Here is a 115,048-nt window from a genome sequence, read left to right as displayed (position 1 = left end):
TCGAAGTACGGCGTGCGATCTTCGATGTGGTGATAGGTGTCGACGACCAGCACGACGTCCACGCCGGCGGGTAGCTTGGGATCGTTCGGTGTGGCGACGATGCCCGCGACGTTGGTCAAGCTCTCGTGGCGCGCGCGTTCCTCCACATGGGCCACCATCTTGGGCTCGATGTCCACGGCGAAGACCTTGCCCTCCGGGACCTTGCGGGCGATGCGAATGGAAAAATAGCCGGTTCCAGCGCCCAAGTCCGCCACCACGCTGGCGGGGTTCAAGCTCAGTGCAGCCACCACGGCGTCGGGCTTCTGCCACGCGTCGCGTTCGGGATCGTCGAACACCTTGGACCAACGATCGGGATCCTGGAAGCGGTGGTTCGCCGTCGGTGAAGAGTGGCCGTGATGACCGTGGTGACCCTGCGGCTGCTCCGCCGTCGCCGCACGCGCGGGAGCCGGCGTGGCCGGTGGTGCCTGGGTGGCGGGGGGCGAAGCGCAGGCGACCGCGAGCACCGTGGTCCAAAGGGCGGTCGTCTTCATCACAGGCCTCGCATCCATTCCGGCTTGAGCAAGCCTTCGTCCTGCTTGGTGAGCACGGTATCGAGCACGCGGAGCAGCTCTTGCTTGTGCTCGGGGAGATCTGCCCGGATGGGGAGATAGTTCGACGCGTGGTTGGCCGAGAAGCGGCAGCGCGTGAAATCACTCTTGGCGACGATGGTACGGAGCTCCGTGAGCAGCGAGAACTTGTCCGGCAACGAAAACTCCCCACTCTCTTCCAATGCGGAGAGCGGCGTCCCCGGCACCACCGTGGTGGTGAGGGCGCCCACGTAGGGCGGATCCATGCGCGTGAGCAGGCTGGCGGTGTTCTCGGCGTGCTGCGCGCTCAGACGCTGTCCGCCGACGCCGAGCAGCACCATCACAGAGTGCACGAGACCGGCCGCCCTGAGCTTGTCCGCCGTCTCCACACACTCGGCGCGAGTGCCGCCCTTGTCGATGAGCGCCAGCACCTCGTCGTCCCCGGATTCCACGCCGTGATACACGATGCCCAGACCGGCTTGTCGGAGGGCCGAGAGCTCTTCCACGCTCTTCTTCCCCACGCTGCGGGTGTCGCCATACACGCCCACGCGCTTCACCCAGGGAAGCTCGCGCCGAATGCCTTCGAGCACGTCGAGCAACCGCTGCGTGCTCAGGATCAACGCGTCGCCGTCGCACAGGAACACGCGCTCGAAGCGTGGGCCGAGGGCCGCGGCCTCCCGTAGGTCTTGCTCTATCAGCTCCTTGGGCTTGGCGCGGAACTGCTTGTCCCGATACATGTCGCAGTAGCTGCAGCGGTTGTGGCTGCAGCCCACGGTCACTTGCAAGAGCAGGCTGTGTGCCTCGCTCGGGGGACGATAGATGCGGCCGACGTAGTCCATGAGCGGCGGGAGTATAGTCCCGAGGGCCGGAGCGTCGACGTCCGGGGCGCGACGGGGCTCGCGCCGGACCAACAGCTTTGGGACCGGGTCTCGGACGAGGCGCCCGGCGCTTCGGCTACGGGCACTCGGGTTGAAGCGTCTGTCCCGCCAGTGCCGGCGTTGGCCCCCGTAAGATAGCAGGCCGATCGAATGAAAAGGCGATCTGATTCTCGCGACGCAGGGACGGCGCGGCTGAAGTCCGGGTTCCGCGTTGGACCGACATCCTGTTGAGAAAGCTTCGTTCGTGTCGAGTTCAGGAGGTGAGCTCCCGCTCAGGACACTCGTCCGGACGAGTGTCCGCCTGGCGGACAGTCGCGCGCCGCGCGCCCAGATTTTTCGCGTGTGTGCGCTGGCACGCAGCTTGAAAGAGCCGCCATCGAAAGGTGGGCAAGGTGAAAGATCGAGATTCAGTCACTGGGAGCTGGCGAGCCAAGATTGGGCTGGTCCTTGCGCTCGCGACGCTGTCGGCGACGGCCGGCTGCTACAAGGCCACGTTCGTCGAAGACCCGTCCGCCGCGAAGCGCGAGCCGACGCACGAAGAGTGGTCGAACCATTACGTCTTCGGCCTGGTCGGCGACAAGGAATACGACACGCGCGATTGGTGTCCGAACGGCATCGCGATGGCCCGCACCGGGGGCAACGTCGGAACCAGCTCGCTCACAATCGTCACCCTCGGCATCTACGCGCCGCGCAAGGTCTACGTGACGTGCGCCGACGGCCAGGTAGCCGCCGCGGAGACCTCCAACCAAAAGGGGAGCACGCAATGAAACGCACGGCCCTTCTGTTGCTTGCAGTCATCGCGCTCGGCGCCAGCGGCTGCTACTCCACGACGCTCAAGAACGGCAAGCCCATCGGTGATGCTCCGCTCGAAGGCGACCAGCGATGGCACCATGGCTTCGTCGGTGGCACCTCCGAAGCCAGCGGGCCGTACCAGCTGTCGCGGATCTGCCCCGAAGGCTGGGCGGAGATCCAGACCGAGACCTCCTTCTCCAATGGGTTGCTCGACGTCGTCACCCTCGGTCTCTACAACCCGCAGACCGTCGAAGTGAAGTGCGTGGCCGGGCCCGCTCCGCGAGAGACCGCCAGCTCCGCGCTGGACCCCTCACAGGAGCTCAGCGCTCCGCTTCGAGGGGCGCTGCGCCAAAGGCGACCCGAACCGCCGGCACCAGACCAATCTGATCACGCCGTCTCGGTGCCGGCGGTTAGACCATGAACGGCGCTGGGGTCGCGCCGAATCGCCGCTATCGCAGTCCGATGGATCGCTTCGTTCCGCTCTGCGATCGGGTCGGCCATTCCCGCGATGATGGCGCGGCGCCCTGCGCCACCTGCGCGCGCAACGAGCGGGCGTACGGGCTCGGAGCGGGACTTGACGCTCAGGCTCCGGGTGCTTCACGACCAAGCCGAGGTCGCGGAGCTGGTCCCACCGTTTCATCGCGCGTCGGTTGGTGATCGATCACACGGGCGTGCCGCATGACATGGGAACCTGACGCGCCGTGCGCACACCCTGCAAGGTGAAGTGCATGGCGGCAACACGGAGTCAGGGCCCAGCAAAGGCTGGGAAGCCAGCTCCGTACGTGAGCATCGAGCGCGGTCACTTCAGCGTCGAGATCCAGGTTTCGCCCCCCCGGCGGGCGCTGGCGGATGGACCCGCACAACGGTGAGGTGGTGACCCTGCTTCCACAGAAGCGCGACGGCCTGTCGGAGGGCACCCTGTGGCAGTCGCCGTGCATGGCGGCGAACTCGCCTCGACTCGCCAGGTGCCGGAGCGTCGACGTCCGGGGCGCGACGGGGCTCGCGCCGGACCAACATCCAGAGGCCCCGAGGCTCGGCTTGGGCTATGACAGCGGCGGTGCGAACGCTGGCTGTCGTGGTGTTGCTCGCGGGGGCGCTCTCGGTGGCCTGTGAGGCGCCGAGCAAGGATCCCCTCGGGCGTGGGCTTGGTGCGGTGCGCTCGGCCGCCGCGGTGGGGAGCGCGCCGCTGCGCTGCCCTGCGGATCCCTGGCCGGTGCTGAGCCACGACAGCGCACGCACGGGTACTTCGCGGGGTTGTTGTAGCGGACCGCTGTCGGTCGCTTGGCGCTTCGTGCCACCGGACGCGGTGCAGCGACCGGCGCGCGCGCAGCACGTGATCGCGGGACCCAAGGCTCTGTACGTGAGCGGTATCATCGGGCAATCCCCCGCGGTGTTTCGCGTGAGCCCCACGGGGGAGCTCGCGTGGACCTTCGACAGTCACGTGGACATCACGCGCTTTCACTGGCCCGCGCTGGTGCTCGATCGCGTGGTGTTGAACGATGACGGCCTGTACATCTTGGAATCCCGCACCGGTGAGCGCGAGGTGAACCGCGGGCTCGACTCTTGGGGCGAGGTGCTCACGGACGGCGAGAACCTGTTCGCCAACAACACCTGGTACGTGGCGGGGCCCAAGCTGTACGCGGGGGCGCTGGAGAGCGGCGGCGCGCCGCTGTGGGTCAAGAACGAGTACGGGCAAAAGGCGGAGGACGTGATGGATCGCGTGGGGGGACTTTCGCTGTCGGACGGCGTGCTGGTGCAGAGCGCGGACTATCGGCCGTCGCCGGGCAGCGGCCTGTTCGCCTTCGCCACGGCGGACGGCAGCGAGCGCTGGCGTGCGGAAATCATTCCGCGGAGCCACGCCAGCATCGGCGGCGGCAGCGTGTTCGTGCTCGAACGGCGCGAAGGGAGCGGCGAGCCCTCGGCCCTCACCGCGCGGCGGCTTTCGGACGGCGAGCTCCTGTGGGAGGTGCCCATCGCCAGCACCCAGAGCATCGCCCCCGCCTTGGTTCGAGATCTCTTGTTGGTGCGGCGCGACGACGGCGCGCTGGTGGCGCTTTCCGCAAAGGATGGGAAACGGCGCTGGGCGACGCCGCTCGAGCCGCCGCGGGACAGCGGCATGCTGTGGGCCACCAGCTTCGCGGTGGCGCGGGGCTCGAGCACGGTGGTGGCGGTGCAGGGCGACGGCTTCGCGGTGCTGTCGCTTTCGGACGGCAAGTTGCTCTGGCGCGGCACGCCGCGGGGCGTGGAGAAGGCGGTGCACAGCCCGGTGCTGTTCGGAGGGCGCTTGTACGCGGTGGATCGCAAGGGCGTGGTGGCGCTGGAGTGCGGCGCAGAAGGAGACTAGCACTACTTGATCAGCCCAGTTCGCCCGAATGTGTTGAAGGGGCGTATACGGCTGCAGACTCGGCAGGCCATAGGCAGAAATCGTGCTCCTGCTCGTGATCGTCGTCGTGAATCGTGCGCGTGCGCGTGACACGTGCGCGATCGTCCGGGCTCATTGCACACCGGAGGCGGAACGCGCACGAGCAGGAGCAGGAGCACGAGCACGACGACGACCACGACGGACGATCACGAGGACGATGGCCTCGCCGGGGTATCCGATTATCGCTGCGCGAACGCGGGCTACCGGACCCGCTTTGCGGAGGGAAATCTGTCGAAGGGGCGCGCGCAGGCTGGGCAGTGGCCGACCCAGCGAAGGAGGACCTGGGCGACGGCCCTGCGGAAGTCATTCCATGTCCAAGGGCTCGTCGTATCCGTAGGGGGAAAAAACCTCCAGGCGGAGGGCGATGAAGGCGTGCATCAGGGCGACCATCGCGAGATGTCTATGCAGACCACCCCACGATCGGCCTTCGTACCGGTCGAAGCCAAGCTGCTGCTTCATGTCCTGGTAATCGCGCTCGATGTGCCATCGCATCTTGGCGAGCCGAACGATGGTCTTGAGCGAGGCTCGAGCCGACATCGACGACAAGTAGTACTTGAAGTCCCCGTTGCTCTCGCGCTCGATGAGCAGCCACTCCTCTTCGCCCGGAGGCTTCTTCTTCGTCCGCTTTTCGGCGCTGCGAATACGCACGGCGGCGAAGTGGGCTTCCAGCGGTCCCTTGGAACCCATTCTCCAGCAGACGCGCTTGAAACTTCCTGCGGCCGCCAGCTCCTTGGCCAGCACCTCGACGAGCACCGGCGAGCTCCCATCGACCGCTTTGGCGCGCTTGAAAGGTGGCCCACCACGCCCCGTGCGAGGTGGCACCGCGACCTGCGTGCCGGGCCTCCATACGGAAGTCTGCGAAGAGATGCCCACCGCGTACTTCAACCCGCGCTCTCGCAGCCCGTCGCGAAACTCCCGCGAGTCGCCGTAGCCCGCATCGGCAAGCACCGGGAGCGTCGAGCCGCCCCTCTCCCGCGCCGAATCGAGCAGTTGCAGCGCAATCTCCCACTTCTTCTTGAACTCGACATCAGCGGGAACATCGGCCTCCGCGCGACGCTCGGCGTCGGTGCTCCAGTCCTCGGGCAGATAGAGCTGCAGCCCCAGACACGCTCCGAACGAGTCGGAAACGCCGTGCAGTGACACGATCACCTGGCAGTTACCGATCTTGCCGAGTGTGCCCGAGTACTGGCGCTGCACGCCCACCGAGCGCGACCCCTTCTTCGCGATGCCCGTGTCGTCGATGCAATAGGCATGCACCTTCCCCGACTCGAAGACCGTCTCCTGCAAGCGCTCGAAGACTTCTTCGTGACCGAAGCGTCCCCGCTGAAGCGCGCGCTGCATTCGCTGCCGCTTGGCTTGGACCGCGTTCGGAGCCATGGCCGTCGCCAACCCCAGCGCCGTCTTGGCCTCCACTTCGAAGCCTAGGCCCTGGCAATACCAGCCCAACGCTTCGACACGCTGCTCATTTTCCAATCCCTCGAGATGTCCGCTCAGGAACTCGTCGAGGCTGTTCCGTAGCGCTGCGAAGGTCTTCATTCAGACCGTAGATCACAACCCGATCCCCTAATCAAGTAGTGCTAGAGCGCATCTCGCAACCTCGAGGGTTGTGATTTCGAGGCGTGCGGCACCAGCTGCGAGGCGGCGCGAGGACGGAATACTCGGAGTATTTCAACGAGCGGCAACGCTGCAGATGGTGCCGCACGCCCGAAAGCGCTCGTGAGCAGGTTGTGAGATGCGCTCTAGCTCCGCTGCATCGCTGCTGCCGGAGAGACGCAGTAGTGGTAGGGGGAGGCGATGTTGCGTTTGAAGAGCAGCACGGCTCCGGCTTGGCTCGATGCGGTGATGAGCGACTTCGACGCGTTCCTCGTGGATCACGCGGCCTGTGAGCGGAAGGCGAGCGCCACGGCCATGAGCTTCGTCGTGAAGTACAGCGACAAGCCCCTGATCATCGAGCCCATGATCGAGCTGGCGCGGGAAGAGCTCGAGCATTTTCACATCGTGTACAAGCTGCTCGAAGCGCGCGGCGTGGAGCTCGGCGCCGACTACCGGGATGACTACGTGCGCGGCCTCCGGGCGCGGGTGCGCACGGCGGGCGATGAGGTGCTGCTCGATCGCTTGCTGGTCGCAGGTATCGTGGAGGCGCGCGGTTGCGAACGCTTCGGGCTGGTGGCCGAGGCGCTCACGGACGCTTCTCTGCAAGCGACGTATCGCGATCTCACGCGCTCGGAGTCGCGCCATCATGGATTGTTCTTCCGCCTGGCGCGCCAGCACTTCGACGAGGAGCGCGTCACGGCGCGGGCGGAAGAGCTCTTGACCTTCGAGGCCGAGCTCGTGGCGGGCCTGCCGCTGCGCGCCGCGGTGCATTGAAGGTCGTCGACAAGTACCTCGCCCGCTACGCGGAGCCGGAGCACGCTCGCGCAGCGGAGGTGCGGCAGCGTTTCGAGCGGGTCATCGTGGTGCCGGCCCGCGCGGAAAGCGTCTGCCTGCTCGACGGCTATCGCGCGGCGGCGCGGGCTGGTGCGGGGCGCACGCTGGTCGTCGTCGTGGTGAACGGCGCAGAAGAGTGCGCGACGGAGGTCCACGCGCAGAACGCGCGGCTCCTCGCGGAGCTGCCGGCGGAGGACGACGCTTTCTCCGTCGTCGCCATCGACCGCGCGAGCCCCGGGGTACGGCTGCCCGCCCGCGGCGGCGTGGGTCTCGCGCGGCGCATCGGTACGGACTTCGCCCTCGCTCTGTATCGCCGGGGCGGCCTGCGCTCGCCCTTCATCGTCTGCACCGATGCCGACGCGACCCTGCCCCCGGACGCGTTCGCGTCACAGGAACCCCCCGACGCGAGCGCCGTCGTTTCGCGTTTTCGTCACGTGCCATGTGGAAACGCCCTCGTCGATCTCGCGCACGTGCACTACGAGCTCTCGCTCCGGCACTACGTCCTGGGACTCGCGCGCGCCGGTTCGCCCTGGGCCTTCCACACCGTGGGCAGTACGCTGCGCGTGCACGCCGAGCACTACGCGGCGGTGCGAGGCTTTCCGGCGCGGAGCGGCGGCGAGGACTTCCACTTGCTCGCCAAGCTCGCGAAAGTCGCCCCCGTGCGCGCCGCCCCCGGCGGCGTCGTCGAGCTTCGCGCCCGCACTTCGTCGCGGGTCCCCTTCGGCACGGGCCCGGCGGTGGCACGGCTCTCCGCCCTGCTCGTCGAGGGGCGCGAGCCCACGCTGTTCGACCCGCGCGTGTTCACGCGGCTCGCCGGCGTGCTTTCGGAGCTCGAGCACTTCGTCGCGGCGCGCGGCGAGGTCCGGCTCGATCCCGTGAGCGGCGCGTTCCTGGCGGAGCGCGGCCTCGATGCCGTCCTTGTCCGCGCGCGTCGCGAACGTCCCGCGGCGGACGTCCTTCGCCGTCGCCTGCACGAGTGGCTCGACGCCCTGACGACGCTGCGACTCGTGCATCGGCTGCGCGACGCGGAGCTGCCCGCCGTGCCATGGCGGCAAGCCCTGGGCGTCACGGGCAGCCCCGAAGACGCGCTGACGTCACTGCGTCACGCCGACAAAATGTAGAGCGGAGCGATCCCAGTGGGACCGCCCCGCGGGGCACGCATCGAAGGTCGTTCAGTGGGCGTCGTCACACATCCCCAAGTCGCAGAAACCCGTCTCGCACTGCAGGTCTTCGGAGCAGCGGCCGCCAATGCCGAGCTTGGGAATCATGGGAATGCTGTCCCAGTGCGTGTCTTGGGCGGTGTCCGCGGACGCCGGTTGCTGCTGCTGGGAGCCGGTCCACACCTGGTCGCTGTTCTCCAGCGCCTGAACGGTGTTGCCGGGAGCGGCAAGCATGGGCTCGACGGCCCGCGCGCTCGCGCCCTGCGCGGCGATGGCGCCTTGTTCCAGAGCCCGGACCGTATTGGGCGCGGGGGGCAGCACGGCGGCACCATCGTCGACGACGCGCGCGTCATTGCCGTTGTCGGCGAGCATCGGTTCGTCGACGGGCTGCAGATAGTCGCCGCCCAAAGCGACGGCCGGGGGCTCGGCCGAGGCCGGCATGGGCTGGGCGCCGTTTTCGCCGGGGCCGGGAAGCGAGGGAGTGAGAGAATCTTCCTGCGTCGCCGTGCCGTCCGTGTCCGCGGCGTCCAGGGCGCAGCCGGTGGTGAGGCTGAGGAACAGAGCGGCGAACAGGGCAAACGACGAATGACGGGTGGACATGGTGAGACTCCTTGAAAAGTGCGCCCATGTCGGAGGCGGTCCGCCGCGCGTTGCTAGAAAAGTGAACGGCTCCGGGGTGTGCCCGGGACGCCACACTCCGGCGGTTCACGCCGGCACCGCGGGATCCCGACAAAAGCCCGAATATTTCCCAGGCACGGCCGTTGCACTGCCTGGCGCCGACATGTCTCGGAGGATGGTCTCGCGGCTCGTGTCGATGGCTTTGACCTCGACCCTCTGCCTCGCTTTCACGGGCCCGGCACGAGCTGCGGGACGACTCCTCGACGCCCCGGGGGACAGCCTGCGGGTGGAGCGCTGGGACGTAGCGCTGGCGGAAGCCCCCCAGCACACCACCGTGTGGCTTCGGGCCAACGTGAAGGGGACCGGGAAGCACTTCGTGCTGGTGGTGCCCGCACCTCCGGGCTCGGTTGCGGATCCGGCCCTCGATGCTTGGCTCGATGCGCTGGACTCGGCGACGGCGCCGCGCATCCAGCCGCCCAAGGGCACCCTCGAATGCGGCGAGACCGTGGCGTCCAGCGTCGAGTCCCTGGTGGAGTCGGACGCGGCGGCCACCGCGCACCCGACCAAGGTCGCGGTGGCGAAGGATCTCGCGGAGCTCCTCGCCTTCGCCCAAAACGAGGGCGTCGAGCTGACGGCGGCGGATGACGCGGCGATTTCCGGCGTCGATCCCAGCGCACGCTTCATCGCGCTGGCCTACGACAAGAGCGGCGACCGCGCGCGCACGGAGACGTTGCGCCTCACCGTGCCGCTGGCGACGCCGAAGATCCCGTTTGGCGTGGCGCGGAGCAGCGATCCAGTGAGCGTGCTGCTCTACGCCGTGGCTCCGGGCCGCGCGCAGGTGCAAGGCGCCGAGGTGCTCGAGCCGGATCAGGTCGGCACCACCTGGAACGTGCTCTCTGCCACCAGCGACTACGCGAGCGCGCGGGACGCGCTCCTCGTGCAAAAGCAGGGCGCCGCGTGGATGGTCGAAGCCGCGGGCAGCGCGCCGCTGTACCAATGGCTGCTCTTGCCGGGGCAGTCGGGCAGTATCTCGCCGGCGGTTCACGCCTACTTCACCGAGGCCAAGGCCGCGGGGGCCACGAGCTCCGCGGTGGCCGAGTGCCTCTCGCCGCTGTGGGACGCGAAGGACTCCGGCGCGCTGGGCGCGACGCTCTTGCCGTACTGCGCGCCGGGGCTCTTGGCCTCGGTGCCCTCGTCGTCTCCTCCGGCGTCCTGCGTCACCCAGCCGGGGCCGGGCGAGATCGCCGTGCAGCCGCTGGTGTGTGGCAGCGCGGATGACGTCGCCGCCGCTCTCGGCGGTCTGAATGCGTCGGAAGTCGAGCTCACGCGTCAGGTCGGGGTGATTGCCGCCCAGACGCCCGACGCCGCGAGCGTGACGTTTACCAACGGCCTGTCCGTTTCGCCGCTTCAGATGGCCGGCGAAGCGGACACCACGGGCTGCGTCACCGGCAGCGGTGGCAGCAGCGGAGGTCCTGGCACCGGTGGCAGCAGCGGCAGCGGCGGCAATGGCGGAGGCATCGGCGGGCCCGGCGAGCTGCCTCCGCCGGGCGGCCCGGACTACGGCGAGCAGCCCGCCGACAGCAACGTGGACGTGGGCGTGTCGTGCACCGGATCGTCGGAGGGCAGCGGCTGCAGCGGGGATTCGTCCGACAGCAGCAGCAGCGACGGCTGTAGCGGTGACTCGTCCAACAGCAACGGGAGCAGCGACGGCTGCAGCGGGGATTCGTCCGACAGCAGCGACTCGTGCAGCGGCGACAGCTCGTCGTCGAGCAGCGGCGACGGCTGCAGCGGTGACAGCTCGTCGAGCGGTGACGGCTGCAGCGGTGACTCCAGCGGTTCCAGCGGTTGCAGCAGCTCGAGCGGGGGCGACGGCTGCACCGTCTCCATCCACGGCCGCCGCCGACCCCACGTCAGCGCTCTCGCCTTCGGGTTGATCGCGCTCTTGTTGCCGCTCCGACGCTTCGGTGCCCGACGCAAGAAGAAGTGACCGCACTTCGGGCCATGGGCCGAATGGATGCTGGTCCGCCGCGGAACCACGCGTTCGCTCCAAGCCCGCCACAAAAATCCGTCACCGTCCGTCTGCCCCCTCGAAAACACGCCGCCGCGTTCTTGACGACCCGGCTTGACCACGGTCAAGCTCCACGCGCTCTCGGCTGAGGGGAATCGACATGAAGCTCGTTCGAACCATGATGGGCGCCGGCGCGGCGTTGTTGCTGGCAGGCTGTGGCGGCGCGGACAAACCCGCACCAAAGGTGGCTCGCGTGCAGGACGAAACGCCCGCGCCGGAGCACGTGGATCGGGGGCCGGCCAGCTACGAAGCGGAGATCGGCGGCCTCAGCCACGACGACGTGAAGAAGAAGTTCGACCGGCTGCGGCCGGAGCTCCTGCGCTGCGTGGAAGAGGCGTCTACCCGCTTGAGCGTGGTGGGCGGCAGCGTGAGCCTGCGCATGCGCGTGGCCCGGGACGGCAGCTTGCGTTGGGCCTACCTGAGCGACTCCACCTTGGGCGATCGCGACGCGGAGCGCTGCGTGCTCGACACCGTGAAGAGCAAGACCTGGCCGAAGCCTCTCAGCGGTGACGGCCTGGCGGAGGTGGGCTTCGAGGTGGAGCCGGCGGACTCGCCCATGGCGCTTCCGTCCACCGCGCGCACGCTGCTCGAGAAGCGCGCGGAGTCATTGACCAAGCAGTGCCGCGAGGGCATCCGGGGCGAGTTCCGGGCCACGGTGTACGTCGGCCGCAGTGGAAAGCTGCTGAGCGTCGGCGTGACGCCGCCGGACCAGCAGGGCGAGTCGGCTTCGGACTGCATCGCCGACGCTCTGCGCGGTCTGCGTTTGGGTCGCGTTGCGGTGAACACCGCGCCGTCCAAGGCCAGCTTCGAAATCCGCTGAAGGGAATGGGGCTCTCTCGCAGCGCTAGCCCCCGCCTCGGAGTGCACGCGGTGGCGCTCGCCTGCGCCGCCCTCTCGCTCCAGTGCGGGACCCGCAGCTCCGCGCCGGCGAAAGCGTCGCCCTCCGCCCCCGGTGGGCTCGACGAACAGTGCTCCGCGGGCAACGCACGGGCGTGCTCGGAGCTCGGCAAGCAGTTGCGCGCCGACGCGCCGGAAAGGGCCGAAGCGCTGTTCCAGCGCGCCTGCGACAGCGGGGATGCCCCGGGTTGCGGCGCTCTCGGAGAGCTGCGGATAGCGCAGGAGGACTACGCCGCCGCGCGCGCGTTGTACGACAGGGCTTGCAAGGGAAAGCACGCCGACGCGTGCAACGATCTGGGCGTGTTGTATGCGAAGGGCGTGGGCGGGCCGCAAGATTTCGAGCGGGCTCGCAGCTACTATCGACGCGCTTGCGACGCCGGACAATTCCTCGGTTGCGCCAATCTCGGCGCGCTCGTCGCCAAGGGCATTGGAGGAGCGGCGGATCTTTCCCAGGCGCACGCGCTGTTCGAGAAGGCCTGCCGCGGCGGTAGCGGTCTCGGCTGCTACAACCTGGCACATCAGTTGGCGAACGGCATCGGCGTGGACAAGAACGTCGAGCAGGCCGTACGGCTGTACGCCAAGGCGTGCGATGCCAAGACTGCGGAAGCGTGCGGCGCCTTGGGCTGGATGTTCGAGGAGGGCGAAGCGGTGCCGCGCGATCCGTCGCGCGCGCGCAAACTGTTCGAACGCGGGTGCGATGGGCGGCACGGCGACAGCTGTGCCGAGCTGGGGCAGATGCTTCGGGAAGGGCGCGGTGGCGACGCGAACGAGGGACGCGCGCGGGAGCTGTACGCGCGGGCGTGCGAGCTCGCGAGCGGTGCCGGGTGCACCAACTTGGGGACGGCGCTGGCGTCGGGGATGGGCGGCGCGGCGGACTTCGCGGCCGCCCGCGGTGCGTTCCAGCGCGCGTGCGACGCGGGCGACGCGACGGGCTGCTACGACCTCGCGCAGTTGCTCGAGACGGACCGCGGCGGCGCGCCGGACGTGGACGCGGCGCGGCGCCTGTACCAGCGCGCCTGCGCCCAGGGGGAAGCCGACGCCTGCGCCAAGGCGCAGGGGGGCGCGCCGTCGAAGTGACGAAATAGCGACGGAAGGACGCCCCCCGGGTCCGCGGAGCGCGGTTTCCGCGGCGGACCAGAAAACCCTGGCCGGCCCAAAGGACGCCTGTCACGCCCAAGATTCGGCTGAGGTTCCCAATGCTTGCGCTTGGGGGAAAGCCCCCTAGGATCGGGGGATCCCATCCATGGCTCAGGAGCAGGCGGCACACGACGACACGGCCGACGCGAAACGGCGGGTGGGCTCGACCGTCGGCCACTGGCATCTCGAGCGGCTGTTGGGGCTCGGCGGCATGGCGGCGGTGTACGCCAGCAAGGACTCCGCCGGCACGCCCGTGGCGGTGAAGGTCCTGCACAGCGAGTTCTCCAGCAACGAAGGCGTCCGCGGTCGCTTCATCCGGGAAGCGCGGCTGACGCAGGCGGTGGACCACGCCGGGCGCGTGGAGGTGTTCGAGGAGGGCCTCAGCGAGCAGGGCGATCCGTTCTTCGTGATGGAGCTGCTCGAGGGCGTCACCCTCGACAAGCTGTGGAAGAAGAACGGACGCAAGCTGCCGGTGGAGTACGCCCTCGAGATCACCGATCGAGTGCTGGACTTCCTGTCCGCGTGCCACGCGCAAGCGATCGTGCATCGTGACCTGAAGCCATCGAACATCTTCATCACGGACGAAGGCTACGTGAAGGTGATCGACTTCGGCGTGGCTCGCAAACGCGAAGCCGGCGTGGACCCCACGTTGGCGGGCACGGCGCTCGGCACTCCGGCGTACATGGCGCCGGAGCAGGCGCTGGGCTCGGCGGATCGCATCGACGCCCGCACGGACATCTTTTCCATGGGCGCCGTGCTGCACGCCATGGTGAGCGGCAAGCGGCTCCACGAAGGGCGTTCGCACCAGGAGGCGTTCGTGCTCGCGGCGACGCGGCCGGCGCCGTCGGTATCGCGAGTGGCGCCGGATCTCCCCGCCGAAGTGGTGGCGCTGGTGGATCGTGCGCTGTCCTGGGATCCGCGCAATCGCTTCCAGAGCGCAGACGAGATGCGCGACGGAATCGCCGAGGTGCTTGCTGCGCTGCGCGGTGGAACCGCGGTGGCTGCCGAGCCGGAGAAGAAGCGCGGCAAGGCGGCGCTGTTGGCCGCCATCGCGGAAGCGGGCGCCGAGCAGCTGGCGGCGACGACGGAAGAAGACGAGGCTCTCGTCCAGCAGCTGTCGGAGATCTTCTCGCGCATCGAGAAGGCGCTGATGGCGGTGCGCCAGTACGGTTGGGAGCATCCCGTCACCGGTGGCCACATGCAGGCGGTGACGGATGTCATCGCTGCCGCGTTGGAGAAGGATCCGGACAGCGTGCACTGGGACGTGCGCCCGCACTCGTTCTCGCTCAAGGGCAACGTGGTGTGGGAGCCCCTGCATCCCTTCGACGACATTCCCTACAACCTGTTCGCCAGCGGCTTTCGCTCCTTCGACTTGGCGGAGGGCATCAGCGTGGAGGAGATCCGCTCGCTGCTCGATTTGCTGCGGCGCGATCCGCTGCGGGACTTCGCTCCGGAGGACGACCTGGCCACGGCCTTCTGGGAGAAGCAGCTCGAGCACGTGAGCTACAACGTGGTCAGCTCCTTCTTGACCGTCACCGGCTCGGACGACTCGAGCTCCCGCAAGGAATACGCCGAGCTGATGGAAGCGGCGCAGGAGGTGATGGAACAGGGCACCCGGAAGAAGCGCGGCACGGGGGCGCTGCAGAGCGAGCCGCTCAGCCTGGAAGAGCGGGCGGCGGCGATCGCCGCGCGGCAGGTGGCGCTGCGCGCGGTGCGCTCCAGCGGCGCGCTGGCCCTGGACGAAGCCAAGCGCACGGCCATCGCGCGGGCCCTGGACATGCCAGAAGAGGAGTGGGAAGCGCGCTTCGTCACGGCCTACGCGGACGCGGCCTCGGATGCGCTGAGCCACGACGAGCTGCCGCTGGCGGCCATGCCGCTGCGGGCCGCGATACACGAGCACGCCGCCACCGACACGCTGGACACGGGGCTGCGCGTGGTGTCTGCCGCATTGGAGGGCGTGGCGCTGCACGCCGGACAGGACGGCAAGCGGGCGCTGTGCGCCGCCGTGATGGACGAGGCCACGCTCGCCGCGCTGCTGAAACCGCTCGCGCGAACGGTGCCTGATCGAGATCGTCCGCGCATCGTGGCGACGGCGCCCCACCTGGCAGCGCTGCTCCGGGAGCTGCCGCGCGATCACTTCACGCACGTGCTCGAGGCCCTGGGGCGCGCGGACGTGGACGAGGTGCGCGACGCACTGGTGAGCTACCTGGAGCGTCACGTGCTGGGCAACGAGATGGAGCTCGGAGAGCTGCTCCGGGACGCGGATCTGTCCCGCGGCAGGTCGGTGCTCAGCATCTTGGCCCGGCTGGACAGCGACGCCGCGCGCGCGGCGCTCTCCTTCGTGGAGCAGAATCCGAACGCGGAGCTGCGGGTGGAAGCGGTGGCCGTTCGCGCGGCCGCCAACGTGGAGGGCCTGAGGGACGAGCTGGCGGAGCTGACCAAGGATTCGGATCCGGCGATTCGCGTGGCGTCGCTCAAGACCATGGCGCGCTACAAGGTGAAGGAAGCCGGGCCGCCGTTGGTGCAGCACATCACCAGCGGCTCCTTCAACAAGCTGCCCCTCGACGAACGGCGGCTGGCCCTGGCCACCCTGTGGGAGCTGTCGCCGGCTCGCGCGGAGCAGGTGGCCCTGGATCTGTGCAAGAAGGGGGCGATGATCACCCGGGAGTCGGTGGACGACACCCGCATCTTGGCCATCGAGCTGCTCGAGCAACACGGAGCCACGAGCGAGGTCCTGGAAGCGTTGGACAAGGCCAGCGGCAAGTGGAGCAACACTCAGCCGGTGCGCTCTGCCGCCGCGCGCGCCGCCGCCACCTTGCGCGCCCGCTTTGGAATGCCACCGGTGGGCTGACCCATGACCCAGATCGGACACGAAAGCGTCGAAGCCCCGGCGGACCCATCCGCCGCGGACGTCGTGCTCCGGAACGTGGCGGAGCTGCAGCAGCGGCAGCGCGCCCGCGAGCTCGGCACCACGCTGGCGCTGTCCATCTTCCGACTGCTGCGCATCGCCCAGTTCCACGCCCTCGACAACATGGCCGTGATCCAGCAGTTGGATCAGACCGTCGAGGCCATTCAGGCGTTCGCGGCGCAGACGAACGACCCGCTGTCTTTGCTGTTCGCTCGGGGGACGGTGTTCGTGGCAGGGCAGCTCTTGAAGGCGTCGCGCACGGAGTACGAGGCGGCTCTGGAGCTGGGCGCCATGGTGGAGAAGCTCGGCCTTTCCGAGATCGTGATCCAACCGGACGTGGATCGCAGCGATCTCACGGAGCTCGCGCGGCTGTTTCAGCCCGGCGCCGAGGTGGACGTGGAAGGCGGCATGCTGGAGCCCACGCCGCGCATCCGACTGCGTCGGGTGAGCTCCGCGCTGTTCGACGAAGAGGAAGAAGAGCTCACGCCCGAAGAGCAAGTGCTCCGGACCTACGCCTCCGCCGTGGTGGTGATGCGTCGCGTGTACGACAACCTCAAGGAGGGCCGCTATCAGCTGCCGCACCAGGCCAAGCGTCTGGCCCAGAAGCTGGTGATGCTCTCGGAGGGGGACACGCCGGCGTTCTTGGGCGTGACGGCGATGCGCAATCTGAACCACGACGAAGCCGGGCGCGCGGTGAATCGCGCGATCTTGGCGGTGTCCGTGGGGCGCCAGCTCACGGAAGATCTTTCCACCTTGGCGCGCATCGCCATGTCGGGACTGTTCTTGGACGTGGCCGATCCGCTGCTGGCGGGCATCGTGGGCCTTCCCAGCGACGGACCGGTAGTCATCCCGCGACTCACGGAAGAAGAGGAACGTCGCAAGCCCGGCGCCACGGCGCTGGTGCTGACGGCGCTGGGGCAGCTCCGCTCTGCATCCATGGTGCGCACCGTGGTCGCCTACGAGAGCCACTGGATGGATCAGGGGCGTGCGCTCGGTCCGCTCTACGGTGGCGCCCGCCGAGCGACCGTTGCGGCGCGCATCGTGCGTGTGGCGCATCGATTCAACGAGCTGTTGTCGCCGGATCTCGCGGCGTCGCGCTCCATGTCGCCGGACGAGGTCATTTCCGTGATGAAGGCGGAAGCTCCGGACGCCACGGAGCGCGCGATGATCTCGCTGCTCGTCGGCGCGCTCGGCATCTTTCCCTCGGGCACCGCGGTTCAGCTCAACACCGGCGAGAAGGGCGTGGTCATCCGCACTCCCGACGATCCGAGCGCGTATGCCCGCCCCGCGGTGCGCTTGGTCCTCGACGCCCACGGGCGGCCCCTGGACCACCCGGAGCTGGTGGACCTGGCGCTGGATCCGAACCGCGAAGTGCTGGCGGTCGTCCCCGAGGGGGATCCGCGCCTCGCCGCAGCATCCCAGGGTCTCGGCGAGCCGCCGAGCACACAGCGGCCAGGGCAATCGAACACGGATCGACCCACGGCTCCGCCGCCGAATCGCCAGCGGAGCGAGGCCCGGCCCACCAGTCGCCCACCGGGAAAGAAGGGGCCGCCGGGGCCTCCGCCCAGTCGCCGTAGCGCTCCGCCGAGCGGACCTCCGAGCAGCGCTTCGCGGCGGGGCTCGCCGTCGTCCCGTCGCCCGATGCCGTCCTCCGCGCCGCGCGCGCCGCTGCGTTCGCCGACCGACGACGCGCCCACCGTGGCCGTCACCTCGCCCATTCACGCCCTGGTGATGGGCACCGCGCCGAGCGTGGATCCCGACGCCATCCCCGACAGCGTGGAGATCTCGGAGGTCGAGCCGTCGGCTCCCTCGGCGCCTTCGAGCCATTGGCGCAATCGCCCCGCCGCGCGGCCGGGGCTCTCGAGCTCGGTGCCTGGCGGCTTCACCCCGCCGAACTTGAGCCCGAGCGCCAAGGGCTCCCTCGCGCGCACGCCCTTCTCCCACCTGATCCTGTACCTGCTCGACAAGGGGCTCAGCGGCACCATGGTGTTCCGCGAGGCCGCGCAGGGGAGCGACATTCCGATGGAGCACGCGGTGTACGCGGAGAGCGGTTCGCCCTGCAAGGTGGTGCTGGGGCGGCGGGTGGCGTCGCTCGCAAGCCTGTTGGTCGCGGATGGCGTGGTGGAGCAGAACCAGCTGCAGAGCGAGCCCCTGAGCCAACCGCCGGATCACGACGGCATCTTGGAGAACGAGGTGCTCGAGTTCGGCCTGGCTCGACCCGACGACATTTCCCGAGCGCGGGACATGCAGTTGCTCGAGCGACTGTCGGCGCTGTTCAGCCTGCCTTCGACCACGGAGTACGCGTTCTACGCAGGACTGGACTTGCTCGAAGACCGCTGGGGAAAGATCCCCGGCATGGTTCAGCCGTTGGCGCTGCTCACCGCCGGCCTGCGGGAGCACCCGGAGACGGCCGCCATGCAGCGCATGCTGGGGCGGGTGGGGCTCACGCCGTTGCGGCTACACCCGAGCGCGGATCTCGACTTGTTCGAGATGAACCCGGACGAGCGCGCCGTGGCGGAAGCCATCGGCCAGCGCGAGCCGTCCCTGGCCGAGCTCGAGACGGCCTTCCCTGATGCCGCGCTGGTGCATCGCGTCGTGTATCAGCTGCTCTTGGCGCGCAGCGTGCTGCTCGTCAAAGACGGTTGAGCTCGGCAGGGTGTTTCCGCGCTGCAGCGACAAAAATGAAAGACGCTCTGGGCGTCTGGTAGAGTGAGGCGCGATGTCGGACAGCACCTGGAAGATCTGCAGCACGTGCAAGACGCCGATCGAGTTCGGCGCGGACCACTACTTGTGCAGCGTGTCCACCTGCAATCGCGCGCGGATGGGGCTCTACTTCTGCTCCGTCCCCTGTTGGGACGCGCACGTGCCCATGATGCGGCATCGCGATGCCTGGGCGGAGCCGGCGCGCGCTCCGAGTCGGGCGGAGTGGGAAGCAGAAGAAGCGAAGCGTGAGGCCGCCGAGAGCGAGGAAAGGCGCGAAGAAGCCGCGCCGAAGCGGCGAATCGTCGGCGCCGAGAGCGACGACGTGCCCAAGGAGGTCTTGGTGGTGGTCTCCAAGCTCAAGGCCTACGTGCGGGCGCGCTCGGGGATGAACACCTCCGATGGCGTCACTGGGCCGCTGTCGGACCACCTGCGGCGGATCTGCGATCGGGCGATTCAGAACGCCGCCCGAGACGGGCGGAAGACGATCCTGGATCGCGACATCCCCAAGCCCGAGTAGCTGCAGTTTTCAGGGATTTGGCTGCTGCGCGCGCCCAAATCCGAGTTTCTGTATAGTAGCGGGGCATGACGAACCCGAGCAACTCCGGCCACAGCTTTCGCCGGCAATGGCTCGTGCCCGTGGTGCTGCTCACCTCCGTCGCCTTCGCGATCTTCTGGGCGTTCTACGCGCTCGACGTGTTCTCCGCGAGCCACCCGCACCCGAGCTCCGGCAAGGGACCCCTCGCGCACTACCTGCACTTCGACCCGTCCAGCATCACCGACGCCGTGAGCTCGCTGGCCGGAATGATCGCCGCCGTGTTCGGTATCGTGATCACGGTCGTCAGCATCATCGTGCAGCTGTCCGCCGAGCGCTACACCGGCGTGGCGCGCATGTTCTTGCGCGACCGGGTGAACCTGGGGGTGATGGCCTTCTACCTGGTGGCCTGCGTCTGCGGCGTGTGGCTCAGCGTTTCTTTGCATCAGGACTTCGTGCCGCGGAACACGCTGGTGGCCATGATGGTCGCCACCACCGGCGGCTTGGTGTTGATGGCGCCGTACTTCGGCTACGTGTTCTGGTTTCTCGAGCCGAACAACATCATCTCGCGCATCCGTCAGGACGCGGTGCGCGTCGCCGGCGTCGGCGCCCGGGTCCGGGACCGCGTGCAGTGCGCTGCGGCCCAGGCGCAGACCCTGAGCGCCATGGAGGAGCTCACGGACATCACCAGTAACTCCATCTCCGGCAAGGACAAGATCATCGCCAGCGGGGCGGTGGACGCGCTGAAGGACTTTGCCATCGAGTACGTGCGCGTGAAGCCCGAAGCCACGGAAGTGTGGTTCAACATCGGCAGCGACATCCGGCAAAACCCGGACTTCGTCGCGATGGACCCGGAGAGCCTCCACGACCTCGAGCAGCGCCGCACCTGGGTGGAGTGGAAGGTGATGCGGCAGTACCTCGGCATCTACAACGAGGCGCTGAGCACCATGCGGGACATCTGCTACCTGGTGGCGATCGACACCCGCTACGTGGGGGAGGCCGCCGGGGAGGCCAAGGACGAAGAGCTCATGCGGCTCGTGCTGCGCTTCATGAACTCCTACATGCGTGCCACGCTCAACGCGCGGGACGTGCGCACCGCCTACAACGTGTTGAACCAGTACCGGCTGCTGGTGGAGGCCTACCTGCGGCAGGGCAACGGCGCCATGGCGGTGGAGGCCGTGGAGCACATGCTCTACTACGGTCACGTGAGCTTCGACATGAAGCTCACCTTCGTGACCGAAACGGTGGCGTACGACGTTTCCAGTCTGTGCCAGTACGCGCACGAGCTCGAGAGCGAAGAAGAGCAGCAGATGCTCGCGGAGTTCTTGGAGCTGGACCAGCCGCTGAGCGTGCGCAGCCAAGAGAAGGCGCTGCTCGGCGTCCGCAAGGCCCAGGTGAAGTTGGCGGCGTACTACTTGACCCAGAAGCAGCCGGATCGCGCCCAGCTCATTTCCAACGACATGAAGGACGAGCCGAAAGAGCGGCTGATCGCGATTCGAGATCAGCTCGCGCGGGTGACCAGCAAGGACTTCTGGGAGATCATCGACCGCGGACGCAATTTCGAATACATGCCGCCGCGGCAGCGCTCAGCGATGAAGACGTTCTTCGAGTGGCTCGACATTCACGACGAGCCGTCGGAAGCCGAAGCGAGCTGAGGCCCGTGGAGCGGCGCTTCGAGTCCGTGGTGAGCGCCACGCCGGAGCGGGTGTGGCAGTGGGTCACCAGCATGAAGTGCATCAACCGGGAGCTGTCGCCGTTGATGCGCATGACCCATCCGGCGGATCGCGAGAGCCTGGGCGATGTGGAGCTCGAGATGCCGGCGCATCTGTTCGACAGCCTGTTGCTGCTATTCGGCTGGCTGCCAATCGACCGCAGCCGGTTGACGTTGCTGGAGCTCGAACCGGGGCGTCGCTTCCTGGAGCGCTCGCCGATGTTGGCCATGAAGCTGTGGCAGCACGAACGAACCGTGGAGGCCTCAGGGGGCGGTACCCGCGTCGTGGATCGCCTGAGCTTCGAGCCGCGGCTTGCGTCGTTCTTGGTGGTGCGCTTCGTGGAGGTCCTGTTTCGTCATCGTCATGCAGTAATCCGGCGTGAGCTCGGCGCCGGGCCCACGTAGCGCGACGAAGGCCGGATCAAGCGGCCGCGCTGGCGTTGCTCCGCCACGTGGGCGCACCAGCCGGCGACGCGGCCGCAGGCGAAGATGGCCGTGAAGAGCTGGCGCGGGATGCCCAGGGCTTCGAGCAGCACCGCGGTGTAGAACTCGACGTTGGCCTCTAGACGCCGTTCGGGATGCCGTGCACGGAGCTCCGCTTCGGCGGCGCGCTCCACGCTGCGGGCGAGCGCCAGGCGCTCGGCAACGCTGCCGACGGCTTCGCGCTCCAGCGTCTCGACGGCGCGTTCCAACACCCGCGCGCGAGGATCACGCACGCGATACACGCGGTGCCCCATGCCCATGATGCGACGACCCGCATCGAGCTCGCGGCCGAGCCAGCCGGACGCGGCGTCCGGCGTGGCGATGGCGTCGAGCATGTCGAGCACCGGCCCCGGGGCGCCGCCGTGCAGCGGGCCTTCGAGAGCACCGAGGGCGGCGGTGATCGCGCTCACCCGGCGAGCCCCAGTGGACGCCACCACACGAGCGGCGAAGGTGGACGCGTTCATGCCGTGGTCCGCCACCGTGACCCAGTAGCGGTGCAGCGCAGCGGCGAGCGCGGGATCGGGCACCGCGCCGGAGAGCATCCTGAGCGTGTCCTCGGCGTGATCCCGCTCCGGCGCGGGGGCGATGGGCGCGAGGCCCCGCGCGTGGCGGGCCCAGGCCGCGGCGGTCGCCGCCATGCGTCCCGAGAGCTCCGCGGCGGCGTTCCGTGCTCCGTCACCCAGTGCTTCCTCCGGCACGGCGGCCACCGCGGCACGCAGGGCGCTCATGGCGTCGGGTTGCGCGAGCAGCGCCGGACCGAGGGCGGCATGGCCACGAAGCCGACCGGCGCCGAGCTTTTCGCGCAGGTCGCCGGCGTCGAGATTGCCGTCCGCGAGCAGCGCGATCGCTTCCGATAGCGTCGCGCGCTCGGCGAGGTCTTCCACCTCGAAGCCGCGGATCACGAGCTGCCCGCGCTGGCCGTCGACCTCGGACAGCTCCGTGTCCGCCACCATCACACCTTCGAGTCCGGACATCCGTTCCACGCCTTTCTGCCGGACCGTGCCGGCTTCCCCAGCGTGGGGCCGACTGCTATGTTGATCAACGTTGAAAGGTGAATCAACGAAAGACTTCGTGTCGGCCGCCGAGGCAGCTCGCATCTTGGGTGTGAACGTGCGCTCGCTGTACGCCTACGCCAGCCGCGGAAAGCTCACGAGCATTCCCTCCGGCAGCGGGCGCAGGCGGCTCTACGCCCGCGGAGATCTGGAACGACTGAAGGCGAACAGCGACGCCCGCTCGGGCCACGCCGCCGTGGCGGCCGGCGCCCTGAGCTTCGGAGAGCCGGTGCTGTCGAGCGCCATCATCAGCATTTCCTCCAGGGGGCCGCTGTACCGCGGTCACGCCGCGGTCGCCCTGGCCGACGCAGAAGCGGGTTTCGAGCGCGTCGCGGAGCTTTTGTGGACCGGCGCGCTGCCCACGGAGCGTCCGCACTTCGGCGCGCCGAGCCTCGGGGGGCGGCCTTGCGCGGGAGCGCCGCTGGACGTCTTCGCGCGCTTGCTCCCCGAGCTCGCCGCGGCCGACATGGCCCGCTTCGACGCGCCGGACGCGAAAGAGCACGCTCGCGCGCGGCGCATCGTGCGTCGCTTCGCCGCCGCCCTGGGGCATGCTCGCGCCGCGCTCGCCGCCGACACCATCGCCGAGGCGGTGCTCGTCGCCCTCGGTGTGCGGGTCACCCGAGCGCGCGGCGCCCTCGTCGATCGCACCTTGGTCGTGTGCGCGGATCACGAGCTGAACGCCTCGACCTTTGCCGCCCGCGTGGCCGCGTCCGCCGGGGCCGATCTGTACGCCTGCGTCACCGCCGCCCTCGCCACTCTCAGCGGCCCGCGCCACGGCGGCGCCAGTGCGCGGCTGGAAGCACTGCTCGACGAAGTCGGCACCCCCGCGCGGGTCGCCGCGGTGCTCAGCGCGCGGCTGCGTCGTGGCGAAGAGATCCCCGGCTTCGGCCACCCGCTGTATCGCTCCGGCGATCCCCGCGGTCGCGCGCTCTTGGACGCTGCGCGGCGCCTCTCGCGCCCGCATCGCCGCTTGGCGACGGTGCTCGCGCTGGTGAAGGAGCTCGAGCGCCGCGAGTATCCGCCGCCGAATCTCGACGCGGGCCTGTGCGCCGTCGCGGCGGCCCTGGGTCTCGCTCCGGGCACGCCGTCCGCCCTGTTCGCCATCGGTCGCACGGCAGGTTGGGTCGCTCACGCCCTCGAGCAACGCAGCACGGGTCGTCTGCTTCGGCCCCGCGCCCGCTACGTGGGCGTGCCTCCAGTGTAGGACAGGGTAAGGGAAGGTCCCCCCCGGCGCTGGCGTAGGACCCTCAAGGAGCTCGGGGGCCGTGGAAGTCACGATGAGAGGGTTGGTCTACTCGTTTCGGCCGGAAAACGGCTTTGGTTACGCGGAGCTGGAAGACGGCCGCGAGGTGCTCTTCGACGTCACCGCGTGCTTGGCAGAGCCCGCCGAGGGCCAGGCCGTGCGCGTGGTGTTGGGCCCGCGGGCGGCCGGCAAGCCCAAGGTGCTGCGGGTGGAGCCGGAAGATCAGCCCGACTCAACGCGCCCCGTGACCACCCTCGAAGACGCCATCAAACGCCTGCAATCCGAAGGGATCGCCCTCGAGCTGGGCCCCAGCGCTCTGGGCGTGATCGTGGGTGACCACTCGCTGCCGTCGCTGCCGTCGAGCGTGCCGCAGGTGCTCGCGGCGTACTACGCCCACCCGGAGCTCGGGCCCAATCGCGCGCTCTCGGATCGCTTCTTGTTCGTCGATCGCCTCGAGGATCCCGACGCCGCGCTCCGGGATCTGCTCGAAGCCGAGCCCGAGGGCAACGTCAGCTCGGAGCATCCCGCGCCGCGTGAGCGAGTGGAATCCGCCGTCGACGCCGTCAATCAGCGCTTGTACCTCGACGGTGATGCGCGTCGTTTCTTGCTCCTGCACGGAGCTCCCGGTGCCCTGTGCATGGCCCTTGGCCGCGCGCGCCGTTTGGCGGACGTGTGGGCACTTCCCATCGACTGGGATCGCCCCCACCTGCAAGCCTTGCGCGCTCGCGCCTGACTCGCTTTTCATTTTGATGTTGGTGCGGCGCGAGCCCCGTCGCGTACATGCACCGACAAACACGTCCATAGCGAGCCACTTTCCCTGCTGGCATAGTTCGTACGTTCCAGGAGGTGTGCGATGCGCGGGCGGATCCTTTGCGGCTGGCTTTTCGTTGGGCTTTTGGCGACCACTCAGCTGGGCTGCGGCTCGGACGACGGCGGTGGGAACGCGAACACGGGGGGCGGCGCCGGTAGCGGCAGTGGCGGTGGCTCGAACACGGGGGGCGGCTCCAATACCGGCGGCTCCGGCGCGGGCACCAATCCCGGCAACATCAACAACCCCCTGGCGCACCCCGAGTCCGGACCTCCAGCGGGCTGGGCGGACGGCAACTGCAGCCTGAACATCCCGAACGAAGCCTTGCCTGAAGACGTGTCCAACCCCGACAACGTGATCGGCGACGGAACGCCCGCGTCCTGTACTTCCAAGGCGGTGGTGGACGCCGTGGCCAAGGGCGGCATCATCACTTTCGACTGTGGTCCCGATCCCGTCGTCATCAAGATGACCGAGACGGCCAAGATCGTGAACGACACCGGACCCAAGATCGTGATCGACGGCGGCGGCAAGGTGGTGCTCAGCGGCGACGGCAAGAACCGCATCCTGTACATGAACACCTGTGACGAAGCGCAGAAGTGGACCACGTCGCACTGTCAGAACCAGGACCATCCGCAGCTCAGCATCCAGAACCTGACGTTCTCCGACGGCAACGCGCGGAACGTGGAAGAAGGCGGTGGCGCCATCTTCTCCCGCGGCGGTCGCATCAAGATCATCAACAGCCGCTTCTTCAACAACGTGTGCGACGACGTCGGCCCGGACGTGGGCGGCGCCGCCGTGCGCGTGCTGAGTCAGTTCGACGACAAGCCGGTGTACGTGGTGAACAGCACCTTCGGCGGGGACGCGAGCGGCTACGGCAATGCCTGCTCCAACGGCGGTGGCATCAGCAGCATCGGCGTCTCGTGGACGGTGGTCAACAGCCTGTTCAGCTACAACAAGGCCGTGGGCAACGGCGCCAATCCGGCCCAGGCGGGCACGCCAGGGGGCGGCAGCGGTGGCGCCATCTACAACGACGGCAACACCATGACGCTGTCCGTGTGCGGCACGCTCATCGAGCACAACGAAGTGAACGCCCACGGTAGCGCCATCTTCTTCGTCACCAACGACCACTCCGGCAACATCGTGATCAACGACTCCACCATCCGGCAGAACACCGGCGGCTCGTGGTACGCCCAGCCTGGCATCTCGATGCACGACGACACCAAGATCGAGATCAACAACTCCACGCTGGAGAACTGAAACCGTCGCGACGGGATTCGCGCCGCACCGACAATCTTCAGAGGCCCAGATCGGCGAGGCTGACGTCGCCGAGGCGTTCGATCACCCAGTGGGCCTCGGTGTAACGAGAGGCGTCCATCTCCGGATCGGGCATCGCGATCACCTGCATGCCGGCAGCGCGGGCGGCGGCCACGCCGGCGAGGGAGTCCTCGAACACCAGGCAGCTCTCCGGGGCGACGGACAGCTCCCGTGCGGTGACGAGAAAGATGTCCGGCGCGGGCTTGAGGGCCTTCACCCGCGGGTCGTCGCCACACACGATGGTGTCGAAGTCCGAGAACCAGTCGTGGTGGCCGGTCTTGAGCTCGAACTGCTCTCGCGTGCTGCTGGTGGCCAGCGCCACGGGCACGCGTTCCTGGAGCATCTCCACCAGCGACCGAGCACCCGCCATTTCTCGAGCGGTGGTGAACAGCGCGTCCAGGATCGGCTTCCTGCGGCGTAGATACTCTTCCGGTGAGATGGGCAGCGCGAGCTTCTCCGCTAGATAGCGGGCGCCATCCAGGGCACTGCGACCGATCATGTCGCCCTTCACGGACCAGTCGAAGGTCTTGCCGAGCTCCCCCACGATGGCCTGCGTGGCTTCGGTGTACAGCGGCTCGGTGTCGAGCAGCACGCCGTCGAGATCGAAGATGACGTGAGTGAAAGGGCGGGGAATGCGCATGGTCAGAAGAAGTCGGGCATTTCGGGAGGGGGACCCGACAGCAGCGCCCGGGCGAGGGCCACGGAGGCGTCGTCGGCCGTGAGACTCCCCGAGCGAGCCAGGGCTTCGGGCGACTGGAAACCGGTGTAGAGGGCGGCGAGGCTCTCGACGCTCAGCCGGAGCTTGCCGCTGCCGCCGCGGCTGACATGGCCGCGACCGTTCTCCACCGTCAGCACGATGCGGCCGGAATTCTCGGGAATGTGCGGGTCGTGCACGTCGAGCTCGAGAGATGCGGTCAGCCCTGCGGGGTAGCCGCGGGCCTCGAGGGCGCCCTGCACGTGACAGATGCGGGTCATCCAGTGCTCCCGCAGTCGTACCTCGTACACCCGCTCGGGGATCGCGAGCAGCAGGGGATCCGCGCTCGACCCGCGCCAGGACACGTGATCGACCACGGAGCGGTGGCCGTACAGGAAGGCGAGCACTTTCTTGGCGGCCCACGCGCTGCTCGCCGTCACGTCGGCGAGAGCGAGGTCGAAGTTCTCTCCCGGCGCCTTTCGTTTCTGGCTGAGGTAGACGTAGCCTTCCAGCTTGCCGTCGCGCTCCACCACGAAAGGCTGCGCCGAGGTGCTGCGGGGCGCTTGGACGCGCTGCCAAATGTACGGGCCGCGGGCGAGATAGCCGTCGCGGGTGCGGGCAACTCGCGCGTACAGCGCTTGCATCTCCGCCACGTCCGAGTCATGAGCGGGGCGCACGTCGCCGTTCGGCTCGCTGATGCCGATGCGCGCGGCGGGCATGCGCACGTCGAACAAGCTGCCGGCGAGAGCGTAGCCGGCCTTGCGGTAGAGCGTGAGCGTGGCGGGGTACAAGGTGCTCAGCGCGACGCCCTTGTCGTGGAGCTCGCGCACGGTGGCGTGCATGAGCTCGAGGGCCAGGCCTTTGCCGCGTGCCTCCGGCGCGGCGGCCACGCCCGCGATGCCCACCATGGGCACGGCCTTGCCGCCGAAGTACTGACCCATGGGGATCGTGAGCAAGCCGCCTCGCACGGCGCCATCGCTCGAGTACAGGCGCAGGTTGTCCGTGCCGGAATGCTCGAGCCACTCCGACGCTTCCTTCTCTGGAAAGCCGAAGGCCCAGCCCACGATGCGTCCGAAGGCCGAGAGGTCCTCGGGGCTGCGCAGGCCGTGATGGATCGAGGCGGGCATGACGAGCGACAAGGCGTACTCGGAGGAGCGGGGTCGGGCAAGCTCGGAGATTCGCCGAAGGCGAATCTCCTCAGGGTTTTGTTTGCACCGCTCCGACCGGACGCGTCTCGCGACTCTTCCATCCGATAGACAAGCATGCGCTCGGCCTCGCCGGGTTCTCGCGTGCGACTCAATTCCTCGTGGAGCTTGCTCTGCGCCGCGCGCCGGGGATCGCGCCGGACCAAAATCCAAGCTCAAGGCTGCTTGGCGAAGAAGTAGAGCGGCTGGTGCTTGCCTTCGCTGGCGGTGAAGTAGCCGCTGCCGTCCGCCGCGAAGCCGACGGCCTCGCCCTGCTCTTCCTTGGCCACGGCGCCGGGGCACGGCTCGGTAGACAGCGCCTGCTCGACGGTCACGCCCTTGGTGCGCGGCCAGAGGTACACCCTGGTGTAGGTCTTCACCACGACCAAGCCCCCGTCGGAAGAGATGTCTCCCCCGGTGGCCCGCTCGCTGCCGCGCTCGCCGTTGCTGGGCGTGTCGATGTCGCCCACGAGCTGGGCGATGTTGTCGTGGGCGGTGGAGAGGGGCAGCGCCAGGCGATACACGCCGCTCTTGCCGGTGGTGGTCTTGGTGACGATGTACAGCGAACGCGAGACGGGATCGAACATCAGCGTCTCGGCGTCGTGCACGGCGTCGTCGGAGTAGCGCAGGCCGAATGCGGTGGCGCCCGCGAGGGTGGTTTCCTTGGGCGACTCCTTGCCCGTGAGCCGCGGCTCCTCCACGCGGTAGATGACGGTGCGCTTGCGCGGCCAGGTATTGGTGCCCGTGTCCGCCACGTACAGGTACCAAGGGCCGCCGGCCGTCTCTTGTCCGATGGCGAGATCTTCCCAGTCGGCACAGCTGGCGCCGGAAAGTCGAAACGCTGCCAGTGGCTCGCCGCTCTCGCGAAGGGCGAACAACACTGCGGGGTTGCCGGAGTCGTTGTGGAGCCACAACACGCCGACGTTCTGGCGACTCTGCACGATGCCGGAGGCTTCGACCAGTGCGCTCACGCCCACGCGGCCGGTCACCTTGCCCGGCGCGAAGTGTGGGCACGCCGTCAGCGGCGGCGGTCGCGTGGGGACGGAGGCCGGCGGTTCGGTGTCGCGCTTGCAGCCCACGAAGACGAGGGCGATACAGCCGAGAAGCAGGGCGCGCACGACAGAAACATGCGCGGGAGCGTGCGGCGCCGCAAGCCCGTCAGTTGGAGGCAGTGCGCTCGGGAGCGGAGGGAGCAATCTCCAAGAAACCGCGACCGAGCTCACGGCCGCGGGGCCCGCGCACTTCGACCCGCACTACCCACGGACCGCCGCTGCTCTCCGGCGGAACCACCGCGGAGAGCGAGCTGCCGCTGCGGCTCCAGCTCACCTTCGTCGGAGCGCCGTTGATGGTGACGCTGGGGGTGACCTTGGGTACGTCCGTGCCCTTGGCGGTGACGTGGACGCTGACGCGCACCTCGTCTCGAGGCCAGCGCGCGAGCTTGGGAGACAGCTCTACCTTGGCGGCGAGCTCGATGGGATTGAGGTGGACGCGGGCTTCTTCCTTTGTTGGTGCGACGCGAAGCCGGAGCAGGGTGGCGCGTCCGCGGCTCAGCCCCACGCTGCGCGCCGCGGGAACGAAGAAGCTCGACTTTCCGTAGGTCATCTCCAGCCCCTCGGCGCCGACCAACGCTGCCCGCTGGCTCGGCCCGAGCCAGATGTGGTCGCCCTCGGCGCGTGCGCCTTCCGGCAGCCCGAGACCGACGACCTGGATGCGGGCGTCCGCGGAGCTCGCGCCCGCGAGCCCGAAGGCATCGACCGCCGAAACGCGCACGGCGTAGCGCCCGGGGGTCAAGTCCGGGAGCACCGCGCGGGCGTCCTTGGTCTCGCGGGATCGGATGCGCTCGCCATCGCGCTCCACCTCCACGAAGTACTTCGCTGCGCCGGAAAGCTTCTGCCAGCGCACGGCGCCGTTGGCGGTGCCATCGGCCGCTATGATGAGCGCGCTCTCCGCGCGCGCGTTGGGGGCCGCGAGGATCGCCCGCGGCGTGCCGGCGCTGGCGGGGCTCACGCTGCGGGCCCAGCCGGCGTGCAGCGGTTTCCAGTCGTTGCCCACGGCGGCGAGGGTGTCCTTGTCCAGGGCAGCGACGCTGGCGCTCCCGGGCACGGCGAGCATGCGGTAGTGACCGTCCTTCGCGACCGCGGTGACCCGGCGGGGCGCGCGAATCATGACCGCGGTATTGGATTTGCCGGCGAAGCGCACGTCCACCTGACCCTTGACCAAGCGATACACGTCCACCAACACGGTGGAGCCGTTGCCGTCGAGATCGAGACGCAGCCCGCGCTCGCGCACGAGCTCGGCGTCCGGCGAAAGATCCAGACTCCGCTCGGCGTCGAGCTGTACGTGCTTTCCGTTGCTCCCACCTTGGAGTTGCCGTGCGTTGGCCTTTTCCCCCGCGGCACCCGCCGGCGCCAAGGTCGCCAGCGCGGCAGCGAGAAACACCATGCATCCGTACCGTGCCATCAGCCTCGAAGAACGGCTCGGGTGCTGAACCCTTGAGCAATCATTCGCCGGGCGGCGTGGGGCTCACTTCCGGCGCTGCTTCGCCGCGCTGGCAGGGCCCGTGCTTCTGGTACGGCTTGCCCGTGAGGCGCTGCAAAGCGGTGGAAGACCGCCACATCAGGTAGTTCTTGGTGAACTGCCAGGCGTTGTCCTTACTCACGTAGGGGTTCTTCAGGCCACCCAAGTGCACCAGGAACAGAACCTGCTCCGCGACGGACACGGGACAGCCTTCGAAGCGCACGTACTGCTCGTCCGCGCTCTCCTTCAGCTTCTTCATGACCTTCGCCATCTTCACGTAGATGTCCTCGTGCTTGGCGTGGTGCGGGTCCTTGCGGGAACGGTCCTGGTACTTGCTACGGATCTGCACCAGCTTTTCGCCCAGGTTCCCTTCCCAGGTGGCGCAATCCCCGATGAAGATCACCTTCTCCCCGGGCTTGGCGTCGATGGGTCCCTGATAGGCGCCGAACACCACGTGCAGGTGCGGCAGCTTTTCGTCCGCCTGCTCGTCGTACAGACGCAAGATTTCGATGGCCTCTTCGATGGCACCGGGGCAGCCGCCCCAGCAGTAATCCGTGGCTTCCGGCTCCGGAGGCGGGCCGGCGTAGGCGCTGATGTGGGTGCCCTCGAAGTACTTCTCCACCCGGACCAGGCCCACGGAGAAACCTTCGGCGCGTTCCTTCGCCTGCTCCAGGGTGACGTCTCCGCTGATCTCGATGGCTTCCAGATCGAGGGGGCCAAAGCCGCGCTCAGCGGGTAGGGCGATGTGCGGCACGGTGGCGGGATCCACGCCGATGATGGCGCAGCACACGCTATCAAAGGCGACTTGATTGTTGCCCATCACGATCAGGTTCAGCTTGCGCGGGATGGGCGTGAGCATGCGCCCCTCGCCGGCGATGATCGCGTCGATGGCGATGAACTCCGGCTGAACGATGTACTGCAGGTCCGCGATCTTCTCGTCCAGCCGGTGGTCGTGATCGATGAGCCGGTGGCGATCGTCCTGGATGCCGATGTAGGCCTTGTTGGAGAAGGTGACGGTGGTCCAGGGGTGGGCCTTGAACTTGGGGATGTTCACGAAGCAGTCGGCCTTGGCCACGGGCTCCGGTGTGAACAGGTAGTCGCGCAGGCGACCTTCGTGAGACAGGGGGATCTCGAGCTGCTGCTCTTCCTCGAAGAAGTACTGCTTCACCCCCAGCCGCTTGATCATGGGGTTGTACTCGGCGCCCTCGAAGGCCACGCGAGTGGGCACGGTGATGCCGCAGCGTTCGCCGATGGCGAGCTCCGTCATGGCGCCGTCGTCCCGGTCCCGGAGCGCGAGCAGCACGCCCTCGGCGAACTCCGGACGGGTGAAGGCGTGCTGGAACAGCGGCCCCGACGCCACCAGGTTCGGTTTCACCAACGTGCGGCCGTGGGGTCTCAGGTCGAGCTCCTCCAGGCCTTCGCGGATGATGCGGCGGATGCGCTCCGCATCATAGGTGTCACAGTGCCGGATGATGACCTTGGGACGAGCGGCGGGACGCATGCGCTGAGGGTAGCACGGCCCTTTTCGCCCTAGGTCATCCGCTCTATAGCAAGGCCCGGATGTCCTCACGTGTGTGTGTGTGTGCAGTGCTACTGGCCCTGGCTGCCGGTTGCGAAAAGAAGGAGCCGGCGACGCCCAAGGAGACCCCGGCGCCTGCGGTGACGAGCGCGGTCAAGAAAGCCGCCCCGACCGCGCCCTCCGCCAGCGTCGCGGCGGAGCCCACGGTGAACGCGCCGGATGCCGTGCCCTTCGAGATGCCGAACGGCGAGCTCTCCGCCAAAGCGGGGGAGTTCGTGCTGACGCCCACGCGTAACGCCATCGACGAAGCGCTGGAGATCGGCGGCGACAAGCAGACGTTCATCTACTACGGCGCGCATCTCGAGCGACCGGGACCCACGGCCAGCGTGGTGAAGACGCTCTCGGGGCGCGTGCTGACCATCCCGAACCTGTTGATCTTGCCGGTGGGGCCCAAGGTCACGGCGAAACCCGGGGACGTTCTGCTCACCGCCTGGGCCAGCGGCTCGGGGCTGCAGCGGGCCATCGTGGTGGAGGGCGGCACGCCGGAAAAGCCGAAGGTGCGCTACCTGGACATGACCCTCGATAACCCGAGCGGTTGGGGCGAAAAGGTGGACCAGCTTCCGGAAGGCAGCTTCGGGGTGCTGGACAAGCCTGGCGCCGTCGGCACCACCGTGGCGTGCAGCGACAAGAGCCGGGTGCTGCGCTGGATCCGCGTGGCCGCCAACGCAGATCAGATCCTGGGTCTGGGCTTCGCGGGCAAGATGAAGGCGTTGGCAGCGAAGGACTGCGAGAACGTGCCGGTGGTGCCCAAGGTCAAGGCCGGGGACGCCGTGCGGGTGCCCACGCTCGGCGCCTTCGTGCCCGGCAAAGTCAGCAAGGTAGACGCCGCTATCGGCCGCGTGTGGGTGAAGTTCCAGGTGGGTGGGGACGATCGCGAGGAAGCCGTCGGCTTCACCAACGTGGCCGGCCCTGCGAAGTAGCGGACCTACTTGATGGGGGGCGGTGGCGGCGCGATGCCCTTCAGGTTCAAACCGCCCGGATATTGATAGCTGGTGTAGTTGCCGTAGCCGACGACCTGCAAGCCGACGGGCTTGTCGGAGATGAGCACATGGGCACCACTGGCGCCGACGCCGAGCTTGACCCGTGCCACGGCGTAGCCATCCGCGGCCAACGCTGAAGCTCCCGGCGTGACCGCCGTGCCGTCCAACGTGGCGCTGGCATCGATGGGCATCACGATGTCGGCGTAGCTCACGCTGTAGTCGTCCGGCGCCAGGAACACGTACTTGGTGCGGTACTGCTCCACGGCGAAGGCCAAGCTCTGGGACGGGTCCCCCTTCTGGTTGCCGACCGCGGCGCCGGGGTCGACGATGCTGCCGCCCAACATGAACAGGCCGACGGCGAACTCGTGGTCCCCCTGGATCTCGAAGTCCTTGTCGGTGGGGCCGAACTGCACCACCTGACCGTCGTTGATGGTGGTCGGGGCGCCGGCGGGCTGTCCCGCCGGATAGCTCAGCTGGGTCCCGTTGACGTTGCCGTAGACCCGCACCACCTGCCCGACCACATTGCCGTTGGGGCCCGACGGGGCATTGACGAAGTAGCGCGTGCCCAGCGTTTCTGCCGGGAATACGCTCTCTTCGATGTGATCACAGGCTTGCGCGCCAATTGGTGCCTGGATGCAGGGAATGCCGGTGATGACCTGAACCGGCTTGTCCGCTTGGACCAAGCTACCGCTCAGATCCCCCGTGGTGTTGCCGAGCACCTCGACCACCTCGCCGCGGCCGATGGGGAAGCTGGTCACGCCGCCACCAGCGGTTGCCGGGACTCCGTTTCCGGGAATGATCTGTCCGCTGCCCACCACCTGCACCTTGACGGTGGTGCCGTCCTCCAGCCCCGTGACGGCGAAGTAGGCGCCCATGTTGGCTTGAGGCCAGCTCTGGACGCCGGTGATGCGGTAGTTGCCCGTGGCTGCGGTGCTGGGCAAGAGCAGGGACGCATCGTTCGAGTAGGAGAAGCAACCGACGCCGCCATTGCCGGGGCAGGTGGACCAATCCTTACCCGCGGGTCCGCCCGCCGGTTGGTACTCGAGGGCATTGAACTGGTACACCGTCACCGGGACCGTGGTGGTGAGGTGATAGGCGCCGCCGGGTGCGCGGACGCTGGTGGTCAGCGGCGTGGCTGAGCCCAAGGCATTGGCGGGGGGACCTTTGAGCTCCTTGACCCAGGGGAGGAAGAACTTCTGCAGACCATTCGGAGGCACGGTGCCCGTTGCCACCGGTTGCCCGTCCTTTTCGATGGTCACGTCCGCCGCGGTGTCGCCGGCGTTGGCCACGATCACGGCGTAGTCGAAGATTTCCCACACGTTGTTGGCCACCACCGTCGGCCAGAAATCGCAGCCCAGGTAGGTGTGGGAATCCGCGGCTTGCTGGCACGTCTTGGGATCGCCGTTGAAGCCGGTGGAGCCGTCGCCCGCGCCGCCTTCGATCTGGATGATGCCGCCCGTTCCCGCGCTGCCGCTGGTACCGCTGGTCCCACCGGTTCCGCCGCTTCCGCCAAACCCACTGGTCCCGCCGGTCGCGCCGCTGGCGCCCGCGCCGGGACCGTTTTGGTCGTTGGATGCGGAGCACGCGGAGGCGAGGTTCGCGGCAGCCACGGTGGACAAGGCGAAGAGCGTCGTGCGGCGAAGCCAAGTGGTCATGCCAGCATTGTCCCCCCGCGATCGACGCCTGACAAACGATAGCCGCTACTTCAAGAGCAGCTCGAGGCGCTGGAGGGTGCGGGTGAAGGCGGGATTATAGCCATAGCCGACGTCCCGCACGCTGCCCTCGATGGTCTTGGCGCACACCGAGCCGACCACGCCGCGGTCGCCGAGGCCGTGCAAGAGCTGTAGGTGCCGAGTGCCGGGGTAGGCCTTGGCGAAGCGTTGGTAGCCTGTGTACTCGCCGGTGCCGGGGACCTGACAGAGCGGGCTGTTCTTGGAGTATCCGGGCTCCCACGCGCTTTTGCAGTCGCAGCCTCCTGTCGCGCTCTGACAGTTCCGGGGTTCTTTGAGCGGCATGATGCAGGCGTACTGGAGGTCGTCGTGCTCCGGGGACCACTCGTGGCCGTTGGAGCCATTCGCACCCGGACCAGCAGTGGGTGGAGCCAGGGCCTGGCCTGTGGACGGCTGCGTGCCGGTACGAGGGTCCACGGACTCTCGCATCAGGGGGTCCGTCGGGGGCGTCTTGCCCGTAGGCACCAGCCACGCCCACTGGAGCGCGCTGCTGCTCTGGAGCGCCAGCGGTGCGGACCCGGCGAGGGTCTCCGGGGTGGCCAGGTCTTGCCAGGGCACGCCCACGATGCCGGTGACCACGATCTGCCCGGGCGCACGGGCGGCGAGCAGCGGGTTGGGGACTAGCTGCCCCGCGCGGTTTTCGATCTGACTGCTGGTGAGACCCTTCAGATAGCGATCCACGGGGTAGAGCCAGTCGACACCGTAGCGCCGCTTCTGATCCCAACAGCGCAGGTTGGGGGTGTCTTCGGTGGTCTGGTCGTAGGCGCCTTTCTGGCACTCGGGGTCGTCGTTTACGTCGGGACAGCCAGGACCTGGCGCTTCGCCGCAGCTCTGGCAGCAGGGGTCGTCGGGGTCGACGGCGCACGCGCTGGTGGCGCGGGGGATGTTGGACCCGCTCGTGGACACCAGCCAGGACTGCTGGTCGTCGCGCATGGAACAGTCGTTCTCGTCCGTGAGGAACACCACGGTGAGGATCGAGCTGGGTCGGAGGAACTTCTGCCGCTGGCTCAAGACCTCTTGATCGATGCCGGTGATCTCGCTCTCTCCGGTGTTTCCGACGATGACACCGGCCGGGGGCTCCGGGTCGACCAGGAAGCGATACATCGCCTCCAGCGGCGCCTCGTAGCCGCACCCGAGCTCTCCGGCGGCGAGCACGTGCTCGGTGGTGGCCTGCACCAGCTGGGCGGAGTCCGTCATGCCGCCGCTCTTGCCGTCGGGATCCCACACCAGGTAGCCCTGGTCTTGGTAGCTGCTGAGGCCGGAGCGCACCGTCGCGATCAGGTGCGCGTGGTCGTCTTGGCCTTCCGTTCCCCCGCCGCACACGTCGCCACCATGAGCGCCGATGCTGGACGAGATCACGCCCACGTGCATGTCCCGGACCGGGGAGATCTCGCGCTGGCTGCCCTTGGGACAGGTGTCGGTGGGCGACTGCGGCTGCGCGATGGGTTCCCCCGCAGCGTTGACGCAGCGCGGATTGGTGAGCCGGCTCATCAGCTCCGGCATAGCGTCCGCAAGGAGCTGCTGCTTGTCCGCCATGGAGATGGAGTTATCCACCACGAACAGCAGATCGAGCTGGTCGCTCTTCGGGCCGGGCGGGATCACGCCACCGGTTCCGCCGTTGCCGCTCGTGCCGCCATTGCCGCTCGTGCCGCCGTTGCCGCCGTTGCCGCCGGTCCCGGTGTCGCCCAACTCCACGTGCTTGCCGCTGCACGCCGTGAGCGCCAAAAGCGCCGAAAGCCCGAGTCCCAAGAAGCGGTTCATGCCTTCACCTCGCTAGCGTGATGGCCAGGGCCCAGCGTGACGATCACGAAAAACGCGCTACTGCACCGGAAACGAGGCCGTGGCGGGGGCCGCCGGCGCCGGCTCGGGGGCGACGGGCTCTGGCGCGGGCGCCGGCGAAGCCGCCGCCTTCATGGGTACGGGGGCGGGCTTTTCCGCCGCCTGCGCCTTTTGCAGCAGCTTGCGCACGCGGCCCACCAGCGGGCTTTCGCCGTGGCTGGCGAGAAACGCCCGGGCAGCGCCCGCCGCTCTGGCGCTGTCCCCGCGCCCCAGCAACGCTTCGATGCGCAGCACGTCCGCTTCGGGATTCAGCGTGCCGTTCTTGAACTCGGCGTCGTGCTTTCGCAGCGCAGCGATGGCGCCGGCGCTGTCGCCCCGGGCCATCGCGCCGCGAGCGCGATCCAAGAGCGCGACCTCCGCCGCCACGTCGGGCTCCGGAGCTGCTTCTGGTGCGGCGGACGCCGACGCCACCGCCACTTCGCCTCGAGCGCGCTCGGGCTCCGCTGTGGCGGCGAACGCGACCTTGGGCGTCCTCACGGCGGGCAGCGCCGCGGGCGCCGCGGGCGCTTCCGTGTCTTCCACCACGACGGCGCGCCCTGGCGCCGACGTGACCGCCGTCGCGCCCACGCTGGTCACGGTGCCGGCGAGCAAGCCGATGCCCACCCACTTCACCACCACCGCGAGGCCGAGCTTCGCCGTCGCGCTGCCCGCCGTCGCGGCGCCGCCGCCGGCCGCGCCGCTTCCGGCCGTGACCGCGGCCGTCGTCACGATGGCGCCTCCGACTCCCAGCGCCGCCAGGGTGCGGGCGCGCGCCTCCGGCGAGGGCGCATCTTGTCGAGCGGACGAAAGCAGCTGCATCTCCAGCTCATCGGCTTCGCCTCGGAGCAGCGGAACAAGCTCGGTCATGGTGACCCACCTCCTGCCGCGTCGCGCGCACGCAAGCGCCGCACGGCAGCATGAAAGCACTCTCTCGCGCGCCGCAGCCGCGAGGCGACAGTGCCGGTGGGAATGCCCACCAGCGTCGCGATTTCGGGAGCCGGAAGCTCTTCCAGCTCGAAGAGCACGAACACGACCCGCAGCTCTTCGGACATTTCGTCGAGCACGGTGTCGAGGGTTCGGCGAGCCTCACTGCGACTCGCCAAGGTCTCGGGATCCGGCGCCGGGTCCCGCGCCTCGCCGACGCGTTCGTCCGGTGCCTCCGGGCGCCGGCGTGCCGAGCGCCGCCGTGTGGAGGCCACGCGGAGCGCCGTGCCCACCAGGAACGCGCGCTCGCGCCCGACCTCGATGTCGCCCAACCGACGCGCCGCGACCAGGAACACCTCTTGCGCCGCGTCGTCCGCGTCGCTCTCCGGAATCCCCACGCGCCGCAGGGTCCGCCACACGAAGTCGAAGCTCGCTTCCACCAGGGACGTCAGGCGCGCGTCGTCCGACTGCTGCACTTGGGAGCGAATGGTGATCTCCGAAGTGCGGTCGTCGCGGGCTCGGGCCGACGCTCCATCCGCCATGTGCTCATCATGGCCGCGGCGCCGGACATCGATCGCGAAATCCGTCATGGCGAAAGCTCCGCCGTGAGGCTCAGACCGAAAAAGCCCGCCACCGGCGGCGGCCGAAAGGCCAGCCGTTCCGCCCCGGCATCGACGAAAACGAAGTGATCTCGAGTAATTGGCAGCAAAGCGCCGCCGCTCAGGGCCAGCGCCAGGCCGGCCCCCGGGCGCAGCTCGAGGGCGCCCCGAGCCGTGGCCGCCGCCCACCACGCAGCGCCGCCGTTGGGGTTTCGAATGCCGCTGCCCTGGCCCGAAAGACGCCCGAGCTCCGCCCCGCCGCAGGGCAGCGCCGAGAGCGGACCGAGCGTGAGGCGCACTGGGCAACCTTCGAGGCGACCCGCGACGAGGGTCATGTCCGCGCGACCGAGGTCGGTTTCCGTGTGTCCCGTGACGCGCGCGAAAGAGAGCCACAGCGTCGGCGACACCACGCTCGGTGACGACCAGCCCGCGCCGACCAGGGCCCGCTCTCCGATGCCCAGCGCCGGCACGGCGCCACCGGTCGCTTCCGCGCCGACACCAACAAAAATCTGAAAGTGATCCTCCGGGGGTTCTTCTTGTCGGGGCGGCGCGGAAACGACGGCGGGAGCGGACGTCACGGTCGGCGCGGGCTCGGCGGGCGGCGCCGTCGGAGTCGGCGCTACGGCGGGTTCCGGCGCGCTCCCTCGCGTCCCTGCTTCGGGATCGATGGCGAGCGCAGCCACCAACGCGAGCGCCTGGGAAACGTCTTCACAGGTGGCGGCGCTGACCCGGCGCGTCGCGCGACCACCCTCCGCACTCTCCACCACCAGCTCCCCGCGGAACTTTCCGTCCCGCGCTTCGATCGTCAAATCGAAGCGCGTGGCGTCTTCGCCCTCGTTCGCGCGGCGCGCGCGGGGCGTGCGAGCGAGGATCTCCTGGAAGAAGGCGTCGCTGTCGCTGCACGCCGCCTGGGCTCGGACGCGCACCGGCGCCGATTCCTCGGCCATGCCGGGCGTGGCCCAGAACAGCGCTGCCAGCAGCAGGAGCCGGCGCTTCACTCGGGCTCCCATCTGGGCGCCGTGAGCCGCCGGCGACCGCTCTTGTCCAGCGTCACGTCGGGCTCCGAGAGCGCCTCGCGATCCCACAGCTTGCAGGTGACCTGCTTGTGCTTCTGATCCAGGCCTTCGCAGTAGTTGGTGAACACGCAGCGGCGCACCTCGCTGCCGCGGCCGAGGCGCGTTTTCTCGAACCAGTCGGGATCCGCCAAGGATTGTCGCGCCGACGCGATGACGTCGGCGTCTTGGCGTTCGAGGATACGTTCGGCCTGCTCGAAGGTGGCGATGCCACCGGCCACGACCACCGGCGTCGAAAAGCCGGCGCCGCGAACTGCGCTTCGGATCCGGGATACGGCGTCGACGTTGCGACCGAACGGTCCGCGGGGGTCGGCCAGCGTCGTCGGCATGCACTCCCAGCCGCTCTTGCCGGTGTAGGGGTAGGCGGCCCAGCCCACCTTCGGCTGCTTGGCGTCCTCGAACTTGCCGCCCCGGGAAAGGGACAGAAAATCCATCCCCGCCCGGGCGAAGGCGACGCCGACGTCCATCGCTTCGCTCACGCCATTGCCGCCTTCGATGCACTCGTCGGCGAGGTAGCGGGCGCCCACCACGAAGTCGACGCGCTCGCGCACGGCGCGGAACGTCTCGAGGGGTAAGCGCAGCCGCTGCTCCAGGCTCCCGCCGTAGCCGTCGTCGCGATCGTTGAGGCGAGAGAGGAACGACGCGAGGGTGTAGGCGTGGGCAGAGTGCAGCTCCACGCCGTCGAACCCCGCAGCTTCCGCCCGTGCGGCGGCGTCCGCGAACAGCCCCGGGAGCGTCGTCGGCAGGTCGCGCACGTGAGCGAGGTGCGTGTCCGTCACGCGCTCGCGGTAGCCGTAGTCCAGCGCTGAAAGCTCCCGGGACGACAGCACTCGCTCGAGCTCGGCGCGAGGGAGGGTGGGCAGCAGCCGGCGTAAATCCTCGTCGCTCTGGAAGCGCCCGGCGAGCGCGTCGCGATGGCGCTGACTGATGGCCAAATGGCGCGAGAAGTACTTCTCGGGCTCGGGCCGGCGGCGGATCGCCAAGAAGTCGATGAGCTGGATGAAAAGCCGCGTGCGCCCTGCACTCGCCCGCCGGACCGTCTCGCTCAACGCTCGAAGGCCCTCGACGAAGCGATCGTGGCCAATGCGGAGCAGCGGGCCGCTGGGCACGTCGCGAATGCCCGTCGCCTCCACCACGATGGCGCCCGGCTTGCCCCGGGCGAAGCGCTCGTACCAAGCGAGCACGTCGGAGGTGACGAAGCCGTCGTCCGTCGCGCGCCACGGAACCATGGCCGGGATCCAAGTCCGCTCCGTGAGCTTCAGGCGGCCGCTCTCGAGGGGTTGGAACAGACGCGCGCGCGCCGCTTCATCGCGGGTGGGCCAACGTGCCTCGAGCAGGTCGTGGCGGATTGGCTGTTCCGGTCGCCACATGCCACGGAACGCGTACACCGAGATTGAAACCGACGGTAGCTCCTTGCGCCGAAGCTGCGCTGCAAAGATGCCCCGAACGCAGGGCCTGCGCGATCCTCGGGGTGAACCGTGGGGCGATGACGGCACGGTGAATGCACCTGGGAATGGGCATGTCCAGCAGCGACCGAGTCTTGAGGGTGGCGCACGTCTACGAGCACGACGCGCGCAAGTTCGAAGACCTGCTCAATCAGTTGCTCGAACGCATCGTGTCGGAGGGGGGTGTCGTCGGAGACATCAAATACGCGAGCGATCCGGCCACGGAACAAGAACGCCGGGGTGGCTTCGGCGCGCTCGTGATCTACGAGCGGCGCGTGGAGAGCTGATGCTCCGCGCGCGGGACGTGATGCAGGGCGTGCCGCTGGTGACGGCCACGCCGGAGATGACGCTCGCAGATCTCGAGCGCCGCCTGCTCGAGCACCACGTGGGCGGCGTCCCGGTGCTGGACGGCGAGCGCGTGGTGGGCGTGATCGCGCGCTCCGACATCGTGAAGCAAATCTCGGTCGCGCGGGCTCTTGCGGAGCTGGTCGAAGCTCCCGATCGCGCCGCCAGCGGCATCCGAGCTCCAGAAGTCGATGACTCCGCCCTCGATGCGCGCGCCGGTCTGATCGTCGCCGAGCGCATCGCGAAGCTGCGGGTGAAGGACGTCATGACGGATGCCGTGGTGGCCGTGGAGCCGAGCACCCCGATCACCGAGGTCGCGCGCCAGCTGGTGGACCACGGCATTCACCGCCTGTTGGTCGTGGACGGCGGAAAGCTCGCGGGGATCATCTCCAGTCTGGATCTGGCCGCCTTGCTCCTCGACGAGCGGGTGACGGTGTCGTGAAGGCGTTCGTCGTGGGCCAGAAACCCGCCGCACGCTAAGCTCGGGACGAGTCATGCCTGGGTCGGATTCTTCGGAGCTTCGGGAGTTGCGCGTCGGCATCGCGCTCTCCGAGCTCGGGCGAGTCACGCTGCGGCCGACCGCCCGCGCCGTGGGGCCCACCCGCGGTCGCCTCGAGGTGCTGTGCGACGCGCTGTCCCTCGCGCTGGACACCAAGGTGCGCGGTCAGCCGTGCGAGCTGTACACGGATCTGTTGGCGGAGCTCCACTGGGGTACGCTGCATTTCGCGTGGCTGCCACCCATGATCGCGCTGCGAGCGGTGAGCCGGGGGAGCGCCACGCCGCTGGTCGCACCCGTGCGCGCGGGCAGCGCGTGGTACTGGACGGCGCTCTTCGTCCCGGAGGATAGCGGTGTGCAGCGCATCGAGGATTTGCGCCGCGCCCGCGTGGCGTGGGTCGATCACATGAGCAGCGCGGGCTACCTCGTGATCCGAGCGTCGCTCCGCGCGCAGGGGTTCGACCTCGAGAAGCTGTTCGGCGAGGAGCAGTTTCTAGCGAGTCACGACGCCGTCGCGCAGGCAGTGGCTTCCGGCCGCGCTGACGTGGGGGCGACCTACGCCCACTTCGACGACTCCGGTCGCGTGCGCAGCAGTGGCTGGGGTCGCGCTCCCATGCGCGTGCTCAAGTTCGCCGGCCCGATTCCGGGCGACGTGCTGGCCGCCTCGGTCCATTTGCCGCCGGAGCTATCGGCCGCGATGAAAGAAGCGTTCTTGGGGGAGGGCCACGCCGAGGTGAAGCGCGCCGCGGACGATCTGTTCAACGCCGTCGGGTTCGAGGAGGTCACCCGGGACCACCTGCGTCACCTGGAGAACCTACTCAACTACGTCGAGATCCCGGGCTGATCAGAACACCCGCGGCGGGGGCTTGGGGAGCGCGGCGGGCTCGTTTGGCAGCGGTCCCTGGGGCGCCTTCGCCACGCCGTCGCCGCTGCTTTCCGCCGTGCGCCGCACGCCGACGTTCGGGCAACGGGCGAGGCGCGGCGCGTAGCGCACCGTTCGGAAGGAATCGTCCTTGCCGTGATACTCGACCTGCGCGCGCATCTGTCCGCGGAGGGTTTGTCGCAGCGACTCGCTCACTCGGACCTTCTTGCTCGCGAGGTCGCGGAGCTCTCCCGGGTCCTGCTCCAGATCGAAGAGCCGCACGTGGCCCCCCGCGTGCTCCACGATGAGCTTGTAGGGCCAGCACACCACGGCTTCCGAGGTTCGCAGGCCCTGGATGTTCATGTAGATGGCGCGCGCGTCTTCCTCGCCACTGCTTGCCGAGAGCAGGCTCTTGCCCTGGAACGACGGGTGGGGCGGCAGATCCACCAGATCGGCGAAGGTCGGCATCACGTCCAGGTTCGAGACCGGCGCGTCCACGCTCATCGGCTTCAGGTGCGACGGCCAGTGGACCATGATCGGTACACGCGCCTCCGAGTCGAACAGCGTCTTGCCGTGGGTCACCATGTCGTGCTCGAAGAACATCTCGCCGTGATCGGCGGTGATGATCCAGATGGTGCTGTCCAGCTGCCCCGTCGCCCGCAGGTGCTGCTCGATGCGACCGAGTTGCCGATCCACGTAAGAGAGGGCGTTGTCGTAGCGGTTCAGCGCCACCTCGCGGTCGCTGCGAGGATAGCGGAGGTAGTTGAAGCTGCCGGCGTCGGGTTCCGTGGGCGTGAAGGGCGTCGGCTCACCCGCCGGGATGCGATAGGGGAAGTGCGTCGCCTGCAGGTTCATGTACAGCGCCCAGGGCTTCGCCTGGTCGTCCATCCAGCGCAGGGCGTGGTCCACGGTGACGTCGTCCGGTACGGCCAGTTCGCTGCCGATGTCCAGATGCTCACCGTCGTAGCTCTGCGCGTGCCAGCGATACACGGGTGTCTTCGTGGTCTCGAAGCGCAACCTGGAAATGGTCGCGGTGGGGTAGGAGAGGGCGAAGAACAGGTCGTGGAACAGCGACGAGAGGATCGCCATCTGGGCGTAGGCGGGGGAGCGGGCTCGACGTCTACAAGCACCTCGACTACCCGCGCTTCCTGGAGTGTGTCGCGGTGGTCCAGGCCCGGGAAAACACCACGCTCTGCCGCGCGATACGATCGAGGTTCGGCGTGACCTTTCGCGGGTAGCCGTTCACGCCCAAGTGCGACAGCGCGATCGACTCCAACGTGGTGAGCAGCACGTTGGGGCGTTGGCCCTTGTGTGCGTTGGCAGCGGCGAGCCAGCGATCGCCGTCGCTCAAGGGCGGGCCGCTCTGCCGCGTGGGGGGCGGCGCAGCCGCGCCGTGATCGTCGTCCTCGGCGGTGGGCGCAGGAGTGGGCAGCGCGGACGCGAGCAGTGCCATCTCCGGGCTGGCGGCGGCGAGACCGGTCACCAAGGTCACGGGTAACAGGCCGGCACCGGCCAGCGCCATGGGCACGCCCAACGAGCGACGCGCGGGTCGCGGCTTGCCCAGGGCCCGGAGCGCGTAGCGCGCGCTGCCCACCACCGCCAGGCTCACCATCGCCACTAGCAGCACGCTCTCGACGCGAAAGCCGGACAGGGCCGCTTCGAAGAGGTGGCTGTTGCCGTTGAGCCCGAACTCGATGGCGCCCACGGTGAGATAGGAGCCGCTGAGCGTTCGCAACAGGACACTCACCAGATAGCTGAGGGTGAGCCAACCCATGAACGCGGCTTGGATGCCCACCGCCACGATGCGTCCGACGGACGTTTTCAGCAAAGGCAGCGTGGCCACGGCCACCAGTGACATTCCCAGCGCCAAGACCGCGGCCGTGAACAGAACCGCCGCTGCGGACTGCAACCAGGTGGCGGGGGCCGAGCCGTCCAGCGCCGGGCTGCCGTCCAGCCGCAACATGAGCTGGTTCTCCAGTCCCAAGAGCGCACCGAGTAGAGCACCGGCGATGAGGCCGTGTCGGCACCACACCGCCGCAGACGGCGGTGCGGTTTCGCTGGGACCGCGAGTTGGGGGCATGGGGATTGGACCGCGGATCGTAGCAGGGCCGTGGGTGACGGCGGAAGAAAGGCGATGGTCGTCAGGATTGGGCTCGGCTGAGCAGGGCTCGGGCAATCACGATGTGCTGTACATCCGTGGTGCCTTCGTAGATGCGGAGCGGACGGATGGCGCGGTACAGGCGATCGAGCGGGTGGTCCGCCAGCACGCCGCGGCCGCCGACGATCTGTACGGCGTCGTCGATGATGCGCTGGGCGGCTTCCGTAGCAAAAGCCTTGGCCATGGCGCTCTCCAGCGTCACGCGCTCCTTGCCGGCGTCCTTGGCCAGGGCGGCGCGGTACACCAAGAGCCGCGCCGCGGTCAGATCGATGGCCATCCGCGCCAGGCGGTTCTGCACCATTTGGAAGTCTCCCAGGGCGCTTCCGAACTGGCGCCGCGAGACGGCGTGGTGCAGCGCTTCGTCGAGGGCTCGCTGCGCCATGCCCGTCGCCGCCGCCGCCACCGTGGTGCGCAAGCGATCCAGCGTGGCCATGCCGAGCTTGAACCCGGCGCCTTCGTCGCCCACGCGGGCGGAGACCGGGATGCGGCAATCTCGGAAGGCGAGCTCCCCCAGGGGGTGCGGCGCGGAGAGCACCAGCGCTCGCGTGAGGGACAACCCGGGGGTGTCTGCCGGGACCACGAAGCAGCTGATGCCGCGATGACCGGCGTCCGGATCCGTCTTGGCGAACACGGTGTAGAAATCTGCGATGCCGGCGTTCGAGATGAGGGTCTTGTCGCCATCGAGGACGTAGTGCTCGCCATCTCGCCGGGCGCGGGTGGTCATGGCGGCGACGTCGGAGCCGGCTTCCGATTCCGTCATGGCGAACGCAGCCATGGCTTGTCCGCGGATCACTGCGGGGAGCCAGCGCTCTCGGAGTGGTTCCGCGCCGGCCAAACCAATGGGAGTCGATCCCAAGGCTTGGAGCGCAAACACCTCGTCCGCCAGGGGCGAGGCATGCGCCAGGGTCTCGCGGATCAGGCACGCGCCGCGAAGATCCAGCGGATGGGCGGCCTGGAGCAGGCCGCTCTTGCCGAGGATTTCGAGGATTTGTCGCGCTTGCAGGCGTGCGCTTTCGTCGTTTGTGGCGGGCGGCAGCGGTGCGATCTCGTCTTGGGCAACGCGTTCGGCTCGAGCCGCGAGCGCTCGGTGCTCCGGCGTGACGAGGGGCTCGATGCTCTCTAGCTCGATGCTCATGAGAAATTCGCCGGGCGCTTGGCGACGAAGGCTTCGTAGGCTTCTCGGAAGTCGGGGTGCAGCATGCACGTGGCCTGCGCCTCTGCTTCCAGGGCGAGCGCTCCTGGGAGGTCCATGCTGGCCTCTCGGTTCAGCAGGGACTTGGTCATCTCCAGCCCGAAGGCGGGCCCGCGAGCCAGCTTCTCGGCGAAGGCCTTGGCTTCCGTCATCAGCGCCTCCTGGGGCACGACGCGGTTGTAGAGACCGATGCGCAGGGCCTCTTCCGGGCCGATGAAGTCCCCCGTCATCAATAGCTCCGTCGCTCTGCCGAAGCCGATCACTCGAGGGAGCAGCCAGGCCATGCCCATGTCCGCACCGCTGAGACCGACCTTGGTGAACAGGAAGGCGATCTTGGCCTTGTCGCAGCCGATTCGAACGTCTGCGGCGGTGGCGATCACGGCGCCGGCGCCGGCAACGGTGCCGTTCAGAGCGGCCACGATGGGACGGCGGCAGCCCCGCATGGCGGTGACCAGTGAGCAGGTCAGGCGGGTGAAGTCCAGCAGGCCCTGGGCGTCGCGCTCGAACAGCTTGCCGATGATGTCCTCGACGTCGCCGCCGGAGCAGAAGGCGCGGCCCTTGCCGGTGATCAACACGGCGCGCACGCCGGGCTCGCGACCGAGCGCGCCGAAGGTGGCGGACAGCTCCTCGTAGACCTGGAAGGTGAGCGCGTTCAGGCGCTCGGGGCGGTTCAGCGTGATGGTGGCGACGCCGCTCTGGGCGTCCACCGAGTACTCGAAGCTCTCCGGGGCGATGGCCATGGCGGGGAGGCATGCCCCTGCCGCGAGGCCGAATCAACCCTGCGGACCTCGACCCTCGACGCGGGAAGAAAGTCACGTGTAGCGTCCAGGCATGAACGACCAGCAAGGGGCCCGAGATACCGAATTCCTCGATCTGGAGCTCAGCCAAATGCTCCTGGCCGAAGGCCAGCGCATCGCCAAGGACGTCGCGCTCGAGCTGATGCGGGACGCCATTCGCGAGCGCCTCGCGGAGCGCCTCGGTGACCGCTTGCGGGCCATCGGGCGGCTGGCGGCGGACGAGCTCGCCAGCGACGTCGAGGCCAACCTCGAGATCGAGGCCCGTATCGCCCAGCGCCAAGCCGCGCGGGGCGATGTGCACGAGCGCCTGGGCCAGGTACTGACCGAGAAAAAGAAGAAAAAGGGAGGCTGAGCCCGAACCGCTGCAGGTTTCGAGGCCATTTCGCCCGACGGCGGTAGGGTCGGGTCCCGGACGGAGCCCATGACCGAGCCCGACGCCCCGCCTCCCTCCATCCCGCCCTTCGCTGCGGCCGACAACAAGGTCCTGGCGCCGACGTGGTTTTTCATCCTGTTCATCACCACGCTGCTCGGGCTGGGCTACGTGATGCGCCCGTTTGCGGCGGACATCGTGGCGACCTTCGTGCTCGTAGCGCTCTTCCACGGCACCTACGAGAAGATCCTGCGCTGGATGGGGGGCAGGCGCTGGGCCGCCTCCGCCACCACCAGCCTCTGGATCGTGTTGGTGGTGGCGATCCCGGTGAGCATCGTCGGCTACTCCCTCGTGATCGAAGCTCTGGCGGCCTTCAACGCGTCGCGAGACATGCTCGCGAACCCCGGCGGCGCCGTGGATCTTTTCGCGCGCGCCAAGAACGCGCTGGGCACGCTGGGTCTGCACCTGAACGACGAGCACGTCAATCGGCTCACCTATCGTGCAGCGAGCATCCTCAGCGACTTTGCCTTGGCCCAGGCCACCAAGGCCCTCAACAACGGTGTCACCATCATCGTGCATTTCACGATCGTCGTCGTGATGGTGTTCTACCTGTTGGTCGACGGTCAGCGTCTCAAGCGCTTCGTGTTCGATCTCTCGCCGCTACCCATCGAAGAAGAGGAGCTCCTGGTACAGAAGTTCCAGGAGGTGTCCCGCGGGATCCTGGTGGGCAACGGCGTGGGCAGCGTGTTGCAGGGGGTGTTCGGCGGCATCGCCATGTGGGTGGTGGGCATTCCGGCTCCCATCTTGTGGGGGGCCGCCATGACGCTGTTCGCGTTCTTGCCCGTGGTGGGCGTCTCGCTGATCGTGATCCCCGCGACGGTGTACTTGATGCTGGTGGGCAAGGTGACGACGGGGATCCTGTTCTTCCTGTTCTGCATGGCGCAGGCGCTGTTCCTGGAGAACGTGGTGAAGACCCGCTTGATGGGCACGCAGACGCGTATGCACGACTTGCTCGTGTTCCTCAGCGTGATCGGCGGCCTGGCAGGCTTTGGCGTGTTCGGTCTGCTCTACGGTCCGCTGATCACGGTGTCGTTCTTGACGCTCGCGGAACTGTATCGCCGCACGTATCGCCACAAGGTGGCGGAGCGCATCCTGCTCCGCTCGTCCATCATGGACGGCTGAGCTACAAGCAGCAGACCGTGTAAATGGTCTGGTCGACCGATCCCTGCGCGGCACTGGGAACTGGATTGCAGCTCACCTGCTCCGTGACGTTCATTCCCATGATGAACTGATTGTCCGTCAGGTTCACGCACTGGTCGTCCTGCGTCGCCGTGCCCAGGGACGGGCCGGTACAAGCGTTGGAATCCGTGGCCGTGGCGTTCGCGCCACAGACGGGCTTGTCGCACTTGCAGTCGGAACAGGAGCGCTTGTCCGTGAACGCCGTCGTGATCTCGTTGCTGTTTGGGTACTCCGACGGACAGGCGTGTGGGTCCTTGCGGTAGATGCACACCGCGTAGGGTGCCGCGGGCTTGGGCAAGCACTTCGTTCCTCCGGCGCAGCCGGCACCGGCGGGCTCGCCGTCGCAAACGCGGGCGCGGCTGGAATACGCTGGCACGGGGAAGTTGGCAGAGCCGGTGGTCTGTGGCGTGCAGCTGTTCCCGGTGCTCCCGAGCTGGAGGTGGAACGAGTTCTGCGTGCTCGAGCTGCTGAACCCGTGACAGCCCCCGGTGGTGGAGTTGGCGAGCTCGCTGCCGCCGCAGTTGTCGTCATTGTAGCTGCGCACGGTCGGGCTCGAGCAGGTCACGCTGGCGGTATCGCAGGCGCAGCTCGGGCAGGTGCCTGGCGCGATGGCGAGCTGGCCGCCGGTCAGCGCCTCGTTCGGGTAGCTTCCGCCGCACGCGGCGGGCTCCGCCGATGCCTGGGCGAAGGCGACGGGTCCCGTCCAGCCCCCGGGGGCAGAGGGGGCGCACTGGAAGGCGCCGCACTCTGGATCCTCGCAGTCCGTCTTGCCGTCCTTGTTGTCGTCCTTGCCGTTGGTGCAGTCCTCGGTGCCGACCGAGCCTGCCGCACCGCCGGTTGCCCCTGCCGCGCCTGCTGCACCTCCGGTAGCGCCTGCTGCGCCTCCGGTAGCGCCTGCTGCACCGCCGGATGGTGTGCCACCGCTGCCGCCGGTCCAGCCGGAGTCCCCCACGTTGCCGCCGACCCCGCCGCCCCCGACGCTGGCGTCCGCCTCGATGCCCGGACCGGTGCCTTCCGTCTGTACCGAGCACCCCAGCAGGATCACGGCAGCCGAAAACGCGAGGAGCCTCACACCTCGAGTGTAGCGAAATTCACGGGATGACGGCAGTCGCTTCGATTTCGACCTTGGCCCCCGGCTCGAGCAGGCCCTTCACCTCGAGTAGCGCCATGGCCGGGAAGTGCTTTCCCATGCGAGTGCGGTACTCGGCTCCGATTTGCTTCAGAGATTGCTCGTACTCGCGCTTGTCGGTCACGTAGATCGTCAGTCGGGCAATGTGCTCCGGAGTACCACCCGCTGCGCGCACCACCTCCGTGACGTTGGCCAGCGCTTGACCGAACTGCAGCGCGAACTCCGGCGAGACGATGCTCTGGCGTTCGTCCCAGCCCACCTGCCCCGCGACGAACAGGAGGCGGCCGCCCGCAGGGCACAGCACGCCATTGGAATAGCCCTTAGCAGCGCCCAGCGACGCCGGATTGATCAGCTCGAGAGTCATGCCAGGAGCCCTCCTCCATCTATGACGATGGCCTGTCCGTTGATGCCACCCGCGTCCTCGGCACATAGAGACGCCACCACGAATGCGACTTCTTCCGGTTCGATCAAGCGCTTCTGTCCCGCCGTCTTCAGGATCGCTTCCAGCGCGGCTTCGCTGGACAGGCCGGTCTTGGCCATTACCCGCGCGACCGAGTCGGTCGTCATGTCGGTGTTGACGTAGCCCGGGCAAACCGCGTTGGCGGTGACGTTGCGCGCCGCGTACTCCGCGGCCACCACCCGCGTGAATCCGAGCACCGCGTGCTTCGAAGCGGTGTACGCGGCGATATACGGCGAGCCCATCCGCGAGGTGATGGAGGCGACGTTCACCACGCGGCCCCAACGTCGCTCTGCCATGCCGGCCAAGAACGCCTGCGTGCACAAGAAGGTGCCGGTGGCATTCACCGCCATCACGCGATTCCAGTCCTCGAGCGTCAGCGTCTTGATCGGCGCCGAGCTGGCGATGCCGGCGTTGTTGACCAATATGTCGATGGCGCCGAGCTCGTCGCGGGCGACTTGCGACAGTCGCGAGATGCTCGCTGGGCTGGTGACGTCGCAGGCGACGGCTGCGGCCCTGCGGCCGAGCGCCCGGATTTCGTCGGCCACTTGCGCAACGCTGTCGGCGTTGCGGGCCGCCACCACCACGTTTGCCCCCCGCTTTGCCAGCGCCAGGGCGATGGCTCGGCCGATTCCACGGCTTCCGCCGGTCACCACGGCGGCTCGGTTCGCTAGCTCCATCGCACTGGGTGATGCCCGTGCTCGCCGGCCGGATCAAGGCTCGGCTCGACTCGAGCCCAATCCGACTCTACATTTTTGCCATGCGAGGATCGGGGACTGGGGCGGTGGTGCGTGCGACGTGCTTGCTGCTCTCTGCTTGGCTTGGGCTCTGCGCCGCCGTCGCTTGTGGGTCGGACTCTTCCGAAGATCGCAAGCGATTGGCGGAGGTCGCCGAGGGTTGCCTCATCAATAGCGACTGCAAGTCGCCGTTGGTGTGCGCCTTCAAACGCTGTCACACGCAGTGCGAAGACACTCGAGATTGCGCCGGCGGAGAGCGGTGCGTGCCGAGCGACAGGCCGTTCAACGTGTGCCTGCTCGAGGACGAAACCGAGTGCGTGTACCACACGGACTGTCCCGCCGAGCACTTGTTCTGCGCCAAGGACTACAAGTGTCGGAAGCAGTGCAAGTCCTACCGCGACTGCTTGGCGAACCAGGTATGCACCGAGGGCGCCTGCGCGGACGTGGAGGAGCTCGGCAAGGACGGCAAGCTCCCCGATCCCGGCAACGGACCGGACGCCAGCGTTGGGCAGGGGTGCGTCTACAACAGTGACTGCCCGCCGCCGCTGGTGTGCAAGGTCGGCTCCTGTCTGCCGGAGTGCAAGGAAGACCGCGACTGCCCGGACGGTGCAGTCTGCAAGGCTGGGAGCTGTGAGCTCACCAGCACCGGAGACGGCGGCGTGGCGGACGCCGGCGTCCCCAGCTGCAAGAACGGCAAGCTCGATCCCGGAGAGACACAGGTGGATTGCGGCGGCACCTGTGGCGCGTGCGACGGCAGTCCCTGCACCAAGCCCAGCGATTGCGCGAGCCAGGTCTGCCAAGGGCTCACGTGCAACAAGCCGAGCTGTTCCGACGGCCTGCAGAACGGCGTGGAATCCGACGTCGACTGCGGGGGAACCTGTCCCAAGTGCGCTCCCCAGAAGGGTTGCTGGAACAGCCTGGATTGCGCTAGCGGAACCTGCGCGAGCGGCTTGTGCACCAGCCCCGGCTGCAACAACAAGCAGAAGGACGGCAACGAGACCGACGTGGACTGCGGCGGTGCGGACTGTACCCCGTGCGCGAACGACGCCGCGTGCCTAATGAACTCGGACTGCGCCAGCGGCAATTGTGTGGGGAAGAAGTGCGTCCCCGCGGGCCCCACCGCCTGGACCCAGATATTGGACAAGACGCCCGCCACACCCAAGGTCGTGTTCGACTCGAATGGGGATCTGTTCGTCGCGGGCGAGTTCTCCGGAGCCTTCGACTTCGGCGGCGGCACGTTGACGTCTGCCAGTCAGGACTGGTTCATCGCCAAGTACACCCCTGCTGGTGCCCACGTGTGGTCCCGCCGTTTCGGGGGCAGCGGCTACGAGTACCTGAGCTATGTCGGTGTCGATGCACAGAACGACATCCTGGTGGCGGGGCGCACTACTGCGGGGGGAAGCTTTGGTGGCGCCGCGCTGACCTGTGACGCAGCGGTGGTCGTCGCCAAGTACTCGGGCGTGGACGGCAGCCACCTGTGGTCGAAGTGCATCGATGGTCCGGGCGGTCAGGTGCTCCAAGGCGTCGTCGCGAGCGTGACGGCCAATGGCGATCTGGTCGTGGGCGGGCCCTTCTACGGCACTCTGGACTTCGACGGTACGATCATGACGAGCCCCTGGACCAACGGCTTCTTGGCGCGCTTCAGCGGCGTTGGCGGTGCGGTCACCTGGGCCAAGCACGTGTACAACTCGTCCTCTGCGCCGACCCTCACCCAGCCCACGGCCATCGTCGCGGACTCGAGTGGATTGGTCGTCTCGGGCGATCTTCGCGGAACCCTCGACTTCGGTAATGGCGTCACCTTGTCGGTGGGCAGCGGCAACAACACGGACGTGTTCATCGTGAAGTTCCAAGACGACGGAACTGCGCTCACGGGGCGCGTCATCGGGGACTCTTCGGCAGACACTCCGGTGGCCCTGGCGGACGCCGGTCAAGACGTCGTGCTCACGGGTACGTTCCAGAGCCAGGTCGACTTCGGAACCGGGCCCATCACCTCCCAAGGGATGAAGGACATCTTCCTCTTGCGCGTGAAGAAGAGCGACCTCACCACCACTTGGGTCAAGACCTTCGGCGGAAGCAAGGACGACCTCCCGACCTCCGTGGCCGTGTCTCCCAATGGCGAGGTCGCCCTGGCCGGGACCATCAACACCGCCGTGAACTTCGGCGCAGGGCCTGTGAAGTACGAGTCGAGCACGGACTTCTTCCTCGCCCGCTTCGCTCTATCGGACGGTTCGCATCAGGCCTCCAGCGGTTGGGGCGCGTTCGGCGCCGACTTCGGCGGGCACGTGGCTTACGCCGGCAGCGTTCTGGCCATGACGGCGTACTACACGTCGGGCGGCATCGTGGATCTGGGAACGGGTGCGCTGCCCGCCAAGAACACGTCCGTCATCGCGCTGTTTCCCTGAAGCGGTCCCGCTGCCAGCTGCAGCGAAACTCGTGATACGGCGCGCCGTCTCCCATGAACGCCGTTTGTCCGGCGCCCCTTCCGACGACGAAGCCCAGGGATTCCAGGGTGGCGATCATCCAGCCCTCCATCAAGCGGCAGTGCAGCACGTGCATGTCCGGGAAGTCGTAGATCCGCACCGCCGTGGATTCGGGAGCCCATTCCACCGCTTCCATGCGTCCGGCGTTGCGGTAGTAGCTGGGCCACACCAGCTTGCACGCGCGGATCAGTCGCTCCGGGCTGGCCAGCGCCGCGTAGATCTTGAGCACCGTGCCCAGATCGCGTTTGCCTGCAAACGTTCCCAGCTCGAAGCTCACGTTCGGAAAGGTTGCTTCCGCCGCCACCAGGAAGTCCGTGAACGCGGAGTAGGGAAACCACGCCAGCTTGGAGATCCGCTGGGCGAACACCTGTTGCGCGCCGGGGCCCGCCACCTCCAGCACCTTCTCCAGGGTGCCGGCCGCTCGCTGATCGCGCAGGTGTCGAACCAGACCCAAGAACGCCCGCCCGCTGACCAACGCGTCCACTGGGGCTGGCTTATAGCGCGATCAGAACGGGTTTTCCGTCGCCATCTGGTGTTGCTGGTCCCGCGACGGGGTTTTCGGCGTGCCCGCCGGTTTTGATTTTGGGGTTGGTCCGGCGCGGAAGCTCGCAGACGGCTTCGGGGGCGGCCCCGCATCCGTCGCGGCTGCGCTCGCGGTGGGCGCGGCGGACTCCAGCGCCGGCAGCACACGGATGCTGCTCGAGTCGGCGCTGGGCGCCATCTTCGCCGGCGTCGATGTCTCTTCTGGCCGGACGTCCGTGCGCGCCACCAGGCCCAAGCCAGCGAGCACCGCCACCAGGGCGGCCACGCCGCCGGCGATGGCCCATGACCGCCGAGGCGACGCCGCTCGCGTCACGCTCATCGGCGCTTGGGTATCTTGCAGTGCTTCGGAGCGCGCGGGGGCTGCCGTCGGTGGGGCGCCGGCGACGACCGTACGGGAGTAGGGCAGCGCGGACTCCGGCCCCACCAGCTCCGACGGGATCGCGACGGTGGCCGCGTGGCCCAGGGCCAACTCGCCCTCCGCGCGGCGCAGGGCCTGAGCGAGCGCGGCCGCCGACTCGAAGCGTTCGTCGATACCCCGCGCCATGGCCTGCTCCGCGATCGCAATCAGCGGCTCGGGCAGTGTCGGGTCCAGCTCCGCGAGCGAGGTCTTCTTGCCCTCGTGGATACGGACCGACAGCTCGGGGAGGTTGTCGGCCGAGAACGGGCGCTTGCCGCTCGAGCACTCGTACATCACCACGCCCAGGGCGTACACGTCGGTGCGATGGTCCAAGTCCTTGTTGCCGCGGACTTGTTCCGGCGACATGTAGAAGGGCGTACCGAGCATGGACCCTTCGGTGGTGAGGGCGCGCTCGCCGGAGAGCGTTTCGTCGAACTTCGAGATGCCGAAGTCGAGGATCTTCACGAACAGCTCGTCGCCCTTCAGCAGGAACAGGTTCTCGGGCTTCAGATCGCGATGGACGATTCCGGCCTCGTGCGCCTCGTGCATCGCCTCCGCTGCCTGCGCGATGACTTCGAGGACCTGCGGTGGCTCGAGCTTGCCCCGGCGGCGCAGTACGGCATCCAGCGGGGTGCCGTCCAAGAGCTCCATCACCAGGTAGGGCTCGCCGCTGTCGAGTTGCCCCGCGTCGAAGGTCTGAACGATGTGAGGATTGTCGATGCGGCCAGCCGCCGACGCCTCGCGCAAGAAGCGTGCAACCACGGCCGGGCTGCGGGCGAAGCGAGCGTGCAGCATCTTGAGGGCGCGGCGGTGCTTGGTGAACTCGTGCTCGACCTCGTACACGGCGCCCATGCCGCCGACACCCAACTGCCGGATGACGCGGAGCTTCCCCGCAATCAGTTCGCCGGCGGCGAGCGCGCCCTCTCCCATCAGGTGACAAGCTTAGGGTACGCGCGGGAGTTTTCAAAACCAGGGCCGCGGAAAGCGTTTGGCCGAGAAGCCGCCCAGCTTAAGATGCGTCTTCGTGCACTTCGCTCGCCGCCTTGCCCTGGTCTTGCTCCTGTCCTCCGCGACGCTCTCGGCGGCGCCAGCGGACGCCACGCGGCGGGAGGCCCGGGAGCGCTTCGACCGAGGCCTCAAGCTGTTCAACCAACGAGACGACGGCGGAGCATTGGCGGAGTTTCAGCGCGCGTACGAGCTCATCCCGCATCCGCTGGTGCTCTACAACATCGGCGTGGTCCAGGCTGCCATGAAGCATCCGGTGGAGGCCGTGGATGCCCTGGACCGGCTCATCGCGAGCCCCGGGGATCTGTCGGCGGACCGCCTGGCCCACGCCCGGGAGCTGAGAGCGGAGCAGGCCGCGCGCATCGCCCGCATCGAGATCCGCTCCAACGTGGATGGCGCTCGGATCGAGGTCGATGGCGTGGACGTCGGGCAGGCCCCGCTGCCCGAGCCCCTCGCCGTTGCGAGTGGACAACACGTCATCGCTCTGGTGGCGTCGGGCCACGCGCCCTCCCGTCGCACGGTGACGGTCGCCGGCGGGCGCCGGCAGGCGCTCGATTTTCAGCTCGTGCCCCTTGACGGCAAGCTCGGCATGCTCGAGGTGGACACGCCGGTGTTGGACGCCGACGTAGTGGTGGACGGTGTCGTCGTGGGCAAGACGCCACTGGCAGGCCCGCTGTCCCTCGCTCCCGGCCGGCACGTGGTCGACGTGCGCCGCAAGGGCTACCGGCCGGCTCGCCAGGTGCTGACGGTGGCGGACGGTGGCAAGGCACGCATTGCTCCCAATCTGGAGCCGGATGCCTCGCTCCTCACCTCGGAGGGCGGGCGGCTGGCGCTCGAAATCAGCGAGCCCGAGGCCGTGGTGTTCGTGGACGGATCTCCGCGCGGCGCGTATGCCGGACCGCTGGCGCTTCCCGCCGGCCGCCATCGCGTGAGGGTCGAGCGCGCGGAGTTCTTCCCTTTCGAGCGTGACGTGGACGTTCCGGTGCGCGGAAAGAGCGACGTGCGCATCGAGCTGGCGCCGACTCCGGAGAAGCGCGCGAGCTACCGCGACGCCGCGACGTCGCAGCGGACGTGGGGATGGGTCGGCCTGGGCGCTGGCGCCGCCGTGGCCATCGGGAGCGGCGCGTTCCTGGTTTGGAACTACGGAAAGCAACGCGACGCCGAGGACCGCAGCGACGAGCTGCGCGCGCGGCTCTCGGCAGGCGGAGACTGCGATCCTCAAAACCCCGTGCAGAAGCCGTCGGTATGTGCGGGCGTTCAAGAAGAGCTGCGCATCGTGATCGAAGACAAAGACGCGGTGAATGCCCGCTACCCTTGGGGTTTTGCGGCCCTTGGGGTGGGCGCCGTGGGGGCGGGCATCGGCACCTATCTGCTGGTCACGGGGGACGACCCCGACCGCTACGAGCCCCGCCCGGAGAGTGACGTGTTCGGTCGGGTCCGCGTCATTCCGCTGCTGGACGTCACGGCAACGCGAACGACCTTGGGCGTCGCTGGCACGTTCTGAACCCCCCCAGGGTGTCTGGCGGTCGGCGGAGCCGAAACCGAAGAAGTTGCCTTGGCGCTCCCGGGCGCCGTCGAGACCATCCTGGCGATTAGGCGAGGCGTGCTAGGCGCTTCGACCTCTCGACGCTTCCGAGCGAACCCTTTTCTGGCTGGGTCGTTCGTCCCTGAGTCACGACCAAGGCACACCGTGCGCGTCACACCAGCGTGACGCTGCACCAGCTTCGCGATCGACACGACGTCGACCGCCAGACGAAATCGAACAGGCAGCATGGGACGTGCCAAGGACGCTGGCTCTCGATGCTGCGATATTTCGATCTTGGTTGCGTAACGTGTGCGCTTTCGTCGTTGGCGTCAGCACCTGCTGCGTGGTGGCGTTGCGTAACGCCTCACCCCTCCTGCCGGGGGTTGCGATCCTCGCGCGTCATGGGAATGCTTGACGCATGAACGTTTGGGGGACCCTGTTCGGGATCGGTCTGGTGGCGGTCGTCGGGACGGCCTGCACCAAGAACGATCCCACGGGTTCACCGGGCGTGCCCCGAGGGAGCTCGACGATGAAGATTGAATCAGCGGCGTTCGCACACCACGCGGAGATCCCGAAGAAGTACACCTGTGAAGGCGAGGACGCGTCGCCTCCGCTCTCGTGGTCCGGGGTTCCGGATACCGCCAAGAGCCTCGCATTGATCGTGGATGATCCCGACGCGCCGGACCCCGCTGCTCCGAAGCGCGTGTGGGTGCATTGGGTGCTCTACGACATCCCCCCGTCCACGTCGTCGCTGGCGGAATCCGCCGGGCCGCAGGCGGGGGGAGGCAAGGACGGCAAGAACGACTGGGGCAAGGCGGGCTGGGGTGGCCCCTGCCCGCCCATCGGTCGTCACCGCTACTTCTTCAAGCTGTACGCATTGGATACAGCGCTGCAACTTGCCTCGCCCACCAAGGCAGAGCTCGAAAAAGCGATGGAGGGCCACGTGGTGGCGCAGACGGAGCTGGTGGGGACCTACAAGAAGACGGCTCAGTGAGCCGTCCCGTCGCTGGGCACGTGGCGCGAGCGGTGCTATCGTTTGGCCACAATTTTTCAGCGCGGGAAGGGTACAATGAAGTCGCCTATTCGGACGTTGGTCCACTGGTCGGTCGTCGGCGCGGTCGTCGGCGTGTTCGGTGCATGCGGTGGAGACGACGGGGGCGGCGTCGCCGGCAATCAGTTCGGCGGTAGCGGTGGCAAGCTGGATGGTGGTCCGGATGGGAGCGGCGCCAACGGGGGCACCGCGGGTACTGCCCCCATCGAGTGCGCCTACGGCGACACCAAGTGCGAGGGCAACACCCTCAAGGCTTGCTCCCTCGACGGCACGTGGATCGACAGCCAGAACTGCCCGTTCGTTTGCAGCAACGGCGCCTGTGGCGGAACCTGCGCGCCCGGCACCACCAAGTGCAAGCTCGGCGGCGAGCAAACCTGCGACGCGACGGGTGAGTGGCAGAAGGTGAGCCCCTGCGAGTTCGGTTGCGATTCGGCCACCGGCGCCTGCCGCACGGGCTGCAACGCCGGCGATTTCCACTGCAATGGCAACGAGGTTCAGCAGTGCGACGCAGGACCGCCCTCCAAGTGGGTGCCCGTGTCCCCGGCCGTGACCTGCAACGCCAGCGCCGGTCAGAAGTGCGACGAGCAAACGGGAACCTGCAAGTCCCTGACGCCCATTGGAACTGATACGCCCACCGGCAACTATTACCAGTACGCCGTCTTCGAGAAGGATCAGACCCCGTTCTTGGGCGGCTACGACGTCGACAGCATCGGAGACATGATCTACGTGAACCGCGGCGGCACCTATCTGGACGTCTACAAGGTCACGCTGCTGGACTCGGACAACGACGGAAAGCTGGAGCCGGATCAGCACCCCGACAACCCCAACGCCACGGGCCCGATCGAGGAGCGAAAGCTGGAGTTCATCAAGACCCTGACCAAGGCTTCGGACAACGTCCCCCTTGGTTCGGCCTCCCACGCGGAAATTTTCGCCGCATCCGAGGACAAGCTGTACATGCTCGGGCCCAGCCACGACGGCGTCATCAGCGAGTACCTGATGGGGCCCGCGACCTCCAGCGTGATGGTACAGCCGAGCAGCGCCATCACCCTTTCCGTCATGGGCTTCGGTGACGCCAACGGCGTGTGGTACGGCGGCGGAGAGAGCGCACGCCGCGTGTACTCGTACCACGAGCCCACCAAGAGCTGGGTCGCCGAGTTCGATTACCCGAACCTCGCCGGCAGCCACATGGACGGCATGGAAGTCGTGGTCGCCCCCAAGACGGGTGAGCAGTACGTCTACGTCTCCGACATGACGTCCGACTTCATCGCCCAGTACCACCAGGAAGAGACCGGCTGGGTGCAGGCCAATCTATACCAATACAACGACGGCACCGGCTCGCCGGTGGAGGGCTTCGGGTTCGGTGCGCTGAACCACTTCTGGGCCACCAGCGGCAGCTACCTCTACGAGGTCGGCGGCGGCGAGATCCAGGAGTTCTTGGAGCCCTGCCCCGCGGGCAAGCAGGTGTGCGGTGAGGCCGGTCAGACGTGCCCGTCGGGTCAAGTCTGTCTCAACGGCTGTTGCGAGGGCATTCGCTGATCACGCGAGCGTTTCTGTTGGCTCTCGTGAGCAGCGCCGCGCTGGCCGTGGGATGCGCCGAAGTCGCTCCCTACCAGCGCGGCCGCTTGGCCCAGCCTTCGATGTCCCCCGATGACAACGAGAGCGTCAGTCGGGATCACATGCAAGCGGTTCACGAGGGGGCTGCCGGCGGTAACGTGGCGCCATCCAGTGGCTGCGGATGCAACTGAACCTGTTCCCGAGTACCGAACCCAAGACGCTCGCGTTGCTCGCTCTGGCGGCCTTCGCGGTCAGCCTGCCTGCGCGGGGTGACGTCACCTGGGAGACGGGTGCGGAAGTCGGGGGCTACCAGGACACCGATCACGTCACCGTTGTCACGCCCAGTGTCCGAGCCAGCGCCAAGGACGCGATGGCCGGTTGGTCCGCGAACGGGACCTACTTGGTGGACATCGTGTCGGCCGCTTCCGTGGACATCGTGTCCACCGCCAGCCCGCGGTGGACGGAGGTGCGTCACGCTGGGTCCCTGGGCGCGAGCTACGCCCTTGGTGACACCACGGCGTCCGTGTTCGGCGCGGCGTCCGTGGAGCCGGACTACGTGGCGCTCAACGGCGGCGTCGGTGTCTCGCAAGAGCTGTACAAGAAGGCTCTCGACCTCTCGCTCCGCTACTCCTTCGAGCGGGACGAGGCGGGACGAACGGGGACGCCCTTTTCCGTGTACGGCCTGGTGCTGCACCGCCACACGTTGACGGGCGGGCTCGAAGTCGTGCTCGGACCCGCGACCACGCTGACACCAGGGCTCGACGTCATGCTCGAGAGCGGCCGGCAAGAGAAGCCGTATCGTTGGCTGCCGTTGTTCGACGCCGCCGTTGCTCCCACCATTCCCGTTGGGGCGTCCGTGGAGCTGGTGAACAGCCGTCGCCTCCCCGGGCGCCTCGACGAACGCGTACCGGAGGATCGCCAGCGCTACGCCGCCAGTCTTCGTCTCGCACACCGCTTTTCGAGCTCCACCCTGGTGCTCTGGGACCGCGCCTATGTCGACAGTTGGGGCCTGCGCGCGAGCACCACGGACGTTCGCTGGATCGTCGATCTCTCGCGGCGTTGGTCCTTCTGGCCGCTGGCGCGGTTTCACGACCAGTCCGGCGTGGATTTCTGGCGTCGCGCCTACGTGGGGCAGATTGGCGACGGTCGTGTGGTGGTCCCGGACTATCGGACGGGCGACCGGGAGCTGGGACCGCTGTGGTCGGCGTCCCTGGGCGCCGGAGTCGCCTGGAATTTCGGGGGAGACGACCCACGCGCGTTCAGCGTCTCGCTCGAGGCACGCGGCATCTACACGGACTTCCTCGACGCGCTGTACGTGGACAATCGCTGGGCGGGTTTCGGTGTGGCAAGTTTCACGGCGAGGTTTCCGTGAAGCGGCTACTCGTCCCCCTCGCGCTACTGTTGGTCTTCGGATGCGAGGACCCGGTCGCGCGCGATCGCGGTGCCAGCTTGGGACCGGATCGCGGGGGCTACGAAGCGGGGCCGCTGCATCGAGCCGGGGATCCGTGCACCTGGTGTCACACAAAGGGCGGTACGGCACATCCGCACTTCGACCTCGCGGGAACCGTGTACCCCAACAAGGACTCGAGCTTCGGTCTGGAGGGGGTCACCGTGCGCCTGTTCGACAGCGCCGGGCGACAGCAAACCGTGGGCTCGAACTTCACCGGCAACTTCTTCCTCGACGAAGGCGCTCTGGCGCTGAGCTTCCCGCTGTGGGTCAAGGTCGAATACCAAGGTCAAGTAGCGGTGATGAAGACGCCCATCTTCCGTGAGCGCTCGTGCTCCGCGTGCCACCGGCGAACCCAGAGCTCGAGCAGCGTCGGGCCCGTCACCTTGGAGGAGTCGCCGTGAAGCGCTTGGCCGTGGTGATGCTGCTCTCGGCGTGCGCTGCCCAGAGCGAGCCGACGCCCTACGACGTGCCTCCGGAACAGGACTTTCCCAAGGTGAGCAACATGCTGGGCGCACGCTGCGGCAGCCTGGATTGCCATGGGCAGCCGGGGCGCAACATGCGGCTCTACTCCAAGAACGGCCTGCGGCTCTCGACGACCGACGTGCCCGGCAAGGCCGGCACCACGGCGGAGGAACACGCCTCGAACTACCGCGCCGTCGTGACGCTGGAGCCGGAGATCTTGGCGCAGGTGTGGCGAGAGGGCGGCGCGCACCCGGAGCGCCTCACGCTCTTGCGCAAGGGGCTGAACAGCGAGCACCACTTCGGTGGTCATGCGCTCGATGCCGCGGGCGCGCTCTGCATCCGGTCGTGGCTGTCGGGCAGTGTGGACGCCAAGGCCTGCTTCGACGGCTCGCAGCTCGCCACCCCGCCGGGGTTCGCCACCGGCGGCACGGGTGGCACCGGTGGCGCCGCGGGCGCTGCGGGCGCCGGCGGCGCTGCGGGCATGGCGGGCAGTGGCGGCGCGTCCGGGAGCGGCGGCAGCGGGGGAGGTGGCACGGGCGGTACTGGGGGCGTGATCTGCAGCCCCGGAGACTTTTGGCCCTGCACCTACGACGCGGCGTGCAGCGCCGTGAAGACCGCTCCCGCCGACCACTCCGCCTACACCGCGACCAACTGCCTCGAGTGCCACGTGGAAGGCGACGCCGGCACGGCCTCACCGTTCCTGTTCGGAGGTTTCGTGTGGAACCCGTACAAGCCGGAGGGCGCGCCCAAGATCGAGGTCGGCGTGCGCGACGGCGATCTGTTCTATTACGCGTGCACGGATGCCGGCGGCTTCTTCTTCGTGCCCCGGGACGCCGGGCCGGACCCCGACTGGACCCAAGCCGAGTCTCGAATGCGCACGGACCTGGGCGAGAAGATCATGCCGCCCGAGAAGAAGCACGAGCCCGGCTGCAACGCGGCGACGGAATGCCACGGGCATCCGGAGCACAAGCTGCTCGCGCCGCTGTGAGTCACGCCGGCCGCACGTGATAGGCCTTGGGCACGACGAAGGCTTCGATGCCATAGGTAGACAGCGTGCAGCCAATGCCCGAGTGGCGCCGTCCGGTCCACGGCAGCCTCGGGCTCACGCGGTCGCAGCAGTTCACGTAGGCGCTGCCCACGTCCAGGTCGGCCAGTAGTGCTTCCGCGCGCTCGCGGTCCTTGCTGTACACCGCCGCCGTGAGGCCATACTCGGTGTCCTGCATCAGCTCGAGGGCGTGCTCGTCGGACTTCACCTTCATCACGCCAATCAAGGGTCCGAAGGTCTCCTCGCGCATCACGGCCATGTCGTGGGTCACGTCCACCAGCACCGTCGGCTCGAAGAAGAAGCCGGGCCGCTCCAGCCGGCCGCCCCCGGTCAGCACCCGCGCGCCACGCTCGCGCGCGTCGGACACCTGGGAAGTGAGGTGATCGATCGCCGCTTGACGTCGTGCCAGAGGGCCGACGTAGGTGGCTTCGTCGTCCGGGTCGCCCACCACGAATCCCCGCACGGCCTTGTCCAGCTCCGCGGTGAAGGCATCGAAGATGCGCTCGTGGACGTAGATGCGCTCCACGGCACAGCAGCTCTGCCCCGCGTTGTAGAAGGCGCCGTCGGCCACCGCTCCGGCCGCTGCGGCGACGTCCACGTCCTCGCGCACGTAGGCCGGATCCTTGCCGCCCAGCTCGAGCTGCACGCGCACCATGCGCGGGGCCATCTTTGCCGCGATGGCGCTGCCGGTCGCATAGGAGCCCGTGAAAAACACCCCGCGCAAGCGCTCTTCGAGCAGCCGCGCGCCTACGCTGCCGCCGCCCACCACCGTGCTGAACACGCCCTCGGGAACGCCCGCGGCGGACAGAGCGTCGGCGATGGCGCGGCCCGTCAGCGTGGCGTACTCGCTCGGCTTGTACAGTACGGCATTGCCCGTGAGCAGCGCGGGCACGAACACGTTGGCGCCCACGAAGTAAGGGTAGTTCCAGGCGGAGACGTTCGCGATCACGCCCAGGGGCTCGTGCCGGATGCGTTCCTCGGTACCCGTGTCCACGCCCGCCACGACCTCGTCCGAAAGCTCGGCGCCGGTCTTGTCCAGAAAGAAGTCCAGTCGACCCAAGAGCCCCGCGAGCTCGTTCCTCGATTGAGTGATCGGCTTGCCGACCTCGGCGGTGAGAATTCGCGCCATCGGTTCCGTGCGTTCCACCACCAGAGCTCGAAAGCGCCGGAGGATCTCGGCGCGCTCGGAGTAAGGCGTCGCCGCCCAGCTGCGCTGCGCGACCCAGGCCGCCTTCACCTTGTCGGAGATGCTCTGCTCCGTGTCCTCGGCGACCTCGTGCAGCAACGTGTCGTTCTTCGGGTTGACGATGCGCATGGCCGCGAGCCTACGCTAGCTCTTGACCGCCCGCGACGGCCTTGGGCAAAGCCCCTCTGGGCGCTAGGATCGGCCGGTGACCCTGCGACTCGCCGATCTCGAAACGGCGGCACTCCCCGAGCTCGAAGCGCTTTTCGCTCGCAACCAAGTGGCTCCCGCGCAGCCCGCCCCATTTCGCGGCAAGCTGCTTCGTTGGCTCGGCACCCCCGGCGCGCGCCACCCGCTCTATCGCCCCGCGGAAGCGCTCATGTTCCAGCGCTTGCCCTTCGGAGTGGACTTCGCGCGCCGTCGCTGGTTCTGGCAGTCACCGCGTTTGGGTGTCGGTCACTTCAGCGCGAGCCTGGGGCCGTCTCGCTGGCGCGACACCACGGCCCTGCGACTCCACTACGACGACCGCCTGCTGCCATGGGCGCTTCGTGCTCGCTTGTACGACGAGGTGAAGCCGCTCTCGGACGATCTGTGCCTGGGCATTGGCGGCATGGATGGCGCCCGTGGCCACGGCGATCATTTCTTCTTCGCGCTGTACCGAAGCGCCTGACTCAGGCCGGTGTGAGGAGCTTGCCTCGCACGATCACCGGGACCGACTGTACGACGACGGTGGCCCCCGCGCCGCACGCCGCGAAGCTCGTTGGCGCGGTCCAGCTCGCTCCAGTGACCTGCGCCGCGGGATCTCCGATGCCGAGGTGCAAGCCCGGCAGGTTCTGATCGACCAACGCCTCGCCGGTGGGCTCGTGGATGCCGTAGTTGACGCCCACGGCGACGAGCCCCACCCGATCCGAGCCTGGGCCGAAGGACAACATGCGTTCCACGTCTGCAGCGAGGGCCGGTGCCTCGGGGGCGCTCGCCGCGCGAACACGGCCGTCCTCGATGAACAGCTTCAGCGGCTTGTCGCGCAGGTTCCCTTCCCGACGCCCGAAGTACTCACCCACGCTGGCGTCCGCCACGAACACGCCGTTCACTCGCAGCGGGGAGGTGTACAAGGCGCCCGCCGGCAGGTTTCCCCAGCGGCCTGGAGCCAGGCGCCCCAGCTGCTCGAACCAGCGACAATCGTCCCCGAGCTCCACCACCAGGGCCGTGCCCGCCGTGCTCTCCACTTCCAGGCGCCGCGCCTGTCGGAGCTTGTCTGCCAGCCGGCGCCCGAAGTTCCCCACCTTGGCATAGTCGATGCGCTGTCCGCGCGCGAAGGCCAACGTGCTCACGTCCGGCATGTGGGCATGTCGCAGACCGTGGCGCTTCACGAGGTGAAGCACCTGTTGCCGCATGCCGAGCTCTTCGCGAAGCGCTCGCGCGACGAACACGCTCGCGCTCGCGCGGGACAGCTCGTGGGTCACCCAGTCGTCCAACACCGACAGCGGACGCTGCCCGAGACGATCCAAATCCACCGCGAAGATCTTGGCTCCGCGAGAGCGTGTCGCCGTGATCAAAGCCGACGCGATCTGCTTGCTCTGGCGATCGAAGAGCACGAGCACGCGTTCCTCCGGGGTGATTTCGAGGGCTGTACGCGCCACGAGCTCGGCCGCCCGGGCCAGCTCGTCCGCTCCCACCTCGGAGGTCCACGCCCCAATCACGCCCGAAGCTTACGGCAGCCGACGCCACCGAACCAGCCGTCAGCGCTTCATGTTGGCGCGCCGCGGAAACGACGCGGCGCGACGGCGTGCTGCGCCGAGGAACCTCGCCCTGCGACGTCGCGGCGCGGCGTGCCCGCGCCGTCCCGACATCCAGATGAAGCGGCAGGGGGAGTCAGGGAGCGATCGCGGCGTGGACGGCTTCCGCCAAGATATCGCCAAGGATCTCGATGGTTTGTCGCCCCTCCTCGGCGCTGGCCCGAGCAGGATCCCCGAAGTAGGCGCGAGGGCCACCGGCTGCTTCGAAGCTCGCGAGACCGCTCTTGATGGCCAGCGAGAGGCTCTTGGGATTGGGGGGCAGCTGTCGTTGGATGTGCTCGCGAACGAGCTCCGGGCGCGCGGCCATGACGACGGAACCCTCGAACTGGCCGGCATGGCAAGCGCCGCTCTTGAACTCGTCCGTCAGGCGGAGAGCCCAGGGCTTCTTGGTGATGTCGGGAAACACCACGCGGACCTCGCCCTCGAGCTCCTTCCCTGCGGCATACAGGGAGCCGATGTGGGTCGGGTCGAGGTGCGCGCTCGCGAGAGCCACGGTGCGGAGGCCTGCGCGGGCCAGGCCGCGACACACGTCCACCACCAGCGCCGTCACGGTTTCGGGACGCACGCTGATGGTACCCGCGAAGCCGGCCGCGTAGCCCGCCGCAGTGTACGCCAGGGGCGGCGCGAGCACGGCAACGAGACCCGCTTCCGACAGACGCTGGGCGGCGGCGCGACACATGGCCTCCGCGATGATCACGTCGGTGGCCAGCGGCAGGTGAGGGCCGTGGGCCTCGGTGGCGCCAACGGGCAGCAGGGCGATGCTCCGTTCCGAGGGCAGCTCGGCGATTTCCGTGGTGGTGGCGTCGGCCAGGGACAGGACGGGCACGAGCCGAGTCTACTGGATGTGCAGGTCGATGGTCATCGGCTTGCCCTTGCGCTCGACCTTGAGCGCGATGTTGCTGGCAGTGCGCAGGCGGGCGTAGGCCTGGAGTGCCTTGTCCGGGGCGGACAGCTGGAAGCCGTTGATGGATTGAATCACGTCGCCATTGGCCAGGCCGAGCTTGCCGAGCAGCGTGTCGGGGCGGATGCGCAGCACGCGCATGCCCACCACGCGCCCGTTCTTCTGCACCGGCCTCACCAGCACGTTCTTCAAGAGCTTGCTGTATTGCTCCACGACGGTGTCCACCACGCTGCGATCGACGTTGAACTCCGTAGCGCTCACTCGGTGGATCTTGTCGGCGATGCTCTTGGGCGCTGCCGGCGGAACACGGCGGGCGGGGCGCCGTGGAGGCTTCTTGAGGGTGGGCTTGGGTTTGGGTTTCGCCGGCGCGGGCTCGTCGTCGAAGAGATAGGACTGGCACAAGCCCGAGGTCGACTCGAGCCACACCGTCGGGCTCTGCTCCAGCCGATTGAAGCCGATGTACGCCACGCGCTTGTCGCCCACGGTGTCTCCGATGCGGCGCAGTCGTCCGTGCTTCTCCCCCGGCCCCTGGATCACCGCCAGGGACCAGGACGGATCCGGTGACTCCGTGGTGATGCTCACGGTGAGCCCCTTGCATTCCGGCGCGTGCAGCGGATCCACGTGCTCGGGCTTCTTCTTGGCGAGCTCGATCTCCGGCACCCTGCCGAGGGGACCCGTGACGGAGTCGAAGGGATTGCGATCGAGGATGGCCTTGGCGTCGGGAGGGCGCTGCTGGTGGAGCGCCGGAGGCGGCGCTCGCGGAGGCACCGGACGCGCGCTCGGCTCGAGGCTGGCGCCGACCAACTCCGACACGCCGGACGCCTGGAAATAGGCCATCACCGACGCGAGGAAGAGGAGGACGAACGGCCACAGCCGCCGCCACATCTGAGGGGTGAGCTGCATCGTGGCGGATGCACGGCGAAAGCACGCCGCGCGCCCGCTGGCGAACACCGAATGGGCACGAGCCAGCGAGCAAACTGAAGCTAGCCGCGGCGGTCGCACTCTGCAAGGGCTCGAGACATTGCGACGACGCCCCCCTCGCATTAGCGTGCGCCGCCATGAGAGCTTCCATTGGCGCTTTTTCCTGGATGTTGACCTCGGCGGCGGTCGCCGTTTCCTGCGGCGGCAACGCTCCGCCGCCGTCAACGCCCATGCCCGCCCCGGTCGCTGCGCCCGCCACAAAGGCTACGCCGGAGGCTCCGCGCTATGACCGCCTGACGCGCGAAGAGGTGAACCGGCGCGCTGTTCGTCAGAACCTCCCGCTGTTCTGGGACGAGGATACGAACGGGGACGGCGTGATGGATCCGAGCGAGGTGCGCTCGCTCCTGTTCTACCCGACGGAAGGGCATTGGACGGCGGGAGGGCAGTTCACGCCGGAGCTCACTCAAGCCTACGAACGCCTGGTGGCGGACGACGGCTCGCTGCCGGTGAACCTCGCTCCGGCGGAGGCCGAGCGCAGGAAATTGATCCTGGAGGAGCTCGACCAGGGCCGCCCCACGCTGGTGGAGAACGATCTCTCGGCCCTGCCGGCCGCCCAGAAGGGCTTCGTGCGGCGCATGCTCGACGTGGCTCGGGAGATCGACGCGCTGTATGCGTGGGAGAACGGGATGGCGGGTCTCGCGGACCAAGCCAAGAAGCTCGACGTCGCGAGTCAGAGCGCCTTTCGCCGCAACTGGGGTCCGCGTTGCTTGGCGCCCAAGACCGAGAAGAACCCGAAGTGCTCCGCCTTGCCCGGCGCGCCGACTCCGGCGCCGGGGGTGTACGCCTTCGGCCCGCCCATGACCCCGGCCGGGTGCAAGAAGCTGGAAGCGCGGCCGGATCAGAAGACGCTGCTCGCGCCCTTCGTGGCGGTGAAACAGACCAATGACGGGGAGCTCCTGCCCGTCCCCTTCAGCCAGGCGCGTCCGGCCGCCATGAAGGCGGCGGCCGCCAAGCTCATGGCGGCGGCCAAGGGACTCTCGGGCAGCGGGGAGGAGGCGCTCGCGGCGTATCTGCAAGCGGCGTCGAAGAGCTTTGCGGACGACGATTGGGAGCGTGCCGACGAGGCGTGGTCCAAGATGAACGCCGAGAACTCCCGCTTCTATCTGCGGGTGGCGCCGGACGAGACGTACTGGGATCCCTGCAACCGCAAGGCGGGGTTCCACATGACCTTCGCGCTCATCAACAAGGACTCTCTGGCCTGGCAGAAGAAGCTCTCTCCGGTTCAGGCGGACATGGAAAAGTCTTTGGCGGGGTTGATCGGTCCCGCCTATCAGCCCCGGAAGGTGAGCTTCCATCTACCGGACTTCATCGACATCGTGATCAACGCGGGAGACGATCGCGATGCCTTCGGCGCCACCATCGGTCAGAGCCTGCCCAACTGGGGCAAGGTCGCGAACGACAATCGCGGGCGTACCGTGGCGATGACGAATCTGTTCCAGGACGCGGACAGCAAACGGACGCGCCGCGAGATCGCGGCGTCGCTCTTGTCCGAGGCCTCCTTGAAGGAGCTTTCGGAAGACTCCACGCCCGGGTTGCTCAGCACCATCTTGCACGAAGCCACGCACAACTTGGGGCCCGCACACGAGTACACGGTGCGCGGCAAGGTGGACGACGACATCTTCGGTGGGCCGCTGGCGGCGATGCTCGAGGAGCTGAAGGCTCAGACCGGCGCCCTCTATTTCCTGGGCTATCTGGCGGACAAGGGCGTGATCGACGAAAAACTCGAGCGCGAGTCCTACGTGGATTCCATCGTGTGGGCCTTCGGTCACATCTCCCGCGGGATGTACACGGAGTCCGGGCAGCGCAAGACCTACAGCCAGCTGGCTGCGATCCAGCTCGGCTACTTGATGGACGCCGGCGCCGTGACCTTCGACGCGAATCAGGCTGCCGCCAACGGCAAGGACAAAGGCGCGTTCGTGCTGAAGCTGGACGCGTTCCGCGCTGCGGCCAAGAACCTGATGCGGGACGTGGGTCGCATCAAGGCCAAGGGCGACAAGAAAGCGGCGCTGGCGCTGGCGGCGAAGTACGTCGACGGCAAGGTGGTGCCCTTCGAGCTGATCAAGGAACGCGAGCTCCGGTCGCCGAAGACCAGCTTCGTGTACGCGCTCACCCTGTGAAGCTCAGGGACCGATGACCAACACGGGACCCAGAGCGGTGGGCGCCTCGTCGTCGCCCACGGCGTTGGTGGTGGCGAGACCCAGGCGGCCCGAGCCAGCGTCGCCCCAGCACCGCACGTGATCCGCAAAGGTGGCGCAGGTGTGCTTCTCGCCGGCGCTGAGACCCAAGACCGCTCCACCCAGAGAAACGTCCGCGCCCGGTGCGTAGAGCACCACACCGGTACCGTAGCCAAGGGCCGCCGGGGGCGAGCCCCAACAGCGCACGGCGCCGGTCTCGAGCAGGGCGCAGCTGAAGGCAGCGCCGCAGCTCACGTCGACGGCGGCGGCGCCGAGGGCGACGGGCGCGATGGCCGTGGGGGGCTCGTCGTCGCCGATGGTCGCGGTTTGGCCGCTGCCCAGGGCGCCCTCCAGGCCGTAGCCCCAGCAGCGCACGGAGCCGTCGGTGAGCAGTGCGCAGCTGTGGTAGCCGCCGGCCGCGACCTTCACGGCCGGTGCGCCCAGCGCTACGGAGGCCGTGGGAAGCTCGTTGTCGCCGACGTTCTGCGTGCTCGCCGTACCGAGCTGTCCGTACAACCCGAAACCCCAGCAGCGCACGGAGCCGTCGGCGAAGACTGCGCAGGTGTGCGCCTTCCCCGCCGCGATCTGCGTCGCGGGAGCGCCGAGGGGGACGTTGCCCATCACGGCCGGCGTGTCGTCGTCGCCGACGTTTTCGGTGTTGCCGTAGCCCAGGCGTCCGGCTTGCCCGAGACCCCAGCAGCGCACCGCGCCGGAGCCAAGCAGCGCGCAGCTGTGGTTCTCGCCGGTGGCGATCGCGATGGCGGTGGCTCCCAGGGGAACGTCGCCGACGCTGGCGGGGGCTTCGTCGTCGCCCACGTTGTGGGCGAAGCCGTAGCCGAGCTGTCCGTACTGACCCGCGCCCCAACAGCGGACGGCGCCGGTGTCGAGCAACGCGCAGCTGTGGCGGCCGCCGGCGGCCACGGCGATGGCCGCCGCGCCCAGGGGAACGTCGCCGGCGGTGAACGGCGCTTCGTCGTCACCGATGGTGTCGGTGTTGCCGTAGCCGAGCTGCCCTTGGAGTCCCGCGCCCCAACAGCGCACGGCTCCGGTAGAGAGCAGTGCACAGCTGTGCGCGCCGCCGGCGCTCACGCTGTCGACCCACGCGGAAAGCGGCGTGCACGAGAAGCCGTTTCCGGTGAAGCCCGGGTTGCAGCTGCAGGCGTAGCCCACCGCGAGGTCGAAGCAGCTGGCGTCGGCGTTGCAGCTGGCCATGCCCGTGGCGCACTCGTTCATGGCTGCCGCCGCAAAGGGCGTCGCGCTGCCGGCGTTGCCGACGTCTGACGTGGAGCCGTTGCCGAGCTGCCCAAAGGCGCCATCCCCCCAGCACGCGACCTTGCCACTGGTCAGCAGGGCGCAAGTGTGCGCGAAGCCCGCGTGCACGGAGCCGGCGGTGGAGCCCAGGGGAACGTCGCCGGCGCTGTCCGGCGTCTCGTCGTCGCCGATGTTGTCGGAGCTCCCGTAGCCGAGGCGGCCGGAGTCGGCGTAGCCCCAACAGCGCACGTGGCCGCTGCTGGTGGTGGCGCAGGTGTGGAACAGCCCAGCGGTGATCTGCGTGGCCGCCGCGCCCAGGGGAACGTCGCCGGCGCTGTCCGGCGTCTCGTCGTCGCCGATGTCGTTCGGGTTGCCGTACCCGAGCTGGCCCACCGCGCCGTAGCCCCAGCAACGCACGGCGCCGGACGAAAGGCGAGCGCAGGTGTGGTACCAGCCCGCTGCGACCTCCACGACGGTGCCGCCCACGGGCACGTCGCCGGCACTCGCCGGCGTCTCGTCGTCGCCGATGCTCTCGGTGTTGCCATAGCCCAGGGGCGCCCAGAGGCCGCGCCCCCAGCAGCGCAGCGCGCCGGAGGAGAGCAGCGCGCAGGTGTGGTCGCGCCCTGCGGCGAGGGCGATGGCGTTCCCGCCCAGGGGCACGTCGCCGGCGCTGGCGGGCGCTTCGTCGTCACCGACGTCGTTCGTGTTGCCGTAGCCGAGCTGGCCGTCGACGCCGAGGCCCCAACAGCGCACCGCACCGGACGAAAGCAAGGCGCAGGTGTGCTCGCCGCCCGCGGCGAGATCCACCACCGTGCCCCCGACGTCCACGAAGCCAAAGGGCGTCTCGTCGTCGCCGATGTCGTTCGTGTTGCCGTAGCCGAGCTGGCCGTGATCACCCTTGCCGAAGCAGCGGACCTTGCCGCTGTCGAGCAGCACACAGGTGTGGGTCACACCCACGGCCAGGCGCTGTACGGCGCCGCCGGTGGAGACCCAGGCGGCCGCGTTCGCGTCGGAAATGCTGTCGGTGTGCCCATAGCCGAGCTGCCCGAAGTCGTTGCGGCCCCAGCAGCGAACGCTTCCGGCGTCCGACAGCGCACAGGTGTGGTCGCCGCTGGTACCCAGCGCCACCGTCGTGGCGGCCGGCGGCAAGCACGTCTTGCCGTCGCCGGAGAAGCCGGCGTTGCAGCTGCAGGCGTAGCCGCCGAAGGTATTCGTGCACGTCGCGTCAGCGCTGCAGTCGTCGGTGCCCAGGGCGCACTCGTCGACGTCCGTGCAGGTCACGCCGTCACCGGAGAAGCCCGCCTTGCACACGCACGAGAACGAGGTCGGGGTGTCCACGCACACGGCCTGCTCGCTGCAGTTGTCGAGCCCGAGGGCGCATTCGTTCTTGCCGCAGGTCTTGCCGTCTCCGGAAAAGCCCGCGTTGCAGCTGCAGGTGTAGCTGCCGGGGGTGTTCGTGCAGGTCGCGTTCGGATCGCAGGCGGCGGTACCGAGCGCGCACTCGTCGACGTCCGTGCAGCTGAAGCCGTCGCCGGAGAAGCCGGCATTGCAGGTGCAGCTGAAGCTATTCGCGCCTTCGCTGCAGGTGGCGTTCGGGTCGCAGGAGCTCGCCGTGCAGTGGGTGCCGCCGACGCAGGTCTTGCCGTTGCCGGAGAAGCCGGCGTTGCAGACGCAGTTGAAGCTGCCAACGGTATTGGTGCAGTTGGCGTTCGGATCGCAATCGTGGGTGCCGAGGGCGCACTCATCGGCGTCGGTGCAGGTCTTGCCGTCGCCCGCGTAGCCGGCATTGCAGCTGCAGGCGTAGCTTCCCGGGAGGTTCTGGCAGCTGGCGTTCGGGTCGCAGTCGTGGGTGCCGAGGGCGCACTCGTCCACGTCGGTGCAGGTCTTGCCGCTTCCGGTGTAACCGGCGTTGCAGGCGCAGGTGAAGCCGCCGGCGGTGTTGGTGCAGCTGGCGTTCGAATCGCAGTCGTGGGTGCCGAGGGCACACTCGTCGGTCTCGGTGCAGGTCTTGCCGCTTCCGGTGTAACCGGCGTTGCAGGCGCAGGTGAAGCCGCCGGCGGTGTTGGTGCAGGTGGCGTTGTCGTCGCAGTCGTGGGTGCCGAGGGCGCACTCGTCGGCGTCGGTGCAGGTCTTGCCGTCTCCGGTGTAGCCGGCGGGGCAAGTGCAGGTGAAGCCACCGTCGGTGTTCGTGCAGATCGCGAGGTCGTCACAGTCGTCGGTACCCAGAGCGCACTCGTCGACCTCGGCGCAGAGCTCGCCGTCTCCGGCGAAGCCGACCTTGCAGGCGCAGGTGAAGCCGCCCACGGTGTTGGTGCACTTCGCGTGAACGTTGCAGGTGTGCTGGCCGGTGGTGCACTCGTCGACGTCGTCGCACTCCTTGCCCTTGAGCTCGAAGCCCGGCTTGCAGCTGCAGTGGTAGGCGCCCGGCGTGTTCTCACACTGGCCGTTCATGCCGCAGTTCACGGCGCCCTTCTGGCACTCGTTGATGTCGGTGCAGGTCTTGCCGTCGCCCTCCCAGCCGGACTGGCAGGCACAGGCGTAGCCGCCCACCGTGTTGGTACAGTCGGCATTCGGAGAGCACTGGTCCGTTCCGGCGGCGCACTCGTCGTCGTCGCTGCACGTCTTGCCCGTCCCCGAATAGCCCGCGTTGCACTGGCAGTCGTAGGAGCCGGGGGTGTTCACGCAGCTGGCGTTCGGAGCGCAAGTGAAGGTGCCGAGGGCGCACTCGTCGACGTCGGAGCAGGTCTTGCCGTCCCCCTGGTAGCCGTCGTTGCAGGCACAACCGTAGGAGCCGGGGGTGTTCACGCAGCTGGCGTTCGGATCGCAGGTGAAGGCGCCGAGGGCGCACTCGTCGACGTCGGAGCAGGTCTTGCCGTCTCCGGCGTAGCCCACGTTGCACACGCAGGCGAAGCTGCCGACGGTGTTCTGACAGGTGGCGTTGTCGTCGCAGTCGTCGGTGCCCGCAGCGCATTCGTCGACGTCGGAGCAGGTCACGCCGTTGCCCTGGTAGCCGTCGTTGCAGGCGCACACGTAGCTGCCGGGGACGTTCTCGCAGTGCGAGATGGGGCCACACGCGTAAGTGCCGAGGGCGCACTCGTCGACGTCGAAACAGGTCTTGCCGTCGCCCGTGTAGCCCGTGTTGCAGCTGCAGGTGAAGCTGCCGACGGTGTTCTGGCAGTTGGCGTTGTCGTCGCAGTCATCGCTGCCCGCGGCGCACTCGTCGACGTCGGAGCAGGTCTTGCCGTCGCCCTGGTAGCCCGCGCTGCAGTGGCACAGGTGACCTCCGGGCGTGTTCTCGCAGGTCGCGAGCGGGCTGCAGTCGTTCAGGCTGTCGGTGCATTCGTCCACGTCCACGCAGAAAAAGCCGTCGCCAGCCCAGCCGGGATCGCAGTTGCAGAAATAGCTGCCCCCGGCGCTACTGCAGGTGGCGTGCTCGTCGCACGGGTTCAACCCCGCCTCGCAGGCCGCGCCGCAAGTGCCGCCGCTGCAGCTGCAGGCATAGCCGCCGATCTCGTTCTCGCAGTCGCTGCCCGCGGGGCACGTCGCCGTGCCCGCGGCGCACTCGTCCGCGTCCGTGCAGCTGTGGCCATCTCCGGAAAAGCCGACGTTGCACAGGCACTGATAGCTGCCGGGCACGTTCTCGCAGCTAGCGTTTCCGTCGCACGTCGCGGTCCCATTTTCGCACTCGTCGACGTCGGTGCAAGTATAGCCGTCGCCGAGGTAGCCCGAGGGGCACGTGCAGGCGACGCCGGGTGACAGATCCTGACAGCTCGCTTCGGGCGCGCAGGGAGCATCGGCGCAGGTCAGCTCCGGAGTGCAGCTCGCGCCGCCGGTGCAGGCGCAGCCGTTGCCGGTGCAGTTCTCGTCGCCGGTCAACAGCCGCAGCACGTTCAGTCGGCCGCCGGACGCCACCACCGACGAGAACGCCGGCAGCAGGTCCACCGTCGCGATCAGCTCGGCTTTCAGCGCCTCGGCGGTCCCGGTCGGGTGCAGCGAAACGTACAGCGCCGCCGCTCCGGCCACGTGGGGTGATGCCATGCTGGTGCCGCTGGCGCCAGCGTAGGCGCTGCCCGGGTAGGTGCTGGTGATGTTGCTTCCCGGCGCCGCGAGGTGAACCGTCTGCACGCCGTAGTTGCTGTAACTGGCCCTGCCATCGTCCACTTCGGAAGCAGCCACGGCGACCAAGTTCGGCTCCGAGTAGGCGGCCGGGTAGTGCGGCGATATGTCGTTGTTCACACCGTCGTTGCCCGCCGCAGCGACGAGCAGTCCGCCTTCCGCCCCCAGCTGTTCGATGGCGGCCTGCTCGTAGCTCAGCGGCGGGTGGGCTCCGCCCAGGCTCGCATTGGCGACGCGCACCCCGATCTTGGACGCGTACACCAGCGCTTCGGAGAGATGCGTCGTCAGGCACGAGGTGAGGCCGCACACCTTCAACGGCACCAGCGACACCTTCCAGTTGACGCCCACTACGCCAAGGGCGTTGTCGCCCACGGCGCCGATGGTTCCCGACACGTGGGTGCCATGCCAATGGTCGTCACTCGGGTCGGCATCGCCGTTGACGAAGTCCCAGCCATGGACGTCGTCGACCAGGCCGTTTCCGTCGTCGTCCACGCCGTTGCCGGGGATCTCCCCGGGATTTTCCCAGATGTTGGCCTTCAAATCGGCGTGAGAGAAATCGATGCCCGTGTCCAGCACGCCCACCCGCACGTCGCTCGAGCCGGTCCCGTGATCCCAAGCGCCGGTCATGGAGATCGCGGACAGTCCCCACAGCGATGGCAGCTTGGGATCGTTCGGCGTCAGATCCAGGTTCAGCAGGTAGTCCGCTTCGGCGCGGTCCGCCACGCCCCGCGCGATCAGCGCCTTGCCGGCGTCCTCGGGAGTGAGCCCCGGTGGCAGTCGCAGTCGGTGGTAGCCGAGCTCCTCCAAGAGCGACGTCCCCGCGATCCGGCTGGCACCGATGGCGGAGACCTCGTGGTCGAAGGCGCTGGCAGAGCTGGTGCGACGTACGACCACCTCGTGCGCCAAGTACACCGCCCCCGAGGCGTCCGTCGCAGTCTCCGAAGCGTAGTCCGGCGTCGGATCGCTCCCCCCGCTCGAGCACCCCGCGAGCGCGAGCCCCAGCGCCAACGTCTTTAACCACGTCTTGGGGTTGGGCACGTCCGGCTCCTCGGTTCGGGGTTGATCCGAGTCCGATGGTGCCCCGATGGTCTCGGTAACCCTCCAAACCCTAGGCTGCTGCCCTTAGGTCGATGGCTTTGCGCCCGCACCTTTCGCATGCGGTTGCCCTTTTCGAAGATCCACCTGACTCGAGGGCAGGAACGGACGCCCCGGACCCCCCTTGAGGAAAAACCTCAGTCCTCTTGCCCGAGAGAGTTTGTCGCTGCGCCGCGGAACCCCGCGGCCGCACCGCTACGGCCTCACGCGGGCGCTATTTGCAGGCGCTCTGGCAATCGGTGAAGGCCTGCTGGCACTTGGTCGGATCCGCCATCTGCGGGAAGCCGCCGTCCGTGGCCTTCGGGGTGAGACACACCTGGAGCACGCTCTGGCACTTTTCCACGCACGCCTTGCTCGGCCCCGCGGGAGCGGTGGTGGTCGCCGTGGCCGAGGGCGCGGCCGTGCTCGAGGTGGTCGCCGTCGTCGTCGGCTTGGCCGTCGCGGTGGTGGTGGGCGTCGGCGTTACCGTGGTGGGCGTCGGCGTGGTGGGCGCCGCCGTGGTGTCCGTGGCGGTCGCGGTGGGGGCCGGCACCTCGGGCTCTACCGGTGTGGGGCTTCCTCCGCTCGGCAGCTCGGCGCTCGCTGACGGACTCGGATCCGAGCTCTTCTTGCACGCCAATAGCGCGAGCAGCACCGCTGCCAGAGTGACGGTCGTGGCACGTTGCCGCGGTCCGAAGGGAGCCATGCGCGATCTGTGCTCCGGATCCGCCGCGGACGCAACGGCCATGCAGGGCTGACGCGAGTGTCAGGGGGCGACCGCGCGGCGCTGCGCCGTGACGCAGAGTTTTCGCCCTGGCACGACGGTTGCTGAAACACGTGGTGTTCGAGTGCGGCCCTCGGGCCGCGTGCTTCCTTCTTCTTCCTTTCGCGTTCGGCGGCTCGTCACACGACGAGCTCGCCGCGCATCACCGTGACGGCGTGCCCCAGGAGCGCGACGCGGTCTCCTCGAAGGCTCACGGAAACCTCGCCGCCGCGGCTCGACGCCTGGAACCCGAGCACGTCCGTCTTGTTCAGGCGCGCGCCCCAGAACGGACCGAGCACGCAGTGCGCCGAGCCCGTCACGGGATCCTCGTCGACGCCGGCCCCGGGCGCGAAGAAGCGCGACACGAAGTCGTACTTCGCGTCGTCCGCGGGCGCCGTGGCGATCACTCCACGCACCTTCACGCCGCCGAGGCGCCGGAAGTCCGGCGCCAGATTGCGCACTACGTGCTCCGCCGGCAGCTCCACCAAGACGTCGTAGCGGCTGCGGAAACACGCCGTCGGGGTGACGTCCAACGCCGCCGCCAGGCCTTCCGGCGCCTCGCAGCGTTCGGCCGAGAGCGCGGGAAAATCCAGCTCGATGCGCTCTCCGCTCCGGCGCGCTTCGAGCCAGCCGCTCTTGCTGAGGAAGCGCGCGGGAACGTTCAGGGGCAGGGTGCCGGTCTGCCACAACACGTGCGCACTCGCGAGGGTCGCGTGCCCGCACAGCTCCACCTCCACCGCCGGGGTGAACCAGCGCAGGTCGAAGCCGTCGCTCCGCGGGCTCACGAAGGCCGTCTCGCTCAGGCTCATCTCCCGCGCAACGTCCTGCATCCACACGCCGTCCCGCGGCGAGCTCAACACACACACCGCGGCGGGGTTCCCGCGGAATGGCACGGAGGTGAATGCGTCCACGATGGTGATGGGTACCGTCACGAGGGCCTCACACGCGTCCGAAGAACGCCTTGGTTTCGGGTTTGAGCCAGTAGATGAGCAACGGAATCGACGCCAGCATGCAGCACGCACTGGTCATGCCCAGGGCGATGAGCGCCAAGTGGTAGTACCAAGCCCACGGGCGCTTCGGTAAGAACGGCGCAACACCGAAAGCGATGGCGAACGGCACGCTCACCGCCGCCAGCACCACGGCCATGACCAGGTTTTCTCCTCGCATCGGCCCCGTCGAAGTCAGCACCAACGCGAAGCCCAGCACGGTGACGTACATCAGCGCCATCAGCACCGCGTACACCAGGTACCAGGTCCACACCGGGGGCGTCTCCGGCGGCGGCGGCTTCCCCCAGAAGTAGGGATTCGCGTCGTTCATTCGATTTCGGGGGGAAGTCCGTCGGGCGCTGTCCCCGTCCAGCGGGGGTCGCGCTTCCCGAGGAACGACAGCACCCCCTCCGCCGCGTCCGGTTGCTTGCCGATCCAGTCGAAGAGGGCGTCTTCCAGCGCCTTGGCGCGGACGGGATCCGTCTCCGACAGCTGGCGCCAGAGCAGCCGCTTGGTGATCGCCACGGACAGTGGTGCGGTGTTCCGCGCGATGTCCTCCGCCATCTTCCGCGCCGAGGCCATGAGCTCGTCGTGGGGGACCACGCGGCTCACCACTCCGTGCTCCAGCGCTTCGGCGGCGCTCAAGATGCGTCCGGTCAGCAGCAGGTCCATGGCTTTGGCCAGGCCCACCAGCCGCGGCAGGATCCACGTGCTGTTCGCCTCCGGCAGGATCCCGCGGCGGGTGAACACGAAGCCGATCTTCGCCCGCTCCGAGGCGATGCGCAGGTCCCAGTGCAGGGGCAGGGTGGCGCCGATCCCGACAGCGGGTCCGTTGATGGCGGCAATGATGGGGGTGGAGAGGTTCCAGGGGCGCACCCGCGCTTCCAGATCCGCCGCCGCCTGCCAGGCGCGCTCGCGGGCGAAGGTGTCCCCCCCGGGCTCGAGATCGGCCCCCGCACAGAAGGCACGGCCTTCTCCAGTGACGATGATGGCGCGCACGTCCGGGCGGCGATCCAGCTCGCCAATGGCGGCGTAGATCTCGATGCCCATTTGCGTGGTGTAGGCGTTGAGCCGCTCCGGGCGGTGGAGCGTCAGCGTCGCGACGGCGCCGTCCACGCTCACCCGAATGCATTCGTGGTCGGTCATCGCCGACGAGAGTAGCTCAGGTGGCCGCGACGGGTCTCGCGCCGGACCAACATCCCATCAAAACAATGGGTAGTGGCTGAGGGCGATGCGATTGCCCTCGGGGTCCCGAGCGTAGGAGCTGTGCTCCGTGCGCGCTTCGATGGCGTGGCCCGCCGCCTCCAGCCTGCGCTCGAGCTCCTCGCGCTGCGAGGGAGTGACCTCGAGCGCGATCAGAAACGGGCCCGCGCCCACCCCGTCCACCCGGCGCGGCGCTTCACGGGTGCGCTCCACCATCAATACGGCGCCCGCGAGATCCAACCACACCGCGCGCAGCGCACCTTCTCCGTCGAAGTGCCGCGCGACCTCCGCGAGGCCCAACACGTCGCAATAGAACGTCGCCACGCGCTGCACGTCACGCGCCCCGAGGGCGATGTGGTGCAGCTTCACTCGTCGTCGTCGGGATCGTCGTCGTCCCGATCTTCGCCGATGCCGCAGCTGTACAAGAAGTCGCTCACGAAGCCGACCATCCAATCCGGCCAGCTCGCCGCTTCTCCATGCTGCGCCAGGCGCTGGAGCTGCTTGTCGAGGTCCTGCAGCCGCTCCGGCCCGAGCCGCTGCACGTACATGCCCACGTGCTCGAGGGCGTCTCCAGCGGCATCGGGATCCACCACGTCGTCCTCGGCCAGATCCAGAAAGGCTGCACAGTGCAGGAGCGCGATCAGCAGCGGGTCCACGTCCAGGCCCTCGGGAATGGGCGGCATCATGTAGCGGCCCTCGGCTTCGCCCAACTCGTCGTCTGCCACGTCAGCCTCGCGTTCCGAACACCGAGTCCCACACCATGTTGGACACCCCAAAGCGCGAATCGTGATCCTTGAAGTGGTGCAGCATGTGGTGCTTTTTGAGACGGAGTCCGTACTTCGACTTCGGATTGAAGTGGTGGATGTAATAGTGCGTCAGGTCGTAGGTCATGTAGCCGAGCACGAAGCCGGCGTGAAAGGGCCACACGAACCGGCCGCCCCAGAGCGAGTAGAACAGGGCGAGAAACACGAAGAAGAGTGTGATGCTCACTGCCGGAGGCATCACCAGGCGGTACTTGTCGCGGGGCCACTTGTGGTGAACGCCGTGCACCAAGAAGTGCAGCCGTTCTCCCCACACGCCGCCCGGGAGCCAATGGAAGAAGGTGCGATGCAGCCAGTACTCCACCAATGTCCAGGTGGCGAAGCCCCCAGCGAACAGCAGCACGCTGGTCGTGACGCCCACTCCCGCCTTCGCCAGCCCAACCCAGAGCAACACCAGGGTGGTCGGTACGAACACGATCGGCACCACCATCGGATGAGTCCGGGAGAAGAAGTCGACGACGTCGCTCGCGAACATGCGGGGCGATTCGGGGGTGGCGCGCAACATGGGGATCCTGCGGCGCAACTTTAGGAACCTGCCTAGGCAATGGCAACGCTCTGACTCCGCGAACGGGGCTTCGCACCGGCCTTTCGGAGCATTCAGCTAGGGTGGAAAACCCAAGCCTCCGGGACATGGCTGTCAGGGGCCGAAAAACGTCCGAAGTACGCAATCAGTTCAGAGTCTCGGGGGTCGAAGTCCACGGCGGCCGAGAAATGCTGCGGCTTCAGATCCCCCGGGGCGGCTCGGCCGTACTGTTCTTCGGGCACGGAATGGATCGTGCACCACAGGGGTTGTCTGGAAAGGAAATCATGAGCCCATCTGCACACCGAACCCCTCCGTCCGACCCGCCGGAGTCGGATGCGGACCTCGAGGACGAGCGCTCCAGCGTGCGTCCACGGGTCGAGGTTCCCGAGTCTCAGGGGGGATCCTCGCCGCGCCAGAAGCTGGAAAGCGGCGAGTGGAGCGCCAACGAACGCGTCCTGCGCAGCAGTCGTGTCGAGCAGCTCGTGCGCATGGGTAAGGTGCTGTTGGCGGACCTGCCTGCGGATCATCCCCGCGCGCGGGTGCTTCGCGCGGCCATCGCTCGGCGTGACCCCGTCGTGCTCGAGGGCCTGCTGTTGAACTGGCAGGCCGAGCCGCCGGCCCGCGGCACCCGTCCGACGCGCCTGCCGGGAGACGACGACTGACCGTCTGATTTGGATTTTGTCGGTCCGCCGCGAAAACGTCGGGTCTCGGTCCCGTGTGACGTCGCGGTCACTCCCACCCACATAACCCTACGGAATTCCAGATCGACACGGGTGGCACGCCCCCTGCTCCTGGCCTCGCGACACGCTAATGTGGAGGAACGAGGCAACATGACGAAAGCGACGTTGGGAGTGATGCTGGGAGTGCTGCTCGGGGGCTGCGGCTCGAGCGGGGAGAGCACGGGGGGAGCCCCGGCAACGGATCTCACCGTGGTGCTGAGCGCGTCGACCCAGAGCTACCAGCACTCCGACGATCTCTCGGGGCAGACGGCCCGCTCGGTGCGCGCGGGGGTGCGCTCCCTCACGTTGATTGACGAGAGCAGTGGCGCGAGCTGGCAGCTCTTCGATCACGGACCGGGAGGACAAGAAGTGTCGTGGGACGACGGTGCGGCCACCGCCATCGCGACCATCCCGCCTTCGGACGTGGTCGCCGGTCACTACACCCGGGCGCGCATGGTTCAAGACTGGTCTCGGTACACGATCGACGCCACGCTTCACGACGGCACAGATGCGGTCGCCGGTAGTCTCTCGGGATTGCAGGTCACCAGCGACGGCGCGGTGGTGGACGGCAGCGCTCGGCCTCAGGGCTACTACGAGCAGACGTTCACGGCTCCCGGCGTGGACAAGACGTTCTCCGGCGACGACGCGCCCTTGCCCTCGGAGTCGAAGACCGCCGAGGCCGAGGCCGTGATCGAGAACGGACAGTGGGCGGTGTACTTCCCCGTAGACGTCACCGTGGCAGACGGCAAGACGGGCGTGCTCACGGTGCGGGCGAACATGAACGACGCCTATCGTTGGGACGATCTTCCTGGGCCGGGCTTCGAGGACGCCGTCTACGACTTCGCACCGCCGCTGTACGAGCCCGTGGCCCAGTTCGGCGGCAACCGCTTCGACGTGACGCTGAGCCCCTGAGGGCTTCAGCCCTTGCGCAGCTTGCCGCGATCCACCTTGCCCAGATGGGTTCGCGGCAAGGAAGGTAGGAAGCTCACCTTGCGCGGCGCCTTGTAGGGCTCGAGGGCGTCGCGCACGTAGGCCTTGAGCGTTTCCTCGAGCCCCTCGCTGCTCTCCGTCGCGACGACGAAGGCTTGGGGCTTTACCAAGCCGCTGTCGTCCACCACGCCGACCACGGCGACTTCCTTCACGGCGGGGTGGGTGAGCAGACAGTTTTCCACCTCCCCCGGTGCCAACCACTTGCCGCCCACCTTGAGCATGTCGTCGCCGCGACCGGCGTAGGTGAAGGTGCCGTCGGCGTTCTTCTGCAGCATGTCGCCGGAGACGTACCACTCGCCTCGAAACGCCTGCATGGTCTTGTCCATCTGTTGCACGTAGGCGATGGCGCGGGATTTTCCGCGTACCCAGAGCCAACCGACCTCGCCCTCGGGGAGCTCCTCGCCGTCGTCGTCGCACACCTTCACGTCGAAGCCGGGAACCACCCTGCCCAGGGTTCCGGGAGTCACGTCCCCAGGTCGATTCGACAGGAACACGTGCCACATCTCCGCGGTGCCCAGGCCATCGAGGAGCTCGACGCCGAACGCGTCCTTGAAGCGCTGGTACAGCTCCACCGGCAACGCCTCTCCAGCGGAGGTAGCGAGGCGCAGGCAGGAGAGGTCCTGCTCCGACGCCTGCGGATGGTTCACCATGTGGCCGACCATGGTCGGCACGTTGATGAGCATCGTGGGGCGATGTCGGCGAATCAGCGCGAAGAGCGCGTCCGCGGTGCAGCGCTCGGGGAACAGGATGGACGTACCGCCGACAGAAAAGGGGAAGAACAGGTTCGCTCCCGTGGCGTAGCCGAAATAGAGCTTCGGCACGCTGAGGGTGACGTCGCTCTCGGAGACGCCGAGCACGCCCTTGCCGTACAGCTCCGTGGTGTTGGCGAAGGCGCCGTGGGTCTGGACCACTGCCTTGGGGCGTCCTGTGGTGCCGCCGGAGAAGAGCCAAATGGCGGGATCGTCGCGATGAGTGGGGTAGTTGTCGAAGTTGTCCGAGCCCTGGGCGCACAGCGCGTCCCAACCGTGTTGTCCGTCGTCGGTTGGCGCGCCGCCTACGACCACGATGGCTTCGAGATCCCGAGCGCTCTTGGCGGCCTCCGCGAACGCGGCAAGCTGGTCGGCGTGAACGACGGCGACCTTGGCCCGCGTGTAGTCGTAGAAGTAGGCGATGTCATCGGGCTTCAGGTGGCAGTTCACCATCACCACGGTGCCCCCTACCTTGAGCGTGCCGAACAGCGCCATGGCGAACTCCGGAATGTCCGGCAGGGCCACGATCACGCGCTGTTCGGGATCCACGCCCAGGTGCTTCAGCGCCCGGGCGAAGCGGTTGGCCCGCGCTTGGACCTGGCGGTAGCTCACGCGCTGGTCCCCCGAGAGGATGGCGATCTTGTCGCCCTTGCCGTCGCGCACTCGGGCGTCGAGGAAGCGATCGGCGATGTTCAGGGCTGCGGGCAGCTCGACGGACATGTCCGAAAGAGAAGGTCGGAGCTGCCGCGCGGTCAAGCCGAGCTGCATCCGGGGAAGAGCCAGGCACCCGGCCTGGCTCGCCCGTCCCTCACGTCGGCGTTCACGCGGACCCCTCGGGACCGGGGTCCGGCGTGATGCCTCCGCGCCCTCACTGGGTGATGTTGAAGGTGTAGTCGCGGTTGTCGGTGCAGGTGCTGCCCGTGCGGTCGAACTCCTGGAACCGCTCCGAGCCCCAGCCGCGGCCGGTGTCGAGCTTGTAGTAGATCCGGAACTTCAGTGGGCTGCCCTCCGGAGCATTCTGGAAGTTCTGGTTCGACCAGTCGGCGCGGCCACCATTGCGAGAGAGGACCTTATTGGTGAGACCTTCGGTGTGATACGTGCTGCTGCTCGCCCCCACCGCGTAGGACAGCTTGGTCACCTTGATCGACACGCCCGAAGAGGCGTTGTTGATCACCTCGACGTCCACCTTGTTGCAGCTCTGACCTGCGGCGGCCGGCGTGGCGGCGGCGCCCACCAGACCAAAGGAAGCCAGAGCCAGCGCAGCAACAACCTTACGAGTCTTGATCATTTGTTTCTTCACTCCGTTGGATTCGAGGCTCCGTTGCCTCGCGACCAGACTCTTTTCCAAGTCCCGTGCCACCCCGTATTTGTCGCAATTTCGCGACAAACCGCCTAGCGGAGTGCAGCCCCCGGGTAACAGCCGCCAGCGCGGCCGGCGGGTCGGGTAACAGTCGCTACTCCCCGCTCGGCACCCACGCGAGCTCGCCGGGTTCGTTCGGCACGAAGGCCGCATCGTTGCCGTGCACCCAGTCGAGGGCGCGGCGCAGGCGTTGGTCCATGTCGCGCGGGAACCAGTGGCCCACGGGTCCCATGCTCATGAACGCCACGGGGAAGCGCTGGCGCGCCAAGCGCTTGGCCTGGCCCACCATCTGCCATTTCATCATGTCGCGCTCGCCCGCCGCCAGCACGATGCGCTGCACACCGGCTCGGCGCAGACGCTCCGCGTTCGGGAAGATCTTCGCGCCGATCAGGATCACCCCGCTGTAGCGACCGCGCCCGTCGTGCGCGAGGTCCATGCCGCGAATGGCGCCCAGGGAAAAGCCCACCAGGGTGCGCCCGCCGGCGTCGTCGATGGTGCCGGGAAACTCCGCCTTGGCGCGCTGAACGCTCCGTTCTACCGTTTCCTCGAAGCCCTTCCCCGACCAAATGGAACCACCGCCCTGGCAGCGCAGGCTGGCCCTCGGGCAAAGCAGCCAGCTGTTGCGGGTGACGCTGCTTTGGAACCACGGGCACTCGTTCTCGGGCTCGTCGCACATGCCGTGCAGCATCACGGTCACTGGTCGCGGCGCGCTGCGGGGCAGCGGCGGAATCGCGATCACCCCCGGCGCGTCGTCGGTCTCGCTCAGGGTCTCCGGCGCGCTGGGGAAGGGCAGGACCCGCGCGGGCGCGCGCTCCGGCGTGGGCACGCGCACCCGCGGAAGGTGTCGCGCCGCGGCTTCGGGCGGTGCCGTGACGCTCAGGGCCAGCGCGGCGAGCGCGCACGCAACAATGCCGATGCGCCCCGCGGGGCGCCGCTTCGTGATCATGGATGTCTCCCTTCCGAGCGCGAGGCTCACGTCGATGCGTCGATGTCGGACGTCGGTCGCGACGTGCGCCGCGCGACGTCCGTTACAACTCGGTCATCGCAAAGCGGCGTGAAAGCGTGACAGGGCTGCCCGCCGCTCAGCATCGGCAGCAGGGGGTTGTCGCTGCGGCGCGGAACCTCGCGCTCCGCGCTGCCGCGCCGCACAGGTCGTCCGCGAGGTTCCGCGCCGGGCCAACACCCGAATCGAAATGCGCGCGGCTACTTCGCGGACGGGTCGAACTTCTGCGGCACCTTCGGCTGGGGCTCGGCCTTGGGCTTCTGTACGGCCTGGTTCGACTGCACCGGCTCGCTGAGGCTGGGCGACGGGAAGTCCGTGGGGATCGGGTTCGTCATGCTCTTCGAGGGGAGCTTCGGCTTGCTCGGCGGGGCCTTGACCGGTGCCCCCTTCTTCAACATTTCTTCGATGTCCGGAGCGCGCTGGCCCTTGCTGGGCGGCGCGCTCTTTTCGAGCTGACCCTTGCTGGGCGCTTCGAGGGCGCGCTGGGCGGCGGCCCGGGCTTCCTGCACCCGCGGTTCGGTGTCGCCGGCGGGATCGAGGGCCTTGGCGCGGTCGAGCTCCTTCAGGCACTCGCGGTCGCGTCCGGCGGCGCAGTGCTCGAAGGCCTGCCGGCGGATCTCCTGCCCCCGCTCGCGGGGCGAGAGCTCCGGCACGGGCTCGCGCGCGATGTCTTCGGGGGAGGGCTGGGACAGGCCGCGCCACAGGGCGATGGCGGCGAGCACCAGGGCGGTGATGGCGGCCACGGCCGCCAGCTGAGCGGCCCAGCGGGTGCGGAAGTGGCGGCGCAGACGCGAGACGCGCTGGCGGACGCGGGGCGCCGGCACGTTGGCTTCGTCCGCGATGTGCTCGAGCTTCTCGCCGTCGCCCTCGCGCAGCATCCACTCCAGGGTGCTCTGGGAGCCTTCGCCTTCGGGCAGCTCCTTCTCGGCCCAGCGTAGGAGATCGCGGGCGCTGACCGGGGCGCTGTCCGCCACCGCCTCGTCCGGCCCGCTGAGCTCTCGGGGCACCTCCCGCCCGCGGCGGCGGTGCAGATCCACGATCTTGTTGCGGGCGATGCGGTGCACCCAACGTCGTACTTCTTCCGGGGTTTCTGGGGTGCGAGGGGCCGCGAGAGCATCCGCCAGGGCGGACTGCACGACGTCCTCCACCTCGTGCTCGGCGACGCGGCGCCGCGCGTAGCGAACCAGGGCGGCGTACAGCTCGGGGTCGGCGAGGAGATCTGCGCGGACGGAGGGCGTGGGTAGGGAAGGCATGGCCATGGCGGTGGGTATCCACCGCTCCATCGTCAGGATCCTCCAAAGCGTGACAGGCCAGGGGGCGATTTCCCTGACGCCGGAAAAAACCCTATCCTTTCGGGCCCATGCCCGGCCGAGCCCCGCCCCTTGTCCGCTCCCTCCGGCGCTCGCTCAGAGCGGCCGGGGACCCGCAGCGGGCGCCCGCGATGCAGGCGTACATGAAGAGCGAAATGCCCTTCGCCGGCGTTTCGGCCTCGGCTCGCAGGCAGCTCTTCGGGGCAGCGCTGGTCGAGCACTGGCCCCTCGACGCGGACGAATGGAAGCACGCGGTGCTGAGCTTGTTTCGCGACGCTCGTGTGCGCGAGGAATGGTACCTCGCGATGGAGCTCTACACGGCGAAGCGCGCCCAGCCGCACCGCCTGCCGGCGACCCTGCCGCTGCTCGAGGAGCTGATCGTGACGTCTGCCTGGTGGGACGTCGTGGATCACCTCGCCGCCCACGGCCTCGGGGATCTGCTCCGGCGCTTCCCGAAGCGCGTCGAGCCGAAGGTGCGCGCTTGGAGCCGGGCCAAGGATCCCTGGAAGCGCCGCTCCGCCATCTTGAGCCAGCTCCGATTCGGTGACGACACGGATCGAGAGCTGCTCTTCGACTGTATCGCGCCGAGCTTGGCGGATCGGGATTTCTTCTTGCGCAAAGGGATCGGGTGGGCGCTCCGCCAGCTGGCGTGGCACGATCCCGACGTCGTCGTGCGCTACGTGAAAGACCACGAAAATGAGCTCTCTCCCCTGAGTCGGCGCGAGGCACTCAAGAACGTCGAGCCCAAAGCTCGGCGCAAGAAGGTCCGCACGTGAAGCACGACGAATGGCACATCGAGCGCATGGTCCCCGGGGGCGACGGCTTCGTGCGCTTGCCCGATGGCCGCGTCGGCTTTTGCGCCGACACCGCACCGGGGGATCGCGTCGAGGTGCTCGACGTCGAAGATCATCGGAGCTATCTGCGCGCCACCCGCTTTGCGTTGCTCGCGCCCGGGCCGGGGCGCGTGGAGCCGCCGTGCCCGGCAGCGCACACTTGCGGCGGTTGTGACTGGATGCATCTCTCGCGCGAGACGGAGCTCGAGCAAAAGGGCCGCATGTTGCGCGAGGCGTTGGCGCGCACCGGCGGCTTTCATGAGCTGCCGTCGAGCCTTCCGGTCGTCAGCGCCGGCTCACCGGAGCGCTACCGCGGGCGGCTTCGCCTGCACGTGGATCGAGAGGGTCACCTGGGGCTGTTCGCGAAGGCCAGTCACGAGCTGGTGGAGGTGGAGAGCTGCCTCGTGGCCCACGAAGAGGTGGAGCGCGCGTTCTTGGAGGTTCGCAAGATCGCGCAGGAGTTTCCCGGAGCCCTGGCTCATTTCACCGAGCTCGACGTCCGTGTCGCGCCGGAGGGTCCGCGCATCGTGCTGTCGTTCAAGCGGCGGGACGATCGCCCGACGGGCGGAGAGCGCTTCCTCGCGGCTCTTTCTTCCCGCTTCGTGGTGACGGTGGTGGGCGAGGCGAGCGACGCGGACGACCAGCGCTTCCCGCTTCCCGGCGGGATTTCCCTGACGGCACCGCCGCAGGCCTTTACCCAGGTGAACTGGGCCGTGAACGAGAAGCTGGTGCAGGCCGTCGTCGAGGGCGCTCGCGAGCGGGGCGCCAAGCGGTTCTGCGACCTCTACTGCGGCGCCGGGAACTTCGCGCTGCCGTTGTTCGCCGCGGGGCTGACGGGAGTCGGCGTCGATCGCGGGGGAGCGGGTATCCGAGCCGCGCGAAACGCGGCGGCGAGCCAGGGGCAGCCGGCGTCCGCGTTCTTCGCCGGAGACGTGCGGCGCATCTTGCCGGAGCTCGTGCGCCGGGGTGAGCGCTTCGATCTACTGGTGATGGACCCTCCACGCACCGGGATCCGCGACGTGTTGCACGAGGTGGCGGGGCTCGGGGCGCCGCACGTCGCCGTCGTCTCGTGTGATCCCGTCACCCTCGCTCGGGACTTGAAGGGGCTCCGCAAGGCGGGCTACGCGCTCGCCTCCGTGACGGGTTTCGACATGTTTCCCCATACGCACCACCTGGAGGCCCTGGCTTGGCTCTCTCGCGCAGCGTGAGTGCCCTCGCGCTCTTGCTCCTGGCCTGCAGCGCGCGTTCGGGCGGCGACGAGGCTCCGGCGGACGCGGGCTCGGGCGGGTCCGGCGGAAGCGGTGGTGGCGGCGGTGCGGCGGGTGCCACGTCCTTCGCGTTGCCCCCGAGCGTGGACCTAGGCGCGGCGCCCCACGCGGTGGCGGCGGCGGACCTGGATGGCGATGGCTTGGTCGACCTCGTCGCGCTGGTGGACGGCGCGTTGATCGTGGCCTGGGGCGCCGAGAGCAACCCCTTCTCCGAGCGGGTGCAGCAGCCGCTCTCGGGCACGGCCGAAAGCGGCGTCCGCGCGGGGCTCGCGCCACGGGACGTGACCGGGGACGACGTTCTGGACGTGGTCACCTCCGCCGGGGTCTGGAAAAACCTCGGCGGCCGGAGCTTCGACTGGAGCTCTTTCGGGGACGAAGCCATCGAGGCGTTCCGACCCGTTGCCGTGGTGAATCGTGGCAACGGGCCCGAGGTAGTGCGCGGCAGCGCCTACGGCACGGTGGAGCTGTGCGCCGTGGGCTGCTCGGCGCTGCCCGGTCAGCCGGCGCCGTGCGGCACGCCGGACCAATGCCCGATCACGGATCTGACCACCGGCGACTTCGACGGCGACGCCTACGACGACGTGCTCGCCGGTCGCGGCACTTCTGCGTCATCGATGTGGAGCAGCGTCGACGACTACGCGCAAGCGCTGGTCGCAAATGGCGTGGTTGCTTCGGACTGTCAGGCCGGGGACGTGGATCGCGATGGCGTCACCGACGTCGTCGCCGGCGCGTCGGATCGCAGCGTTTGGCTCGCATCTCCCGGCGGGGTGGACCCGTTCTTCACCACCCAATCGTTCCCAGCGCTGCACCCCGGAGCGCTGAGCGCCCTGGCGGACGCGGACGCCGATGGCTGCCTGGACTTGATCCAGGTGGCGCCCGCCTTCGACGACGTGGGCGTGCGCCTGGGCAGCTCTTCGGGGCAGGGCTGCGCGGAGCAGCTCTCGGATGCCTGGACCACCGTACCGGGGGTGACGGGTGCCGTGCGGCTCGCGCAGCTGGACGCCAACGGCGACGCCAAACCCGAGTGGCTGCTGCTCACGAGCACTGGTGTGACCTTTGTGACGATCCCGGCGCTCTAGCGCTGGCTCCCGGTGGCGGGCATCATGCGCCGCCATGACTGAGACGGAGTACCGGACGTCGCCGGATCACGAGACGACGGGCTGGCCCCCGGGGGTGCCCTACATCATCGGCAACGAGGGCTGCGAGCGCTTCAGCTTCTACGGCATGCGCTCGATCCTCACGCTGTTCATGGCGGAGGTCCTGTACGTCAACCATCCGGTGTTCAAGAGCGACCCGGACGACTACGCCAAGGCGCACTATCACCTGTTCGTCGCGGCGGTCTACGCGCTGCCGATGATCGGCGCCATCCTCGCGGATCGCTTGATCGGCAAGTACAACACCATCCTCTGGCTTTCCTTGGTGTACACCGGCGGTCACGCCGTGCTCGCGGCCTTCGAGGGATCGGTATGGGGCTTGTGGGTGGGGCTCGGACTGATTGCCGTCGGCTCCGGCGGCATCAAGCCCTGCGTGTCGGCGAACGTCGGCGACCAGTTCGGCAAGAACAACTGGTTCCGCGTGCGCACCGTGTACCAGGCGTTCTATTTCATCATCAACTTCGGCAGCTTCTTCGCAACGCTTTTGATCCCGTTCCTCTGGCGGCACTACGGAGCCAGCATCGCCTTCGGTCTACCCGGCATCCTGATGGCGGCCGCCACGGTGGTGTTCTGGACCGGACGCAAGAAGTTCGTCCACGTGCCCGCGAAGCCCGGCGGCAAGGTGGGGCTTCTGGATGCGCTCAGCTCCACCGCGCTGTTCCTCAGCGTTGGCCACCTGTTCTTCACGGGGGATCTGTCGTGGTGGCTCGAGCTCCTCCTGAGCGTGTTCTTCCTGGTGCTGGGCTTCTACTTGTTCTCCGAGCGTCAGAAGCGTCATCCGGACGATGGCTTCTTGGCGGTGCTGGTCTTTGCCGTGAAGAGCTGGGTGGCGAGAGGGGCGGACCGGGAGGTGGCCGCGGCGGACCAACAAACCCCTGCCCCAAGTCCGGAGGTCGAAGAGCGACGCGCCAAGCTTCGAAAGAGCAGGCTGTTCGGCCCCGCCGTGCGGCACTTCGGCATCGAGGCGACCGAGGGGCCGGTGGCGGTGCTCAGCATCATGAGCGTGTTCTTCTTGGTCAGCATCTTCTGGGCCCTGTTCGACCAGCACGGCTCGAGCTGGATCCTGCAGGCCAAGCAGATGGAGCTCTCGGTGGCGCTGCCGCTGTACGGCGCGCTCGAGGTGCAGCCCTCCCAGGTGGCGGCCCTGAACCCGCTGCTCGTGATGCTGCTGATCCCGCTGACCAACTACGTGATCTACCCCGGGGTCGAGAAGCTGGGGTTCAAGGCTACGCCCCTCCGGCGCATGACCGCTGGCATGGTCGTTGCCGCCCTTTCCTTCGTGGCGGTCGCCTTGATCCAGGCGCGCATCGACGCTCAGGGGAACGGGGTGGTTCCCATCGAATGGCAGATAATCCCGTACATTATCATCACCCTGGCGGAGGTGATGGTCAGCATCACGGGCCTGGAGTTCGCCTATACCCAGGCTCCCAAGCGCATGAAGAGCACGATCATGGGCTTTTGGCTGCTGACCGTGTCCCTCGGCAACGTGCTCGTCAGCATCATCAGCCTCATCAAGCTCCCCCTCGCGGAGTTCTTCTGGGTGTTCGCCGGGCTGATGGCCGGGGCGGCGCTCCTGTTCGGGCTGCGCGCGTACTTCTACCGGTCTCAGGACTACATCCAGGACTGACGCTGACCAAAATCACGGCGTGCTCGCGTTGGCTCGGCGAAGGCGCTCGGTCTCCGGCATACTCCGGCCACTGCGAATTGCCCTGCCGATATGGGCTTCTCGCAGCGTCCCCCGAGCCCCAAATATCCGTTATCCTCCGCCCGCGCCCGCTGGCGGCTTCCACGCGGCGTGGCGTTTGGAGTAGTTAGACCCGGACTGGCTCGCCCCTGCGAGCGACAGGTACCGACACCATGGAAAAAGCGCTGACTCTCTACGACACCACGATCGGCAAGAAGGCCGTGCTGGCCGTCACCGGCATCGTGCTCTTCGGCTTCGTCATCGGCCACATGCTGGGGAACCTGCAGGTGTTCATGGGCCCCGAGCAGCTGAATGGCTACGCCCAGCACCTGCGCGACCTGGGACCCCTCTTGTGGGTGGCGCGCGCCGTGCTGCTGCTCTCCGTCATCACGCACATCTGGATCAGCATGTCCCTCGTGATGCGCTCGGCCAAGGCCCGCTCCGTGGGCTACCGCATGAAGAAGAACACGACCACCAGCTACGCCGCGCTCACGATGAAGATCACGGGGCCGCTGGTGCTCCTGTTCATCATCTATCACATCGCGCACTTCACGGTGCCCGGCGTGCCGATGGGCCACTACCAGCACAGCCACACGGACGTGTACGCCAACGTGATCCATGGGTTCAGCATTCCGTGGGTGGCCGGCGTGTACATCGCCGCGCAGATCCTACTCGGCTATCACCTGTATCACGGCGCCTGGAGCCTGTTTCAGTCTCTTGGCTGGAACCATCCCAAGTACAACGAGAAGAAGCGCCTGGTCGCTCAGACCATCGCCATGTTCGTCGTGTTCGGCAACATCTCCATGCCCCTGGCCGTGGTGGCCGGGCTGGTGAAGTGAGGAGCTAGCCATGGAGCTTCGATCCAACGCACCCACCGGCCCGATCGAGACCCGCTGGGACCGTCATCGCTTCGCGATGAAGCTGGTGAATCCGTCCAACCGCCGCAAGCACAAGATCATCGTCGTCGGTTCCGGCCTCGCTGGCGGCGCCGGTGCGGCGTCCCTCGGCGAAATGGGCTACCACGTGGAGTGCTTCTGCTATCAGGACAGCCCCCGACGCGCCCATAGCATCGCCGCCCAGGGCGGCATCAACTCCGCCAAGAACTACCCCAACGACGGCGACAGCATCTACCGCCTGTTCTACGACACGGTGAAGGGCGGAGACTTCCGCTCCCGCGAGTCGAACGTGTACCGGCTGGCCCAGGTCAGCGTGAACATCATCGACCAGTGCGTGGCCCAGGGCGTGCCTTTCGCGCGCGAATACGGCGGCCTGCTCGACAACCGCTCGTTCGGCGGCGCGCAGGTGTCGCGCACCTTCTATGCGCGGGGCCAGACCGGTCAGCAGCTGTTGCTGGGTGCCTACCAAGCGCTGTCCCGTCAGATCGAGGCGGGGACCGTGAAGATGCACTCGCGCCACGAGATGCTGGAGCTGATCGTGGTCGACGGCGTGGCTCGTGGCATCGTCACGCGCAACCTGATCACCGGAGAAATCGAGCCGCACCTGGCGGACGTCGTCGTGCTCGCCACCGGTGGCTACGGCAACGTCTTCTTCCTCTCCACGAACGCCAAGGGCTGCAACGTCACTGCCGCCTGGCGCGCCCATCGCCACGGCGCTCTGTTCGCCAACCCCTGCTACACGCAGATCCACCCCACCTGCATCCCGCCCAGCGGGGACTACCAGTCCAAGCTCACGCTGATGAGCGAGTCCTTGCGCAACGACGGCCGCGTCTGGGTGCCCAAGAAGGCCGACGACTGCGAGAAGGACCCGAACGCGATCTCGGAAAAGGACCGAGACTACTACCTGGAGCGGATGTACCCGAGCTTCGGCAACCTGGTTCCGCGGGACATCGCGTCGCGTCGCGCCAAGGAGGTTTGCGACGAAGGCCGCGGCGTCGGCCCCAAGGTGGATGGAGTGCGTCGCGGTGTGTACCTGGACTTCCGCGACGCGATCAAGCGCCTGGGCAAGAAGGTCGTGGAGGAGCGCTACGGTAACCTGTTCGAGATGTACGAGCGCATCACCGGGGAGAACCCCTACAAGGTGCCGATGCGCATCTACCCGGCGTCGCACTACACGATGGGCGGCCTGTGGGTGGACTACAACCTGATGACCACCATTCCGGGGCTGTTCGCCGCCGGGGAGGCGAACTTCAGCGATCATGGCGCCAACCGCTTGGGCGCCAGCGCCCTGATGCAGGGCCTCGCCGACGGCTACTTCGTGCTGCCCTACACCCTGGGCAACTACCTGGCCCAGGCGAAGCTCGCCAAGGTGGACGAAGAGCACGCCGAGGTGAAGAAGGCGGTAACCGGCGTGGAGGAGCGTATCGAGAAGCTCATGTCCGTGGGTGGCGAGCGCAGTCCCGATTCCTTCCACCGGGAGCTTGGCAGCATCATCACGGAGTACTGCGGCATGGCTCGCACGGCGGAGGGGCTCAAGACCGCGCTGGAGAAGATCCCGGCGCTGCGGGACGAGTTCTGGAAGAACCTGAAGGTCGTCGGCGAGGGCGAAAGCCTGAACCAGACGCTGGAAAAGGCGGGCAGAGTCGCCGATTTCATGGAGCTCGCGGAGTTGATGTGCCGGGACGCCCTGGCCCGCGACGAATCGTGCGGCTGTCACTTCCGGCCGGAGCACACCACGGAAGAGGGTGAGGCCAAGCGTGACGACGAGAACTTCCAGTACGTGGCTGCCTGGGAGTTCAAGGGCGTGGGTCAAGAGCCCGCGCTGCACAAGGAAATGCTCGAGTTCGAGTTCGTGAAGCCGACGCAGAGGAGCTACAAGTAATGGCCAAGTCGATGAACCTCGTGCTCAACGTTTGGCGCCAGGCCGGGCCCAACCAGCCCGGCCAGTTCGAGCGCTACGAGGCGAAGGACATCAACGACCACATGTCGTTCCTCGAGATGTTGGACGTCGTGAACGAGAATCTCCTGGCCGAAGGCAAGGAGCCCATCGCTTTCGACCACGATTGTCGGGAAGGCATTTGCGGCATGTGCGGCGTGGTCATCAACGGTCGCGCCCACGGGCCGCAGGGCGCCACCACGACCTGCCAGCTGCACATGCGGCACTTCAACGACGGCGACGAGATCACCCTCGAGCCCTGGCGCGCCGACGGCTTCCCGGTGGTCAAGGACCTGGTGGTGGATCGCAGCGCGTTCGATCGCATCATCCAGGCGGGCGGCTACGTCTCCGTGCGCACCGGAGCCGCCCGGGACGCCAACGAGATCCCGATCCCCAAGAAGGACGCGGATCGGGCCATGGACGCGGCGCAGTGCATCGGCTGCGGCGCCTGCGTGGCCGCCTGTCCCAATGCCTCGGCGATGCTGTTCGTGGCCGCCAAGGTGGCCCACCTCGGCCTCTTGCCCCAGGGCCAGCCGGAGCGCTACGACCGCGTGCGCAAGATGGTCGGGCAGATGGACGCCGAGGGATTCGGCCACTGCACCAACCACTACGAGTGCATGGCCGCCTGTCCCAAGGGCATCGACGTCGAGTTCATCGCACGGATGAACCGCGACCTGATCAAGGCGATGGTCACCTCTCGCGACGACGTGGCGCCGCGGAAGAAGGGCTGAGGCGCGCGGCGTGAAGCCGCGCGCCTCGTCGCTCAGTCCCGCTTTCGGCGCGAGTACTCGTCGTTCAGGATTCGCCCGGCGACCTCGCGCCCGCCCAAACCGAAGGCCAGCGCTGCCGCGAGGCACACACTGCCCAGAATGAGCGCGAAGGCGATCGCGATGAGCTGTCGCCCCACGCCGAGTTGCTCGAGGGCCATCATCGCGGCAAAGGCCACGATGGCGACGTGCGCCACGTTACCCATCGCCTTGAGCAAGCGGTCCTTGCTGCTCTTGGTCAGGTCGTCCACCCGCGCGTGGCTCCAGCGCCCGGCCCACAAGCCCGCGCCGATCAGGACCACGGCGACGAGCACGTTGGGCAAGAACGCGAGCAGACCGTCGAGTAGTCGCGCGAGTCCCTTGAGGCCCATGGTGCCCAGCGCTTGCCTCAGGAACAGAAGCACGATCACCGCCATCACCAGCATGCCTGCGATGTCCGCGGGCGTGTCGAGCCCGCCCTTGGCCAGGAGCTCGTCCTCGCCTTGCTGGGCCTCGCCTTGCTTTGGTTGGTGCAGGCGACGGTCCACCAAGGCCTTCGAGTCCTGCTCCTGACGCTTGGCCGCGTCCGACACCTGCCGGAACAGGCCAATGTGGACCATCAGCGTGTTGAAGCCCATGGCCGCCAAGAGATGCGCCGCGACGTTGCCGGCGATGCGCGCCACGACGACACCGACGGCCATCAGCACGCCTCCGACCAAGAGCTTGGGCAAGTACACGTAAATGCGCTCGAGCATCATGCTGAGGGGCGCGCTGATCTCCTCGATCTGCAGGCGGCCGACCGCGCTGATCGCGAAGTGCAACAACACGAACGCCATCACGATGGCGCCGAGGATGCTGCTCAGGCTGTGCTCCTGGGTGATACGTCCAAAGCCCAAACGAGCCACCGCGCGATCCACGCCGACGCGCGCGAGGATTCCGCTCACCACGGCGCGTGCCATGCGAGCCAGCACGTAGCCGGCGACGAGCAGCACGGAGGCGGCAGCGACGCGAGGCAGGTAGGTAGTGATGGTCGCGAAGGCGGTGGACAGAGGGCCGGCGAGCACGCCGATCTTCAGCGCCTCGAGCACGGGGATGGCCGTTACCAGAAGCACGAACCAATAGGCGATGTCTCCCACGGTCTCGGTGACGGGGGTCTCGCGAGACTTCTTTTTCTTCTTCTTGCCGGTCTCTTCTGGTTGCTCCTTCCCCGCCTCTCCGGTCAAGCGGACCATTCTTTCTTCGAAGCCGACCTTGTCGAGGGCCGCCACGATGAGCTTGCGAACCCCGGTCGCCAGCAGGAACCCGCCGAAGCCGACGATCACGGCCTTCAGCAAATTGGGAACGGCGCCGGCGACGCCATCGAGCACGGTCACCAGAGGAGACGTGACGGCAGAGATGCCGAGGTAGCTGAAAAACGCTACAGCCACGAACAAGAGCAACAGGTAGTAGACCACCTTGGACACCGTGCGCTCGATGCGCGAGCCGCTGTCGCCACCGGTCTCGTAACCGAGGGCATCGGCAACGCGGTCATCTACTGTCGTCTTCTTGAGCGCGGCGAAGACCGTCTTGGATATGACGTACGCCACGAGCCAGCCCAGCACCAGTATTGCCAGTGCCACGCCAACTCTCGGCAGCTGGGTCGAAGTCGTATGCCACACGTCTTGCATCCACGGAGCTTTCGCCCACTGGGGCATGGAGCCCTCCTTTCCGTGCGAAGGCGGCCGCGAATGGGCGACGAAGCGTCTAGGGACAACCACTGCACCGAGACGCACCCGAGCCCGAGCTTCGACGACTCCCCCGCCGACGAAGCCTCACAGTGCAAGAACGCGCGCGTCGAGACAACCCCCGGCGGGCGTGCTCAGTCCGTGTCCAGGTCGGTGCTGGTCACGATCTCGTGGATCTCCAGCACGTTCTCTCCGGCGAACATCTCCCGCGGTGCGCGGTTCTTGTGCGCTTCCGCGAAGGCGGGGCTCTTGGTCCAGGCCACGAAGTCCTCGAAGCTTCGCCACCAGGTCTTGACCTCGTAGTAGCCCTGCTTGTCCGGATCTTCGCTCCACGTTCCCGTGGCGTGATCCAACTTCATGGCCTTGGGTCGATGGACCTCGTTGCGGACGAAGCCCGGGGCCTGGTCCACCAGATGGACGCGCTTCTTGAAACGATCCTCGAAGTCGATCTCGTGACCTTGGGCGACCGGAATGCGATTGGTGACGACGAACATCGCCGGAAACATCGTGCACCCCGGCGAAAAGCGCAAGCCGGGGTCAACCGATGCCAAGCGCCTGCGCGATGCGCTGCACCGCTTCGAGCTCGTGGGGGCTCAGCTTGCCGTCGATGAGCGCGGCTTCCGTCAGGTCGTCGACCAGCGCGCGCTTCTCGCGTTCTGTCATGGCGGCGACGATGTGCTCGGCCTCGTCCCAACCCTCGAGCTCGATCACGCGCTGGCGCTCGTCCTCGCTCAGGCCGAAGCCGACCATGGCACGGTGCAGGAACTCGCGCTCCTGCGCGGTCATGATGCCGTCGGCCACCAACACCTTGGAGATCAACAGGCAGCGCGCGACCTTCGGTTCCATCTCGAGATTATCCGCGGCGCGCGCGGGTGCCGCAATACTCAGCGGCCGCCCTGGGCGCGCTTGCGCATCGCACTTCGGATTTTCGCCTGCATTTTCCGGAGCGCCACCACGAGCTTGGCTTGCTGCTTCGGCGTGATGAGCTTGGCGATCTCGTCGAATTCCTTGTCGCGAACCGAGCGCAGCTTCTTGTCCGCGTCCCGGTAGCCTTTGATCGCGTTCTTGTAGGCGTTCTGGTCGTTGCTGTCCGCCGCCAGCAGCGCCTTCAGCGTGCGTTGTTTCTCACGCATGTCCTTCTGGGCCGCCTGGCGCTGGGGCTCGTACTTGTCGAGGACCTTTTCGACCTGCTTGGCCTTGGCGTCGTCCAGGCCCACGTGCTTCTTCAGCACGTCCGTGCGCAGCTCCTTGATGCGCGCTTCCACCTTCGCGCGGTTTGGTTGAGCGAAGGCCGTCGGGGTGGCCAGCGCGACGCACAAACCCAAAACCAAAGAATGAAACCTCGTCATCCGCTCTCTCCCAAGACGGACTCGGTGGCCGCCAACCAAGCGTCCACGTCGTCGTCGCTGGTGGGGCCATCCAGCGGCGACAGAATGCCGTCGTTCGCCGACTCCCCGAAACCAAAGTCGTCTACTCCTGCGACTGCCGGCTCGCTCCGCTCGGGCGCCGGGCGCGCGACGGGCGCTTCGCTCGGGCTCGCGCTCGCCGGCGTGCTCGCCACCGGTGTGGGCTTGAGGCTCGCGAACTGTCCCGTCGCCAGCACCACGGCGAAAGCGCCGGCCGCCACCGCCAGCGCGGGAGCCCACAGCTGCGAGAGCCATGAGCGCCGCCCCTGCGAGGGGACTTCGCGAGCCCGTGCCGAAAGTCGCGTCAGCGTCGGTCCCGATGCGTCGTCGGCCGTGCGATCGAACAGCGCCCTGAGGCGTGCTTCGTCGTCGCGTTCTGTCGTCATGTTGCCTCCGGTTCGGCATCGACCAGGTCGGAAAGCTGAGTGCGTAGCTCTTTCATCGCCAAGTGCACGAGCACTCGCGCGGAGCCTTCAGTGGTGCCCACGGCCTCGGCGATCTCCGCGTAGCTCATGCCGCCATCCAGGCGCAGCAGCGCGGCAGAGCGGCGCTTCTTGGGCAGCTTGGAGAGCGCGTCGCGCACGCGATTCGCAGCGCGGTGGGCGCCCACCATGCTGATGGGCCCCGCCAGGGACTCCGGCGGATCCGCGGCCTCTTCCCGCACCCGGCGGCGACGCTCGCCGCGGAGCAAGGTGTGGGCTTGGCGCACCGCGTAGGCCGCCAAGAAGGCCTTGAGGCTCGTGCCCGGGGTGTAGCGGCCGAGGCGCTGGAAGGCCAAGGTCAGCGCCTCCTGGACTGCGTCTTGAGCCAAGGCGGCGTTGCCGCAGGCGCGAGCCGCGATGCGATACAGCATGGGCAGGTGCGGCTCCACCAGGGTCTGGAAGGCGCGTCCGTCGCCTTCGAGGGCGCGGGCGACGAGCTCATGCTCGAGGCTCGAGGTCGATTCCGAGGGCTCCGAAAGCGCCATGGGGAGAGGGTGATAGGTCGAAGTGCTCATCCTCGAAGCGGTCATGCCGCCCACCCCGAGGCGCGTTAATGCGAGGCTATTTTATCAATGATTCCGTGTGTTTGTTGGTTCGCCGCGGTCACTTCCCGGTGAACTTGGGCGGCCGCTTTTCCATGAAGGCGGCCATCGCTTCCCCCAGATCCTCGGACGACAAGAACGCCGAGTTCCAGGCCGCGACGTAGTCGAGGCCGTCCGCCGCACGGCGACCGGCGCCGAAATCGAGCACCTTCTTCACGCCCCGGACCGTGAGCGGAGCGTTCGCGGCGATCTCTTGGGCCAAGGCGCGGGCGCCTTCGAGCAGCGCGTCCCGGTCGGGGAACACGTCGTTGACGAGCCCGATCTCCTTCGCCCGTTCGGCGCTCACGTCCTTGCCGGTGAAGCACAGCTCCCGCGTGTGGCCTTGGCCGATGATGCCGGGCAAGCGCTGCAGGCTGCCGAGATCCGCCACGATGGCGATCTTGGTCTCGCGCACGCTGAGCTTCGCGTCGGCGCTGGCCAGACGAATGTCGCAAGCGCTCGCGAGATCCACGCCGCCGCCAATGCACCAGCCGTGGATGGCACACACCACCGGTACCGGGCACGCGGCTATCGCGTCGAGATCCCGCTGCAGCAGCTCGATGCGACGGAGCAACTTCATGCGCGTGGCCGCGCCGCCGCCGGCGAAAGCGTCGCCGAGCTCGCTGGCCGCGGCCGGCAGATCCAGGCCGTAGCTGAAGTGCTTGTTCCGTGACGAGACGATCACGGCGCGGATCTCCGTGTCCGCCGAAAGCTCGCGGAAGGCGTTGCCCAGCTCGTCGAAGAAGCGCGGGGGCATGGTCGGCAAGAGCAGCTCGACGTGGGCGACGTGCTCGTCTCGGCTGACGGCCAGGGTCTCGGTCATCGCTGGGCCTCCGGGGCAGAAGTGGATAGGCTCTCGATACTCCATGCGCGTCGACGTTGCCATCGTTGGAGCCGGCACCTCGGGTGCGGCAGCGGCCCTTGCTCTCGCGCGGCGCGGGCTGCGGGTCGCGTGTCTGGAACGGCGGCCGCTGTCCCAGGCCGGTGCGCGTTGGGTGAACGGCGTGCCGCGCTGGATGTTCGAGGCCGCCGGGGTGGACCCGCCGGAGGGGGACGAGCTCCGGGGTGAGGGCCACGCGTTCCACCTGGTGGCGGGCTTCGACGGCGAGCGCATCGTGATCCGCGACCACGAGACGCTGGACGTGGACATGCGCCACCTGGTCAGCCGCTTGCAGCGGCTGGCGCGGGAAGCGGGAGCGGAGCTCGTTGGCGACGCGCACGTGCAAGGACTCTCGGGACGGCGTCTTTCCACGACCCGGGGCGAGTTCGAGGCGGACGTGTTCGTGGACGCCGCGGGCATGGCCGGTCCGAACCTGGGCGGCGCGCCGCGCATTCACAAGCACGATTTGTGCGTGGCGGCGCAGGAGGTGCGTGCCGTCACGGATCGGGCCATGGCAGAGGCGTGGTTTCGCGAGCGTGGCGCCGAGCCCGGCGACACGCTGTGCTTCACCGGCGTCGCCGGCGGCTACTCCATCGTCAACGCTCGCCTCGATCACGAGGGCATCAGCTTGCTCACCGGCAGCATTCCGGGGCTCGGTTACCCTTCCGGGCGGGTGTTGCTCGAGCGCTTCGTCGCGGAGCACTCGTTCGTGGGCAAGGCGTTGTTCGGCGGCGCGCGGGCCATTCCGTTGGGAAGAGCTCGCCCGCGGCTGGCCATGGGCCGCGTCGCCCTGCTCGGGGACTCGGCGCTGCAGGTCTTCTCCGCCCATGGCTCCGGCATCGGCTCGGGGATGGTGGCGGCGCGAGTGCTGGCAGACCGCGTCGCCGCGGGTGGATCGGATCTACACGCGTATTCCGTAGCCTGGCATCGGGAGCACGGAGGCGTGCTCGCGGCGTACGACGTCTTTCGACGCTTCTCGCAGACGCTGTCGGTGAGCGACATCGAGCGGCTGATGCGCGCGGGACTGATGGACGTTTCGAGCGCCCTGGCGGCCTTGTCCCAAAAAATGCCGGCGCCGCCCGCGGTCACGCGGTGGCCGCGGCTGGTCACGGGGCTCGTGAAGGAGCGCGGCCTCGCGGCGCGGCTGCTGCGCGTGGCGCCGCGCTTGGGCCTGGCGCTGAGCCTGTACGCCCGCTATCCGGAGCGCGAGAAGGACGTGCAGGCCTGGCAGCGTCGCGTGGCGCGGCTTTTGGACGTCTAGCGCCGGTACAGCTCGAGGGTGCGCGCGTTGTGGGGGATGCGCTCGAGGAACGTCGCCCGTAGCGTCGCATCGCTGATGCGGGCGGCTCGCGCCAAGAGACGCTCGTGTGCTTCGGCGATGGCGACGCTCGCCCGGGCGGTGTCGCCGCGGCGTTGCAGGATCTCCACCAGCACCAGGCGCGCCGCGGTTTCGTCTTCCCCCAGCGCGCGATCCGCGTCGAACGCCGCGACCGCGGCCTGCGCCAAGTCGAGCGCTTCGTCGAGCTCGCCTCGCGCGGCGTGCGCCCGGGCGAGGGCGGCCTGGGCCATGGGCAGCACCGAGCGCTCGCCGGCGGCTTCGATCGCGCTCTGCCCGTGCGCCACGGCGGCGTCAAGATCGCCGAGCTCGACGCAAATGCCGGCCAGGTAGGTGTGACAGGCCGAGGCGAGGGTCGGGGCTTCCAGCGCTTCCGCGGCTTCCGCGGCGCGTTGCTCCACGCGGCGCGCTTCCTCCAGCCGGCCGGCGCAGGCCAGGGTGTAGCCCAGATTGTGCTCCGCGTAGGCGACGGTGCGAACGATGCCCAGTCCCGCCGCGGTGCTCGCGGCCGCGCGGAGCAGCTCTTCGGCGCGGGCAAAGTCGCCGAGCTCGGTCAATCCGTAGCCGAGATTCATGCCCATCAAGCAGGTCATGCGCGCATCCTGGCGGCGTTCGTGAGCGGCCAGGGCCTGCTCGGTCTCCTGCACGTAGCGCACGGGATCTCCAGCGCAGTGTGCGAGCAGCGCCTGCGTTCCGTGCCACCAAGCGCCAACGCGCGGATCCGCCATCGCCGGTGGCTCGCCGGCGCGAAGGAGCACGTCACGCACGCGCCCGTGGGGAACGCCTTCCAGGGCGCTGCCGCAGGCGTGCAGGATGGTGATGGCCTTCGTCAGCTCCGCATCCGGGGCGGGGGGAGTCGCGATGGCCAGCTCGATCATCTCCAGGCAATCGTCGAAGCGGGCCAGGGTAGCCGCGGCGAGCGCGGTTTCGCGCACCGCTTCGAACCACACGCGAGATCCGACGGGCAAGAGGTCTCGCGCCTCGCGCGCGCGGAGGGACGCCTCTTCCGAACGGCTCAACCATCTCAGGGCTTGCGCCTCGACCCAGCGCAGGGCGCCGGCCAGGGCCGGCTCCGGCGAGCATGCCATCGCGGTTTCGACCGCCCTCAGCACGCCGGCGTAGTCGTTGCCGGCCAGGGCACGCTCGGCACCCTGGAGGTAATAGCCGGCTGCGCGTTCGCCTTCTCCCGCTTCCCGAAAGTGAAAGGCCACCGTCCATTCGTCGGCGCCGGCGTCCGCCGCCAGGTGCAGCGCGGCCAGCCGGTGTCCGAGCTTGCGATCCGCGTCCGTCAGCAATGCATAGGCCGCCTGCCGCACCAGAGCATGACGAAACACGAGCTCGTCCGTGCCTTCGAGCAGCTCGCGCTCCACCAAGCTGTGGAGCACGCTGGCCGTGCGCACGTCCGGGTCCAGCAGCGCCTCCACCCCGCTGGCCGTGAAGCGTTCACCGAACACCGATGCGGCGCGGAGCACGCGCCGTTCGGTGGCGTCCAAGTCGTCCAGCCGCGCTTGCACCATGCCCAACACGGACTCGGGGATTTGCTCGTGGCCCTGCGCCGCCGCGCGGATGAGCTCCTCGAGGGCAAAGGCATTGCCCTCGGAGCGCGCGACCAGCGCGGCCACCACGTGCGCGTCCACTTCGTCGCCCAGCGCGGTCCGCACCAGGCGCTGTGCCGCGCGATTGGCCAGTGGAGCGAGCGGAATTCGAATCGGCGAGCGCGCCGCCCACGGCTCCGTCGGGTGCGGCCGCGAGAGTCCGAGCACGAGCAGCGGCGCGTCCGCCAGCCGCGCCAGCAGCGCATCGACTACGTCGATGCTCGGGACGTCGCCCCAGCTCAGGTCGTCGAACACCAACAGCAGCGGGCGCGCCCGCGTCTCGGCGGCGAACCAGTCCGCGAAGGCGCGCTTGATGGCGTCGTTCATCAGCCGCGCATCGGCCCGCGCGGCGGCGAGCCAAGGGCGATCGGCGTCCTCCAGCGGCGCCCGCAGCACTTCGCACACGAAGGCAACAGCGCGATCCCGCTCCCGGGGATCCGCGAGCCACGGCGCCAGACGCTCCTGGATTTTTTGTCGCTGCAGCGCGGAAACGTCCCGCTCGCCGATGCCGGCACTCTGACGCACGAGTCGCGACAGGAGCTGATACGGCGATCCGGCACTGACGGAGTCCGCTCGCGCAAAGCACACCTCCCAGCTCGGAGAGAGACGCGCGCACAGCTCGAGGGCGAGCCGCGACTTTCCAGAGCCGGCGTCCCCCACGACCAGCGCGGCCTTGGCCCGCGCGTCCTCGGCGCACGCCTCGGCGGCGGCGAGCAGAGTGGACAGCTCGGCGCTGCGTCCGACGAAGGGGCTCTCGCGGCCGAGGAGCTTGCGGGACACGTCGAGCTCGTTCCTCTCTTCGCCCAGGGAAGCGCCGTCGGCATCGCGCCGCAGCCGGAAGTGCTCGGCGACGAGGCTCGCTGTGGTGTCGTCCAGGCGAATGGCGCCGGGGCTCGCGCGCCGGAGCGCCTCCACGCCCCGATCGATGACCACGCCGACGGGCGTCTGTGCGGACACCACGCCGAAGCCGGTGGCGAGCGCCACCTCCGCGCTGGGACGTTCGCTCTTGATGGCGAGGGCGCAGCGCGCCGCCTTCACGGCGCCGTCTCGGGGATTGCCGCGCGCCGAGATCACCGCGAGCAGCGAGCCGTTGGCGAGGACGTGGACCTCCGACGCCAAGGTGCTCACGGTTTCCAGCAATGGGTCCACGGTCGAAGCCACGCCGCTGTCGTCCACGGTGGCGTCCGGGTCCCGAAAGCCGCGCGCGAGCACGATGGACAGCACGCGCTGCTCGCGGTCGGTGAGACCGGGGGGCAGCGTGCTCGGCACGCGGCGGGGCAGAAGCTCCACGTCACCAAGATCCGCGAGATCTCGTGCCACGGCGGCGCCGTCGCGGGGGCGGGCGTCGGGTTCCTTGCTCATCATGCGCGCGACGAGGCGGTCCAGCGCGAGGGGCACGTCGCTCCGCAGCGTGGTCACTCGCGGCGGTTCTTCCAAGAGCAGCTTGGCCAGGACCGCGGTGCGCTCGCCCGCGGCGAACGCGCGCGCTCCGGTCAGGCACTCGTAGAGCACGCAGCCCAGTGAAAAGACGTCGGCCCGCGCGTCCACGCCGGCCCTGGCCAGTGCCTGCTCCGGCGCGATGTACGACCAGGTCCCGACGATCGAACCCGGCTCGGTCACGTCGTCCTCGCGGATCAGGCGCCGCGCGATGCCGAAGTCCAACACCACCACTCGCCTCGGCTCGCCGTCCACCAGGAACAGATTGCTCGGCTTCACGTCACGGTGGACGATGCCCTGGCCGTGCGCGAGGGCCAGGGCGTCGGCGACGCGACGAGTCAGGGCGACCGCTTCCGCCGGCGGCAGGAGCCCCGCCCGCAGCCGCTCCGAGAGCGCCTCTCCGTCGAGCCACTCCATGGCGATGTAGGGGCCTTCCGGCGCGGTGCCGTGACTCACGTAGCCCACGATGGCCGGGTGCCGAAGGCTCGACAGCACCGCCGCCTCCCGCTTGAACCGTTCGTCTCCCAGGTCGAAGGCTCGCTCCAGCACCTTCACGGCCACGGGCTCGCCGCGCGCTTCGTCGAGGGCGCGATACACCGTGCCCATGCCCCCGCGGGCCACCACGCGCTCGATGCGGAATCGATCCTGAATGAGGGAGCCGGGCTTCACCGGTACTCGGATCATCCAGCCACTTCCATCCAGTGTCGAGGCCAAGCGTGATATGCCCCAGGCCGTGAACGATCTTTCGAGGTGGAAGGGGCGGGTCGCGCTGGTGACCGGCGCGTCCTCCGGCATCGGGCGCGCAGTCGCCGAACGCTTGGCGCAGGCCGGCATGAAGGTGGCGGTGGCGGCTCGTCGAACCGAGCGGCTCGAGCCGCTGAGGGCAAGCGGTGACGTGTTGCCCCTCGGGGTGGATTTGCGCCGGGAGGCGGACATCGAGGAGATGTTCGCGCAGATCCGAAAGCGCTGGGATGGCGTCGACGTGCTCGTCAACAACGCGGGCCTCGGTCACCGAGCGCCCCTCTGTAGCGGGAGCACGGAGCACTGGCGCGAGATGCTCGAGGTCAACGTGCTGGCGCTGTGCATCTGCACACGCGAAGCCGTGCGCGACATGCGGCGCCGGGGCGACGCCGGACACGTGATCCACGTTTCGAGCATGGCAGCGCACCGCGTACCGGGGGACAGCGGCGTGTACTCGGCCACGAAGTTCGCGGTTCGAGCGCTGACCGAGGGGCTGCGCCAGGAGCTCCGAGCCGACAAGAGCAAGATCCGCGTCAGCGCCATCAGCCCTGGGTTCGTGGAGACGGAATTCGCGGCGCACTACCACAAGAGCGAGCAAGCCGCGGCCGAGACCTATGGCCGCTACCAAGTGCTGTCCGCGCAGGACATGGCGGACACCGTCGCGTGGGTGCTCGGCGCGCCCGATCACATGCAGGTCCACGACGTGCTCATCCGCCCGCGGGACCAGACCAGTTGAGGCTCAGAGCACTTCGTCCAAGAAGCGATGAATGGCGCCGAGGGCTTCGCGATCGACGTCCTCTTGGGATTCTCCCTGAAGCGCGAGCTGGCGCTTGCCCACCTCCAGGGAATGGCTGCCGCCCTCGATCATGTAGAGCTCGTTCCGGGTCCGCATCTTCTTGCGGACCTTTGCCAATAGCTCCGGGGGGCACAGGCTGTCACGGCTGCCCTGGACGAAGAGGATGGGCTTGTCCAGAGCGAGCAGGACCTCGTCCCGGAGCTTTTGCGTCTTGCCCATGCCCTTCAGCGGGTAGCCCAGGCAAATGACGGCGCGGACTCGTTCCGCGATGGCGTCCTGGGCGCTGGCGACGTGGCAACCGACGCGGGAGCCCATGCTCTTGCCGATCAACACCAGCGGAGATCGCTTACCCCGGGTCGCTTCGGTGATCGCCTGCTGGTGGGCGAGCATCAAGGCGGGCAAGGGGTCTGGCCGCCGCTTTCCGGCGGCCATGTAGGGGTAGTCGAAGGTCTCCACCTGGCCCAGCTCCTCCAGGTAGCCCTTCCACCGCTGCATCCAAGCCGAAGCGCTCGGCGCGCCGGCACCGTGGGCGAACACGAAGAGGGGGCGAGCCATGGCCTTGGAGCGTCTTCCGGTTTCGCGGTGGGGTCGAGTCAAAACCCGCACCTGGGAAGGCGCCCGAAGTTTGCGGCGTTGCCACGGTGAGGCCAAACTGCCGCCCTCCGAATGGACTGTCCCGTGCAGGCCACCCTGACCCACGACCCCGCCCTTGCCCCTGCCAGCCCTTCCGCTTCGGAGGAGCTGTCGCTGCTGGTGCGGCTGGCCGTCCCCTTGGCGGCCGCCAACCTGGGCCAGACGCTGATTGGCGCCGTCGACACGGCAGTGGTCGGACGTCTGGGCACGGTGGAGCTCGGTGCCGCGGGCCTCGGCAACTCCGTCTTCTTCACGGTTACCGTGCTCGGCATGGGCGTGATGCTCGGCCTCGATCCGCTGATCGCCCAGGCGGTCGGAGCCAACGAGCCCACCCGCGCGCGCCGCACGTTGTGGCAAGGCGTGTGGCTCGCTCTCGGCCTCGGCGTTCCGCTGTGCGTGGCGGTCGTCTTGCTCGGTTCCCTGCTCGAGCGTTTCGGCATCGACGCGGCCACCGCTGAGCACACGCGAGACTACGTGTACGCTCGCGTGTGGGGCCTCGCTCCGTTCCTCGTGTTCGTGGCTTTGCGGGGCTACCTCCAAGCGGTCAGCAGCACCCGCCCGGTGGTCGTCGCGGTGGTGGTGGCCAACGTGATCAATCTGCCGCTGTCCTGGGCGTTGGTGTTCGGGGATGCGGGGCTGACCTCCCTTGGCCTTCCCGCTCTGGGCGTGCCTCGGATGGGAGTGGCGGGGGCCGCGTGGGCGAGCACGCTGTGCACGCTGCTGCAAATGGCGGTGCTCGCGGTGGGCGTGCGGCGGCTGACCCGTGGTGCCGAGCACGGCGTACGGCGCCCAGTGGCGCCCCTGATGAAGAAGGCGCTGCTTCTCGGCACGCCCATCGGGCTTCAGCTCTTGGCGGAGTTCGGCGTGTTCAGCCTGGTGAACGTGCTGATGGGCAACCTGGATGCACGCTCCCTGGCGGCGCATCAGGTGGCCATCACCATCGCCAGCGCGACGTTCATGGTGCCCGTGGGCATCGGCGCCGCCACCAGCGTTCGCGTGGGGCAGGCGGTGGGGCGAGCGGACATCACGGGTACGCGCCGCGCGGGGGTGACGGGCATCGCCGTGGGCATGGCGTTCATGGTGTGCGCCGCTACGGCGTTCTTGCTGCTGCCGCGGCTCTTGGCCGGGATCATCACGGACGAGATCGACGTGATCGAAGCCGTCGTACCGTTGCTGTTCGTCGCGGCCGTGTTCCAACTCTCGGACGGCGTCCAGGCCGTCGCCGCCGGAGCCCTGCGCGGTGCCGGTGACACGCGCTTCCCCCTGCTTGCCAACCTGGGCGGACACTACCTCGTCGGTCTGCCCCTGGGCGTCGCCCTCGGCTTCGGTCTGGGCTTGGGTGCTCGCGGGTTGTGGTGGGGTCTGTCTGCCGGTCTCACCTGCGTCGCCGTCGCGTTGGCGCTACGCTTCTGGCACGCCAGCAGCCGACCCATTGCCCGTGCTTGAGCTGTCCGCGGACCTGGTGCGCCGGGCGTTGACCGGCCCAGCACCGTTCTCCGTGCCCGCCGCGGATGGCCCGCTCTCGCCCGCGGCCATCGTCGTGCCCGTGGTGTTCGAGGGGGACGCTTCCGCCTGGGTCGTGGTGCGCTCGGAGGCGCTTGCCGAGCACGCCGGCGAGCTCGGCTTTCCGGGGGGCAAGCCCGAAGCCGAAGACGCATCGCTGTCGGCTGCGGCGCTTCGCGAGCTCGCGGAAGAAACCGGAGTCTCGCGATCGTCTCTGCTCGGCGCGCTCACGCCCGTGCCGGTGGTCACGGGGCGCTATCTGATTCATCCCTTCGTGGCCGAGGTCAGCGGCGAGCCCACGTTGTCCGGAGAGATCGCCGAGCTGCTCCGGGTGCCCATCGAGCCCTGGATCGACGGGCGCTTACCCATTGCAGCGGCGATGACCCGCTGGCGCGGCGCCGAGTTCTTGCTGCCCCACTTCGAGATCGGCCGCCACGTGCTGTACGGAGCCAGCGCCTGCGTCTTCTACGACCTCTTGTTCCGCGTCGCGAGTGCTCTGGGGCGCACTCTGCCGCCGCTGCGCGAGGTGGCGGAGCCGCCGTGGCGTGGTCGCTACGACGATCAGTGATAGAGCACGGTCATCGACAGGGTCAGCGCCCGGGTCGTCACCGTGAGGTCCGTGTCCTTCGAGCTGTCCGTGGTCACGGTGGTCATGAAGCGCAGAGAAGGCCCAATGGACCACTCGTCCCCGACCCAGAAGTCGTTGCCGACCCACACCGCGCCACCGAACCCGTTCGATTCCCGCTTCTCGTCCGTCGCGTCCAGCTTCGAGAACTGAACGCCCACGATGCCCAGCGTGCCACCCACGTGAAAGCCGCGCTTCGGGTCCGGAAACCCATCCACGAAGGGTCCAATCAGCGCGACGCCCACGTTGGGGTCGACACCGGTGCCCCGGCCGTCGATCTCGATCTCGGTGGAGGGCAATGCGTGGAACAAGAACGCGCCGCCGATCGCGAAGCCTTCGCTGGGCGAGCCGCCGACCAGCGCCTCCATTGAAAAGTCGAAGCCGCTGGTGCTGGCGTCCGCCCCGAAGCGATCGTCCTTCAGCTTCAGCCAATGGGGTCCGGTCCCGATCCCCGCGCGGAAATAGAAGCCGTCGTGCACGTGGTAGCTCCGTGGCACTGCAGGGGGCGGAGCCGGGGTACTGACGTCGATGCTCGACGCCAGGTCGTTCGGTTGCTCCACGGCCTGAGCCGCCGTGCCAAAGAGAAGGACGAACGCCGCCGGTACAATCGCTCGAAGCTTCATGGCTCCGGGCCTAGCACGCTCGCCCGCACGCGGCGAGCCGCGGCGTCACCCGCGCTGGAAGACGACAACGTGGTTGTTTGCGGGCATTTCCACGATCCGCGTCCGAGAGAAGCCGCGCTCCGCGAAGATCGCCGTGACGTCCGACAGGTCGCGGACGCCCCACTCCGGATCTCGCGCGCGTAGTGAGGCGTCAAAGGCCTCGTTGCTCGGAGCCGTGAAGGCTCCGTCGAAGCGAAACGGCCCGTACAGCACCAAGAGCCCGCCCGGCGGCAGCACGCGAGCTGCGCCACGTCCCAGGCCCACGCACGCGCTCCACGGTGCGATGTGGATCATGTTGATGCACACCACGGCGTCCGCTCGAGCCACGGGCCAAGAGTCCTCCCGCGCGTCGAGCGCCACGGGGGAGCGCACATTTGCGAGCCCCGCTTCTGCTCGATGCGCGTCCACGCTGGCGCGGGCGGCGGGGTCGGCGTCGCTCGGCTGCAAGTCCCAGTCGGGCAGCGCGCGAGCGAAGTGAACCACGTGCTCTCCACTGCCACTGGCGATCTCCAAGAGCAGGGGACGCCGGCCTTCCGGTACGACGAGCAGCTCCGCGAGCACACTCAGGATGGGCTCGCGATTGCGCAGGGCGGCGGGAGCGTGACGCTTCACGTTCAATCGGGCTGGTAGGGAAAGCCTTCGAGGGGACCGAGCTCGAGACGGTCGCGCTTGAAGGTCGGCGAGCTCTGCACGTACAGCGTCAAGAGCTCTGCCAGCGACTTCAGCGCTTCCAGGTGGGTGCGCTCGTAACCGTGCGAGCAGTCCGCCCCGAAGGCGACCAGAGCGAAGCGCAGATCGTTTCCGGCCTCCACCGCGGAAGCGGCGTCGCAGCGGTAATACTTGAACACGTCGCGTTGATGCTCCACGCCAAACTCGCGGCACAGACCCAGCAGCTTGTGCGTCAGGTGGTAGTCGAAGGGACCGCTGGAGTCCCCCATGCCGATGGTCACACCACGTTCCCGAGAGTTCTGTCCCGGTGCCGGCGTGGCGTTGTCCACCGCGACCATTTCCGCCACGTCGCCGTGAAGCACCGCGGAGGCGCCGGTTCCGACTTCCTCCGAGATGGTGAACAGTAGCGAGCAGTCCGTGGCCACGTCTGCGCCGGCGTCGAGCACGGCCTTGGCGGCGGCCAACATCGCTGCGACGCCCGCCTTGTCGTCCAAGTGGCGCGAGTTGATGAACCCTTCGTTGAACTCCGGCTGGGGATCGATGGCAACGAAGTCTCCGATGTTGTAGCCGAAGGCCGCGAGCTCTTCCGCCGAGGTACAGAAGTCGTCGGTACGGATTTCGACGTTCTCCCAGGTCACCGGTTGAGTATCGATCTCCGTGTTGAAGGTGTGGCCAGACGCCTTCAGCGGTAGGATGGTCCCGCGCTTAGACCCGTGGTTGTCGGTGAAGACGGTGACCCGGGCCCCCTCCGCGAAGCGCGACGACCAGGTTCCGATGGGCACGACCTCCAGCCGGCCGTTGTTCTTGAGGTTCTTCACCATCGCCCCCAAGGTGTCCAGATGGCTCACGATGGCGCGGGCGGGGGAGCGTTGCTTGCCGACCAGCTTGGCGCGGATGGCGCCGCGGCGAGTCAGCTCGAAAGGAATACCGAGCCTCTCGAGCTCTTCACCCACGTGGTGGACGATGCGGTCCGTGTAGCCACTTGGGCTGGGTATGGCGAGCAGGGCGAAGAGGGTGTCGAGCATGTATTCGGAATCGATCGGAAGTCGCTTCATCTCACGTCGCAGTCTGCGGGAAGAGCAAGTCCACGAAGCGCTCCGCAGTGGGTTGCGGCTCGTGGTTGGCCAGCCCTGGCCGTTCGTTGGCTTCGATGATCCAATAGCGGGGTTCGTCCGTGGCCGGAACGATGAAGTCTAGACCCACGACCGGAATGTCCAGGGCTTCCGCGGCTCGTACCGCGGCCTGAATCAAGCGCGGGTGCAGCTCCGCCGTGACGTCGTGAATGGTGCCGCCGCCGTGGAGATTGGCGGCTTTTCTCACCCGCAGCGGCTTTCCGGGCGGCAACACGCTGTCCAGGTCGTAGCCCGCCGCCGCCACACAACGCTCCGTCTCGGCGTCGAGCGGAATACGGCTCTCGCCGCCGGTCGCCGCGGCCCGTCGGCGGCTCTGCTTCTCGATCAACTGCCGGATGGTGTGCTCACCGGTACCGGTGACCTCGGGGGGCCGGCGGATGGCGGCGGCGACGACGTGAGCGTCGATCACGATGATTCTAAGATCTTCTCCCGCCACCATCTCTTCGAGGATCACTGCGCTGCCGCTGGTGGCCGCCCCCTCGATGGCCCGAGCGAGCTCTTCCCCCGTGCGCACGTCGACGGACACGCCGGCGCCTTGCTCACCCCGAGCGGGCTTGACCACGATGCGACCGTACAGCTCGAGGAACTTCTGGTCGTCCTCCGGCGTGCCCGCTTCGCGCTGCGCTGGCACGTTCAGGCCGGCGGATTGCAGCACACGTCGCGTCACGCGCTTGTCGTCGCAGCGGCTCATGGCCACGGCGCTCGTCAGCTCGCTCAGCGACTCGCGGCAGACGACGGTACGGCCACCGAAAGACAGGGCGAAGTACCCTGCTTCCACGTCCAGCACGTCGACGGCGATGCCGCGTCTCTGGGCCTCCCGCACGATGATGGACGCGTAGGGGTTGAGCCCCGCCGTTGGCGGGTCCGCGATGAACAACGGCTCGTTGATGGGGTTCTTGCGCTTGACGCAAAAGACGGGGACTCGGCAGAAGCCGAGCTTTTCATACAGGCGAATCGCCTGCTTGTTGTCGTGCATCACGGACAGGTCCAAGAAGGATCTGCCGCGAGCGATGTAGTGCTCGAGCAGGTGCGTGACCAGCGCCTGACCCACACCGGGGTGCGTCGTCTGCGGGTCGACCGCCAAGGCCCACAGGCTCGAGCCGTTCTCCCGGTCGCCGAAGGCTTCCACGTGATCCACGCCGGTCACGGTCCCGATGATCTCCCCGCTGGCGGTGTCCTCGGCCACCAGGTAGGTCAGCTCCCGTGAGAGCCGCCGCGACCAGATGAACTCCGGGTCCACCGGAACCATGTGCCGGCGCGAGTAGACGCGCCCGGTCGCCGCCGCGTCCGAGCGATCTTGCAGGCGTCGCACGACGAACCCCTGTGGCTGTGCGGTGGGCGGCCGAAACTGTTCGAGATACATCCGGAACGTGTGCGACGGATCCAAGAACAGCTCGTGCGGCGCAATGGACAGCACCACGTGCGGATCCGCCAGATAGAGCGCGATGTCCCGGCGTCCGCTGCGTTCTTCCCGCAGCGTGTCGGCGATCTCTTCGTTGGACTCGAAGGTGTGACCGAAGATCAGGCGACCCCAGCCGCATTCCAGGGCCACGTTCCGTGCGTGGCGAGCGGCGGCTTGGGGCGGGTGCTTCCACGCCGCCAACGTCGGCGAGTGATCGCGATCGATGCGATGGCTGAATGCCGCTCGACGGCGGCGCTGTGTGGCCATGCTGTTCCCCTCAAAGACCGTTTGCGTTCAACCACAGCTCCAAGAGCGCGATTTGCCACAGCTTGGAGCCTCTCAGAGGCGTGATGTGCTGCTCTGGTGCCGACAAGAGCTCGTCTACGTAGGCGGGCTGAAAGATGCCGCGCTGCCGCGCGCGAGCCCCGGTTACCGCGTCGCGTACCAGCTCCAAGAACGGCCCGCGGAGGTACTTGAGCGCGGGCACGGGGAAGTAGCCCTTGGGGCGGTCGATGACGGCGGCGGGGATCACCTTGCGGGCGGCCTCCTTCAGCACGTGCTTGCCGCCTTGCTCCACCTTCATTTCCGCGGGGACGCGAGCAGCGAGATCCACCACGTCGTGATCCAAGAATGGCACGCGCGCTTCGAGCCCCCAGGCCATGGTCATGTTGTCCACTCGCTTCACCGGATCGTCCACCAGCATCACCGTGGTGTCGATGCGTAGCGCCTTGTCGATCGGTCGCGGCGCGCCGGGCATGGCGAAATGGCGCTCTACGAACGCGCGGCTTTCGTCCGCCGCAAGATGCTCCGGCGAGACGGCGCGCGCCATCTCCGCGTGGTTCCGGTCGAAGAACACGGCCGCGTAGTCGTCCACGGGCGTCGTGCTCTCGAGCAGCGGCGGATACCAGTGGTAACCCGCGAAGATCTCGTCGGCGCCCTGTCCACTCTGGACCACCTTGACGTGCTTCTTCACTTCCTCCGAGAGGAGGAAGAAGCCGATGTTGTCATGGCTCACCATCGGCTCGCTCATGGCATCGATACAGTGCGAGAGGTTGGGCAGGGCGCGGCCGGAGTCCACGAAGATCTTGTGGTGCACCGTGCCGAAGTGCTTGGCCACGATGTCCGAGTACACGAACTCGTCGCCGCGCTCGTCGCCTACGGTCTCGAACCCGATGGAGAAGGTTTCGAGCTGGTGCTGCCCGGCTTCCGCCAGGAGCCCCACGACCAAGCTCGAGTCGAGCCCACCCGAGAGCAGAACGCCCACGGGTACGTCGGCGACCAAGCGTCGCTTCACTGCCCGGCGCAGGACGTCGATCACCCGCTCTTGCCACTCGTCGAAGCCGAGGCCTTCCTCGTCCTTGCGAGCTTCGAACAGCGGCTGCCAGTAGCTTCGCTGCTTTTGCGTGCCGTCCGGCTCGACGACGAGGGTAGTAGCCGGAGGAAGCTTGCGGACCCCCTTCAAGATGGTGTGCGGGGCGGGCACCACCGCGTGGAACGACATGTAGTGGTGGAGCGCGACGGGATCGATGTTGGTGTCCACGCCACCGGCGTGCACCAAGGCGGGCAGGGAAGACGCAAAGCGCAACGCGCCTTCGACCTCCGCGAGATACAGGGGCTTGATACCCAGGCGATCTCGCGCCATCAGAACGCGCCCGCTGTCCCGCTCCACGATGGCAAACGCGAACATTCCGTAGAGCCTCTCCACGAAGCCCTCACCCCAGCAGTGGTATGCCTTGAGCAACACTTCCGTGTCGCCGGTGGAGAAGAAGCGATAACCCTTCTGCGTGAGCGCTTCACGGAGCTCTGGGTAGTTGTAGATCGCGCCGTTGTAGACGATCGACAAGCCGAGGTCCGCGTCCACCATCGGCTGCCGTGCGTGGTCCGATAGATCGATGATCTTCAGGCGACGATGACCGAGCGCGACGTTCCCGTACGCACTCACACCGCTCGCATCCGGTCCGCGGGGTGCGAGTCGATCCATCATGGCGCTGACGGCGCCGACGTCTGCCGCTTCGCCGTCGAAGCGAATCTCTCCACAAATGCCGCACACGACCGGGGGATCCTCTCTGGCTGTCGCCTCCGGAAGAATCGCGGCGAAATGCCGCTGCGGTCGCGTGACGTGCCCAGATTTCGTCCGATGCGACCGAAGACTTGGCTATAGCAATCCACCTGGCGACTGTCCACCCTGCCAGGGTCAGCTCCCGAGCAGTGCCCAGAGCTCGCGACGCATCAGCGGTGACACACCGTGGCCGACGCCGGCAAAGCCGCGCAGCTCCGCGTGGTAACCCGCATCGCGGAGCGCCTGCACGCCGAGTCGGGCTGGGCCGATCGGTACGCGGGGATCGTCCTCACCGTGCAAGGCGATCACGATGGGGAGCTTCCGTGCTGCGTCCCCCCGCAAAGGCCAGAGCGGTCTAGGGAGCGTGCCACCGAGGGGATACGCCGCCGAGTAGAGCTCCGGGCGTAGTGCCGCCAGCGCGAAGCTCAGCATGCCGCCCTGTGAGAAGCCCGTGACGACGACCTTGGACGTGGGAGCGCGCTTGGAGAGCACTTCCGTCGCGCGGGCGACGCCGACCGCCGCAGCGCGGATGCCGGCGGAGAGCTCGTCTGCAGAAGCGTCGTCGCGGTAGTCGAACCAGGAGAATCCGTCCGCGAAGGGTTTGGGTGCGCTGATCAGTGCCAGCCGCGCGGGCTGCGAATAGCCCGAGAACAGGCCCGCAAAGCTCTCGGGGCGGTCGCCGAGGCCGTGCAGCGCCACGATCAGCAAAACCGCGTCCGTCGGCTTCGCCCCACCGGTGTAGCGGACCAAGACGCGAAGCCCGGCAGCTTCTTGCCAGCTCGGCGCGAGCGACGTCGGGGCCTTCGAGGTCGTCTTGGGCGTGGGGCTGGGTGCCGGGCGGTCGTCGCAGCCGACGGCCAGCACGGCCAGCAATGGGAGCCAGCGCCTCACGGCTTGTCTGGATGTGCCCACGGATCGGTGATGTCGACCCACACGATGCCGTCGTCGATGGGTCGTGACTGCCAGGGATCGATAATCACCATTTGCAGCGCCTCGGGTTGGTTCCAGGGATCGACCAGCTCCGTCACCACCGGCGTGCGCCAACCCCGGCCGGCGTCCGCGTTCCATGGATCCACGAGCACGAAGGAGTCCTCCGCCGCTGCCATCCCAGCCCACGACGAAACCGCCGCGATCAAGAGGACGGAGCGAAGGACAGCGTGCATGACGAACCGATGAATAGAGTAGCTTCGCACAGCAATAGAGAAAACCGCGATGGATGAAACCCGCCCCCCCTCGGCGCCGTGAGCCATCCAGTTTCGAGCGATTTCTCCGATGACGGTGCCGTGGCGTTTTGGTTGCCAAACGGCTAAAGTGTGAGGTCGCGCTCCATGACACGCTCCACGCTTTCTTCCGCCCTGCTCGTCTGTCTCGTTGCGCTGCCTGTCGGAGCCTGCGGCTCCGCGAGCGC

Annotated in this window: 102 protein-coding genes and 1 riboswitch (1 of these 103 cut by a window edge); of the genes, 45 read left to right on the top strand and 57 right to left on the bottom strand. The window is 68.2% G+C overall.

The genetic code is table 11. The features are described from left to right. Positions 1-530 carry the 5' portion of a class I SAM-dependent methyltransferase gene (locus tag H6717_17360; GenBank protein MCB9578801.1) on the bottom strand. Its footprint begins 214 nt before the window's first position, so 530 of the gene's 744 nt are visible here — the first part of the coding sequence; it begins with the start codon at positions 528-530; the stop codon falls past the left edge of the window. Next, positions 530-1,405: a radical SAM protein gene (locus H6717_17355; GenBank protein ID MCB9578800.1), complete on the bottom strand. Its 876-nt coding sequence runs from the start codon at positions 1,403-1,405 to the stop codon at positions 530-532. The genes H6717_17360 and H6717_17355 overlap by 1 nt, the downstream gene beginning before the upstream one ends. A 431-nt stretch (positions 1,406-1,836) precedes the next feature. Between H6717_17355 and H6717_17350 the strand changes: the two genes are divergently transcribed. From H6717_17350 to H6717_17340, 3 genes are all read left to right on the top strand, one after another. After that, positions 1,837-2,211, top strand: coding sequence for a hypothetical protein (locus H6717_17350; protein ID MCB9578799.1), 375 nt, complete (start codon positions 1,837-1,839; stop codon positions 2,209-2,211). Further along, on the top strand, positions 2,208-2,657 hold the full coding sequence (locus H6717_17345; GenBank protein MCB9578798.1) for a hypothetical protein: 450 nt from the start codon (positions 2,208-2,210) through the stop codon (positions 2,655-2,657). The genes H6717_17350 and H6717_17345 overlap by 4 nt, the downstream gene beginning before the upstream one ends. 636 nt (positions 2,658-3,293) lie before the next feature. After that, complete coding sequence (locus H6717_17340) at positions 3,294-4,580, top strand: PQQ-binding-like beta-propeller repeat protein (protein MCB9578797.1); 1,287 nt, start codon at positions 3,294-3,296, stop codon at positions 4,578-4,580. A 381-nt stretch (positions 4,581-4,961) separates the two neighbouring features. On the opposite strand, the gene H6717_17335 is transcribed toward H6717_17340, so the two are convergent. After that, positions 4,962-6,194 (bottom strand): IS701 family transposase, encoded by a 1,233-nt coding sequence (locus H6717_17335; GenBank protein MCB9578796.1) that lies wholly within the window; start codon positions 6,192-6,194, stop codon positions 4,962-4,964. A 258-nt stretch (positions 6,195-6,452) separates the two neighbouring features. On the opposite strand from H6717_17335, the gene H6717_17330 reads away from it, so the two are divergent. Together H6717_17330 and H6717_17325 are read left to right on the top strand one after the other, a co-directional pair. Beyond that, positions 6,453-7,025, top strand: coding sequence for a tRNA-(ms[2]io[6]A)-hydroxylase (locus H6717_17330; GenBank protein MCB9578795.1), 573 nt, complete (start codon positions 6,453-6,455; stop codon positions 7,023-7,025). Continuing rightward, positions 7,022-8,206 (top strand): hypothetical protein, encoded by a 1,185-nt coding sequence (locus H6717_17325; GenBank protein MCB9578794.1) that lies wholly within the window; start codon positions 7,022-7,024, stop codon positions 8,204-8,206. Before H6717_17330 ends, H6717_17325 begins: the two co-directional genes overlap by 4 nt. A 51-nt stretch (positions 8,207-8,257) precedes the next feature. Here the strand turns inward: H6717_17325 and H6717_17320 are convergent, their stop codons facing one another. After that, positions 8,258-8,845 carry a hypothetical protein gene (locus H6717_17320; GenBank protein ID MCB9578793.1) on the bottom strand — a complete coding sequence of 196 codons (588 nt, stop codon included), beginning with the start codon at positions 8,843-8,845 and terminating at the stop codon, positions 8,258-8,260. 214 nt (positions 8,846-9,059) lie between these two features. Between H6717_17320 and H6717_17315 the strand changes: the two genes are divergently transcribed. The 8 genes from H6717_17315 to H6717_17280 all read left to right on the top strand — a co-directional run bounded on the left by H6717_17315 (position 9,060) and on the right by H6717_17280 (position 21,224). Further along, the gene (locus tag H6717_17315) at positions 9,060-10,850 is read left to right on the top strand and encodes a DUF2330 domain-containing protein (protein ID MCB9578792.1); all 1,791 of its coding nucleotides are present in this window, start codon (positions 9,060-9,062) and stop codon (positions 10,848-10,850) included. Positions 10,851-11,031: 181 nt separating this feature from the next. Beyond that, a complete protein-coding gene (locus H6717_17310) occupies positions 11,032-11,751 on the top strand; it encodes a hypothetical protein (GenBank protein ID MCB9578791.1) in 720 nt (239 codons plus the stop codon). Positions 11,752-11,756: 5 nt separating this feature from the next. Continuing rightward, positions 11,757-12,905, top strand: coding sequence for an SEL1-like repeat protein (locus H6717_17305; GenBank protein ID MCB9578790.1), 1,149 nt, complete (start codon positions 11,757-11,759; stop codon positions 12,903-12,905). A gap of 166 nt (positions 12,906-13,071) precedes the next feature. Continuing rightward, positions 13,072-15,816 carry a protein kinase gene (locus H6717_17300; protein MCB9578789.1) on the top strand — a complete coding sequence of 915 codons (2,745 nt, stop codon included), beginning with the start codon at positions 13,072-13,074 and terminating at the stop codon, positions 15,814-15,816. A gap of 3 nt (positions 15,817-15,819) precedes the next feature. Continuing rightward, entirely contained in the window at positions 15,820-18,519 is a 2,700-nt protein-coding gene (locus tag H6717_17295; GenBank protein MCB9578788.1) for a hypothetical protein, read from the top strand. Positions 18,520-18,898: 379 nt separating this feature from the next. Beyond that, positions 18,899-19,093 (top strand): hypothetical protein, encoded by a 195-nt coding sequence (locus tag H6717_17290; GenBank protein ID MCB9578787.1) that lies wholly within the window; start codon positions 18,899-18,901, stop codon positions 19,091-19,093. A 65-nt stretch (positions 19,094-19,158) separates the two neighbouring features. Beyond that, complete coding sequence (locus tag H6717_17285; protein MCB9578786.1) at positions 19,159-20,763, top strand: DUF2254 domain-containing protein; 1,605 nt, start codon at positions 19,159-19,161, stop codon at positions 20,761-20,763. A gap of 5 nt (positions 20,764-20,768) precedes the next feature. After that, positions 20,769-21,224, top strand: coding sequence for a hypothetical protein (locus tag H6717_17280; protein MCB9578785.1), 456 nt, complete (start codon positions 20,769-20,771; stop codon positions 21,222-21,224). Here H6717_17280 and H6717_17275 read toward each other — a convergent pair. Then, the gene (locus tag H6717_17275; GenBank protein MCB9578784.1) at positions 21,182-22,276 is read right to left on the bottom strand and encodes a citrate synthase; all 1,095 of its coding nucleotides are present in this window, start codon (positions 22,274-22,276) and stop codon (positions 21,182-21,184) included. The two genes, H6717_17280 and H6717_17275, sit on opposite strands and share 43 nt — an antisense overlap. A gap of 97 nt (positions 22,277-22,373) precedes the next feature. Here H6717_17275 and H6717_17270 point away from each other — a divergent pair, with 97 nt between their 5' ends. From H6717_17270 to H6717_17260, 3 genes are all read left to right on the top strand, one after another. After that, positions 22,374-23,558: a helix-turn-helix domain-containing protein gene (locus tag H6717_17270; GenBank protein MCB9578783.1), complete on the top strand. Its 1,185-nt coding sequence runs from the start codon at positions 22,374-22,376 to the stop codon at positions 23,556-23,558. Between the two features lie 73 nt (positions 23,559-23,631). Beyond that, on the top strand, positions 23,632-24,330 hold the full coding sequence (locus H6717_17265; GenBank protein ID MCB9578782.1) for a hypothetical protein: 699 nt from the start codon (positions 23,632-23,634) through the stop codon (positions 24,328-24,330). A 132-nt stretch (positions 24,331-24,462) separates the two neighbouring features. Beyond that, the gene (locus tag H6717_17260) at positions 24,463-25,662 is read left to right on the top strand and encodes a hypothetical protein (protein MCB9578781.1); all 1,200 of its coding nucleotides are present in this window, start codon (positions 24,463-24,465) and stop codon (positions 25,660-25,662) included. A gap of 37 nt (positions 25,663-25,699) precedes the next feature. Here the strand turns inward: H6717_17260 and H6717_17255 are convergent, their stop codons facing one another. From H6717_17255 to H6717_17235, 5 genes are all read right to left on the bottom strand, one after another. Beyond that, entirely contained in the window at positions 25,700-26,359 is a 660-nt protein-coding gene (locus tag H6717_17255; GenBank protein MCB9578780.1) for an HAD-IA family hydrolase, read from the bottom strand. A 2-nt stretch (positions 26,360-26,361) separates the two neighbouring features. Then, positions 26,362-27,540: a GNAT family N-acetyltransferase gene (locus H6717_17250; protein ID MCB9578779.1), complete on the bottom strand. Its 1,179-nt coding sequence runs from the start codon at positions 27,538-27,540 to the stop codon at positions 26,362-26,364. A gap of 233 nt (positions 27,541-27,773) precedes the next feature. After that, on the bottom strand, positions 27,774-28,715 hold the full coding sequence (locus H6717_17245; protein MCB9578778.1) for a hypothetical protein: 942 nt from the start codon (positions 28,713-28,715) through the stop codon (positions 27,774-27,776). A gap of 40 nt (positions 28,716-28,755) precedes the next feature. Then, positions 28,756-30,057: a hypothetical protein gene (locus tag H6717_17240; GenBank protein MCB9578777.1), complete on the bottom strand. Its 1,302-nt coding sequence runs from the start codon at positions 30,055-30,057 to the stop codon at positions 28,756-28,758. Positions 30,058-30,097: 40 nt separating this feature from the next. Beyond that, positions 30,098-31,615, bottom strand: a complete 1,518-nt coding sequence (locus tag H6717_17235; protein MCB9578776.1) for a DUF362 domain-containing protein — start codon at positions 31,613-31,615, stop codon at positions 30,098-30,100. 59 nt (positions 31,616-31,674) lie between these two features. On the opposite strand from H6717_17235, the gene H6717_17230 reads away from it, so the two are divergent. Continuing rightward, positions 31,675-32,613, top strand: coding sequence for a hypothetical protein (locus tag H6717_17230; GenBank protein ID MCB9578775.1), 939 nt, complete (start codon positions 31,675-31,677; stop codon positions 32,611-32,613). A 5-nt stretch (positions 32,614-32,618) separates the two neighbouring features. Here the strand turns inward: H6717_17230 and H6717_17225 are convergent, their stop codons facing one another. From H6717_17225 to H6717_17200, 6 genes are all read right to left on the bottom strand, one after another. Then, on the bottom strand, positions 32,619-34,124 hold the full coding sequence (locus H6717_17225; GenBank protein ID MCB9578774.1) for an IgGFc-binding protein: 1,506 nt from the start codon (positions 34,122-34,124) through the stop codon (positions 32,619-32,621). Between the two features lie 249 nt (positions 34,125-34,373). Further along, the gene (locus H6717_17220; protein ID MCB9578773.1) at positions 34,374-36,164 is read right to left on the bottom strand and encodes a hypothetical protein; all 1,791 of its coding nucleotides are present in this window, start codon (positions 36,162-36,164) and stop codon (positions 34,374-34,376) included. A 57-nt stretch (positions 36,165-36,221) separates the two neighbouring features. Then, positions 36,222-37,088 carry a hypothetical protein gene (locus H6717_17215; GenBank protein MCB9578772.1) on the bottom strand — a complete coding sequence of 289 codons (867 nt, stop codon included), beginning with the start codon at positions 37,086-37,088 and terminating at the stop codon, positions 36,222-36,224. After that, positions 37,085-37,687 (bottom strand): sigma-70 family RNA polymerase sigma factor, encoded by a 603-nt coding sequence (locus H6717_17210; protein MCB9578771.1) that lies wholly within the window; start codon positions 37,685-37,687, stop codon positions 37,085-37,087. The genes H6717_17215 and H6717_17210 overlap by 4 nt, the downstream gene beginning before the upstream one ends. A gap of 44 nt (positions 37,688-37,731) precedes the next feature. Continuing rightward, complete coding sequence (locus tag H6717_17205) at positions 37,732-38,742, bottom strand: hypothetical protein (protein MCB9578770.1); 1,011 nt, start codon at positions 38,740-38,742, stop codon at positions 37,732-37,734. Continuing rightward, positions 38,739-40,187 (bottom strand): tRNA-dihydrouridine synthase, encoded by a 1,449-nt coding sequence (locus H6717_17200; GenBank protein ID MCB9578769.1) that lies wholly within the window; start codon positions 40,185-40,187, stop codon positions 38,739-38,741. Before H6717_17200 ends, H6717_17205 begins: the two co-directional genes overlap by 4 nt. Positions 40,188-40,336: 149 nt before the next feature. Here H6717_17200 and H6717_17195 point away from each other — a divergent pair, with 149 nt between their 5' ends. Genes H6717_17195 through H6717_17185 form a run of 3 tightly spaced genes read left to right on the top strand, consistent with a single transcriptional unit; the run spans position 40,337 to position 41,947 of the window. Beyond that, complete coding sequence (locus H6717_17195) at positions 40,337-40,549, top strand: hypothetical protein (GenBank protein ID MCB9578768.1); 213 nt, start codon at positions 40,337-40,339, stop codon at positions 40,547-40,549. After that, positions 40,549-41,049, top strand: coding sequence for a CBS domain-containing protein (locus tag H6717_17190; protein ID MCB9578767.1), 501 nt, complete (start codon positions 40,549-40,551; stop codon positions 41,047-41,049). The genes H6717_17195 and H6717_17190 overlap by 1 nt, the downstream gene beginning before the upstream one ends. Positions 41,050-41,101: 52 nt before the next feature. After that, a complete protein-coding gene (locus H6717_17185; GenBank protein ID MCB9578766.1) occupies positions 41,102-41,947 on the top strand; it encodes a phosphate/phosphite/phosphonate ABC transporter substrate-binding protein in 846 nt (281 codons plus the stop codon). Here H6717_17185 and H6717_17180 read toward each other — a convergent pair whose 3' ends face one another. The 4 genes from H6717_17180 to H6717_17165 form a co-directional block, all read right to left on the bottom strand. Beyond that, positions 41,948-43,054 (bottom strand): sulfatase-like hydrolase/transferase, encoded by a 1,107-nt coding sequence (locus tag H6717_17180; protein MCB9578765.1) that lies wholly within the window; start codon positions 43,052-43,054, stop codon positions 41,948-41,950. It abuts the gene before it with no gap. 46 nt (positions 43,055-43,100) lie between these two features. After that, positions 43,101-43,949, bottom strand: coding sequence for a sulfatase-like hydrolase/transferase (locus H6717_17175; GenBank protein ID MCB9578764.1), 849 nt, complete (start codon positions 43,947-43,949; stop codon positions 43,101-43,103). A 157-nt stretch (positions 43,950-44,106) separates the two neighbouring features. Further along, on the bottom strand, positions 44,107-45,258 hold the full coding sequence (locus H6717_17170; GenBank protein ID MCB9578763.1) for an acyl-CoA dehydrogenase family protein: 1,152 nt from the start codon (positions 45,256-45,258) through the stop codon (positions 44,107-44,109). Then, the gene (locus H6717_17165) at positions 45,255-46,055 is read right to left on the bottom strand and encodes an enoyl-CoA hydratase family protein (GenBank protein ID MCB9578762.1); all 801 of its coding nucleotides are present in this window, start codon (positions 46,053-46,055) and stop codon (positions 45,255-45,257) included. The genes H6717_17170 and H6717_17165 overlap by 4 nt, the downstream gene beginning before the upstream one ends. A 91-nt stretch (positions 46,056-46,146) precedes the next feature. Between H6717_17165 and H6717_17160 the strand changes: the two genes are divergently transcribed. After that, positions 46,147-46,464 carry a hypothetical protein gene (locus H6717_17160; GenBank protein MCB9578761.1) on the top strand — a complete coding sequence of 106 codons (318 nt, stop codon included), beginning with the start codon at positions 46,147-46,149 and terminating at the stop codon, positions 46,462-46,464. 69 nt (positions 46,465-46,533) lie between these two features. Beyond that, positions 46,534-47,664: an AI-2E family transporter gene (locus H6717_17155; protein MCB9578760.1), complete on the top strand. Its 1,131-nt coding sequence runs from the start codon at positions 46,534-46,536 to the stop codon at positions 47,662-47,664. A gap of 1 nt (position 47,665) precedes the next feature. Here the strand turns inward: H6717_17155 and H6717_17150 are convergent, their stop codons facing one another. The 3 genes from H6717_17150 to H6717_17140 are packed head-to-tail and all read right to left on the bottom strand — an operon-like array spanning position 47,666 to position 49,987. Beyond that, entirely contained in the window at positions 47,666-48,793 is a 1,128-nt protein-coding gene (locus tag H6717_17150; protein ID MCB9578759.1) for a hypothetical protein, read from the bottom strand. A gap of 19 nt (positions 48,794-48,812) precedes the next feature. Next, entirely contained in the window at positions 48,813-49,214 is a 402-nt protein-coding gene (locus H6717_17145) for a RidA family protein (protein MCB9578758.1), read from the bottom strand. Next, positions 49,211-49,987: a 3-oxoacyl-ACP reductase FabG gene (locus H6717_17140; protein MCB9578757.1), complete on the bottom strand. Its 777-nt coding sequence runs from the start codon at positions 49,985-49,987 to the stop codon at positions 49,211-49,213. The genes H6717_17145 and H6717_17140 overlap by 4 nt, the downstream gene beginning before the upstream one ends. Before the next feature lie 80 nt (positions 49,988-50,067). On the opposite strand from H6717_17140, the gene H6717_17135 reads away from it, so the two are divergent. Then, positions 50,068-52,446, top strand: a complete 2,379-nt coding sequence (locus H6717_17135) for a hypothetical protein (protein MCB9578756.1) — start codon at positions 50,068-50,070, stop codon at positions 52,444-52,446. On the opposite strand, the gene H6717_17130 is transcribed toward H6717_17135, so the two are convergent. Together H6717_17130 and H6717_17125 are read right to left on the bottom strand one after the other, a co-directional pair. After that, the gene (locus tag H6717_17130) at positions 52,427-53,008 is read right to left on the bottom strand and encodes a hypothetical protein (GenBank protein MCB9578755.1); all 582 of its coding nucleotides are present in this window, start codon (positions 53,006-53,008) and stop codon (positions 52,427-52,429) included. The two genes, H6717_17135 and H6717_17130, sit on opposite strands and share 20 nt — an antisense overlap. Before the next feature lie 21 nt (positions 53,009-53,029). Then, entirely contained in the window at positions 53,030-54,394 is a 1,365-nt protein-coding gene (locus H6717_17125; GenBank protein ID MCB9578754.1) for a serine/threonine protein kinase, read from the bottom strand. Positions 54,395-54,488: 94 nt separating this feature from the next. Between H6717_17125 and H6717_17120 the strand changes: the two genes are divergently transcribed. The 7 genes from H6717_17120 (at position 54,489) to H6717_17090 (ending at position 61,499) form a co-directional block, all read left to right on the top strand. Further along, positions 54,489-55,973 carry a PEGA domain-containing protein gene (locus tag H6717_17120; GenBank protein MCB9578753.1) on the top strand — a complete coding sequence of 495 codons (1,485 nt, stop codon included), beginning with the start codon at positions 54,489-54,491 and terminating at the stop codon, positions 55,971-55,973. Positions 55,974-56,523: 550 nt separating this feature from the next. Further along, complete coding sequence (locus H6717_17115; GenBank protein ID MCB9578752.1) at positions 56,524-56,988, top strand: YbhB/YbcL family Raf kinase inhibitor-like protein; 465 nt, start codon at positions 56,524-56,526, stop codon at positions 56,986-56,988. A gap of 75 nt (positions 56,989-57,063) precedes the next feature. Beyond that, entirely contained in the window at positions 57,064-58,581 is a 1,518-nt protein-coding gene (locus H6717_17110) for a hypothetical protein (protein ID MCB9578751.1), read from the top strand. After that, positions 58,563-58,790 carry a DUF4266 domain-containing protein gene (locus H6717_17105; GenBank protein MCB9578750.1) on the top strand — a complete coding sequence of 76 codons (228 nt, stop codon included), beginning with the start codon at positions 58,563-58,565 and terminating at the stop codon, positions 58,788-58,790. The genes H6717_17110 and H6717_17105 overlap by 19 nt, the downstream gene beginning before the upstream one ends. Then, positions 58,781-59,971, top strand: a complete 1,191-nt coding sequence (locus tag H6717_17100) for a DUF3570 domain-containing protein (GenBank protein ID MCB9578749.1) — start codon at positions 58,781-58,783, stop codon at positions 59,969-59,971. The genes H6717_17105 and H6717_17100 overlap by 10 nt, the downstream gene beginning before the upstream one ends. Next, entirely contained in the window at positions 59,968-60,450 is a 483-nt protein-coding gene (locus H6717_17095) for a hypothetical protein (protein MCB9578748.1), read from the top strand. The genes H6717_17100 and H6717_17095 overlap by 4 nt, the downstream gene beginning before the upstream one ends. Next, on the top strand, positions 60,447-61,499 hold the full coding sequence (locus H6717_17090) for a hypothetical protein (protein ID MCB9578747.1): 1,053 nt from the start codon (positions 60,447-60,449) through the stop codon (positions 61,497-61,499). The genes H6717_17095 and H6717_17090 overlap by 4 nt, the downstream gene beginning before the upstream one ends. Before the next feature lies 1 nt (position 61,500). Here H6717_17090 and H6717_17085 read toward each other — a convergent pair whose 3' ends face one another. Next, on the bottom strand, positions 61,501-62,871 hold the full coding sequence (locus H6717_17085; protein MCB9578746.1) for an aldehyde dehydrogenase family protein: 1,371 nt from the start codon (positions 62,869-62,871) through the stop codon (positions 61,501-61,503). Positions 62,872-62,947: 76 nt separating this feature from the next. Here H6717_17085 and H6717_17080 point away from each other — a divergent pair, with 76 nt between their 5' ends. Then, entirely contained in the window at positions 62,948-63,409 is a 462-nt protein-coding gene (locus H6717_17080) for a hypothetical protein (GenBank protein ID MCB9578745.1), read from the top strand. A gap of 1 nt (position 63,410) precedes the next feature. On the opposite strand, the gene H6717_17075 is transcribed toward H6717_17080, so the two are convergent. From H6717_17075 to H6717_17065, 3 genes are all read right to left on the bottom strand, one after another. Then, positions 63,411-64,439: an aminopeptidase gene (locus H6717_17075; GenBank protein ID MCB9578744.1), complete on the bottom strand. Its 1,029-nt coding sequence runs from the start codon at positions 64,437-64,439 to the stop codon at positions 63,411-63,413. Positions 64,440-64,611: 172 nt separating this feature from the next. Continuing rightward, entirely contained in the window at positions 64,612-65,361 is a 750-nt protein-coding gene (locus H6717_17070; protein MCB9578743.1) for a creatininase family protein, read from the bottom strand. A 9-nt stretch (positions 65,362-65,370) separates the two neighbouring features. Further along, positions 65,371-66,339 (bottom strand): general secretion pathway protein GspC, encoded by a 969-nt coding sequence (locus H6717_17065; GenBank protein MCB9578742.1) that lies wholly within the window; start codon positions 66,337-66,339, stop codon positions 65,371-65,373. A 155-nt stretch (positions 66,340-66,494) separates the two neighbouring features. Here H6717_17065 and H6717_17060 point away from each other — a divergent pair, with 155 nt between their 5' ends. Then, the gene (locus H6717_17060) at positions 66,495-68,534 is read left to right on the top strand and encodes a hypothetical protein (GenBank protein MCB9578741.1); all 2,040 of its coding nucleotides are present in this window, start codon (positions 66,495-66,497) and stop codon (positions 68,532-68,534) included. 3 nt (positions 68,535-68,537) lie between these two features. On the opposite strand, the gene H6717_17055 is transcribed toward H6717_17060, so the two are convergent. The 8 genes from H6717_17055 to H6717_17020 all read right to left on the bottom strand — a co-directional run bounded on the left by H6717_17055 (position 68,538) and on the right by H6717_17020 (position 79,310). Further along, on the bottom strand, positions 68,538-74,996 hold the full coding sequence (locus tag H6717_17055) for a S8 family serine peptidase (GenBank protein ID MCB9578740.1): 6,459 nt from the start codon (positions 74,994-74,996) through the stop codon (positions 68,538-68,540). Between the two features lie 51 nt (positions 74,997-75,047). After that, positions 75,048-75,134, bottom strand: a riboswitch (cyclic di-GMP riboswitch). A 133-nt stretch (positions 75,135-75,267) separates the two neighbouring features. After that, the gene (locus H6717_17050; GenBank protein ID MCB9578739.1) at positions 75,268-75,780 is read right to left on the bottom strand and encodes a hypothetical protein; all 513 of its coding nucleotides are present in this window, start codon (positions 75,778-75,780) and stop codon (positions 75,268-75,270) included. 155 nt (positions 75,781-75,935) lie between these two features. Continuing rightward, the gene (locus H6717_17045) at positions 75,936-76,727 is read right to left on the bottom strand and encodes a PhzF family phenazine biosynthesis protein (protein ID MCB9578738.1); all 792 of its coding nucleotides are present in this window, start codon (positions 76,725-76,727) and stop codon (positions 75,936-75,938) included. A 7-nt stretch (positions 76,728-76,734) separates the two neighbouring features. After that, positions 76,735-77,112, bottom strand: a complete 378-nt coding sequence (locus H6717_17040) for a hypothetical protein (GenBank protein MCB9578737.1) — start codon at positions 77,110-77,112, stop codon at positions 76,735-76,737. Further along, positions 77,109-77,927, bottom strand: coding sequence for an enoyl-CoA hydratase/isomerase family protein (locus H6717_17035; protein MCB9578736.1), 819 nt, complete (start codon positions 77,925-77,927; stop codon positions 77,109-77,111). The genes H6717_17040 and H6717_17035 overlap by 4 nt, the downstream gene beginning before the upstream one ends. Before the next feature lie 57 nt (positions 77,928-77,984). After that, entirely contained in the window at positions 77,985-78,353 is a 369-nt protein-coding gene (locus H6717_17030) for a VOC family protein (protein MCB9578735.1), read from the bottom strand. After that, the gene (locus tag H6717_17025; protein MCB9578734.1) at positions 78,350-78,709 is read right to left on the bottom strand and encodes a hypothetical protein; all 360 of its coding nucleotides are present in this window, start codon (positions 78,707-78,709) and stop codon (positions 78,350-78,352) included. The genes H6717_17030 and H6717_17025 overlap by 4 nt, the downstream gene beginning before the upstream one ends. A gap of 1 nt (position 78,710) precedes the next feature. Beyond that, positions 78,711-79,310 carry a sterol desaturase family protein gene (locus H6717_17020; GenBank protein MCB9578733.1) on the bottom strand — a complete coding sequence of 200 codons (600 nt, stop codon included), beginning with the start codon at positions 79,308-79,310 and terminating at the stop codon, positions 78,711-78,713. Between the two features lie 302 nt (positions 79,311-79,612). Here H6717_17020 and H6717_17015 point away from each other — a divergent pair, with 302 nt between their 5' ends. Then, positions 79,613-79,990: a hypothetical protein gene (locus tag H6717_17015; protein MCB9578732.1), complete on the top strand. Its 378-nt coding sequence runs from the start codon at positions 79,613-79,615 to the stop codon at positions 79,988-79,990. A gap of 168 nt (positions 79,991-80,158) precedes the next feature. Further along, positions 80,159-80,959 (top strand): hypothetical protein, encoded by an 801-nt coding sequence (locus H6717_17010; protein ID MCB9578731.1) that lies wholly within the window; start codon positions 80,159-80,161, stop codon positions 80,957-80,959. 5 nt (positions 80,960-80,964) lie between these two features. Here H6717_17010 and H6717_17005 read toward each other — a convergent pair whose 3' ends face one another. The 4 genes from H6717_17005 to H6717_16990 all read right to left on the bottom strand — a co-directional run bounded on the left by H6717_17005 (position 80,965) and on the right by H6717_16990 (position 85,432). Next, positions 80,965-82,554, bottom strand: coding sequence for a benzoate-CoA ligase family protein (locus H6717_17005; protein MCB9578730.1), 1,590 nt, complete (start codon positions 82,552-82,554; stop codon positions 80,965-80,967). Positions 82,555-82,654: 100 nt separating this feature from the next. Beyond that, the gene (locus H6717_17000) at positions 82,655-83,074 is read right to left on the bottom strand and encodes a hypothetical protein (GenBank protein MCB9578729.1); all 420 of its coding nucleotides are present in this window, start codon (positions 83,072-83,074) and stop codon (positions 82,655-82,657) included. Positions 83,075-83,240: 166 nt separating this feature from the next. Then, a complete protein-coding gene (locus H6717_16995) occupies positions 83,241-84,092 on the bottom strand; it encodes a hypothetical protein (protein ID MCB9578728.1) in 852 nt (283 codons plus the stop codon). A 257-nt stretch (positions 84,093-84,349) separates the two neighbouring features. Beyond that, positions 84,350-85,432 carry an RNA polymerase sigma factor gene (locus H6717_16990; GenBank protein MCB9578727.1) on the bottom strand — a complete coding sequence of 361 codons (1,083 nt, stop codon included), beginning with the start codon at positions 85,430-85,432 and terminating at the stop codon, positions 84,350-84,352. Between the two features lie 77 nt (positions 85,433-85,509). Here H6717_16990 and H6717_16985 point away from each other — a divergent pair, with 77 nt between their 5' ends. The 7 genes from H6717_16985 to H6717_16955 all read left to right on the top strand — a co-directional run bounded on the left by H6717_16985 (position 85,510) and on the right by H6717_16955 (position 93,961). After that, complete coding sequence (locus tag H6717_16985; GenBank protein ID MCB9578726.1) at positions 85,510-86,235, top strand: DNA alkylation repair protein; 726 nt, start codon at positions 85,510-85,512, stop codon at positions 86,233-86,235. After that, complete coding sequence (locus tag H6717_16980; protein MCB9578725.1) at positions 86,232-87,500, top strand: class I SAM-dependent RNA methyltransferase; 1,269 nt, start codon at positions 86,232-86,234, stop codon at positions 87,498-87,500. Before H6717_16985 ends, H6717_16980 begins: the two co-directional genes overlap by 4 nt. After that, complete coding sequence (locus tag H6717_16975) at positions 87,479-88,639, top strand: VCBS repeat-containing protein (protein MCB9578724.1); 1,161 nt, start codon at positions 87,479-87,481, stop codon at positions 88,637-88,639. The genes H6717_16980 and H6717_16975 overlap by 22 nt, the downstream gene beginning before the upstream one ends. Positions 88,640-88,673: 34 nt before the next feature. Next, positions 88,674-90,341, top strand: a complete 1,668-nt coding sequence (locus H6717_16970; GenBank protein MCB9578723.1) for a POT family MFS transporter — start codon at positions 88,674-88,676, stop codon at positions 90,339-90,341. A gap of 230 nt (positions 90,342-90,571) precedes the next feature. Continuing rightward, positions 90,572-91,237, top strand: coding sequence for a succinate dehydrogenase cytochrome b subunit (locus H6717_16965; protein ID MCB9578722.1), 666 nt, complete (start codon positions 90,572-90,574; stop codon positions 91,235-91,237). 10 nt (positions 91,238-91,247) lie between these two features. Continuing rightward, a complete protein-coding gene (locus H6717_16960; GenBank protein MCB9578721.1) occupies positions 91,248-93,176 on the top strand; it encodes a fumarate reductase/succinate dehydrogenase flavoprotein subunit in 1,929 nt (642 codons plus the stop codon). 11 nt (positions 93,177-93,187) lie between these two features. Then, positions 93,188-93,961, top strand: a complete 774-nt coding sequence (locus tag H6717_16955; protein ID MCB9578720.1) for a succinate dehydrogenase/fumarate reductase iron-sulfur subunit — start codon at positions 93,188-93,190, stop codon at positions 93,959-93,961. Between the two features lie 32 nt (positions 93,962-93,993). On the opposite strand, the gene H6717_16950 is transcribed toward H6717_16955, so the two are convergent. From H6717_16950 to H6717_16920, 7 genes are all read right to left on the bottom strand, one after another. Next, positions 93,994-95,670, bottom strand: coding sequence for a mechanosensitive ion channel (locus tag H6717_16950; protein MCB9578719.1), 1,677 nt, complete (start codon positions 95,668-95,670; stop codon positions 93,994-93,996). Between the two features lie 164 nt (positions 95,671-95,834). Further along, positions 95,835-96,194, bottom strand: coding sequence for an antibiotic biosynthesis monooxygenase (locus tag H6717_16945; protein ID MCB9578718.1), 360 nt, complete (start codon positions 96,192-96,194; stop codon positions 95,835-95,837). 43 nt (positions 96,195-96,237) lie between these two features. Further along, positions 96,238-96,546 carry a TerB family tellurite resistance protein gene (locus H6717_16940; GenBank protein ID MCB9578717.1) on the bottom strand — a complete coding sequence of 103 codons (309 nt, stop codon included), beginning with the start codon at positions 96,544-96,546 and terminating at the stop codon, positions 96,238-96,240. Positions 96,547-96,584: 38 nt separating this feature from the next. Next, complete coding sequence (locus H6717_16935; protein MCB9578716.1) at positions 96,585-97,049, bottom strand: periplasmic heavy metal sensor; 465 nt, start codon at positions 97,047-97,049, stop codon at positions 96,585-96,587. Next, positions 97,046-97,492 (bottom strand): hypothetical protein, encoded by a 447-nt coding sequence (locus H6717_16930; GenBank protein ID MCB9578715.1) that lies wholly within the window; start codon positions 97,490-97,492, stop codon positions 97,046-97,048. Before H6717_16930 ends, H6717_16935 begins: the two co-directional genes overlap by 4 nt. Further along, entirely contained in the window at positions 97,489-98,073 is a 585-nt protein-coding gene (locus H6717_16925; GenBank protein ID MCB9578714.1) for a sigma-70 family RNA polymerase sigma factor, read from the bottom strand. The genes H6717_16930 and H6717_16925 overlap by 4 nt, the downstream gene beginning before the upstream one ends. A 118-nt stretch (positions 98,074-98,191) precedes the next feature. Next, positions 98,192-98,992 carry a crotonase/enoyl-CoA hydratase family protein gene (locus H6717_16920; protein ID MCB9578713.1) on the bottom strand — a complete coding sequence of 267 codons (801 nt, stop codon included), beginning with the start codon at positions 98,990-98,992 and terminating at the stop codon, positions 98,192-98,194. Between the two features lie 43 nt (positions 98,993-99,035). Between H6717_16920 and H6717_16915 the strand changes: the two genes are divergently transcribed. Continuing rightward, on the top strand, positions 99,036-100,310 hold the full coding sequence (locus tag H6717_16915; protein MCB9578712.1) for an FAD-dependent oxidoreductase: 1,275 nt from the start codon (positions 99,036-99,038) through the stop codon (positions 100,308-100,310). Here H6717_16915 and H6717_16910 read toward each other — a convergent pair. Further along, positions 100,307-104,101 (bottom strand): protein kinase, encoded by a 3,795-nt coding sequence (locus H6717_16910; GenBank protein ID MCB9578711.1) that lies wholly within the window; start codon positions 104,099-104,101, stop codon positions 100,307-100,309. The genes H6717_16915 and H6717_16910 overlap by 4 nt on opposite strands. A 37-nt stretch (positions 104,102-104,138) precedes the next feature. Here H6717_16910 and H6717_16905 point away from each other — a divergent pair, with 37 nt between their 5' ends. After that, a complete protein-coding gene (locus H6717_16905; protein ID MCB9578710.1) occupies positions 104,139-104,894 on the top strand; it encodes an SDR family NAD(P)-dependent oxidoreductase in 756 nt (251 codons plus the stop codon). 3 nt (positions 104,895-104,897) lie between these two features. On the opposite strand, the gene H6717_16900 is transcribed toward H6717_16905, so the two are convergent. Then, positions 104,898-105,509, bottom strand: a complete 612-nt coding sequence (locus H6717_16900; protein MCB9578709.1) for an alpha/beta fold hydrolase — start codon at positions 105,507-105,509, stop codon at positions 104,898-104,900. Between the two features lie 111 nt (positions 105,510-105,620). Here H6717_16900 and H6717_16895 point away from each other — a divergent pair, with 111 nt between their 5' ends. Both H6717_16895 and H6717_16890 read left to right on the top strand, forming a co-directional pair. Continuing rightward, on the top strand, positions 105,621-107,033 hold the full coding sequence (locus H6717_16895; protein ID MCB9578708.1) for an MATE family efflux transporter: 1,413 nt from the start codon (positions 105,621-105,623) through the stop codon (positions 107,031-107,033). Next, positions 107,026-107,658 carry a CoA pyrophosphatase gene (locus H6717_16890; protein MCB9578707.1) on the top strand — a complete coding sequence of 211 codons (633 nt, stop codon included), beginning with the start codon at positions 107,026-107,028 and terminating at the stop codon, positions 107,656-107,658. Before H6717_16895 ends, H6717_16890 begins: the two co-directional genes overlap by 8 nt. Here the strand turns inward: H6717_16890 and H6717_16885 are convergent. From H6717_16885 to H6717_16855, 7 genes are all read right to left on the bottom strand, one after another. Continuing rightward, positions 107,652-108,338 carry a hypothetical protein gene (locus tag H6717_16885; protein ID MCB9578706.1) on the bottom strand — a complete coding sequence of 229 codons (687 nt, stop codon included), beginning with the start codon at positions 108,336-108,338 and terminating at the stop codon, positions 107,652-107,654. The two genes, H6717_16890 and H6717_16885, sit on opposite strands and share 7 nt — an antisense overlap. 45 nt (positions 108,339-108,383) lie before the next feature. After that, positions 108,384-108,989 carry a DUF938 domain-containing protein gene (locus H6717_16880; GenBank protein MCB9578705.1) on the bottom strand — a complete coding sequence of 202 codons (606 nt, stop codon included), beginning with the start codon at positions 108,987-108,989 and terminating at the stop codon, positions 108,384-108,386. A gap of 2 nt (positions 108,990-108,991) precedes the next feature. After that, positions 108,992-110,101, bottom strand: coding sequence for an osmoprotectant NAGGN system M42 family peptidase (locus H6717_16875; GenBank protein MCB9578704.1), 1,110 nt, complete (start codon positions 110,099-110,101; stop codon positions 108,992-108,994). A gap of 1 nt (position 110,102) precedes the next feature. Next, positions 110,103-111,848 carry an N-acetylglutaminylglutamine synthetase gene (ngg, locus tag H6717_16870; GenBank protein ID MCB9578703.1) on the bottom strand — a complete coding sequence of 582 codons (1,746 nt, stop codon included), beginning with the start codon at positions 111,846-111,848 and terminating at the stop codon, positions 110,103-110,105. Positions 111,849-111,858: 10 nt separating this feature from the next. Continuing rightward, positions 111,859-113,631, bottom strand: coding sequence for an N-acetylglutaminylglutamine amidotransferase (locus H6717_16865; protein MCB9578702.1), 1,773 nt, complete (start codon positions 113,629-113,631; stop codon positions 111,859-111,861). 144 nt (positions 113,632-113,775) lie between these two features. After that, positions 113,776-114,531, bottom strand: a complete 756-nt coding sequence (locus H6717_16860) for a dienelactone hydrolase family protein (protein MCB9578701.1) — start codon at positions 114,529-114,531, stop codon at positions 113,776-113,778. Next, positions 114,528-114,803, bottom strand: a complete 276-nt coding sequence (locus H6717_16855) for a hypothetical protein (protein ID MCB9578700.1) — start codon at positions 114,801-114,803, stop codon at positions 114,528-114,530. The genes H6717_16860 and H6717_16855 overlap by 4 nt, the downstream gene beginning before the upstream one ends. Between the last annotated feature and the right edge of the window lie 245 nt (positions 114,804-115,048).

It is taken from the genome of Polyangiaceae bacterium (assembly GCA_020633235.1).
Taxonomy (GTDB): Bacteria; Myxococcota_A; Polyangia; order Polyangiales; family Polyangiaceae; genus JACKEA01.
Note: the sequence above shows the minus strand (reverse complement) of the source record. Positions and strands in the feature narration are given on the sequence as shown.

Bases quoted from the DNA above. Each gene is read 5' to 3' on its own strand.
- H6717_17355 (MCB9578800.1), bottom strand. From the start codon at position 1,405: ATGGACTACGTCGGCCGCATCTATCGTCCCCCGAGCGAGGCACACAGC.
- H6717_17345 (MCB9578798.1), top strand. From the start codon at position 2,208: ATGAAACGCACGGCCCTTCTGTTGCTTGCAGTCATCGCGCTCGGCGCC.
- H6717_17335 (MCB9578796.1), bottom strand. From the start codon at position 6,194: ATGAAGACCTTCGCAGCGCTACGGAACAGCCTCGACGAGTTCCTGAGC.
- H6717_17330 (MCB9578795.1), top strand. From the start codon at position 6,453: ATGTTGCGTTTGAAGAGCAGCACGGCTCCGGCTTGGCTCGATGCGGTG.
- H6717_17320 (MCB9578793.1), bottom strand. From the start codon at position 8,845: ATGTCCACCCGTCATTCGTCGTTTGCCCTGTTCGCCGCTCTGTTCCTC.
- H6717_17315 (MCB9578792.1), top strand. From the start codon at position 9,060: ATGGCTTTGACCTCGACCCTCTGCCTCGCTTTCACGGGCCCGGCACGA.
- H6717_17310 (MCB9578791.1), top strand. From the start codon at position 11,032: ATGAAGCTCGTTCGAACCATGATGGGCGCCGGCGCGGCGTTGTTGCTG.
- H6717_17305 (MCB9578790.1), top strand. From the start codon at position 11,757: ATGGGGCTCTCTCGCAGCGCTAGCCCCCGCCTCGGAGTGCACGCGGTG.
- H6717_17300 (MCB9578789.1), top strand. From the start codon at position 13,072: ATGGCTCAGGAGCAGGCGGCACACGACGACACGGCCGACGCGAAACGG.
- H6717_17295 (MCB9578788.1), top strand. From the start codon at position 15,820: ATGACCCAGATCGGACACGAAAGCGTCGAAGCCCCGGCGGACCCATCC.
- H6717_17285 (MCB9578786.1), top strand. From the start codon at position 19,159: ATGACGAACCCGAGCAACTCCGGCCACAGCTTTCGCCGGCAATGGCTC.
- H6717_17275 (MCB9578784.1), bottom strand. From the start codon at position 22,276: ATGTCCGGACTCGAAGGTGTGATGGTGGCGGACACGGAGCTGTCCGAG.
- H6717_17265 (MCB9578782.1), top strand. From the start codon at position 23,632: ATGAGAGGGTTGGTCTACTCGTTTCGGCCGGAAAACGGCTTTGGTTAC.
- H6717_17255 (MCB9578780.1), bottom strand. From the start codon at position 26,359: ATGCGCATTCCCCGCCCTTTCACTCACGTCATCTTCGATCTCGACGGC.
- H6717_17250 (MCB9578779.1), bottom strand. From the start codon at position 27,540: ATGCCCGCCTCGATCCATCACGGCCTGCGCAGCCCCGAGGACCTCTCG.
- H6717_17240 (MCB9578777.1), bottom strand. From the start codon at position 30,057: ATGGCACGGTACGGATGCATGGTGTTTCTCGCTGCCGCGCTGGCGACC.
- H6717_17235 (MCB9578776.1), bottom strand. From the start codon at position 31,615: ATGCGTCCCGCCGCTCGTCCCAAGGTCATCATCCGGCACTGTGACACC.
- H6717_17230 (MCB9578775.1), top strand. From the start codon at position 31,675: ATGTCCTCACGTGTGTGTGTGTGTGCAGTGCTACTGGCCCTGGCTGCC.
- H6717_17220 (MCB9578773.1), bottom strand. From the start codon at position 36,164: ATGAACCGCTTCTTGGGACTCGGGCTTTCGGCGCTTTTGGCGCTCACG.
- H6717_17215 (MCB9578772.1), bottom strand. From the start codon at position 37,088: ATGACCGAGCTTGTTCCGCTGCTCCGAGGCGAAGCCGATGAGCTGGAG.
- H6717_17210 (MCB9578771.1), bottom strand. From the start codon at position 37,687: ATGGCGGATGGAGCGTCGGCCCGAGCCCGCGACGACCGCACTTCGGAG.
- H6717_17200 (MCB9578769.1), bottom strand. From the start codon at position 40,187: ATGTGGCGACCGGAACAGCCAATCCGCCACGACCTGCTCGAGGCACGT.
- H6717_17195 (MCB9578768.1), top strand. From the start codon at position 40,337: ATGTCCAGCAGCGACCGAGTCTTGAGGGTGGCGCACGTCTACGAGCAC.
- H6717_17190 (MCB9578767.1), top strand. From the start codon at position 40,549: ATGCTCCGCGCGCGGGACGTGATGCAGGGCGTGCCGCTGGTGACGGCC.
- H6717_17185 (MCB9578766.1), top strand. From the start codon at position 41,102: ATGCCTGGGTCGGATTCTTCGGAGCTTCGGGAGTTGCGCGTCGGCATC.
- H6717_17180 (MCB9578765.1), bottom strand. From the start codon at position 43,054: ATGGCGATCCTCTCGTCGCTGTTCCACGACCTGTTCTTCGCCCTCTCC.
- H6717_17170 (MCB9578763.1), bottom strand. From the start codon at position 45,258: ATGAGCATCGAGCTAGAGAGCATCGAGCCCCTCGTCACGCCGGAGCAC.
- H6717_17165 (MCB9578762.1), bottom strand. From the start codon at position 46,055: ATGGCCATCGCCCCGGAGAGCTTCGAGTACTCGGTGGACGCCCAGAGC.
- H6717_17160 (MCB9578761.1), top strand. From the start codon at position 46,147: ATGAACGACCAGCAAGGGGCCCGAGATACCGAATTCCTCGATCTGGAG.
- H6717_17155 (MCB9578760.1), top strand. From the start codon at position 46,534: ATGACCGAGCCCGACGCCCCGCCTCCCTCCATCCCGCCCTTCGCTGCG.
- H6717_17145 (MCB9578758.1), bottom strand. From the start codon at position 49,214: ATGACTCTCGAGCTGATCAATCCGGCGTCGCTGGGCGCTGCTAAGGGC.
- H6717_17140 (MCB9578757.1), bottom strand. From the start codon at position 49,987: ATGGAGCTAGCGAACCGAGCCGCCGTGGTGACCGGCGGAAGCCGTGGA.
- H6717_17135 (MCB9578756.1), top strand. From the start codon at position 50,068: ATGCGAGGATCGGGGACTGGGGCGGTGGTGCGTGCGACGTGCTTGCTG.
- H6717_17125 (MCB9578754.1), bottom strand. From the start codon at position 54,394: ATGGGAGAGGGCGCGCTCGCCGCCGGCGAACTGATTGCGGGGAAGCTC.
- H6717_17115 (MCB9578752.1), top strand. From the start codon at position 56,524: ATGAAGATTGAATCAGCGGCGTTCGCACACCACGCGGAGATCCCGAAG.
- H6717_17110 (MCB9578751.1), top strand. From the start codon at position 57,064: ATGAAGTCGCCTATTCGGACGTTGGTCCACTGGTCGGTCGTCGGCGCG.
- H6717_17100 (MCB9578749.1), top strand. From the start codon at position 58,781: ATGCAACTGAACCTGTTCCCGAGTACCGAACCCAAGACGCTCGCGTTG.
- H6717_17085 (MCB9578746.1), bottom strand. From the start codon at position 62,871: ATGCGCATCGTCAACCCGAAGAACGACACGTTGCTGCACGAGGTCGCC.
- H6717_17065 (MCB9578742.1), bottom strand. From the start codon at position 66,339: ATGCAGCTCACCCCTCAGATGTGGCGGCGGCTGTGGCCGTTCGTCCTC.
- H6717_17060 (MCB9578741.1), top strand. From the start codon at position 66,495: ATGAGAGCTTCCATTGGCGCTTTTTCCTGGATGTTGACCTCGGCGGCG.
- H6717_17050 (MCB9578739.1), bottom strand. From the start codon at position 75,780: ATGGCCGTTGCGTCCGCGGCGGATCCGGAGCACAGATCGCGCATGGCT.
- H6717_17040 (MCB9578737.1), bottom strand. From the start codon at position 77,112: ATGAACGACGCGAATCCCTACTTCTGGGGGAAGCCGCCGCCGCCGGAG.
- H6717_17035 (MCB9578736.1), bottom strand. From the start codon at position 77,927: ATGACCGACCACGAATGCATTCGGGTGAGCGTGGACGGCGCCGTCGCG.
- H6717_17020 (MCB9578733.1), bottom strand. From the start codon at position 79,310: ATGTTGCGCGCCACCCCCGAATCGCCCCGCATGTTCGCGAGCGACGTC.
- H6717_17015 (MCB9578732.1), top strand. From the start codon at position 79,613: ATGAGCCCATCTGCACACCGAACCCCTCCGTCCGACCCGCCGGAGTCG.
- H6717_17010 (MCB9578731.1), top strand. From the start codon at position 80,159: ATGACGAAAGCGACGTTGGGAGTGATGCTGGGAGTGCTGCTCGGGGGC.
- H6717_17005 (MCB9578730.1), bottom strand. From the start codon at position 82,554: ATGCAGCTCGGCTTGACCGCGCGGCAGCTCCGACCTTCTCTTTCGGAC.
- H6717_17000 (MCB9578729.1), bottom strand. From the start codon at position 83,074: ATGATCAAGACTCGTAAGGTTGTTGCTGCGCTGGCTCTGGCTTCCTTT.
- H6717_16995 (MCB9578728.1), bottom strand. From the start codon at position 84,092: ATGATCACGAAGCGGCGCCCCGCGGGGCGCATCGGCATTGTTGCGTGC.
- H6717_16990 (MCB9578727.1), bottom strand. From the start codon at position 85,432: ATGGAGCGGTGGATACCCACCGCCATGGCCATGCCTTCCCTACCCACG.
- H6717_16985 (MCB9578726.1), top strand. From the start codon at position 85,510: ATGCCCGGCCGAGCCCCGCCCCTTGTCCGCTCCCTCCGGCGCTCGCTC.
- H6717_16970 (MCB9578723.1), top strand. From the start codon at position 88,674: ATGACTGAGACGGAGTACCGGACGTCGCCGGATCACGAGACGACGGGC.
- H6717_16965 (MCB9578722.1), top strand. From the start codon at position 90,572: ATGGAAAAAGCGCTGACTCTCTACGACACCACGATCGGCAAGAAGGCC.
- H6717_16960 (MCB9578721.1), top strand. From the start codon at position 91,248: ATGGAGCTTCGATCCAACGCACCCACCGGCCCGATCGAGACCCGCTGG.
- H6717_16955 (MCB9578720.1), top strand. From the start codon at position 93,188: ATGAACCTCGTGCTCAACGTTTGGCGCCAGGCCGGGCCCAACCAGCCC.
- H6717_16950 (MCB9578719.1), bottom strand. From the start codon at position 95,670: ATGCCCCAGTGGGCGAAAGCTCCGTGGATGCAAGACGTGTGGCATACG.
- H6717_16945 (MCB9578718.1), bottom strand. From the start codon at position 96,194: ATGTTCGTCGTCACCAATCGCATTCCGGTCGCCCAAGGTCACGAGATC.
- H6717_16940 (MCB9578717.1), bottom strand. From the start codon at position 96,546: ATGGAACCGAAGGTCGCGCGCTGCCTGTTGATCTCCAAGGTGTTGGTG.
- H6717_16935 (MCB9578716.1), bottom strand. From the start codon at position 97,049: ATGACGAGGTTTCATTCTTTGGTTTTGGGTTTGTGCGTCGCGCTGGCC.
- H6717_16930 (MCB9578715.1), bottom strand. From the start codon at position 97,492: ATGACGACAGAACGCGACGACGAAGCACGCCTCAGGGCGCTGTTCGAT.
- H6717_16925 (MCB9578714.1), bottom strand. From the start codon at position 98,073: ATGGCGCTTTCGGAGCCCTCGGAATCGACCTCGAGCCTCGAGCATGAG.
- H6717_16920 (MCB9578713.1), bottom strand. From the start codon at position 98,992: ATGACCGAGACCCTGGCCGTCAGCCGAGACGAGCACGTCGCCCACGTC.
- H6717_16915 (MCB9578712.1), top strand. From the start codon at position 99,036: ATGCGCGTCGACGTTGCCATCGTTGGAGCCGGCACCTCGGGTGCGGCA.
- H6717_16910 (MCB9578711.1), bottom strand. From the start codon at position 104,101: ATGATCCGAGTACCGGTGAAGCCCGGCTCCCTCATTCAGGATCGATTC.
- H6717_16905 (MCB9578710.1), top strand. From the start codon at position 104,139: ATGCCCCAGGCCGTGAACGATCTTTCGAGGTGGAAGGGGCGGGTCGCG.
- H6717_16900 (MCB9578709.1), bottom strand. From the start codon at position 105,509: ATGGCTCGCCCCCTCTTCGTGTTCGCCCACGGTGCCGGCGCGCCGAGC.
- H6717_16895 (MCB9578708.1), top strand. From the start codon at position 105,621: ATGGACTGTCCCGTGCAGGCCACCCTGACCCACGACCCCGCCCTTGCC.
- H6717_16885 (MCB9578706.1), bottom strand. From the start codon at position 108,338: ATGAAGCTTCGAGCGATTGTACCGGCGGCGTTCGTCCTTCTCTTTGGC.
- H6717_16875 (MCB9578704.1), bottom strand. From the start codon at position 110,101: ATGAAGCGACTTCCGATCGATTCCGAATACATGCTCGACACCCTCTTC.
- ngg (MCB9578703.1), bottom strand. From the start codon at position 111,848: ATGGCCACACAGCGCCGCCGTCGAGCGGCATTCAGCCATCGCATCGAT.
- H6717_16855 (MCB9578700.1), bottom strand. From the start codon at position 114,803: ATGCACGCTGTCCTTCGCTCCGTCCTCTTGATCGCGGCGGTTTCGTCG.